This is a genomic window from Ideonella lacteola (genome assembly GCF_038066555.1).
Lineage (GTDB): Bacteria > Pseudomonadota > Gammaproteobacteria > Burkholderiales > Burkholderiaceae_C > Ideonella > Ideonella lacteola.
Window position 1 is genome coordinate 115344 of sequence record NZ_JBBUTG010000001.1, and the last position, 114370, is coordinate 229713.

Sequence of the window (114370 nt, forward strand, 5' to 3'; positions counted from 1 at the left end):
GAGGCCGCGCTCGCGCATCTCGCGGCGCAGGTTGTCCTCGGCCAGCGGGTTCGAGCGCAGCAGCCACAGCACGGTGTTCGGGGCACGCCGCAACACTTGGCACCAGCGGTCGAAGACCGCTTCGGTGATCTTGTAGCTGTAGTTGAAGCAGGCCAGCACCACCGGCGGGCCGTCTTCGTGGCCAGGCACCGACACGGGCAGGCCCGCTTCCGCCCGCGAAGGGCAGGCGCCGACGGCGCGTTGGCGATCGTTGGGCTGGTAGCAGTGCGGCAGCTGGGCGATGCGTTCGTCGTAGTCGGCTGCGTGCGCGAGCGGCGTGACGATCGGGTCGCCGATCACGTAGTCGGCGAAATCGGCCCCGAGCGTGCCGGGGTAGCCCAGGAAATTGACCTGCACCGGCGCGGGGCGCAGCGCGAGCACGCCGCTGCGGGTGTCCCGCGTGTAGCCCTTGAGGTCGACGAGGATGTCGATGCCATCGGCCCGGATGCGGTGGGCCAGGTCTTCGAGGCCGAGCGAGGCGCATTCGATGAAATGGTCGACCGAGCGCTCCAGTCGCGCACGCATCGCGCTGCCATCGTTCGGGCCGCAGCTGTAGGCGAAGACCTCGACGCGGCGGCGGTCGTGGCGCTCGAACACTTCGGCCATCAGGTAGGCGGTGGCGTGGGCATGCAGGTCAGACGAGAGGTAGCCGATGCGCAGGCGTGCGTCGTTCCGCGGCGCGGCGGGTGGCCAGGTCATCTGCGGAGCGCGGGCGAGCGGTGCGGCGTATTGGCGGGCCACCCACTGCTGCGCACAGCGGCGCTGCTGGGCCCGGCTGGCGGGCAGCGCCAGGTAGGCAAAGGGGAACACCGGGTGCGTGGGGCCGGCCAGCGGGTCTTCGCCGCCCGCATCCACCGTGGCGATCACCTGCGCGGTGGCCTCCCGCGCGCCGGCAAAGTCGCAGGCCGCCTGCAACGCGCGCAGCAGCGAGGTCTGGGCCAGGCTGTAGTGCGGGTCCAGCGCCAACGCCGCGCGGTAATGCGCGATGGCGTCGGCCGAGCGCGCGGCGTCGTTGTAGAGGTTGGCGAGGTTGTATTCGGTGGGTGCGCAGCGCTCGTGCGACAGCGATTGCTGGAACAACTGCTCCGCCTCCACCAGCGCGCCGCGGCGCTGCGCGGCGGAGGCCAACAGGTTGAGCAAGCCCGCGGGGTCGGCGACCTGGGCCCGCCCTTCGCGCCACGCAGCCTCGGCTTCGCCGGCTCGGCCCTGGGCGGCGAGGGCCTGGCCCAATGACGACCAGGCCGCCGATTGCGCCGGCACCAGCGCCAGTGAGCTGCGATAGCTGTCGATCGCGCCCGCGAAATCGCCGGCGGCCTGCTGGGTGTTGCCCCGGTTGGTGAGCACGATCGCGCGGAAGGCCGGCTCGCGGATCAGCGCCAGCGCGCGGTCGAAGGCGGCCAATGACTCGGCAAAGCGCTGCCGACGCTTGAGCGCCAGGGCCCACAGATGCCAGCCGTCGATCGATTCGGCGTCGGCGGACAGCGCCTCTCGGCACAGGGCTTCGGCGTGGACATCATGGCCCGCATTCAACGCGGCCATGGCCTGCTGCAGCAAGGCGCTGGTGGAAGGGCGAGGGGTCTCTGAGGCGGGCGGTGCGTTCGGGGCAGCCACGGTGGGCGGGGTGGGCGCGTTCGTGGTCGTGGTGGTGGTGGTGGTGGCGGTGGATGCTGGGTGAGCGGGCCCCAAGGTCGCCGCGTCCTCGGCGGGTGACCAGGCCGCAAGCCGGTCGTGCAGCGTGCGGACGACGCCGTCCCAATCCTGCGGCGCGGTTTGCCGGATCAGGCGCAGGCTGGGGTACCAGGCGGTGGTCTCCCCTTCGCGCAGCCAGCGCCAATCCGGCCCGTGAGCCACCATCACCCAGCAAGGCTTGTTCATCGCGCCGGCCAGGTGCACGACCGAGGTGTCCACCGAAATCAGCAGGTCGATGCGAGCCATCGCGGCGGCGGTGTCGGTGTAGTCGTTCAGCGAGGCATCGAGATCCAGCACCTGATCGCGCCAAGGCGACTGGCGCAGTTCTTCCGCCGGCTCGCCCTTTTGCAGGCTGACGAAGCGCAGGCCCGGCAGTGCCAACAGCGGGGCCAGCGCGGCCAGGCTGGCCGAACGGTTGCGGTTGTTGGCATGGTCCTTGTTGCCGCCCCACACCAGCGCCACCGTGGCGCGCACGCCGGCAGGGCGGGCCAGGCGCTCGCGCCACGCCGCGGCCTTGTCGGCCGGGGCATGCAGGTAGGGCACCTGGGCGGGTACCTGGCCCACGTCGGTGCCCAGGCGGTGGGGCAGGCTGAGCAAGAACGACCAGTAGTCGTAGCGGTGCTCGTACATCTGCCCCGGTGCCACCACCCGTGTGGGGCCGGCCAGCGTCTTCATCAAGCCCACCAGCGGACCATCGACGATCAGCGTCACCTCGGCGCCCGCCTCGCGCAGCATGGTGGCGTAGCGGCAGAACTGCAGCTGATCGCCCAGGCCCTGTTCGCGCACCAAGGCGATGTGCTTGCCGTTCAGGGGCTCGCCTTGCCACATCGGGCAGCCGAGGGCCGGCGGCCGCGGGGCACTCTTGTTCTGCGAGCGCGGGTGGTAGCGCACCTCGTAGCCCGCAAAGCCACGCTTCAGGTGGCCGAACAGCAGGTCGGCCAGCGCGATGTTGTAGAGCGTGTCGGCGTTGCCGGGGGCCAACGCCAGCGAGCGCTGGTAGCAGCGCATGGCTTCGGCGTGGTCGCCCCGCTCTTTGGCCAGTTGGCCCAGGCTGTTCCAGCTGCGGTAGAACTGGGGGTCGATCTCCAGCACCCGGTGGTAGAGCGCGACCGCGTCGTCGCAGCGGCCGGCTTCCTTCAGCAGCGTGCCGAGGTTGTTCAGCGCGTTGACATGGTCAGGCTGCGCCGTGAGCACCTCGCGGTAGCAGGCTTCGGCCTGCGCCGGGCGGCGCATTTCCTGGTGCAAGGTGCCGAGGTTGTTCAAGGCCTCGACGTGGCCCGGCCGCAGCGCCAGCGCCTGGCGGTAGGCGGCCTCGGCCTCGTCATGCCGGCCGCGGGCTTGCAGCACGAGGCCCAGGTTGTTCAGGGCCTCGACGTTGTCGGGCAGCAGTTCCAGCGCGCGCCGCAGCGCAGCCTCGGCCTCGGGCCAGCGGGTGAGCGTGCGCAGCACTTCGCCGCGGTTGACGTGCAGGTCGGCGGCATCGGCCTTGTGCACCGCCGCCCGATCCAGCCACTCCAGCGCGGCTTCGTGACGGCCGAGCAGATGCTGGGCCACGCCCATCAACTGCAGCGCCTCGGGTTGCTGCGGCGCGAGCTTCAGCGCCGCCAGGCAGGCCTCGGCCATGGCCGGCGGCTGGCCCGCCCGGAAGGCAGCAACCGCGCGGCGAAGGTGGTCCAGCACGTCGCCGGTAGGTGGGCTGGTGGGGATCTCGGCCGCCGGTACGGCGGGCGTGGCGGGACCCGTGGCCGATGCGGAATCAGCGGGCAGGGCAGACGAGGGCGCGAGCAGCTCCATATCCCGACAAGGGTAGGGGGCTGGCTTGGCGGGCAACGGGCGAAAAGACGCCCGCCGAGGGGGCAATTCGAGCCGCCATCGCGGTTAGCCGTTGCTCCTGCAGCGGTTGGGCTCGTCTGAGCCGTGCAGGCGCCACATCGTGTCAAATATGTCGCCCATGGGCCGATCGGTATGCCGATGTGCCTGCGTGGATGGACACAAATCTACTTGGAGGGATGCTTTGATTTCGACGATTCGATCCTTGGCTGCGGTGGCAACTGCGCTGGCCTGCGGGCTTGTTCAAGCCCAGACATCTCTTGCGGCGCCTGCTTGGCAGACCGCTGGCACGGCGTTCAAGCTGTTGCACGAATTCGAGGGGGCGCCGCTCAGCGGCCGTCCCAACGCTGCCTTGATCCTGGGGCCCGATGGCAATTTCTATGGAACCAGCAGCGACGGTGGCGATGATGCCAGTTGCCGTCCGTTCGGTTGCGGAACCATCTACCGGATGAAGCCGAACGGGGTTACCAAGATGCTCCACTCCTTCAAGTTCGCGTCGGATGGGCAGTTTCCTTTGGCCTCCCTGATGCTGGCCTCGGACGGCAAGTTCTACGGTACGGCCTACTACGGAGGGCCACTGAATGGTGGCACCTTGTTCCGCACCGATACCAAGGGCAACTTTGAGGTGCTCTACGCCTTCAAGCACGGAGGACCGAATGGCGCGCATCCGACGGCGGCGGTGGTCGAGGGCCCCGACGGCATGCTCTACGGCACCACACAGGAAGGCGGCGTCGGGCAGGCGCCGCTGTGCTTGAGCAATGGGATTTCGGGCTGTGGGACCGTCTTCAACTACTCCATCAAGTCGGGTGTGCTCAGGGTGCTGCGCTCGTTTGCCGGCCAGGATGGGGATGGCGCATTTCCGTCGGAGCCCCTGACCTTGGCCAATGACGGGAACTTCTACGGCACGACTTCGCAGGGAGGAGCGAGTCAATACGGAACCTTGTTCCGAATGACGAAGGACGGTGAGTTCACCCTGCTGCACGTTTTCGATCTTGCGACCGGCGCCACTCCGTCGGGCACTCTCGTGCAAGGGCGTGACGGTGCGCTCTACGGCACAACCGCACGCGGCGGACTTCACGGTGGTGGCACCGTCTTTCGCATCACCCTAGACGGTGCCTACAGCTTGGTTCACGAGTTCGACCCCGTGAATGAAGGTGACACCCCCGACGGCAAACTCGTGCTCGGCCCTGGCGATCTTCTTTATGGTGTCTTGCGCTACGGTGGAGACAAAGTCAGCTGCAATCCGGCGGGATGCGGCTCCGCGTACTCGCTCTCGGCGACTGGAAAGTACAGGACGCTGCACAAGTTCAACGGCACCGATGGGATTTTTCCGAGCGGCGGTTTGACGCGTCTGGGCGACACCAAATTGTTGGGCACGACCGAGTTCGGGGGGAGTGCTGATGCCGGAGTGATCTTCACGATCAAGCCGTAGGCGCCAGTGCTCTTGTCCGCGCGCCAAAGCAAACGTGGAGGTGGCCTCGCGTCGGCGCCGCTGCCGTCCTCCTTCCCTTTCGTCCAGGGCGCGCAGAGCTCTGCCGCCGATCAACAGCGTGCGCGGATTCGTCGTTGCTGATCCGCGGGGAACCCCGTCAGCGCCGAGCCACTGGCTCGGCGTGTTCTGAGAGGCGGCCCGCCTGATCCCAGGAGAGAGACATCAACTGCCGAAGATGTCTCCCGCATTGATGGTGCCCACGTTGGTGCCGAGCAGCTTGATTTCCATGTCGGTCGTGCCGTCGCCGTCCAGGTCGACCAGCAGTACCGTGTCGCTCGCGGTCAGGCCGCTGCCGTACGAGGTGCCGCTGATGGCCCGCACTTCGGTGTTGCCACCGGCCGTGAAGGCGTTGGTGCCGCGGAAGCCGAGCGTGCCCTGCACGAGGCCCAGCAGGTAGATCTGGTCGACCGTGGTGCTCGATGTGCCGGCGTTGAAGCCGGTGATCGTGTCGGCCGAGGCGCCGGTGCCCGATTCGGATTCGGCCTTGTAGAGGAACTTGTCCGTGCCGCCGCCCGCCGTCATGGCGTCGACGCCGTCCTTGCCCCACACGGTGGTGCCGCCGCCCCGGATCACGATGGTGTCGTTGCCGGTGGAGCCGACGACGCTCTCGATGGCCGAGACCGACAGGCGGCCGGCGGCCAGCATCGTGACCGTGTCGGTGCCGGCCGCTCCGGTGACCGTCTCGACCCCGGACACCGTCAGGCTGCCGGAGGCCAGCAGGGTGACGTTGTCGGTGGTGGCGGTGGTGCCCAGCACCGATTCGACCGAGCTGAGCTGCACCGCGGTGCTGCCGCTGAGCGTGACCACGTCGGTGCCGGTGCTGCCGGTCACCTTCTCGACCGCCGAGATCCACAGGCTGCCGGAGGTCAACATCGTCAACGCATCGGCGGTGCCAGTGGTGCCGATCACCGACTCGATCGAGCTGATGCGCAGGCCGCCGCCGCTGAGCATCGTCAGCGTGTCGGTCCCGGTGGAGCCCAGGGCCGATTCCATGTCGCGCACGCTGATCGATCCGGCCGACAGCATCGTCACGATGTCGGTCGTTCCGGTCGTGCCCAGCACGCTCTCGATGCTGCTCACCTTCAGTGCGCCACCCACCTGCAAGGTGATCGTGTCGCTGCCGGTGGTGCCGAGCACGGTTTCGATGTTGCCCACCCGCACGCCGCCGGTGCCCAGCAGCGTCAAGACATCGGTGGTGCCGTTGGTGCCGAGCACGGTTTCGATGCCGCTGACCGCGAGGCTGGCGCTCAGCATCACCACCGAATCGATACCCGTCGAGCCGAGGACCGTTTCGACGTTGCTGACACGCAGCGCGTCGGCCACGGCCATCGTCAGCACATCGGTGCCGGAAGAGCCGATCACCGTGTCGATCTTGTTGACGATCATCGAGCCGGCGTTGAGCATCGTGACCGTCTCGGTGGTGGCGGTGGTGCCCACCACGCTTTCGATGCTGCTCACCTTCAGCGAGCCGGCACCGCGCAGCGTGACGACATCGTTGGTGGCGGTGCTGCCCAGCACCGTCTCGACCGCGCTGACCGACAGCGAGCCGCCGCCGACCAGCGTGACGATGTCGGCCGTGGCGGTGGTGCCGTTGACCGAATCCACCGCCGAGACGCGGATGCTGACCGAGCCGCTGCCCCGCAGCGCGACGATGTCGGTCGCCGCGGTGGTGCCGACGACCGATTCGACGCTGGACACCGACAGGGTGCCGGCGACGGCCATCTGAATGATGTCGGTCGTGCCGCTGGCGCCGTTCACCGTCTCGACGCTGGACACCTTGACGGTGCCCGAAGACAGCAGCGTCAGCACGTCGGCGCCGGTGGTGCCCAGCACGGTGTCGATGGCCGAGGTGGCCACGGCGCCGGCCGCGAGCAGGCTCAGCACGTCGGTCGTGGCGGTGGTGCCCACCACCGTTTCGACCGACGACACCGCCAGCGTGCCGGTGGCCAGCATCGAGACCACGTCGGTGCCGGTGGAGCCCGTCACCGATTCGACCGCCGAGATGTCGATTGTCGAGGCCGCCAACAGGCGGATGGCATCGTTGGTCGCGGTCGAGCCGACGACCGATTCGATGCCCGAGATGCTGGTGGCGCTGGTGTCGGCCAGCAGCGTGAGCGTGTCGCTCAGGCCGGTGGTGCCGATCACCGAGCTGACGCCGCGGGTGGTCAACTCGCCTTCCTGGCGCATCGTCACCGAGTCACCGGCCAGCGTGCTGCCGATGACCGTCTCGACATCCGAGACCTTCACCGAGCTCGCGCCCAGCAGGGTCACGACATCGGTGGTGTCCAGCGTGCCGTTGACCGATTCGACGTCGGAGACGGTGATCGAGCTTGCGGTCAGCAGCGTGACGCTGTCGGTGGTGGCCGTGCTGCCGAGCACGGTGTCCACGCTCGACACGCTCAGCGCGCCGGCCGCGGCGAGGGTGATCACCTCGACGCTGCCGCCCAGGCCGTAGACCGTTTCGACGCCGTTGACCCGCAGCGAACCGCCGGCGAGCATGTTGACCTGGTCGCTGCCCGTGCTGCCGGTGACGGTGTCCACCGCGCTGACGCTGACGGTGCCGGCATCCAGCAGGCTCACCGCATCGTTCGTGCCGGTCGTGCCCACCACGGTGGCGATGTCGCTGATCTTCAGCACCCCGCCAGCCAGCATGCGCACCACATCGCCCGTACCGCCGGTGCCCAGCACCGTCTCGATGGCCGAGACGCCGACGGAGCCGGAGGCCAGCAGTGCCACGATGTCTGCGGTGCCGGTGGTGCCGATGACCGAGTCGATGCCCGACACCGTCAGGCGGCCGCCGGCCAGCATCGTGGCGACATCGGTGGTGGCCGTGGTGCCGATGAGGGTTTCGACCGCCGAGACCTTGACACTGCCGGTGGCCAACAGTGTGACCACGTCGCGCGTACCGGCCGAGCCGGTGACGGTCTCGACCGCCGAGACGGCGAGCGCATCGCCGGTGCGCATCTTCACCGTGTCGGCTCCGCTGCTGCCGGTGACGGTTTCCACGTCGGACACATTCAGCACACCCGCCACCAGCATGGTGACGATGTCGGTGCCGGCGGCCGTGCCATCGACCGTTTCGATGCCGGAGACGGCCAGGGTGCCGCCGCCGATCAGGCTGGCCACGTCGGTCACCTCGGTGGTGCCCACCAGGGTCTCGACGTTGGACAGCGCGACCGTGCCGGTGGCCAGCAGCCGCACCACATCGGTGGTGCCGGTGGTGCCGTTGACGGTGTCGACCGCGCTGATCGAGAGGCTGCCGCCGTTGAAGGTGAGCACATCGACGGCGGTGGTGCCCAGCACGCTTTCGACGGCCGACACCTCCACGTCGCCGCCGCCGCGCAGCGTGAGCACGTCGACACCGGTGGAGCCCACCACCGATTCGACCGCGCTGACCGCCATCGAGCCGGCTGCCAGCAGGGTGACCACGTCGGTCGTGTCGCCACCGCCCACCACCGATTCGATGGCCGAGACGCTGACGCTGTCGGATTCGATCAGGCGAAGGATGTCGTTGACGCTGGTGCTGCCGATCACGCTTTCGAAGGCGCTGGCGGCGTAGGTGCCGCCAGCCAGCAGCGTCAGCACTTCCGCGGTGGCGGTGGTGCCGATGGCGCTTTCGACGCCCGAGACGCTCAGGCGGCCGGCGGAACCGGAATCGGTGACGGTGATCACGTCGGTACCGGTGGAGCCCAACACCGTGTCCACCTCGCTGACGCTCACCGAACCCGCGGCCAGCAGATCGAGCACGTCGGTCGTGCCGGTGGTGCCGGTCACTGTTTCGACGGCCGAGGTGGCCAGCGTGCCCGCGGCCAGCATCGTGGCCGAGTCACCCGCCGCGGTGGTGCCGAGCACCGTTTCCACGGCGCTGACAGAGACCGCGCCCGTGTTCAGCATCGCCAGCACGTTGGCGCCGGTCGAGCCGATCACGCTGTCGACGTCCGACACCGAGATGCGGCCCGTGCTCAGCAGCGTGAGCACATCGCCGCTGCCCGCGCCGCTGCCGATCACGGATTCGAAGGCCGAGACCGACACGCTGCCACTGGTCAGCAGCGTGAGCACATCGGTGGTGTCGGTGGTGCCGATGACCTTGGCCACGTCCGAGACCGCGATCGAGCCGCCGGCCAGCAGGTTGACCTGGTCGGTGGTGGCGCCGGTGCCCACGACCGTGTCGACCGCCGACACGCGCACGGTGCCCGTGGCCAGCAGGGTGACGATGTCGCCGGCATTGGTGGTGCCGATCACCGATTCCATCGCCGAGACCGAGACGCTGCCCGTGGCCAGCATCGTCAGCGCGTCGGCGGTGCCGGTGGTGCCCAGCACGGATTCGACATTCGAGGTGGCCAGCGCGCCGCCTGCCAGCATCTGCAGGGCATCGGTGGTGGCGGTGGAGCCCAGCACCGATTCGATGCCGGAGATGGCCATGGCGGAGGTCGGCGCGGCCAGCAGCGTGATGGTGTCGGCGGTGCCCGTGGAGCCCGTCACCGTTTCGATCGCCGAGACGGCCACCGTGCCGGCGCCGATCAGGGTCAGCACTTCGGTGCCGGTGGCGCCGATGACGGTTTCGACGCCGGAGGCGCGCAGCGTGTCGCCCGCGTTGAGCATCACGATATCGCCGGCGCTCGAGGAGCCGATCACCGATTCGATGCCGCTGAATCGCAGCGTGCCCGAGGCCAGCATCGTCACCGAATCGGTGGTGCCGGTGGTGCCAACGACGCTGTCGACCGACGACACGGCGATCGCGGTCTGTGATCCGGTGAGGGTGACGGTGTCGGTGCCGGTGGTGCCCAGCACCGTATCGACGCCGCTGATCGACAGGCTGCCCGCGGCGCCCATCGTCACGACATCGGCGCCGGTCGAGCCGACCACCGATTCGATCGCCGAGATCCAGGTGCTGCCCGCGGCCAGCAGGGTGAGCGTGTCCGCGGTGCCGGTGCCACCGAGCACGCTGTCGACCGCCGAGACGGCCACGGCGGATTGAGCGCCGAGCAGGGCGACGATGTCGGTGGCGGCAGCGCCGCCGATCACGGTTTCTGCGTCGCTGATGCGCAGCGTGCCGCCCCCGTTCATCGTGACGACGTCGGTGCCGGTGGTGCCCACCAGGGTTTCGATGCGAGAGACCGAGACGGTGGCAGACGCGCCGCCGAGGGTGAGCACATCGGTACCCGTCGAGCCGACGATCGATTCGAACGCCGAGGCGGTCACGCTGCCGGCGGCCAGCAGGGTCAGCACCTCGCCGGTGGCGGTGGTGCCCGTGGCGCTTTCGATCGCCGAGACAGCGATCGAGCCGGTGGTCAGCAGGCTGACCGATTCGCCGGTGCCGGTGGTGCCGATCACGGTGTCGATGTTCCGCACCAGCAGGCTTTCACCCGCGGTGCCGAGGCGCACGGTTTCGGTGACGGCACCGCTGCCGGTGACGGTTTCGATGCCCGAGACCGTCACCGTGCCGGCGGCGAGCAGGGCCAGCGCGTCGGTGGTGGCGGTGGTGCCGAGCACCGTGTCGACCGCCGAGGTCGACAGGCTGCCGGCAGCCAGCATCTGGACGGTATCGGTCACGGCCGTTTGGCCGAGCACGGTGTTGATGTCGGACACGGCCAGCGTGCTGCCCGAGGCGAGGGTGACGACCTCGACCAGCGTCGAAGCGCCGATCACGGTCGCCACGTCGCTCACCTTCAGGCTGCCGGCGGCCAGCATGGTGACGGCGTCGCTGCCGCCCCCGCCGACCACCGATTCCACATCGGAGACCTGGATCGAGCCGCCGTCCAGCACACGCACCACATCGGTGGCCGATGCCGAGCCCACCACCTTCTCCACGCCGCTGACGTTCACCGTGCCGGTGACCAGCATGTTGAGCACATCGGTGCCGGTGGAGCCCACGACGCTGTCGACCTTGTTGATCGACACCGTGCCGGCCGCCAGCATCGTGGCGGTGTCGGTGCCGGTGGTGCCGACGAGGGTGTCGACATCCGAGATCGAGAGGCTGCCGGCGGCGAGCATCGTCACCGCCTCGGTGGTGCCGGTCGTACCGGTCACGGTCTCGAAGCGCGAGATCGAGACGGCGCCGCCCGAGAGCAGCGTGAGCACGTCGTCCGAATCGGTGGTGCCCATCGCGGTTTCGACACCGCTGACGGCCAGCGCGCCGGGGGTGGTGAGGCGCACGATGTCGGCCACGCCGGACGAGCCCAGCACGGTCTCGATGTCGCTCACCGTCACGCTGCCGGCGGTGAGCATGCGCACCACGTCGGTTCCGGTCGAGCCGTTGATGCTGGCCATGCTGGACACGGCGATCGTGCCGGCGGCCAGCAGGGTGGCGGTGTCGGTGGTGGCGGTGGTGCCGACCAGGGTTTCGACATCGCTCACCTCGATGCTGCCGCCCGCGGCCACGGTGACCACGTCGGTGCCGGTCGAGCCGATGACCGTTTCGAAGCGGTTCACCCGGATGGTGCTGGCGGTCAGCAGCGTCAGGGAGTCGCCGGCGTCGGTGGAGCCGATGGCGGTGTCCACATCGCGCACCGTCAGCGATCCGCTGACCAGCATGTTCACCACGTCAGCCGAGCCGGAGACGCCGATGACAGTGTCGACGTCCGACACGTTCACCGAGCCGGCCACGAGCAGGGTGACGACCTCGGTGCTGTCGGCGCTGCCGATGGCGGTTTCAACCGCCGAGATCGACAGGCTGCCGCCGTTGTTCAAGGTGACGACATCGGTGCTGGTGCTGCCGAGCACCGTTTCCAGATCGGAGACAGCGATCGTGCTGGCGGCCAGCAACCGAAGAATGTCGGTGGTGGCGGTGGTGCCGATCGCGCTGGCCACGTTGCGCACGTTCAAGGTGCCGGTGCTCAGCATCGTGATCTCGTCGGCGGTGTCGCCGGTGCCCACCACGGTTTCGATCGCAGACACGGCGAGCGCGCCCGCGGTCAGCAGCCACACGCCGTCGACACCGGTGGTGCCCACGACGGTTTCCACATCCGACACGCGCAGGCCGCCCGCGGCGAGCAGCGTGACCACGTCGTCGGTGGCGGCGCTGCCGGTGACGCTTTCGATGGCGCTGACCGAGAGGTTGCCGCCGTTGGCCATGGTCACCGCATCGGCGGTACCCAGCGAGCCGAGCACGGTTTCGATCGCGTCGACCTCGACCGAGCCCGACGCCAGCATGTGCAGCACATCGGCGGTGGCGGTGGTGCCGATCACCGAGGCCACGCGCGAGACATGCAGCGTGGTGTCTTCGGTGAGCTGCGTCACCACGTCGTTGGCGTTGCCGGTGCCCAGCACCGTGTCGATGTCGCTCACGCTGACCGATTCGCTGGCCAGCAGGCGCACGGCATCGGCAGCGGTGGTGCCGATCACGCTGGCCACCGACGACACGGCGACCGTGCCCGCGGCCAGCAGCGTGACCTGGTCGGTCGACTCCCCGGTGCCTTGCACCGATTCGACCTGGCTGATGGAGATGCTGCCGGTGGTCAGCAGCGTCACGGCGTCGACGCTTCCCAGGCCACCGACCAGCGTTTCGACGTCTGACAGCGCGATGCTGCCGCTCGTCAACAGATGGATTTCGTCGGCGGTGCCGGTGGAGCCGATCACCGTCTCGACGGACGACATCGACACCACGCCTTCCGCACCGAGGGTGACGATGTCACCTGCTGCCGTGGAGCCGACGACGGTCTCGACGTCTGACACCAACACTTCGCCGGCGGCCAGCAGGTTCAACACATCGGTGGTGTCGGTGCTGCCGGTGACGCTTTCGACGTCTTGAACGGCCAGGGTGCCGGTGGCGCCCATGGTGACGCTGTCCGACAGGTCGGCCGAGCCGAGCACCGTGTCGATGGCGCTCACCGTCAGGGCGGTGCCATCGCGCATGGTGACCACGTCGGTGCCGGTGGTGCCTTGCACCGATTCGACACCGGCCACCGACACGTCGCCGGCCACCAGCAGCTGCACTTCGTCGGCGGTGCCATCCGAGCCGGTGACGCTCTCGACGCCCGAAATCTGCAGCGTGCCTTCCGTCAACAGGGTGACGGCGTCGGTGGTGTCGGTGGTGCCGAGCAGTTGATCAACGTCGCTGACGGAGATGGCGCCGGCTTCGAGCATCTGCACCACGTCGGCCGTGCCGCCAGCGCCGATCACGCTTTCCACCGCACTCACCGCCAGGGTGGTGTTGGCATCAAGCTGGGTGACGGTGTCGTTGGTGGCGGACGAGCCCACGAGCGTCGCCACACCGGACACGCTCACCGACGAGCCTGCCAGCAGGGTGACGATGTCGCCGCTGCCCGAGCCGATGACCGATTCCACCTCGCTGATCGAGAGGTTGCCGGCGGCATCCAGCGTCACGGTGTCGTCGGTGGCGGTGGTGCCGGTGACGGTTTCGATGCCGCTGATGTGCAGTGAGGTGGCGTCGAGCATCGTCACCGCGTCGGTGCCGGTGCTTCCGATGACGCTTTCGATGTCGCTCACCGAGAGGTCACCCGCGGCGGCCATCGTGAGCACGTCGGTGCCGCCGCTCTGGCCGATCACGCTCTCGACGGCGCTGACGACCACTTCGGCGTTGCTGTCCAGCAGCGTGACGGTGTCGCTCGAACCGGCCGAGCCGACGATGGTCTCAAAGGCAGATGCCTCGATCGAGCCGCTGTTCAGCAGCGTCAGGGCATCGGTGGTGCCGGTGGTGCCGATCGCCGTTTCGACGTCGCTGACGGCGACGGAGGTGCCGCCGATCAGCGTGACCACATCGGTGCCCGCCGAACCCAGCACGCTGTCGATCGCCGAGACGGAGATGGTGGCGTCGGTCAGCAGGGTGAGGGTTTCGGCCCCGGTCGTGCCGGTGACGGTTTCCACATCGCTGACCGCCAGGTTGCCGGCGGCGATGGTCAGCACGTCGGTGCCGGTGGAGCCGAGCACGGTGTCGATGTTCGACAGCGCGATGCTGCTGCTGGTGGCATCGGCCAGGGTGACCACTTCCACCGCATTGGCGGCGCCAACCAGCGATTCGACGGCATTGGCCGCGCCGGCCACGGTGATGCTGCCACCACCGATCAGGGTGACCCGATCGGTGCCGGTGGAGCCAGTGACGCTTTCGACTCCCGACAGGGTGATGCTGCCGGCATTCAGCAGCGTCACCTCGTCGGTGGCGCCGACGGCGCCGATCACCGTTTCGACATCGGAGACCGCCACGGTGGCCGATGTCAGCAAGGTGAGGGTGTTGGTGCCGGCCGAGCCGAGCACGGTCTCCACATCGGTGACGGCGATGCTGCCCGCGGCCAGCAGGGTGAGTTCATCGTCGGTGGCGGTGGAGCCGATCACGCTTTCGACGCTGCTCACGCTGTGCGAGCCGCCATCTTCGAAGGTGACGGTGTCGACCGACCCGGACGCACCGAGCACGGTCTCCACGCCGCTGACCTGCACGCTGCCGCCGCCGGCCAGGGTGAGCACATCGGCCGTGTCGGTCGAGCCCACCACGCTTTCGACGGCCGAAACGGCCAGTGTGGCGCTGCCCATCGTGACCTGGTCGGCCCCGGTGGTGCCCAGCACGGTGGCGATGCTGTTCACCTCGATGGTCGCACCGTTGCCCATCAGCGTCAGCACATCGGCGGTACCGCCCGTGCCGACCACCGACTCCACGCCGGACACCGCCAGCGCGCCGGTGGCGGCCAGGGTGATCACATCGGTGGTGTCGGTCGAACCGATGACGGTGTTGATGTTCGAGACCGACAAGGCACCGCCCGCGCCGACCACGGTGACGACTTCGACAGCGCCGCTGCTGCCGACGATCGTGTCGACATCGGACACCGCGACGCTGCCGCCGGCGAGCAGCCTCAGCACATCGGTGGTGTCGGTGGTGCCGACCACGCTTTCGATGGCCGAGACGGCGACGGTGGCGGTGGCCATCGTCAGGGTGTCGGTGCCGGTGGAGCCCAGCACGGTGGCCACATCGCTCACGGTGACGGAGGCGCCGTTGCCGCCGAGGGTGACCACATCGGTGGACTGACCCGTGCCGGTGATCGATTCGATGCCGGAGATCTTGATGGCGCCCGTGGCCAGCAGGGTGACGGCGTCGGTGGTGTCGGTGGTGCCGATGACGGTGTCCACCGCGCTGACGGCGACGGTGCCGGTGGTGCCGAGGGTGACCACCTCGGTGAGCCCGGCGCTGCCGACGACGGTTTCAACATCGGAGACGGTCACCGAGCCTGCGGCCAGCAGCGTGAGCACGTCGGTGGTGTCGGTGGTGCCGACCACGCTTTCGATGGCCGAGACGGCGACGGTGGCGGTGGCCATCGTCAGGGTGTCGGTGCCGGTGGAGCCCAGCACGGTGGCCACATCGCTGACGGTGACGGCGGCACCGTTGCCCAGCAGTGTGACCACGTCGTTCGCCAGGCCGGTGCCGGTGACCGATTCGATGCCCGAGACCTTCACGGCGCCACTGGCCAGCAGGGTGACGGCGTCGGTGGTGTCGGTGGTGCCGATGACGGTGTCCACCGCGTTGACGGCGATGGTGCCGGTGGTCAGCAGCGTGACGACTTCGGTCAGGCCACTGCCGCCGATGACGGTGTCGACATCGCTCACACCGATGCTGCCCGAGGCCAGCAGCGACAGCACATCGGTGGTGTCGGTGGTGCCGATCACCGTTTCAACCGCCGAGACGGCCAGGCTGCCGGTGGTGAGCATCGTCACCGCGTCGGTGGCGCCGGTGCCGCCGATCACGGTGTTGACGTCTGACACGGCGACGGTGGTGCCGCCGATCATCCGCACGATCTCGATGTTCGACGACGAGCCGATGACGCTCGCCACATTCGAGACGCGCACCGTGCCGGCGGCGCCGAGCGTCAACACGTCGGCGGTGTCGCCGGTGCCGATGACGGTTTCGACCGCCGAGACCCACAGCGCGCCGGTGGTGGTCATCGTGACGGCGTCGGTGGCACCCGTGGTGCCGATGACCGAATCGACATCCGATACCCTGATCGAGCCCGTGGCCAGCAACTGCACCACGTCGGTGGTGTCGGTGGTGCCGATGACGGTTTCGATGCCCGAGACCTTGACGGTGCCGGTGACGAGCATCGTCAGTGCATCGGCGCCGGTGGAGCCGAGCACGGTGTCGATGTCGCTCACCGAGACGGCGCCGGCCGCCAGCAACTGCAGCACTTCGGTCTGCGCGGTCGCGCCGAGCACGGTTTCGACCGCCGACACGCGCACGGTACCGGCGTTCAGCAGCTGCACGATGTCGGTGGTGTCGGTCGAGCCGATGACGGTGTCGATCGACGAGACGGCCAGCGTGCCGGTGGCCAGCATCGTCACCGCGTCGGTGGCGGCGGTGGTGCCCAGCACGGTGTCGATGTCGCTGACCGAGACCGAGCCGGTGGCCAGCAGCGTGACGGTTTCTGTGGTGTCGGTGGTGCCGACCACCGATTCCACACGGCTGATGGCGATGTTGCCGGCCGTGCCGAGGGTGATGGTGTCGGTGCCGGTGGAGCCGATGACCGATTCCACGTCGCTGACGGTGACCGCAGAAGCGGCCAGCAGCGTCAAGGTATCGGTGCCGGTGGTGCCGGTGACGGAGTCGATGGCCGAGATGGCGAGCGAGCCGGCGGCCAGCATCGTGATGGCTTCGGTGGTGTTGGTGGTGCCGATGACCGTGTCGATGGCGGACACCGAGATCGAATCGCCGGCACTCAGCAGGCGCACGATTTCGACGGCGGTGGTGCCGAGCACGGTGTCGACCGACGACACGCTCAAGGAGCCGGCGGCCAGCATGCTGACGACGTCGGTGGTGTCGGTGGTGCCGGTGACGGATTCGACCCCCGAGACGGCCAGCGTGCCGGTGGTGAGCATCGTCAGCGCGTCGGTGGCGGCGGTGCTGCCGAGCACGGTGTCGATGTCGCTCACCGCCACGGTGCCGGTCACCAGCAGGGTCAGCACGTCGGTGGTGTCGGTGGTGCCGATCACGCTTTCGACGGCGGAGACCGCCAGGCTGCCGGTGGTGAGCATCGTCACCGCATCGGTGGCGCCGGTGCCGCCGATCACGGTGTTGATGTCGGACACCGACACGGCCGCGCCGCCGATCATGCGCAGCACTTCGGTGTTGGATGACGAGCCGAGCACCGTCGCCACGTCGGAAATGCGCACCGTGCCGGCAGCGCCGAGCGTCAGCACATCGGCGGTGTCGCCGGTGCCGATCACGGTTTCGATGCCCGAGACCCACAGCGCGCCGGTGGTGGTCATCGTCACCGCATCGGTCGCCCCGGTGGTGCCGATGACGGAGTCGACATCCGAGATGCTGACCGACCCTGCGGCCAGCAATTGGACGATGTCGGTGGTGTCGGTGGTGCCGATGACGGTCTCGATGCCCGAGACCTTGACGGTGCCGGTGACCAGCATCGTCAGCGCATCGGCGCCGGTGGAGCCCAGGACGGAGTCGATGTCGCTGATGGACACCGAGCTGGCGGCCAGCAACTGCAGCACTTCGGTCTGCGCCGTGGCACCGAGCACGGTCTCGACGGCCGAGATCTTCACCGTGCCGGCGTTGAGCAGTTGCACCACGTCGGTGGTGTCGGTCGAGCCGGTGACCGTGTCGATCGACGAGACAGCCAGCGTGCCGGTGGCCAGCATCGTCACCGCATCGGTGGTGGCGGTGGTGCCCAGCACGGTGTCGATGTCGCTGACCGAGACCGAGCCCGTGGCCAGCAACGTGACGGTTTCGGTGGTGTCGGTGGTGCCGACCACCGATTCCACGCGGCTGATGGCGATGTTGCCGGCCGTGCCGAGGGTGACGGTGTCGGTGCCGGTGGAGCCGATGACCGATTCCACGTCGCTGACCGTGACGGCCGAAGCGGCCAGCAGGTTCAGCGTGTCGGTGCCGGTGGTGCCGGTGACGGAGTCAATCGCCGAGACGGAGAGCGAGCCGGCGGCGAGCATCGTCACCGCTTCGGTCGTGTCGGTGGTGCCGATCACGCTGTCAATGTCCGACACCGAGATGGAATCGCCGGCGTTGGCGAGGGTGACCACGTCCACCGCGGTGGTGCCGACTAGCGATTCCACCGACGAGACGCTGAGCGAGCCACCGCCGAGCATGTTGACGATGTCGGTGGTGTCGGTCGAGCCGATCACCGATTCGACGGCCGAGACGGTCATCGTGCCCGTGGCGAGCATGGTGATCGCGTCGGTCGTGTCGGTCGAGCCCACCACGGTGTCGATGTCGCTGACCGAGACCGAGCCGCCGGCCAGCAGGTTCAGCACATCGGTGGTGTCGGTGGTGCCCAGCACGCTTTCGACACCGCTGACGGACAGGGTGCCGGTGGTCAGCATCGACAGCACATCGGTGCCGGTGGACCCGACCACGGTCTCGACATCCGAGACGTAGACGGTGCCGCTGTTGGCGGTATTGAGGGTGACCGCGTCGGTGCCCGTGGAGCCCAGGATGGTCTCGATGTCGCTGATCGCGATGCTGCCGCCGGTGCCCAGCAGCGTCAGCACATCGGTCGTCGATGTGGTGCCGCCGATGCTGCTGACGTTGCCCGAGATGACAACACCGTTGATATCGACCGAATCAATCATGGGTACTCCGCAAACTCAAGCGTGACGTTTTTGACGTTTCTGCGGACCCGATAAGCTGGCGACACGGCCGTGGCCGCGCGCTCCCTCCTTCAGGTCGTCGTCGTGTTTTCGGCCGGCGGGTGCCGAGCTTGAAGGGAGGCTGAGGGTTATTCGCGGGCCTTATTCCGCGATCGCCTGATTTGCGGTGGGGCTACCCTGCCTGCCGATGGCCTCGCCGTGTCGGCGTGGTGTTACGGCTCGTTTCATGCACGCCGGGCTCAGCCCGGTGGGCGCGGGCCTGACCGTTGGACCGCTTTCGATGAACTCACCTGCATTGCCCACTCGACCTGCCTCGGCGCCCAGCCGACGCGAAGGGCCAGTGGGCCGGGCCCTGGCCGGCGAGAGGCGGGCGTTGGCCGCTTGCGCGCTGTTCAGTGGCGTGTCGAGCGTCTTGCTGCTGGTGCCCTCGGTCTACTCGATGCAAATTTATGATCGCGTGCTCTCCAGCCGCCATGGCATGACGCTGCTGGCGCTGACGGCGATTGCGCTCGGTCTGTACCTGCTGATCGCGGCATTGGACTGGGCGCGTGGCGAGCTGATGGTGGTGGCCGGCATGCGGCTGGACGACAAGCTGCGCCAGCGGGTGTTCGACGCGGCGATGGCCCGGCCCGGCGCGGGCGCGGTGGCGGCCAACGCCGCCCAGGCCGATCTGCACACCGTGCGTCAATTCATCTCCGGCCCCGCGCTGCACGCCTTGTTTGATCTGCCTTGGCTGCCGGTGATGGCGCTGGCGGCCACCTTGCTGCACCCCTGGCTCGGGGCTTATGTGGTGGGCGCCACGCTGTTGCTGCTGGGCCTGACCTGGCTGAGTGAGTGGCGCAGCGCGGCGCCGCTGGCGCGGGCCGGTGTGGAGGGCATGGCGGCCCAGTTGTCGCTGGCCGAGACGGCACGCCACGCGGAAGCGGTGCGGGCTCTGGGCATGCAGGCCGCGCTGCGCGAACGCTGGCTGCGCCGACATCTGGCGATGCTGGGTTGGCAGTCACGCGCCAGCCAGGCGGCAGAGACGCTCGGTGCCAGCACGCGCTTCGCCCGCATGGCGCTGCAGTCGCTGGTGTTTGCCCTCGGCGCCTGGCTGGTGCTGGACGCCGATCTCTCTGCGGGCGGCATCTTCGCGGTCTCATTGATCGTCGGTCGTGCGCTGGCCCCGGTGGAGCAGGTTCTGAACCTGTGGCGCCAGGTGGTGCAGGTGCGTGGTGCGTGGGATCGGCTGGACACGCTGCTGATCGAGGCCGGCGAAGCCGCCGAGCGCATGGCGCTGCCCGCGCCGACCGGACAGATCAGCGTTCAGCAGGCGTCTGCGCTGGCCCCTGGCGGCGGGCGGCCGGTGCTGGTCGGCATCACCTGCGCCGCGATGCCGGGCGACATCGTGGGGGTGATCGGCCCCAGCGGCTCGGGCAAATCGACCCTGGGCCGGTTGCTGATCGGGCTGGATGCGCCCGCGGCGGGGCAGGTCAGGCTCGATGGTGCCGAGGTGTCTCAATGGCCGCGCGAAGCCTTGGGGCCTCACCTGGGCTATCTGCCGCAATCGGTGGATCTGCTCGAAGGCACCGTGGCGGAGAACATCGCGCGCTTCGGCCCGGTGGATGCCGACAAGGTGGTGGCGGCCGCCCGATCCGCCGGCGTGCACGACCTGATCCTGAAGTTGCCGCACGGTTATGACACCCCGCTGGGCGCCGATGGCTCGGGCCTGTCTGGCGGGCAGAAGCAGCGCGTGGCTCTGGCACGTGCGCTGTACGGTGAGCCCCGCCTGCTGGTGCTGGATGAACCGAATGCCAACCTGGATGCCGACGGCGAGGCCGCGCTGCACACGGCGCTGATCGGTATGAAGGCACGCGGCGCCACGGTCTTCGTCATCACCCAGCGCAACGGCGTGCTGGGCCTGGCCGACAAGCTGCTGGTGCTGCAAGAGGGTGCTGCGCTGGCCTTCGGGCCGAAGCAGGAGGTGCTGGCGCGCTTCAGCGCCACGCCCGTGCCGGTGAATTCGGTGGGGGCTGGGGCGGCGGGTGGCCCGGCGGGCGCGGCGGCGCGTCCGCCTGCTCAAGCCGCAGCCGGTGCCTGACTTCGGAGTGGTGATGAAGCTGAGCAAGACGATGGATGCGATCGAGCTGCCGCCGCCGGTGCCGATGGATGTGGCGCGCCCGATGCGATTCGGCTTCGGCGCGCTGGCGCTGGGCCTGGCCGTCACGGTCTGGTGGGCCGCCGCGGTGCCGCTGGCCGAAGGCATACCAGCCGACGGTGTGGTGAAGACGGAGGGCAGCCGTCGCAGCGTGCAGCACCCCCGAGGCGGCACGGTGAAGGACATCCTCGTTCGAGACGGCGATGTCGTCCGCCAGGGGCAGCCCTTGATTCGCCTGGACGACACGGAGGCGAAGGCCAAGGTCGGCATGATCGAGGCCCGCTGGTGGCCTTCGCTGGCGCTGGAGGCCCGGCTGCTGGCGGAGCGCGATGGCCTGGATCACATCCCCTTTGCGCCGGAGCTGCGCGACAGCACGGCCGAGGGCGCCATCGAAGCCATCCACGCACAGCAACGCCTGTTCGAGGCGCGGCGCACGGCGGTCTCGCAGGACGACGCCGCCCAGCAGGCGGCGGTCGACTCGCTGCGCGCCTACGGCCATGGCTTGAAAGACCAGACGGCCAGCCGCGAAGAGCAGATCCGCTCGCTGAACGAAGAGCTCAAGACCTGGCGTGAGCTGCAATCGCAAGGCTACGTGGCCCGGGCGCGGCTCTTCGAGATCGAACGCAACCTGATGGCCTTGCAAGGGCAGTACAGCCAGGACGTGGGCACGCTGTCGCGCGTCGAGGGCAGCGTGGCCGAGACCGAAGCCAAGCGCGTGCAGCGCCAATCCGAGCTGCGCCGGGACATCGAGGCGCAGTTGACCGAGGTGCAGGCCCGCATCGCCGAGCTGCGCGAACAGCGCGCAGCGCTGCAAGATGAACTGGCCCGTTGCACGCTCAGCGCGCCTGTCGATGGCACCGTGGTGGACCTGGCGGTGCACACCGTCGGCGGTGTGGCGGCCGGCGGCCAGAAGCTGCTGGACATCGTGCCCAATCGCGAATCGATGGTCGTCGAAGCCCAGGTGCCGGTGCGCTTGTCCGACGGGCTGGTCAACGGGCTGGCGGCGCAGGTGAGGTTCACCTCGCGCGACCAACGGTTGACCAAACCGGCGGATGGCCAGGTGGTCTACGTGGCGGCGGACCGCAGTGCGGACATGCAGAACCCCGACGGTTGGTATCTGGTGCGCGTGGTCGTTCCGCCGCCAGCGCTGAAGGAGGCCGGGGTGGCCAGCCTTCAGCCGGGCATGCCCGCTCAGGTGATGATCACCACCGGCCACCGCTCGATGCTGGCCTACCTGGTGGACCCGCTGACCAAGCGCCTCAACGGTGTGCTCGCCGAGCGCTGAGATGCGGCAGCGAGATGACAAGTTCACGCCCGCGGCGGCCCGGCGTTCACCGCGGCTGGTGGACACTCACGGGGTGAGTTCGAAGCTGTACCCCGATCTTGTTCCACCGCGCCGCGGGCCTGCGCGCCGACTGTGGGCCGTGGTCTTGGTGGCGGTGTCCACCGTCATCGCAGGCTGTGCCACCGGCCCCCAGCCGGCCGTGGTGGGCGCCGTGAGCGGCGGTGGTGAACCCGGCGACTGGCATCCGATGCCGTTCCCCGGCAAGCCGCCCACCCACTACGAGTGGAGTGAAAAAGAGGGCCGACGCGCCGTGCTGGCGGTGGCCGACCGGTCCGCGGGCATGTGGCGCAAGCGGATCGACCCGGCCGCCAGCCGCCCGCGCGAAGCGGCCTTCTCCTGGTGGGTGCAAGACGCCATCCCCGGCGCCGACCTGACGGATGCCGACCGCGGCGATGCGCCGGCGCGGGTGATGTTTGGATTCGATGGCGATGTGGCGGCGCTTCCGCTCAGCACCCGGATGTTCTTCGACCTGGTGCAGACGCTCACCGGCGAGCAGCCGCCCTATGCGACGCTGGTCTACGTGTGGGATGCGCGCCAGCCGGTGGGGACCGTGCTGGTCCATCCCCGCAGCGATCGGGTGCGCACCATCGTCGTCGATTCGGGCGCGGGTGAACTGCGCCGTTGGCGAGACCATCGCCGAGACCTGGCGGCCGACTTTCGGCTCGCCTTCGGCGAAGACCCAGGGCCGCTGGTGTCGGTGGCGTTCATGACCGACAGCGACAACACCCGGTCACAGGCCAAGACCTGGTACGGCTCGGTGGAACTGCGCTGACCTCGCGGTCGGTCAGACGATCGAGCGGATCATGCCGATCGCACGGGTGACGCGGTCGAGCATGCTGGCGTCGGCCTCGTCGACGTTGCCGTGGAAGATGAGGTTGCGGTAGCGGCCCAGCTCCAGCAGCTCGGCGTGCAGGGCCTCGTCGATGCTGCCGTTGTCCAGCAGGGTGGCGGCCATCTGCCGTACGCTGCCGGCCAGCTTCTCGTCCGGGCCTTGGCCGATCAGATCGAGCCGCCGCAGCTGTTCGCGCATCGCGCGTTCCAGTTGCCGGAAGGCGCGCAGAAAATCCGCCGCCGGCAAGCTGTCGCGGGCCTCTCGGTAGGGCTGCGCTTGTTGCAGCAGGTGCTGCTGCTGCTCCAACTGGTCCAGCTGACGCTCGGCCGCCTTCTGGTATTTGGCCGGGTCGATGATGGTGACCACGAAGCCAAGCCCGGCCACGATGGCGACGATGTCGAAGAAGGCCGCCGCGCTCATCAACCAGCCTGGCGTGACATGGTCCGTCCGGTTGACCCACACCACCAGCAGGCTCAGCACCACCGCCAGCGCGGTCATCCAGGCCAGCACCGTGAGCCGGGCGTGGTAGCTGGCCCGCAGCACCGCGTGCAGCTCTTGCAGCGAATCGTCGCGCTCCCGCGCGGCTTCGATCTGCGACAACACCAGCGCATAGCCGGTGAGCAGCAGCGCCACGAAAGTGGACACGCACTGCGCCGCAGCGGTGAATGTCCAGTAGATGTAGTCGGTGTTCATCGAGCCCCTTGTCGGGTGGGGCGAGCGGCGTTCACCGACGGGCTGAACGCCGCCGCGGGCTCACGCCATCACTGGCCGGCTTCGAGGTGGTAGCCGGTGACGCGCTGCACTTCGTTCTTCGAGCCCAGCACCACGCTGACACGTTCGTGCAGCTTGCTCGGCACCAGGTCCATCACGCGCTGGCGGCCATTGGTGGCCATGCCGCCGGCCTGTTCGACCAAGAACGCCATCGGGTTGGCTTCGTACATCAGGCGCAGCTTGCCGGGCTTGTCCGGCTCGCGCTTGTCCCACGGGTACATGAAGATGCCGCCGCGGGTGAGGATGCGATGCACGTCGGCCACCATCGAGGCGACCCAGCGCATGTTGAAGTCCTTGCCGCGAGGGCCTTCCTTGCCCGCCAGGCATTCGTCGATGTAGCGCTTGACTGGGTCATCCCAGTGGCGCATGTTCGACATGTTGATCGCGAATTCCTTGGTGTCTTCCGGGATCTGCACGTCCTCGGCCGTCAGCACCCACGAGCCTTGCTCGCGGTCGAGCGTGAACATGGCCACACCCCGACCCACGGTGAGCACCAGCGTGGTTTGCGGGCCATACACGCAGTAGCCAGCGGCGGCCTGCTGTTTGCCGGGTTGCAGGAAGTCTTCTTCGCTGATGCCGCGCTGGTTGTTGACCTTGCGCAGCACCGAGAAGATGGTGCCGATCGACACGTTGACGTCGATGTTCGACGAGCCGTCGAGCGGGTCGAACAGCAGCAGGTATTCGCCCTGTGGGTACCGGTTGGGCACCACGTGGATCGAATCCATCTCCTCCGACGCCATCGCCGCGAGGTGACCGCCCCATTCGTTGGCTTCGATCAGCACCTCGTTCGAGATGATGTCCAGCTTCTTCTGGACTTCGCCCTGCACATTCTCGGAACCGGCGCTGCCCAGCACCTCGCCGAGGGCGCCCTTGTTGACCGAGATCGCGATGCGCTTGCAGGCACGCGCAACCACCTCGATCAGCAGCCGCAGCTGCGCCGGAATGTGGCCGTGTTCGCGCTGCTGCTCGACCAGGTACTGGGTCAGCGAAATGCGGCTCATTGCAGCCCCTCGGCTTGGATGGTTGTTGGCGTGAGATCGGCCGGGCGCGCGGCCCGCTGATGCTTCAGCATGGAGGTCCTCATTCTTGAAGAGCGCGATGGATGATCTCGGCGGTGTCGCTGGAGAGGTCGGTGCGTGCGGCCACACGGGCCACCGCTTCGCGAGCGGCCGAGCGGTAGGGCTCGGCCAGGTGGCGCCAACGGTCCAGCGCCCGCGCGAAGCGCGACGCGAGCTGTGGGTTGATGGCATCGAGCTCGACGACGCGCTCGGCCCAGAACACATAGCCACCGGCATCGGCGCGGTGGAAGGCGGCCGGGTTGAAGAAGGCCAAGGCCATCAACAGCGAGCGTGCGCGGTTCGGGTTGCCGAGGGTGAAATCGGGGTGCTTGAGCAACTGTTTCGCCTGGGCGAACACCCGGCCATCGCGCTCGGGGGCGCGGGCCTGCAGCATGAACCACTTGTCGAGCACCAGCGGCTCGTGGCGGAACAGCGCGTGGAAGCGTTCCAGCGCCGGAGCCGCCAACTCGGCGTGGGCGTTGACCAGCGCTTGCAGCGCGCCGAGGCGGTCGGTCATGTTCGACGCATCCTTGAAGCGCTGGTACGCGCGGCCCGGCCAGACCGTGTCGCCGGTGGCCACGGCGTGGCGCACCAGCATGGCCAGCGCCAGATTGGCCAGCGCGCGCTTGCCCGACTGCTCGGCCACCGGACGGTAGCCTTCGCGGACTTGATGCTCAGCGAAGGCCCAGGCCCAGTCTTCGTTCAGGCGGGCCGCCAGTTGTTGCACCATCGATTCGCGCACGGCGTGCACGCGCTGCGGGTCGACTTCGGTCGTCTGCTCGGCGACATAGCCTTCAGACGGCGGCACCAGTGCCAGTTCCTTGAAGGCCGGGTCGAGCGAGGGATCGCGCAACAGGCCACGCATCGCGTGCACGAAGGGCTCGTCGAGCTCCAGCGTGCCGGTGGGCAGGGCGGTGAGCAGGCGTCCCAAGGCCAATTTCTGGCCCGATTCCCAACGGGTGAAGGGGTCGCTGTCGTGGGCCAGCAGCACCAGGCGGTCGGCATCGGTCAGGCCGTCGTCCAGCAGCACCGGGGCCGAGAAACCCCGCAGCAGCGAGGGCACGCAGTCTTCGGTGACGTGGGTGAAAACGAAGCGCTGGGTGGCCTCGGTCATCACCAGCACGCGGTGGCTGCCAGAGGGGGCGGCTTCCCCTTCGAGCTGCAGCGCCAGGGCCTGACCACTGTGGCGACCCACCAGGCCCATGGCCACCGGAATCAGCTGCGGCAGCTTGTTCGGCTGGGCTGCGGTGACCGGGTTGGCTTGCGACAACTCGAGCGTGAAGGTTGAGGCGGCGGTGTCGTACTGGCCGCGGGCTGACAGGTGTGGCGTGCCCGATTGCGAGTACCAGCGCTTGAACAGCGCCAGGTTCACCGCCAAAGCGCTGTCGGGGTTGGCATCGGCAATGGCCTGCGCGAAGTCGTCGCAGGTCACGGCCTGCCCGTCATGGCGCTGGAAGTACAGTGACATGCCCTTGGCAAAGCCTTCGCGGCCCACCAGGGTGTGCATCATGCGCACGACTTCGGCGCCCTTTTCATACACCGTCGAGGTGTAGAAGTTGTCGATGGCCTGGTAGGCATCCGGGCGCACGGGGTGGGCCATCGGGCCCGCGTCTTCCGGGAACTGCGATTCACGCAGACGCAGCACATCGGCAATCCGGCAGACGGCGCGCGCCGAGGCGCTGCCGGCCATGTCCATCGAGAACTCCTGGTCCCGGAAGACGGTCAGGCCTTCTTTCAGCGACAGCTGGAACCAGTCGCGGCAGGTGATGCGGTTGCCCGTCCAGTTGTGGAAGTACTCGTGGCCGACCACGCTCTCGATGCCGTCGAAGTCGGCATCGGTGGCGGTGGCTGCGCTGGCCAGCACGTACTTGGTGTTGAACAGGTTCAAGCCCTTGTTCTCCATCGCGCCCATGTTGAAGTCGTCGACGGCGACGATCATGAAGCGCTCCAGGTCGAGCGGCAGGTTGAAGCGGGCTTCATCCCACACCACCGACGCGATCAGCGAGTTCATCGCATGCTCGGTCTTGTCCAGGTCGCCGCGCTTGACGAAGATCTGCAGCAAGTGGTCCTTGCCGCCGCGGGTGCGTACCCACTGCTCGCGGGCCACCAGATCGGCCGCCACCAGCGCAAAGAGGTAGCTGGGCTTGGGGAACGGGTCGTGCCATTTGGCGAAGTGGCGGCCGCCATCGAGCTCGCCCTGCTCGACCAGATTGCCGTTGGACAGCAGCACCGGGTACTTCTTCTTGTCGCCACGCAGGGTGACGGTGTAGACCGCCATCACATCCGGCCGATCGAGGAAGTAGGTGATGCGACGGAAGCCCTCGGCCTCGCATTGGGTGTACAGGCCACCGCCCGAGGCGTACAGCCCCGACAAATGGGTGTTCTTCTCGGGCGCGATCGTGTTGCGGATCTCCAGCACGAACTGGTCCGCCGCCGGGGCATCGATCACCAGCATGTCGTCTTCGTGGCGGAAAGACACGCTCTGCCCATCCACCAGCACACGCAGCAGGTTGAGGTCTTCGCCATGCAGGCGCAGCGGCTGCGCCGGCTGCTGGCCATTGCGCTCGATCGTGAGCTTGCTGGCGACGATCGTCTTCGCGGCGTCGAGGTCCAGCGTCAGGTCGACCTGGCGGATCCAGTAGGCCGGCGAGAGATAGTCCTCGCGGCGAATGAGAGGGGCAGTGCCTTCGCGCATGGTGAGTCTTGACGTTGTGGGTCGGGATGGGGCCTCGGCGGCGCAACCGCAGCGCGGCGCGCGCGGTACGGCGTTGGCGCAAGGCGCATCGCAGCCGTGGTGGAAGACCGGTGGGTCCAACCCGGCAGTTTACCGGCAGGCCGGATGGCCAAACGGTGCACGGGGCATGTGGCCGGCCCGCGCAAGTGTTGACAAAGCCTCGATCACCGCTCGCGATCAGCTGCTGAGGCTTCGGGCTTACCCTAGTGCAGTGTTCAACCAGGTATCCGCCGGTGCCTGCGGATGGCGCTGCCGCCTCGTGATCTGCCGGGGCGAGAGCAGGTTCAATGGGCAATCTCGCCCGTCCATTGACGGCGCAACTCGTCGATCGGAATGACCGGGGACCAATGGCCGCGCACCAGCTCCTTCAGGCGCACCTTCGTCAGGCGATACCACAGGCCAAAAGCCTCGTGCATCTTTGGCTCGCCGTGGAATTTGACGATGGTCGCGTTGGCGATGCGTTGGCGGCCCTCGGCCGGGTTCTGGCGACCGAGGCGGACAGTCTTCTTGAAGCTGACGATCACGTGCACCGGGAACAGGGCCACGCGATCCCGAAGACCGTGCGCAGTGACGACCCCATGCACGAAATCCTGGTCGCCCAGGACCTTCTGCTTGTAGGTTTCTCCGGCCACAAATGAATCGTAGATCTGCTTCAGGCCGCCTCGTCGGATGCGCATCACCGAGGAATTGAAGCCGTCGTAGTGCCAGTTCGGGACGATCACGAGATCGGCCGGATGCCCGAAGCAGAACGACAGCAACTCTTCCATGTCGCGCCGGATCACCAGGCTCAGGTCGAGGTAGAGAAACTCCTCGAAGGGCACGTAGGCCGGATTGAACAGGCCGATCTTTCGGGTCGTGCGCCGCATGCCTGGGCGGTCCAGTTCGGTCCATCCTGAGCAGTCCTGACGGATGACACCGGCCGGCAACGGTCGGTCCACGTCGGTGTAGCAGTGCAGTTCAAAGGGCCGCTTGCAATGGCGCTTGAGCATGCCGTGCAGGCGCTCGATGTAGATGTCGGTCATCGGGTGTGGCTCGCCGAAAGCCATGCACACGATGGGAAGCGGTGCTCCGCTCATGGGGGGTCCTCATGCAATACTCTTCGGGTGATGGCGACGCCAAACCCGGCTTCTGCGGCGATTGTGATGGATGGCAAGGACACGGGTACCGGCGGGACCCTCTTCCTCGCCTCGACGCCGCTGCATACTTTCTTGGCTCTCGGCCTGATGGCCGGGCCGTTGAGCGATCGTCCGCGGCGGCTGTGGTTGATCGACCAGCCTGCGGGTGCGCGAGATTGCCTGGGGGATGCCGTCGAGGCTTCGCCATCGCTCGCGGTCCAGGTGCAGCGCTTCGCGGCATTGCGGGGCACTGGCCCGGCCCGGGCTGAACTGCGGCGCATCAGCGCCTTGGTGGCGAAGGCTTCCCCTGAGACCTTGGCCGTGGGCATGGACCACCGACTCGAGTTCCATGCCGCGGTACGCGGGTGCCCGCAGGCGAAGCGGGTCTACATCGACGACGGTTTGTACAGTTACCTGCCGCATCAGCATGCTGTGCCTGCCTGGCAAGAGCGCCTTTCCAACTGGCGGCGGGGCTGGAAGTACGGTTTGCCGGTGGAGCGCCCGTCGCTCGTGGGGGGATCGAGGGCGGTCCAATCGGCCTATGTGCTGCTGCCAGATCGCGTCCATGCGGGGTTGGCGGGCAAGCCGGTGCAGGCTTACCGGCCCGAATGGTTTGCCGGTGACGAGGTGCGGCGGGTCTGCGTGGCTGCTGCCGGTCTCGCCGGGTTGGACGCGGCCCACTGCGCCGATTGGCGGCTCTTGCTGCTGTTGCCCCACCCTCGCTTTCTGGCGGCCGACCGGGCATTGCGGCAGCAATTGGCGGCACTGGTGCGGCGAGCGGGCGCGGACGGCCCGGTCGCGCTGAAGTCGCATCCGAACGCCACGGCGTCGGCGCATGACCAACTGGGTTTGCCCGCGCACGCTGCGGCAGAGGTGCCGCCCCGCCTGCCGGCCGAGGTGCTGGTGCCACTGTTGCGCCAGACCCGCGTGGTGGGTTCACTGACCACCGCCTTGCTCAGCTTGTCTTTGTTGGGGCGAGGCTTGCAGGTGTATCGCCTGCCGAGCCCGGCGAGCACGTCTGGTTTCGAGGCCGGGGCGCAGCGCGTTTACGATGCGGCCGGCGTGCGGGTCTTTGACCCAGCGCAAGACGGTTGAGCCGCCTGAGCGCTCGGGCGCCTGAGAAAATCCCACGATGACCGAACCCATTCGCGTGTTTGTTGGCGCGGTGCACACGCACCGGCTGATGTTTGAAGTGCTGCGCTGGTCGATCAAGCGCCACGCCTCGCGCCCTGTCGAGGTGCGTTCGATCGGCGAGTTGACTGCCCCGGGCCTGCCGGTGCCGAAGAAGCCTGAAAACCGGCCCGTGACACCGTTCTCTTTCCAGCGTTTCGCCGTGCCCATGTTGGCCGGCTGGCGTGGGCGCGCCATCTATTGCGACTCAGACCAGGTGGTGTTGCGTGACATCGCCCTACTGAACGACTTGCCGATGCACTTTGGCGCCCGCATCCTGCGCCGCACCGAGAAGGGGCCGGACGGCCGCACCGGTGGCCACGCCTCCAGCGTGATGCTGTTGAACTGCGAGAAGTTGCAGGCGTGGGAGCCGCAGCGCATCGCCGACGAACTGGACGCCGGCCGCTACGACTACCGCGCCTTGATGAAGCTGAAGACCGTGTGGCTCAAGGGCTCGATGCCTCGCCACTGGAACGCGCTGGACCACCACGAGCCAGCCACCTGCTTGCTGCACTACACCCGCCGCTCGACCCAGCCATGGATCGCCCGCGGCCACCAGCACGAAGGAATCTGGTTCGAGGCCTTGTTCAGTGGCCTGGACGCTGGAGAGGTGAGCCCCGACGCGGTCGAATACGCCATCGCCAACCGTTTCGTTCGCCCGTCTTTCGGGTGGCAGGCGGAGCGGCGCGAGCCTGATTCGAGCAAGGTGCCGGCCGAGTTGCACGCCGCAGATACCGCCTTCCTCGAGCACTGCAGCAAACACCAGTTCAACAATCTCGACGGCGACTACCGCAGTACGTGAGGCCCTCTGCTTCTTCGAACTGCTTCTTCGAGTGGCTGCCTCCTTCGGGGCTCTTGCTGCGGCCCCTTGCCAGTTTCGGCGTTGGCGACGCCATTGATGTAAAGAGATCTCGATGCGTCGTATCGTGACCTTCGGAACCTTTGATGTGCTGCATGTGGGGCACGTGCTCATCCTGGAGCGTGCACGTGCCTTGGGCGACCGCCTGATCGTGGGCGTCTCATCCGACGATCTGAACTTTCGCAAGAAGGGGCGGCGCCCCATCTATTCGCAGACAGACCGGCTCCACATCATCAGTGCGCTGCGTTGCGTGGATGAGGTGTTCGTCGAAGAGTCGCTGGAACTCAAGGGCGACTACTTGCGCCAGCACCAGGCCTCGGCGCTCGTTATGGGCGACGATTGGGTGGGGCGCTTCGACGAGTTCAAGTCGATCTGCGAGGTGATCTACCTGCCGCGGACGCCGTCGATCTCAACCACCGAGATCATCGAGGTGATCAGGCAGGCGCCGTGAATAGGGCCCCCACGGTCCTTCTGGTCGCTGCTCCCCGAGGGGGCTCACGCAGCGGACCGGCGAAACCGAATCCGCGCGCGCCGCTTGAAACGCGGTAGCGCTAGGCGCGCCCCACTTGAAAAGGGCAGCGCTACGCGCGCCCCGGTGGGACCTTCCGCGTCTCGAGTGCCTTGACGATCCGCGCCGAGGCCTGCCCATCCCGAGGCCCGATCAGGTGTTCGATCAAGGTTTCGCGTTCGACGGGCGGCGGCTTGCCGCTTCGCCGATCCGCCAATGCCTGCTGCAGCGCACCGGCCAACCCCGCCGGCTTGTCAACCCCGTAGGCCACCGTTTCGTAGCGAGGGGTGTTCGGATCCATGCGTTGTTTGTAGCGCCACGCGAAGAGGCCGCGGTAGCTCCAGCGCAGCTTGAGAAAACGGCACCACACCACCGGTTTGCCGAGCGCGGCGAACTCGAACAGCGCGCTGGAGGCGTCGCTGATCAGCACGTCGGCCCGCGCCATCAAAGGCACCAGGTCGTAGCGCTCTGGCCCCAGCACTTCGATGCCGGCCCGCTCCCAGCGCTTCATCCGCTCACGTTGTGGCTCGTACTGCGGCACCACCCACGAGAAGAAGTGGGGCTTCACGATCCAGTGTGCACCGGGCGCGAGTGACTTGAGATCCTCGGGCATCAACTCGAGCGACGACGGATAGAAGGTCGGCGCATAGAGCACGACCGGTGGGCGGTCGGTGCCCATGCTCACCGGGGGCGCTGGCAGCAGCGGATCGAGTTTGGCGAAGCCGACGAGCTCCAGCCGGCTGGTGATGCCGGGCTCACGGGCAACCAACTCGTCCAGCACGCGTTGCGACTCGACGCAGCGCAGATCGAAGCGGTTGAGCCGCGGGTCGAACAACACGTTCTTGACGCCGATGCCGTGGTAGACGAGCGCAGTGCGGGTCGACGGCGCCAGCATCTCGTTGTCGGCCAGGAAGCTGCCGAACACCGCCCAGTCGGGCGCCAGTCGACGCAGCTCCGCATAGGCCTGTGCAGGGTGGTCGACGCGCGTCAAGGTGTGGGCCTCGACCTCCGGCAGGTCGATCGGGATCGCCACGTCGCGCAGCTTCTCGTCGATGCGCAGCAGCGTTGTCACGCGGTGGCCGCGTTCGATGAGCATGCGCACCACCGGAGCAAACTGCGGCAGGTAGTAGAGCTGCTCTGCGAAGAAGGCAACGTGCATGTCGACGGCTGGGAAGGTGGCTGGAGACGCGAAGGTGCGAAGCCGGGAGGTGGCAGTGAAGGGGCGGCCGCATGGATGCAGATCCGGTCTGCCCGACCGCTGTACCGCCTTGACCGCCCGCCCTGGCACCAGGGCTGGGCGGTCATGGCGCTGGGATCACAGCCCCTGCTTCAAGCTCGCGGCGATGAAGGCGTCGAGATCACCGTCCAGCACCTTCTGGGTGTTGGAGATTTCGACGTTCGTGCGCAGGTCCTTGATGCGGCTCTGGTCGAGCACATAAGAGCGGATCTGATGGCCCCAGCCCACATCGGTCTTGGTGTCCTCGAGCTTCTGCTGCTCTTCCAGCCGCTTGCGCATCTCGAAGTCGTACAGACGCGAGCGCAGCCGCCGCCAGGCGACGTCGCGGTTGCTGTGCTGGCTGCGGCCATCCTGGCATTGCACGACGATGCCGGTCGGGATGTGCGTCAGGCGCACGGCCGAGTCGGTCTTGTTGATGTGCTGCCCGCCCGCGCCGCTGGCGCGGAAGGTGTCGGTGCGCACGTCGGCCGGATTGATCTCGATTTCGATCGAGTCGTCGACTTCGGGGTACACGAACAGCGAGGCGAACGAGGTGTGCCGGCCACCGGCCGAGTCGAACGGGCTCTTTCGCACCAGGCGGTGCACACCGGTCTCGGTGCGCAGATGGCCGAATGCGTACTCGCCTTCCACCTTAATGGTGGCGCTCTTGATGCCCGCGATTTCGCCTGGCGTCTCGTCTTCCATCGTGGCCTTGAAGCCCTTGCGCTCGCAGTACTTCAGGTACTGGCGCAGCAGCATGCCGGCCCAGTCGCAGGCCTCGGTGCCGCCGGCACCCGCCTGGATGTCGATGAAGCAGTTGCTCGGGTCCGCCGGGTTGCTGAACATGCGGCGGAATTCGAGCCTCTCGACGATTTCGCGCAGGCCGCTGGCGTCGGTCTCGATCGCCTCCAGCCCTCCCAGATCGTTGTCGGCCTTGCTCATCTCGAACAACTCGGTGTTGTCCGACAGGTTGCTCGTCAGGTGGTCGATGGTGCCCACCACCTCGTCGAGCTGCTTCTTTTCCTTGCCCAACTCCTGGGCCCGCTTCGGGTCGTTCCAGATGTCGGGGTTCTCGAGGGTCGCGTTGACTTCCCTCAGCCGCAGGACCTTTCGGTCGTAGTCAAAGATACCCCCGTAGGTCGAGGGTGCGCTGGGTCAGATCGGCCAGCGAGGTGCCGATGGCGTTGATGCGTTCGATGTCCATGGCGCTCTTCCCGTGTTGTTTGGCGAAACCGCGTATTTTCCCTCAAGAGCGGGTGATCCGCTTCCGGCCATGTGGAACGCCGCTCGGCCTTGCAGCCGTCCACCCCGGGTGGCTGCGAATGGTGGGGAACCCGACAGCCCGTCACAATGGCGGCCTCTTGCCGGGCTGGATGGCCTGGCACCGCCCTCGCGGCGAGCCCGCTCCGCCCATGCCCGAAGTAGCCAGCGACAGTCCCGATGCGGCGTTTGCGCGCCGCCGCCAGGCCCATTGGCGGGCTGTTCGCCGCTGGACGCTGGGCCTGCTGGCGGTCTGGACAGTCGTCACCTTCGGCGTGGCCTATGAGGCGCGAGCGCTGGACTTCAGCTTCTTCGGCTGGCCGTTCAGCTTCTGGGTCGGTGCGCAGGGTGCCACGCTGGTCTACCTGCTGCTGGTGGGCTTCTACGCCTGGGTGACCCGCCGCCTGGACGAAACCTACGACCTCGACGAGCTCGACTGATGCCGGCCCACCGCGCTCCCACGGCCAGCCGCGTGGCCAGCACCCGGTTTCGCAGCCGGCTGCATGGCATCTACCTGGGCTATGCCTTGTGCTTCGTGTTGTTCGTGCTGTCGCTGGTGGTGGCCGAGCGCTGGGGCATGCCCAAGACGTGGATCGGGTTCCTGTTCCTCGCCGCGCCGGTCGTCATTTATGCGGTGATCGGCATCGTCAGCCGCACCACCAATTCGGTCGAGTACTACGTGGCCGGCCGGCGCGTGCCGGCGATGTACAACGGCATGGCCACCGCGGCCGACTGGATGAGCGCGGCGTCCTTCCTGGGCATGGCCGGCACGCTCTACCTGAGCGGCTATGACGGCCTGGCCTTCGTGATGGGATGGACCGGTGGCTATGTGCTGGTGGCGCTGCTGCTGGCCCCTTACCTGCGCAAGTTCGGCCAGTACACGATCCCCGACTTTCTGGGCGCCCGCTACGAGGGCAACCTGGCCCGGCAGATCGGGGTGCTGGCGACGGTGATGGTGTCGTTCCTCTACGTGGTCGCACAGATCTACGGCGTGGGTCTCATCACCACGCGGCTCACCGGCATCGCTTCGTTCGAAGTGGGCATGTTCCTGGGGCTGGGCGGTATTCTGGTCTGCTCGTTCCTGGGCGGCATGCGCGCGGTCACCTGGACGCAGGTCGCGCAATACATCGTGCTGATTCTGGCGTATCTGGTGCCGGTCATCTGGTTGAGCATCAAGCAGACCGGCGTGCCGCTGCCCCACGCGGTGTATGGCCAGCAACTGCAGCAGGTCACACAGGCCGAAGAGCGGCTCAAGGCGGATCCGAAAGAGCAGCAGGTGATTGCCGCCTTCCGCCAACGGGCCGACGAGCTCGGGGCCAAGCTCGAAGACGTGCCCATCGCGCTCGCCGCCGAGCGTGCCGAGATGGAACGATTGATCGAGTCGCTCAAGTCGGTCAACGCGCCGCAGCGCCAGATCCAGGCGGCCGAGCGGGCCCTGTCCCACCTGTTGCGAGACCCGGCCGCCACCGCCGAGGCTTGGGCCCGCGAGCGTGCCGAGCTTCAAGAACGGGCCCGACCGCTGGGCGGCATGCCCGACCATGCCAAGCCCTTCGCGGGCGACCCCCACGGCGACCCCGCCGAGCGACAGGCCTACACCGATTCGCGCAACAACTTCCTGGCCCTCGTGCTGTGCCTGATGATGGGCACTGCCGCGCTGCCGCATGTGTTGACGCGCTACTACACGACGCCTTCGGTGCGCGAGGCGCGCGAGTCGGTCGTGTGGTCGCTGTTCTTCATCGGCCTGCTCTACCTGACGGCGCCGGCGCTCGCGGTGCTGGTGAAGTTCGAGGTCTTCACCTCGCTGGTGGGCACGCCCTTCGATCAGCTTCCGGCCTGGATCGCCAACTGGGCCAAGGTCGATCCCTCCCTGGTCTCGGTGGTGGATGTGAACCACGACGGCGTGTTGCAGCTGGCCGAAATGAAGATCGGAGGCGACATCATCGTGCTGGCCACCCCGGAGATTGCCGGGCTGCCCTACGTGGTCTCGGGCCTTGTTGCTGCCGGTGGGCTGGCCGCCGCACTGTCGACGGCGGACGGTCTGCTGCTGACGATGGCCAATGCGCTGTCGCACGATTTTTACGGCCGCATGATCGATCCGGATGCACCCACCGCACGTCGGGTGATGATCTCGAAGGTGCTGCTGTTGATCGTGGCGCTTGCCGCGGCCTTTGTGGCGGCCCGGAGGGCGGCCGACATCCTGTTCCTGGTCACCGCGGCTTTCTCGCTGGCCGCGTCAGCCTTCTTTCCGGCGCTCGTGCTGGGCATCTTCTGGAAACGCGCCAACCGCTGGGGCGCCGGGGCGGGCATGATGGCCGGCCTGGCCGTCAGCGTCTGGTATCTGGCCACCACCCAGCCGCTGCTGCGAGATTGGCTGCATCTGCGCGGGCCTGCTCAGCTGTGGTGGGGCATCCAGCCGGTGTCGGCCGGCGTCTTTGGTGTGCCGGTGGGATTGGCGGTGACGGTGATCGTGAGCCTGCTCACCCCGCGGCCGTCGCCGCAGGTTGAGGCGTTCGTCGACCAATTGCGCTACCCCCGGCGGGGCCCGGGCTGAGCGGTTGAGCGTCTTTCACCCATGCCGAGCTCTGAGAGCTGCGTGGCCGGTGCCGCGAGCCTTCGTCAGGCGGCCTGCAAGAAGCTGAGAAGGCGCTCGGCCAACGCCGTCGGCTGGTCGTGGTGCAGCATGTGGCCGCAATCGGTGAGCAGGGTCTTCTCCACCTTCGGCACCACCGACAGCCGGGCTTCGAAGTCTTCGCGGGGATAGCGGTTGCCCCACCACTTGGTCACATCTGTCTCGTTGCCTTCCACCCACAGCACCGGCGCGGTGATCAGCTTCCAGGTTTCGAGGATCTCTTCCTTGCGGTAGAGCACCGGGTTGGCACGTTTGTGGGCGGGATCGCCCAGGATGTGCCATCGGCCGTCAGCGCGCGGTTCGGCCCAATGGGTGGCCAGCCATGCGGCCCGCGTGGGATCGAGCCGGGGGTTGTTCTTGATCAAGCGCTCGGCGACGGCCTCCACGGTGGCATAGTCCCGCAACGACGCGTCGGTGCGCAGCTCGTCCAGCCATTGACGCAGCCTCTTCGGTGCGTGATGCGGCCTGGTTTCGGGCAGGCCGAACCCTTCGAGGTTCACCAACCGGCGAATGCGCTCGGGCCGAACGCCGGCGTAGCTCATCACCACGTTGCCGCCCATGCTGTGGCCCAACAGGTCGACCGGTGATTCGCCGTGCAGGCCCAGGTCGACATGGTGCAGCAGCGCGTCTAGATCGCCCAGGTAGTCGGCGAACCAGTAGCTGTCGGTGGGTGGGACACGGGTGAGGCCGAAGCCGCGCCAATCCGCTGCCAGGATGTAGCGCGTTTCGCCTTCCAGCTCGGCCAGCGCATCGACGACGAACTGGAACGAGGCGCCGACGTCCATCCAGCCGTGCACCATGAACAGCGCAGGCCGATCCGGCGTCACCAGCGACGGGTCGCCCCAGGTGATCACGTGGTAGTCGAGCCCGCGCACAGGCACGAAGCGGTCGGTGCCGGGGCGGCGCGGCGAATAGGGGGTGACGGCGGTCGAATCCATGACGCGCAATGTAGAGGCCCGCGCGAATTTCTGCTGCCGCGGGGGTGACAGAATCGTCCGCATGACTTTCCCCGCCTTCACCTTGCGTGCGGCCGAGCCGCGCGATGTACCGGCCATCGTCGACCTGATCGGCGAATTGGCCGAATTCGAGCACCTCAGCCATCTGATGCAGGCCACGCCGGAGACCCTGGCACCACACCTGTTCGGCCCCCGGCCGGCCGCGGAGGCGTGGGTGGCCGAGATGGCCGACGGCTCGGTGGGCGCGTTCGCGCTGTGTTTCACCAACTTCTCGACCTTCCTGGCCAAGCCCGGGCTCTACCTGGAAGACCTCTATGTGAGGCCCCAGCACCGGGGGGGCGGCATCGGGCAGGCGATGTTGCGCCACCTCGGCCGCGTCGCCAACGAACGCGGCTGCGGGCGCTTCGAATGGTGCGTGCTCGACTGGAACGAAAACGCCATTCGCCTGTACGAGAAGATGGGCGCGACGGTGATGCCCGATTGGCGGCTCTGCCGGCTCAGTGGCGATGCCTTGAAGGCGTTCGCGTAGTGGTCTGTAGCGTTTGAACGGGCGTGGAGGACGGTGCGAACGGCGGTCAGCGCAGGGCGCCATCCCATCGGAACGCGCCTTCGACCAGGCGGGGCACGCAACTGCTTGCATTGAGCTGCGAGGCCAGGCGGACGTCTTCGGCATAGCCGCGCTCGATCAGCTCGCGCCCAGAGGCGCAGGCGGTCAGCTTGTCGTGCAGGTGATCGCGTGCCGCAAGGAACACGGCTTCGGCGGCGAGGGCCTCGGGCGACTTGCTGCCGAGCAGCGAGTGCACGATCGCGCCGGCGCCGATCAGGTCTTCCAGTGCAACGCGCAAGGTGCCGTCGGGCCACTGCTCGCCGGCCGCGATGATGGCGACCGGGCCGTCGCCGCTGCGTGACAGCGCACTGGCGACAGCGCTCGCGTTGCGCAGGCAACCGGCGATCACGGCGGGGGCGTGGCACGCGCGGGCCAGCGCGCTGCCGTTGGGCGAGGGCAGCACCAGCTTCAGGCCCGCGGGTGCGGCGCGCAACGAGCTGGGCGACAGAGAAAACCCCCCTTGCTCACGCGGGCCGGCCAGCAGTGCGCTGCGCTGCTCGGCATAGGCTGCGGCCGATTCATCCTTGTGCGGATAGGGCCACACGGCGGCACCGCGTTCGCAGGCGATGTCGACGCAGGTCGAGAACGACAGCACGTCGACGAGCACGACCGCCGGGCACAAGGCCGCCACGTTGCGCAGCCCCGGCATGCCCCAATCCACCCTGACATCGAAGCCTTGTTGCGCGGCGAACATGGCCTGGGTGCTTGTGTTCATCTTTTCTCTCCCTTGACTGGTGGCCTGGCGGCTGGGCGATTCACGCCGGGGCGTGGGCGCCTACAGCTTGGCCAGGCGTTCCTTGGCGTCTTCCAGGTTCTTCGGATGGCCGCGGCCAACGTCCACAAAACGCTGCAACAAGGACTTGGCCTTGCCGTTGTCACCCAATTGCAGCCACACGAGCGCCTCGCGGTAGTCGATCGGCAGCGTCGCTTGTCCACGCAGGCTGCGGGCCTGGGTGAAGAAGCGCAACGCATCCTGCAGGGCGCCTGTCTCGGCTTTGACGCGGGCCAAGCCGTAGAAGGCGAAAGCGCGGCCCGGTTCGACCTGGACAAGCCGCTCGAACAAGGCCTGGGCCGGCGCTGGCTGCTTGTTGTTCAGGCGTTGGGCGCCGATCTGCCCGAGGCTGCCATAGACGGCCGAGCGCAAGGCGTTGTCCTTGCCAGGCTGCACCGCCCACAGCAGCTTCTCCGCTTCGTCGTACTTTTCTTCGCTCACCGCCACCAGCGCGCGAAGGCAGCGGGCTTGCTCAGGGTACTTGGCTTCGGTGCTGCGTGCGAGGTCGCGGGCCTTGTCGGTGCCGCCGCCGGCAATGCTCGGCGCCGCGAGGTAGAACTGCATCAAACCCAAGCGGTGGTTGAAGGCATCGGGCTGCAGCGCGACCGCCTTTTCGTACGACTCGCGTATGCGGCCGGCCATGCCCATGGCCTTGAACATGCCGGCCCGCAGTGCTTGCACCCCCAGCAGGTTGGCCAGCACGTAGTGGCAGACCCCGGACTCGGGGTGCGCTTTGACGCAGGCTTCTGCCACTGGCACGCCGGCGTCCTGTTGCGCCGGTGTGCCCTGGCTGAGCACGGCGAAACCCAGCGCCAGCGTGGCTTGCGGGTCGCCGGGCTCCGCCTTCAACTTCTGCCGGGCTTGTGCTTCCAGCTCCGCATACCGGTCGGATTCGAGCAGCTCTTCCCACGCCGGATCTGCGAGGCTTTGAGCGCGGGCTGCGCCAAGGGGGAGGAGGGGCAGGGCACAGCAGGTGGCGAGGACGAGGGTGCGCAGTGGTGACAGGCGATGTGACATGGAAGAGTATGAACAGTGGCGGGCGAAGGTGGGTGCTGCGCTGGGCAGGGTCAGCCCGCTGGGACGAGGCGGGGTATCGCCTTACGCTTGGCAGGATGAACGACAAGGAAATGGCGGGGGTTGACCGTGTCAACCCTGATGACGTGAACGCCGAAGACCGCTATGGGCATTGGCATGGCGGCTTTCGGTGGAAGGTGCCGGCGCGGTTCAACATCGCCGACGCGTGCTGCGGACGCTGGGCGCGCAGCCACCCTCGCGCAGTGGCCATCCGCGCCGAACGCGACGATGGCGCCGTGACATTGCACCGTTATGCCGAGCTGCAGGCGGCGGCGAACCGCTTGTCCCATGCACTGCGCCGGCTGGGTGTGAAGCCAGGTGATCGCGTGGCGATCGTGATGCCGCAACGCTTCGAGACGGCGGTGACCCACATGGCCGTGTACCAGCTGGGCGCGGTGGCCATGCCGCTGTCGATGTTGTTCGGCCCGGACGCGCTGGAGTACCGCCTGAACGACAGCGAGGCCCGCGTGGCCGTGGCCGATGAAAGCTCGATGGCCCATCTCCGATCCATCCGCGCGTCGTGTGCTTCGCTGCGCACCGTGGTGGCGGTGGGCCAGGCGGCCGGGCAGGGAGACATCGATTGGGATGCGGTGCTGGCGCGCGAGGCCGCCACCTTTACCGCGCGTCGCACCCACGCGGACGACCCGGCCGTGCTCATCTACACCAGCGGCACCACCGGCCCACCGAAGGGGGCCTTGATTCCCCACCGCGCCTTGATCGGCAACCTGAGCGGCTTTGTCTGCAGCCAGAACTGGCTTCGTGGCGGCGGCGGGGCACCGAAACGGCGTCTGGGGCCTGGTGGCGCACCGGCAGATGCGGTCTTCTGGAGCCCGGCGGATTGGGCCTGGACGGGCGGGCTGATGGATGCCCTGTTGCCCGCTCTGTACTTCGGCGTGCCGATCGTGGCGTTCCGGGGGCGATTCGGTGCCGAGCGGGCCTTCGAGCTGATGCAACGGCATCGGGTGACCAACACCTTCCTGTTCCCCACGGCACTCAAGGCGATGATGAAGGCGGTGCCTCATCCGCGCGAGCGCTACCCTAGCCTGGCGCTGCGCGCGGTGATGAGCGCCGGCGAGGCGGTGGGTGATGCGGTGTTCGAGTGGTGCCGCTCGGAGCTGGGGCTCACGGTGAATGAAATGTTCGGGCAGACCGAGATCAACTACATCGTCGGCAATTGCAGCCAGACGATGGGCACCGACGGTCACCCTTGCATCGGTTGGCCCGCGCGGCCGGGCAGCATGGGGCGCGCCTATCCCGGGCACCGTGTGGCCGTCATCGACGACGAGGGTCGCGAGTGCCCGCGCGGCACGCCCGGCGACGTGGCCGTTCATCGGCTCGATGTGCAGGGTGACCCGGACCCGGTCTTCTTCCTGGGGTACTGGAAGCGCGATGACGCGACCCGCGCGAAATTCACTGGCCCGATGGCGTCGAGCTGGTGCCGCACCGGCGATACGGCGGTGATGGATGAAGACGGCTACCTCTGGTACCAGGGGCGCAGCGACGATGTCTTCAAGGCCGCGGGGTACCGAATCGGCCCCAGCGAGGTGGAGAACTGCCTGGTCAAGCACCCGGCCGTGGCCAACGCGGCGGTGGTGCCCAAGCCGGATGCCGAGCGAGGGGCGGTGGTGAAAGCCTATGTCGTGTTGGCCCCTGGCTGCGCCGGCAGCGACGAGTTGATCGCGGACCTGCAGCGCCATGTGCGCGGCCAGCTCGCGCCCTACGAGTACCCGAAGGAGATCGAGTTCATCGATGCCTTGCCCATGACGACGACCGGCAAGGTGCAGCGGCGGGTGCTGCGCTTGCAGGAGGAAGAGCGAGCCCGCCTGGCCGCGGCCGCGCCACGGTAGCGGCGCAGGCCCGTGAATCCGCGGCGTCGGCCCGCCGCGGCACGCCTCGTCGCAGCGGCGCACAGGCCTCAGCATCGCCAGTCGCGCGGGCGGCAGCCCGGCTCGGGCGGTGGCGTGACTGCCTGCCGTGGGCTGCTGGCTGGCGCTGGCCGAGTGGTGGGGGTGCTGGGCGCGGCCGCAGGCGCCCGCCAGGCAGGCGGCCACAACAACGCGATGGCCAGCAGCGCGGCGAGGCAACGCAGCGGTGGCATCGTCAGCGCGCGCAGCGCCCGGTGACCGCGCGCGCGGCGAGGAAGGGCAGGCCAAGCAGGCCGCCGAGCGCCACGGGCCCGATCTGCCCGGAGGCGGCTTTCGGGTCCTTGAGGCAGTCGGGTTCGGCCGCCTCCTGGACGGCTCGGGCCAGCGCCGTGTCGGTCCGCTCGATGGGCTGTCCCGTCGCCTCGGCGGCGCGTTCCTGCAGCAAGGGGCGGCGAGCTGCCTGCCGGATCGCATCGCGGGTGGCAGCGCTGTCCAGCAGCCGCTCTGCCGGTGGGGCGGATGCCGCGGGAGCCTGGGCCGACACCTCGGGCGTGGGCAGGCTGGAAGGCGCTGCCTGTGCCGTTGGCGCGGGCGTGATCCAGGTCGATTGATGCGGCCGGACGGCGGGGCGTGGGGAGGGCGAGGGTGTGGCGGGCGAAGGTGTGTCGGATCGGTGGGCGGCCTCGGCCTGGCGGGTCGGCACGTTGGGCTGAGGCCTTGGGTGATCGGGTGTCGGTGGCGGGGTGGGTTCGCGCAGCGGCCACAGCATCAACGCCAGCGGTTCGTGCGGTACCTCCACGACGCGCCGATGCATCGCGTGCCAAAGGGCGACGATCAACCCCAAGTGCAGTGCCAGCACCGCGAGGCCGAGACCGGCGCCGTGGCGCCGGGTGGCCCACGGCGAATCAGGCCGTGTCGTCATCGGGCCGGTACTCCAGCAGATCGCCAGGTTGGCACTGCAAGACCTTGCAGATCAGCTCCAGCGTGTCGAAACGAACGCCCCGCACCTTGCCGGACTTCAGCAGCGAAATGTTCTGCTCGGTGATGCCCACATGCTCGGCCAGTTCGCGTGAGCGCATCTTGCGTCGAGCAAGCATCACATCGAGGTGTACGAGGATGGCCATCAGACAAACCCCTCGTTCTCCTCGGCCACTCGAGCGGCTTCGCCCATCACACGGGCGATGGCGAGAAAGACCAACGCACCCAGCACCAGCGCATAGTCGTTCGAGCTGATCGAGACGATCAGCTGCCGCTGTCCGGGTGGGTTGTCCCACGACACGGCGACCGACAGCAGCACGTGCGACAGCGGGATGGTGATCGACAAGGCCAGCAACAAGGCGGAAAAGCGATGTAGGCAGGTGAGGGCGCGCTGGCCGAACACGTTGCCCTTCAGGTACTCGCCGAACAGCGACCACAGCTGCCACATGAGGCCCAACCCGATGCCGACGGGCCACAGCGTCACCAGCGCCAGCCGGGTGCGCACCGCCAGCGTCAAGCCGTCTTGCGACAACCCCACCATGTCCAGCCCACCGATCTGCTGAAAGCCGGCGTCCATCAGCGTCTCGGGGATCAGCAACACCATCAGCGGCGTCGCCAGCAGCAGCAACCCGGCCACCAGCGACAAGCCGCGAATCCAGCGCGACAGGCGGCGCAGGCGGACGGTCAACGGCAGGGCGGAGGCGCGTGGCGCGGTGGATGGCGAGATCATGGACTTAATGTTAAACGATAAAAAATAGACGTCAAACAAGAACATCGCATCTCGGTCGACTGCATGCTTGGTGCCATCAATTGAGGAAGTGGTTCTTAATTGGTTATGTCTTGATGGCTTGCTCATCTGGACTGGGAGACTCGCTTGGCGGTGGCGGACTGTTCAACCATCGACCTATGAAGTTGGCGATCTATCAAGGGTCGCATCCGTGCGGTGTCGGTCGCGAATGTCACCCTGCTGACCATGAAGAGTGTTTACTGGTTCTATAGTGGTTTTGCCTGAAGCAATTTGTTTCACGTCGGCGCAGACTGGCGTCGCCGCCGGCCGTTGGGGCATGGCGGAAAAGCCCATCCTTCCAAGGAGCCCGTCATGTCCACATCAAAAGGCGCCAGCCTGCGGCGCCAACGTCTCGACTGGTTGTCCGTTTTGTCTTCCTCGGTCGCTGCAGCCGGCTTGCTCGGCGCCGGGGCCGCACACGCCGCTTCCACCGTCGCACCGGTGGCGAATGCCGCCGCGCCTGTGTGCCAAGCCTGGTCGGCCAGCCAGGTCTATGTCGGCGGCGACACGGCCACCCGCAACGGCGTGAGCTACAAGGCCAATTGGTGGACACAGGGTGACGACCCGGCCACCCACAACGGCGGCCCGGGCAGCGGCCAGCCCTGGACGCAAATCAGCAGTTGCAACGGCACCCCTCCGCCCCCGCCCCCACCGCCGGCACCCGCGCCCTGTGACCCATGGAAGGGCACCTACACCTACCCGAAGGGCGCCCTGGTCAAGGAAAACGCGGTCGGCTACGAGGCCCAGTCGCAAACGCTGAACCAGCAGCCATCCACCCACAACGGCTCACCCGGCAGCGGCCAACCCTGGAGCAAGACGACCAAGTGCGATGCGCCGCCGCCGCCCCCGCCGCCGCCCGGCGGGCTCGTCTTCGGCTCGTACAAGGACATCACGATCAATCTGAACTGGAACACCACCGAGCTTTCCACCAAGGTGACGGGTTCGCTGCAGCCCGTGCTCAGCGTGATGCCGGCGCGGCAGCGCACGGCCACCTGGGCCTTTGCGACCGGTGAATGCGGCTCGGAGAACTGGGCCGGTGTCACCCCGGCAGCGCTGGTGGCGGCCAACGTGTCCAAGTGGGTGGCTGCCGGCAAGAAATACATCATCTCCACCGGTGGCGCGGCGGGCTCGTTCAGCTGCGGCTCTGACGCCGGCTTCGAGAAATTCATCGCGACCTACAACTCGTCCAGCCTCATCGGCGTCGACTTCGACATCGAAGCCGGGCAGAGCCAGGCCGTGATCGACAGCCTCGTCGCACGGGTGAAGGCGGCGCAGCCCAAGCACCCGGGCCTTCGCTTCAGCTTCACGCTGGCCACGCTGGGTGGCAACTCGCCGCAAAGCCTGGGCGATGCGGGCGTTCGGACGATGAACTCGATCAAGTCGCAGGGGCTCAGCAACTACATCATCAACCTGATGACGATGGACTACGGCAGCACCTCGCCCACCAACTGCGTGGTGGTCAACGGCAAGTGCGACATGGGCAAGTCGGCCATCCAGGCAGCCAACAACCTGCACAACCACTGGGGCGTGCCGTACAGCCAGATCGAGATCACGCCGATGGTGGGTGGCAACGACACCCAGGACGAGACCTTCACCTTGGCCGACGTGGACACCGTGTCGAACTTCGTGCTGGCCAACAAGCTCTCGGGTGTGCACTTCTGGTCGCTGGACCGTGACAACGACTGCGCGCCCGGCTGGGCTTCGCCCACCTGCAACAGCTATGGTCAGGCGGGCACCTGGGGCTTCACCAACCGGTTCATCACCAAACTCGGTCAGTGACGCCGCGTGGTTGAAGGGCGGCCCGCCGACGCGCGGGCCGCCGCCCGTCGCAAAAAGGGGCGCGATGCCATTGGCTGGCCATCGCGCCCCTTCTTTCTGGCTGCCTGCCGCCCAGCCTGGGGCATCAACTGGTCTGCTTCTTCGCGCTCAGATGTGGCAACTGGAATGCGATTGGTCTACAGGCGCTGATCGGCCGTGAACGATCGGCGCCGCACTGTCGAGGGCTATCAATTTACTCAGGCATTTGTACGTTCTTGACATGCTTGGGTGGCCACGGTGGCGAGGCCGTTTACGCCCCATTACAAGGCGGTGATTCATTTACTGGTCTTATAGTGGTTTTACCTGAAGCAGACCACTGATCACGGGGGGAGACTGCAGCCCGCCGCACGCCAACCGCGCGGCCTCGACACCCCCCGAAAACAGGAGAAGACTGTCATGACCCCATCTGCAGCCGCTGGAGCGCGGCGTCATCGACTCGATTGGCTGGCCGTGCTGTCGGCGGCCGTGGCCGCCACGACCTGCCTCGCGCCCGCCGCCGCATCGGCCGCGGGCAGCCAGGTGCAGCTCGCACCGGCGTGCCAGCCGTGGGACGCTGCCGTCGCCTATGTCAAGGGCGACACCGTCACGCGCAATGGCGCCAGCTACGTCGCCAACTGGTGGACTCAAGGGGATGACCCAGCCACGCACAACGGGCCGGACGGCAGCGGGCAGCCGTGGACGCCCATCAACAGCTGCGGCGGCACACCGCCCCCGCCGCCCGCGCCTGCACCGTGCGACGCCTGGCGGGCCGACTACACGTACCCCAAGGGTTCGCTGGTCACCGAAAACGGCAAGGGCTACAAGGCCCTGTCGAAGTCGCTGAACCAGGACCCGGCACAGAACAGCGGCCCCAAGGGCAGCGGTGAGCCCTGGACGAAGTCCAAGAAATGCGACGTGACACCACCGCCCCCGGGCGAACTGGTGTTCGGCTCGTACAAGGACATCACGATCAACATGAACTGGAACACCAGTGAGTTGTCGACCAAGGTCACCGGTTCGCTGCAACCGGTGTTGAGCGTGATGCCGGCCAAGCAGAAGTCCACCACCTGGGCCTTCGCCACGGGCGAATGCGGTTCGGAGAACTGGGCGGGCGTCACGCCGGCGGCCCTGGTGGCGGCCAACGTCTCGAAGTGGGTGGCAGCCGGACGGCAGTACATCATTTCCACCGGCGGTGCGGCAGGCTCGTTCAGCTGCGGCTCGGACGCCGGCTTCGAGAAGTTCATCAGCACCTACGATTCGCCGATGCTGCAGGGCGTGGACTTCGACATCGAAGCCAACCAGAGCCAGGCGGTGATCGATGGGTTGGTGGCGCGGGTCAAGGCGGCGCAATCGAAGCACCCGAAGCTGCGCTTCAGCTTCACGCTGGCCACGCTGGGCGGCAGCTCGCCGCAGAGCCTGGGTGATGCGGGTGTGCGGACGATGAACTCGATCAAGTCGCAGGGGCTGAGCAACTACATCATCAACCTGATGACGATGGACTACGGCAGCACCTCGCCCACCAACTGCGTGGTGGTCAACGGCAAGTGCGACATGGGCAAGTCGGCCATCCAGGCGGCCAACAACCTGCACAACCACTGGGGCGTGCCGTACAACCAGATCGAGATCACCCCGATGGTGGGCGGCAACGACACGGTCGACGAGACCTTCACGCTGGAAGACGTGGACGAGGTGTCGGCCTTCGCGTTGAGCAACAAGCTCTCGGGCATTCACTTCTGGTCGCTCGACCGCGACAACGATTGCCCGCCGGGCTTTGCCTCGCCCACCTGCAACAGCTATGGCGAAGCCGGTACCTGGGGCTTCACCAACCGCTTCATCACCAAGCTGGGGCAGTGAGCCAGGCCGCGAAGGCCCGCTGACGGGCGCATGCCGCCGCTGCCGGCGGCAGCGCCCGGCCCGCCACTGCGGCACACTGGAGGCTTCCTCATCGGAAGCCTCTTTTTCATGCAGCAGATACCTTTGGGGCGCAGCGACCTGCTGGTCAGCCCGATTTGCCTGGGCACCATGACCTTTGGCGAGCAGGTTGATGAACCGGGCTCGCACGCCATCCTCGACCACGCCGTGGCGCGGGGGTTGAACTTCATCGACACCGCCGAGATGTACCCCGTGCCGCCGCGGGCCGAGACCTGCGGCGCCACCGAGACCATCATCGGCCGCTGGCTGGCGCAGCGCCCTGGGCTGCGTGAGCGGCTGGTAATCGCGAGCAAGGTGGCCGGCCCATCGCGCGGCATGCCGTGGATCCGCGGCGGGGCGGCCGATCTGACGCCCGCTGACATCCGGGCGGCATGCGACGCCAGCCTGCAGCGGCTTCAGACCGACCGGATCGATCTCTACCAGATCCATTGGCCCAACCGCAACGCACCCAGTTTCGGCTCGATCTACTTCGACCCCGGCCGCGACGGTGAGTACACCTCGGTGCACGATCAACTGGAGGCACTGGCGGGCCTGGTGAAAGCGGGCAAGGTGCGCTACATCGGCCTGTCGAACGAAACGCCGTATGGCGTGGCCGAATTCGTGCGCGTGGCCGAGGCCCACGGCCTGCCGCGCGTGCTCACCGTGCAGAACCCGTACTGCCTAATCAGCCGCTCGCTGGACAACGGGCTGGACGAGACGCTGCACCGCCTGGGCGTGGCCCTGATCCCGTACTCGCCCTTGGGCTTTGGCCTGCTGACCGGCAAGTACGACGAGCGGGGCATCCACGACCCGACCAGCACGGGCCGCATGGCGCTGTTCGAGCGGATGAAGCAGCAGCGTTGGGGCCGCCCCGAGGCGCTGGCCGCAGCGCGGCGCTACAACGCGCTGGCGCGCGACAACGGCCTCACGCCCACCCGCATGGCGCTGGCCTGGTGCTACACCAACTGGCGCGTGGCCTCGACCATCATCGGGGTCACCACGCGCGAACAGCTCGACGAAGACATCGACGCCTGGGGCACCAACTTGTCAGGCGAGGTGTTGGCGGCCATCGATCAGATCCGCTGGGAGATCCGCGACCCGGCGCAGTGACCATGGCGAAGAAGGACAAACACGTCAGCGAAACCCCGGCCACCCAGTGGCTCAAGGCCCACGGGGTGGCCTTCACGGAACATGTCTACGACTATGTGGACCACGGCGGCACGGCCGAGTCGTCACGCCAGCTGGGCCGGCCCGAGCACGAGGTGATCAAGACACTCGTGATGCAGGACGAGAAGGCCGAGCCGCTGATCGTGTTGATGCACGGTGATCGGCAGGTCAGCACCAAGAACCTGGCGCGGGCCATCGGCGTGAAGAGCGTCGAGCCGTGCAAGCCCGACATGGCCCAACGCCACAGCGGCTACCTGGTGGGCGGCACCTCGCCCTTCGGTACGCGCAAGGCAATGCGGGTGTATGTCGAGGCCACCGTGCTCGACCTGGCCGGCATCCTGATCAACGGCGGGCGGCGCGGCTACCTGATCGGCATCCCGCCGGCGGTGTTGACCGAGGTCCTCGGGGCTCAGCCGGTGAGCTGCGCATTGGCCTGACGGCCGCTGACGGCTGCTGACGGCGCCGCCTCGGGTGGAGAGCGCGGGCGCGCGCGGCTCAGCGGCCGTCCAGCCCGCCCGCCATCGTGGTGGTGGAGGACGCCATCACCGCGTCGATCTGGCGCAGCACCTCATCGAATGCCAGGGGCTTGGTCACATAGGCCCGCGCACCCGCTGCCAGAGCCGCGTTGACCGTTTCGTCCATCGCGTCGGCCGACACCATCACCACCGGCAACCTGCGCAGCCTGGGATCGGCCGCGAGCGTGGCCAGCAGATCGAGGCCGCGCCCGTCGGGCAGTTGCATGTCCAGCAGCAGCAGATCGGGCGCCTTGCTGCGTATCGATGCCAGGCCCTCGGCCAAGGTGCCGCAGACATCCAGCTTCAGATCGGGGCGACGCCCGACGAGCGCGGCCATCACCAAGGCGTTGACGGAATCGTCTTCGATGTAGAGCAGGCGGCGCTGCCGACCCTCAGCGGGCTCGGCGTCGTAGTACTCGGCCGCGTGCTCCAGCACTTCGCTGGGCGGCTGGGACATCGGCAAGATGACGATGAATTCGCTGCCGACGCCGGGGCGGCTGCGCACGTTCATGTGGCCCTGCATCAGTGACACCAGGGTGCGAGTGACCACCAGGCCGATGCCCGCGCCCGGCTTGCCGGAGGATTCGCGGCCCAGCCGGTTGAACGATTGGTACAGCCCATCGAGCTGGGTGCTCGTCATGCCCAGGCCGGTGTCGCGCACGATGATCTGCACCGTGTCGGGCGTGGTGCCGGGCTGGGCCCGCAGGCTCACCTTGCCGCCGGGCCGGTTGTACTTCACCGCATTGCTCAGCAGGTTGACCAGCACCTGCTCCACCCGCACCGGATCGGCATGCACCCAGCGGGCCGTGTCAGCGATCTCCATCGAGCAGCGCACCTGCTCATGCTCGGCGTCGGCCGCCACGAAGGCCATCGCGTCGCGCGCCAGCGGTGCCAGGTCCACCGGCCCCAGCGCGAGGCGCAGCCGGCCGGATTCGATGCGTGACAGGTCGAGCACATCACTGATCATGCCCGTCAGGTGCCAACCGGCGCGCTCGATCAACGCGACCCCTTCGCGCCGCTTGGGGTCGTTCTGCACGGCCGGGTCTTGCGCCAGCGATTGCGCAAAGCCCACGATGGCGTTCAGCGGGGTGCGCAACTCGTGGCTCATGCGCGAGAGGAACTCGGTCTTCGCCAGGCTCGCGGCCTCGGCGGCGGCGCGGGCCTGTTCGGCCGCGCGGGTGCGCAAGGCGTCGGAGATGTCCGAGACGACGACGATCCACACCACTTCGCGGGCGCCGCTGACAGGCGTGATCTGCGCCTGCGCCTCGAACGGCGGCGCGCTGGCGGGCTTGAGCGTCAGCCGGTCGGTGCGGGCCTCGCGCCTGCGCATGCGCTGCGACAGCCATTCGGCCAACTCGATGTCGCCGTTCAGCGTCTCGACCAGGGCGATGCCGGCCAGCGTTCCGCGACGCGAGAGGCCGTCCGGGGCCTGGCCCAGCAGCCGCGCGGCGGCGTCGTTGGCGTATCGAACGCTCATGGCGCCGTCGAGAGCCAACAGGCCATCGCGCAGCGAACCGAGAATGGCCGAGCGCTCGGTCAGGCCCTCGCGCAGTTGCTGCTCGGCGGATTCGCGGCGGCCCGTTTCGACGGCGCGCGCATCCAGGAAGCGGTTCAGGGCCTGGCTCAGCACCACGATCTCGTCGCCGGAGCCGTCGGGCGAGCCTTGTACCGGCAGACGGGCGGTGGGGTCATCGGTCTTCAAGTCACGCAGGTCGTGAACCAGCGCCAGCAGGCGGCGAATGACCAGCCGGTGCATCACCCACAACAGGCCGAGCGCGATGGCCACCACCTTGAGCAATTCCCACGGCAGCCGCTGCATTGCCCGGTGCTCGATCTGCGCGTCGATCTCGGCGAAGGATTCGCTGATGCGCAATGTGCCGATCGGCATCGGCCGGGCGGCCACCTTCAGCGGCATGTCTTCAGGCTCACTGCCCGGGGCGGGCTGAAACCCGGGGCGCGACACATCGACCAGCGCCTTGCCATCGTCCGCCAGCACCTGCACCCGCACGATGGCCCCGTCTCGCACCAGATTGCGTGCCAGCAGGTCGAGTGTGGCCAGGTCGTAGTTCCACAGTGCGAGGGCGATCGGCGGCGAGCTCAGCGCCAGGGCCGAATCGGCCCGCACATGGGCCGAACGGGTCAGTTCGCCCCGCTCACGCCACAGCTCGATGCCCCCCGCCAGCACGAACACCAGCACGGCAAACGCTGCAACCGACACCAGCATCCGCGTGACCAGTGACGAGTTAATGCGCAGCAAGCCTTCAGTCCCTCGGGTGTTTCTCAGGGTAGTGGGCGGTCCTGCCGGGCATCCGGCCGTCTGTCCAGCATACCCAAGCCCCGGGTTGCCGCCAATCCGTGCTGGCGTCGAGGTGGCGCCACGACGACGGGCAGGGGTGATGGACGCTTACACTTCGGCCCCGGCCCAGAGGCCGTTACGGTGAAATCGGGATGCTCTACCTGTACTCGTTGGCCGCCATCGTGGCCGCCTATCTGATCGGATCGCTGTCGTTCGCGGTCATCATCAGCCGGGTCATGGGTCTGTCGGACCCGCGGACTTACGGCTCGGGCAATCCCGGGGCCACGAATGTGCTGCGATCCGGCAACAAGGCCGCAGCGGTGCTGACGCTGGCGTTCGATGCCTTGAAAGGGTATCTGCCGGTGCTCGGCGCCTTCTGGGTGCAGCCCCGGCTGGGTTGGGGCGAGCTGACGATCGGGCTGATCGGCCTGGCGGCGTTTCTGGGGCACTTGTGGCCGATCTTCTTCCGTTTCCAGGGCGGCAAAGGCGTGGCCACCGCTGCTGGCGTGCTGTTGGCGCTGAACCCGCTGCTGGGCGCGGCCACGCTGGCCACCTGGGTGATCGTGGCGTTCTTCACCCGCTATTCGTCGCTGGCTGCCCTCGTGGCGGCCGCCTTCGCGCCGTTCTTCCAGTTGCTGAACTGGGGCGCCTCGGCCATGGTGCTGCCCATTGGCGTGATGAGCCTGCTGCTCGTCTGGCGGCACGAGGGCAACATCCGCAAGCTGCTGGCCGGCACGGAGTCGAAGCTGGGCCAGAAAGCCTCGCCTGCGGCCCCCGCCCCCGCGCCTGCCACTGGTCACCACGGCAAACACCATCACCACCGAAAGCATTGAGATGACGATCCAACGATTCGACGCCGGCCCGCGCATGGCGGAAATGACCGTTCACAACGGCGTGGCCTACCTGGCCGGCCAGATTGCCGAAGACGCTTCGCAAGACATCACCGGCCAGACGCGCCAGGTGCTGGGCGCCATCGATGCCCTGCTGGAGCGGGCGGGCAGCCACAAGACCAAGGTGTTGCGGGCTCAGATCTTCCTGGCCGACCTGGCGGACTTCGCGGCCATGAATGCGGTGTGGGAAGGCTGGGTCGTCCCTGGCCAGACGCCGGCACGGGCCACGGTGCAGGCCGCGCTCGCCAAGCCCGAGTGGAAGATCGAAATCGTCATCACCGCGGCCGTTTGACGGCGGAATCTTCTCTCGCGCCAGGCCCCGTCCGGGGCCCCAATCATCGCCGCGCGGCGGTGTAGGGCCGCCTCCGCCGATCGGCCTGACGCGGCCCTTTCAGCCTTCGCCAGCCTCTTCACCCGGGAGGGGCCTGTCGGAGGACCACGGGGCCGTGCCGACCTGCCTCAGCTCGCTGTGAGTGTTCACTGCGCGCCGGGCAGGCCCGGGAGGGCGGCCCCGGCGGCCGGCACCCGCGGTCAGTCGTCCAGTGGCGTCAGGCCGAGCAGGGTCACGTCGCCGCGCCCCTGTCGGACGATCACAGGTTCGTCGCCGCTCAGATCGATCACCGTGGTCGGCTGCATCGGGCAGGCGCCTGAATCCACCACCAGCTGCAACTGCTTCTGGAACCGCTCGCGGATGTCCTGGGGCTCGTTCATCGCCTCGTGCTCGCCCGGAGGAATCAAGGTGGTGGCCAGCAGCGGCTGGCCGAACTCGGCGAGCAGCAGCTGCAGCACCTTGTGCTCCGGCACCCGCAGGCCGATCGTGCGCCGCGACGGGTGCGACAAGCGTCGCGGCACCTCTTTCGTGGCCTCGAGGATGAAGGTGAACGGGCCGGGCGTGGCGTGCTTCAGCAGCCGGTACTGCCGGTTGTCCACGCGGGCGTAGGTGGCCAGCTCGGACAAGTCGCGGCACAGCAAGGTCAGGTGGTGCTTGTCGTCCACCTGGCGGATGCGACGCAGCTTCTCGGCGGCGCCCTTGTCGTCCAGATGGCACACCAGTGCGTAGCTGGAATCCGTGGGAACGGCGGCGACCCCACCGGCATGCAGGATCTGCGCAGCCTGCTTGAGCAGACGCGGCTGAGGGTTGTCCGGATGGACCTCGAAGAGCTGAGACATGGCGGAATTGTCTCCGCGCTGGCGCAGCCACGACGGTTGAATCGTGCGGGCGCGTTGCCAAGGCAACAAGCCGCTCGGTGGCAGGGGGAGGGGAGTGAGCATGGGCGGCGTGGCCGACGCTGGCGTGGCAGGCAGGCAGGCAGGTGGGCGAGTGCGGTCAGGCAAGCCGCATGCCGGCTTGGAATGGCGCACACTGGCGAGATCGACCCACGCGGATCGAATCGGCCGTCAACAGCGCGCCGGGTTCGTCCGTTGAGCGGTTTTCCCGACCATCCATCGAGGAGCTTTCATGACTCACACCACGCCTTCGATCGTCCGCCGCACCGCGGCATGCCTGTCCGCCAGCCTGCTGTTCACGCTGGGCGCCTGCTCCACCGCGCCGACCGACGCGGCCGACCAGCCCGCCAGCAACCCGCCGCTGGTGGCTGGCTGGCAAGAGCACACCAGCCCGCTGTACAACCTGGGCCCTGGCCCGACGGCGGGGACGACCGTCTGGATGGTGTCGGCGCTGTTGCCGCGAGGCAACTACCAGGTGATCAACCGGCAAGGAGATCGCGCCCGGCTGCTGGAAGGCCATCGGTTCGAAGTGGATGGCAGCATCAACAAGGAAATCCGGCTGATCCTGCCCTTCGCGTCGGGCAGCCTGGAGGCGATCGAAGAGAAGTACGTGGTCGCTCAAGCGTCCGTCAAGGGCAGCAAGGGCACTCCGTGAGTTGAGCCTGATCGCTGAGCCCGCGCGTGATCCTGTGCGCTCGCGGGCCGGTTTGCCTTGGCGCATGCCGGGCGCCGCCGCTGGCGCTATGCTGGCTGGATGGCACTTGAAACCCTCGAAGGCACCACCGGGCCGCACCCGGTGGTCAGCATCATCGTCCTGCATGGGCTGGGCGCTGACGGCAACGATTTCGTGCCGGTGGCGCAGCAGCTGGATCTGCGACCAGTCGGCCATGTGCGGTACATCTTCCCCCACGCGCCCGTCCGCGCCGTCACGCTCAACGGCGGCGCGCGGATGCGCGCCTGGTACGACATTGCGTCGCTGGAGCTGTCGCAGCGCGAAGACGAAACGGGCCTGCGACAGTCGCGGCTGGACGTTCAGGCGCTGATCGACCGCGAGGTCGAGCGCGGTGTGGCCGCCGAGCGCATCGTCCTGATGGGCTTTTCCCAGGGCTGCGCGATGACCCTGTTGACCGGGCTGCGTGCGCCGCAGCGCCTGGCGGGCCTGGTGGGCTTGTCTGGCTACCTTCCACTGGCGGCGATGACGGCCTCGGAACGCACGGCCGCCAACAGCCACACGCCGATCTTCATGGCCCACGGTCGCCACGATCCCATCGTGCAGCCGGCGCTGGGCACCATCTCCCGAGACGCCCTGCGCGCCCTGGGCCACGAGGTGGAATGGCATGACTACCCGATGGAGCACGCCGTCTGCGCCGAAGAGATCTCCGATCTGAACCGCTGGCTGCTGAAGGTGCTGGTGCCTGCTTGATCGGCTCAAGGGTCTGTCGGGGGCCCGGCAGCCGGCAGCCCGCTACATGGCCTTGAACAGGTGCACGTAGGCGCGGCTGACGGGCAGCTCATGGGCGTGGCCGCGCAGGCGCAGCCACAGGCGGCTGGCTTCGTCGCGGCGGGTGCTCTCGAGGTGGTCGAGGTTGATGAGCGTCGACCGATGCACCTGCCAGAACTGCTGTGCGTCGAGCTGGCTGGCCAGCTCGGTGATCGGGGTGCGGATCAGATGCTCGCGGGTGGCGGTGTGCACGCAGGTGTATTTGTCGTCCGCCTGAAAAAAGATCACGTCGGCCACGGGCACCTGGTAGGTCATCTCACCGGCGCTGGCGCGAATCCAACGCAGCGGAGTGGCGGTGGAGGTGGTGCCCGGCAGCAGTTGCTTCAGCGTGGCCGCCAGCCGGGCATCGGGTTCGGGCGGTGTGCTGTCGAGCGCGCCGCGCAGGCGTTGTATCGACCGGGACAGCCGCTCGGTGGTGACTGGCTTGAGCAGGTAGTCGAGGGCAGCCTGTTCAAACGCCTGCACAGCGAATTCGTCGTAAGCGGTGACGAACACGACGCGGGTGCGGCCCTCGATACCCTGCGCCACTTCCAGCCCGGTCAAGCCTGGCATGCGGATGTCCAGGAATGCCACGTCCGGTTGGTGCTGCTCGATCGCTGCGGCGGCTTCCAGGCCGTTGCGGGCCACGGCCACGACCTGCAGCTCGGGCCACAGTGAGGCCAGTTGCTCGCCGAGATAGCGGGCGAGGTGGGGTTCGTCGTCGGCGATCAGCGCGGTGGTCATCGTCAGTGGGATGGAGAGGTGGGGCAGGGGATCGTCAGGCTGGCATGCACGCCGCCTTCGGCGCGGTTGCTGAGCGACAACTGCGCTGCGTCGCCAAAGGCGGTGTGCAGACGCTCTCGGATGTTGGCCACGGCGGCGCCAGCACCGCCGCGGCGGCCTGGCGCAGGGTGGGAGGGAAGGCCCAGGCCATCGTCGATCACATCGATGTGCAGGCGGCCGTCGGCGAGGTGCGCGCGCACCAACACCTCGCCACCTTCTACCTTGGGCTCCAGCCCGTGGTGGATGGCGTTTTCCACCAGCGGTTGCACGACGACCGGCGGGATGGGCAGCGCCAGCAAGTCCGCCGGCACGTCCAGCCTCACCCGCAGACGGTCTTCCATCCGCATCGACAGCACGCGCAGGTAGGCATCGACCAGTGCCATCTCATGACCCAAGGTGTGGTCTGGGTTGCGCAAGCCCCCCAGCGATGCACGCAGGTAGTCGATGAACGACTCCAGCATCCGGCGCGCCCGGGTCGGGTCGGCGTCGATCAGTCCCACCACATTGGCGAGCGTGTTGAATAGGAAGTGCGGCTCGATCTGGCCTTGCAGCAGCCGCAGCTGGGCTTCGGCGGCGCGCCGGTTCGCCTGCTCCACCCGCGCCTTTCCACCGAAGTACAGGTACATCACCAGGCTGAACATCAGCGAAAAGACGATGAAGCCCAGGTTGATGGAGGGCGATGCACCGCCCATGTCGATCTGCGAAAAGCTCCGCCGCAGGATCCACACCGACAAGGGCCAAGCCAAGGCCACGCCCACGAGCGGGACGGCGATGAAGACGAGCGCCTTGCGGCCCTCGCTCAACCGATCGATACGCCGGCGATCGACGAGGTGGAACAGCAGCTCATACAAGCCTTGGATGGTGTAGCCGATGCACAGGCTGATGAACAGGCTGACGGACAGGTTCACCCGCAGCCATTCCCCCCAGAGCGCCGGATCTCGCCAGACCGCCCCGCGTGCGTACAGCGCGAAACCCACGCCGGTGAAGGCGAGCGCGCAGGGAATGGCGAAGAGTGCCGTCCAGACCAGCTGCAGCCAGTAGGGGCCCTGGCGCGGGCCGCCGGTGGACGCCCAACTGCGCCAGGACCGCTTGAGCAGCTCGGTGGACAGGCTCGAATTCATGGGCTGCAGTGTAGGCAGCGCCCTTGCCCGGGCGGCGCCGTGGCGCGACGGATCGACGGCTCGTGCGACGAATGGCCAGCCTGGCCCGCCGCTTGCATGTAACAGGCAGGAAACCCCGCCTGCCTACAATCCCGCCGCCAAGGAGAAAACACGCATGAAAGTAGCAGCTTCCGCATTCAAGGCTTACGACATTCGCGGCATCGTGGGCCAAGCCCTCGACGAGCAGTTCGCCGAGCATCTCGGCCGGGCCTTCGGCACCGAGGCCCTGAAGGCCGGTGAAAAGGCCGTGGCCGTGGGCCGTGACGGCCGCCTCTCGGGCCCGGGCCTGGCCGAGGCGCTGATGCGCGGCCTGGCGTCCACCGGGCTGGACGTGGTCGATCTCGGTGCCGTGACCACGCCGATCGTCTATTACGTGGCGGCGACCCGCTCGAAGTACGGCTGCTCCAGCGGCATCCAGGTGACCGGCAGCCACAACCCGAAGGACTACAACGGCTTCAAGATGGTCCTGGCCGGCCGGGCGATCTATGGCGAGGACATCCAGGCGCTGCGTCGCCGCATGGAAGCCGAGGACTACACCACCGGCAAGGGCCGCATCGCCTCGATGGACGTGATCCCCGAGTACGCCCACCGCATCACCAGCGACTGCAAGCTGGCGCGGCCGATGAAGATTGTTGTCGATTCGGGCAATGGCATTCCCGGCGCCACCGCACCGGCCATCCTGAAAGCGCTGGGGTGCGAGGTGATCGACCTGTACTCGAAGGTCGACGGTGATTTCCCGAACCACCATCCCGATCCCTCCAAGCCTGAGAACCTGGCCGACCTGATCAAGGTCGTGCACGCCACCGGCGCCGAGCTGGGCCTGGCGTTCGACGGCGATGGCGACCGCCTGGGCGTGGTCACCAAGGACGGCCAGATCATCTTCCCGGATCGTCAGATCATCCTGTTTGCCCGCGACATCCTCACCCGCGTCAAGGGCGGCACCATCATTTTCGACGTGAAGTGCAGCCAGCGCCTGGCGCCGGATGTGCGCGAGCACGGCGGCGTGCCGATGATGTACAAGACCGGTCACTCGCTGGTGAAGGCCAAGCTGAAGGAAACCGGTGCGCCGATCGCTGGCGAGATGAGCGGCCACATCTTCTTCAGCGAGCGCTGGTACGGCTTCGATGACGCGATGTACACGGCCGGTCGGCTGCTGGAGATCCTGTCGCGTTCGGACGACCCCAGCGCGGTGCTCAACGACCTGCCCACCAGCTTCAGCACGCCTGAGCTGAACGTGCCCTGCTCGGAAGGCGAGCCGCACGCCGTGATCGAAAAGCTGCGTGAGACCGCCAAGTTCCCGGGCGCCGAAATCGGCACCATCGATGGCCTGCGCGCCGACTACCCCGATGGCTTCGGCCTGGTGCGCGCCTCCAACACCACCCCGGTGCTGGTGATGCGCTTTGAAGGCCACACCGAAGAGGCCCTGCACCGCATCGAGAAGGACTTCATGACCGCCCTGCGTGAAGTCAAGCCCGACGCGCAATTCGCCGCGGCCGCCCACTGACCACGTCGCATGGGCCGCGGGATGCGGCCCTGATCGGCTGCCGATGAAAAGGGCGCTGGCCCGCGCCGCCTATTCGAGCCTGCTGCGCCTGGCCACACCGCTGTATCTGGCGCGGTTGTGGTGGCGCGGCCGGCGCGAGCCTGGGTATCGCCTGGCGCTGGGCGAGAGACTGGGCCGCGCGTCCGCGGCGGTGCGCCCGCCGGGGCCTCCACCACTGTGGGTGCATGCCGTGTCGCTGGGCGAGACCAGAGCGGCGGCCGCGCTGGTGGAGGCGCTGCGCGCTGCGCAGCCGGATCTTCGGCTCTTGCTCACCCACGGCACCGCCACCGGCCGTGCGGCGGGCGCGTCGCTGCTGCGTGCCGGCGACCAGCAAGCCTGGTTGCCCTATGACACCCCGGGTGCGGTGCGCCGCTTCCTTCGACACCATCGCCCTGCGTTGGGCGTGTTGATGGAAACAGAGATCTGGCCCAACCTGCTGCACGAAACCTCGCTTGCTGGCGTGCCGATGGTGCTGGCCAATGCGAGGCTGTCCGAGCGCAGCGCCGCCAAGGGGCAACGTTTGTCGGCCCTGTTGCAGCCGGCTGGCGAACGGCTGGCCGTGGCGCTGGCGCAGACCGAAGCCGATGCCGAGCGCCTGCGTGCAGCCGGGGTGCCGCGGGCCGATGTCTGCGGCAACTTGAAATACGACCTGCGACCGGACGAGGCGCAGCGCTCCGTGGGCCGCGCCTGGCGGGCGACGCTCGCCCGGCCGGTGATCGTGGCCGCCAGCACCCGCGAGGGTGAGGAGGCCGATCTGCTGGCCGCCTGGGTGGCGCTGCCCGCGCCGCGGCCGCTGTTGTTGCTGGTGCCGCGCCACCCGCAGCGCTTCGATGAGGTGGCTTCGCTCATCGACGCCCGGGGGTTGCGCCTCAGCCGCCGCAGCCTCTGGCCTGAACAGGGGCCCACGGCTGACGATCACCGGGCCGATGTGTGGTTGGGTGACACGGTGGGCGAAATGGCGCTGTATTACGGCGTGGCGGACGTCAGCCTGCAAGGCGGCAGCTTCAAGCCGCTGGGCGCGCACAACTTCATCGAGGCTGCGGCCTGCGGCTGCCCCGTCGTTCTCGGCCCCTCGGTGTTCAACTTTGCCGACGCAGCCGAGCAGGCCCTGGCCGCCGGTGCCGCGTGGCAAGAGCCCGACTGGCCCTCGGCCCTGGCTCGCGCGCAGGCGGTCTTGGCCGACGAGCCTGTTCGCCAACGGGCGGCCTGTGCTGCCGAAGCGTTTGCGGCGGTGCACCGCGGGGCGGCGGCCAAGATGGCGGCGCGCATTCTGGCCTTGTGGCCCACCCCGCGCCTGCAGCCGGGCCGCGGGGCGCCGGCCATCGGCTGAGAGCGCTGGCGTCTTTTGCTCGGGCGCTCCCGAAAGACACTCGCACCTCGCGCCAGGGAACCTGGTCGCTCAACCCGACGACCCGCTGCTGCCGGACAACGGGTCGATCAAGGCAGCGAATCCGGGCCTGTTGAATCGATCACACATGGGCAGCGTCACCGAGACTCTCCGCCAGTCCGCACTGGTGACGAATGGCACCCGTGCCCACGCCATCCCAGACCTCGGAGTTCCGCATGCCTCAGCTCAACATCGGCCAGAGACTGACCTTGGGCTTCGGCCTGGTGCTCGCGCTGCTGGCCGCCATCACGGTGACGGCGCTCGTGCGACTGAACATCTCGGCAGCGCAGGCCCGCGCCATGATGGACGTGCCGCTCACCAAGGAGCGCCTCGTCAGCGACTGGTATGCCACGGTGAATGCCGGCGTGCGTCGCACCGGCGCGATTGCGCGCAGCTCCGACCCGTCGCTCGTCGAGTTCTTCGCCGACGATGTCAAGGCGGCGAGCCAGACCTCCACTTCGCTGCAGAAGCAGATCGAAGGGTTGATCTCGACCCCGAAAGAACGCGAGGTGTTTGACCGCCTGGCGGCCACCCGCAAGACTTTCATCCAGGTGCGAGACGACATCACCGCGCTGAAGAAGGGCGGTCAGGCCGATGAGGCCCAGACCAAGCTGGAGAAAGAGTTTCGCCCGGCAGCCGACGCCTACCTGGCGGGCATGCTGAGCCTGCAAGCCCTGCAGCGCGAAGAGATCGACCGCCTCTCGGCCGAGTTGCGCGCCGACAGCGATGCCAGCGCCCGCTGGCTGACGGCACTGGGCGTCCTGGCGGGTGTGATCGGTGCCGCCGCCGCCTGGGTGATCGCACGAAGCATCACCGTGCCGCTGTCGCGGGCGGTGACCGTGGCCCGCCGCGTGGCCGAGGGCGACCTGACCCAGCGCGTGCAGGCCACCGGGCGTGACGAGCTGGCGCAATTGCTGGCCGCGCTGGGCCACATGCGTGACCGCCTGGCCGACGTGGTGGGCCATGTCCGCAGCAGCGCGGAGAGCGTGGCCTACGCCTCGCGGGAGATCGCCCAGGGCAATCAGGACCTGAGCCAGCGCACCGAACAGCAGGCCTCACACCTGCAGCAGACGGCTTCCACGATGGAGCAGCTCGGCGCCACCGCCCGGCAGACAGCCGATCAGGCGGCGCAGGTCAGCGACCTCGCGACCGGTGCCTGCGATGTGGCGGTGCGCGGTGGGGAGGTGGTGGACCGCGTGGTCCAGACGATGCAGACCATCCACGCCAGCTCGCAGAAGATCGGCGAGATCACCGGCGTGATCGATGGCTTGTCTTTCCAGACCAACATCCTGGCGCTGAACGCGGCCGTCGAGGCGGCCCGCGCCGGCGAGCATGGCCGCGGGTTCGCGGTGGTGGCCGGCGAGGTGCGCAGCCTGGCCCAGCGCAGCGCCCAGGCCGCGCGCGAGATTCGGCAGCTGATCACCAGCAGCGTCAGCCAGGTGGCCGAAGGCGCCACGCTGGTCGATCAGGCCGGCACGACGATGCGCCAGGTTGTCTCCTCGATCCAGTCGGTCAGCCAACTGGTGGGTGGCATCAGCGTGGCCAGTCGCGAGCAGAGCAGTGGTGTCAACCAGATCGGTCACACCGTGGCCGAGATGGACACGGTCACCCAGCAGAACGCCGCGTTGGTGGAGCAGGCCGCCGCGGCGGCGTCCAGCCTGGAGCAGCAATCACGCGACCTCGTGGCCGCGGTGAACGTCTTCCGCCTGGAAGGCTCGGCGCCCGGGGTGCGCTGAACACGGGACGCCGCCACGCGACGTGGCGCAGGTGCTCAGAGCGCCGATATGCGCACCCAGTCGATGTACAGGTGCATGGTGTCGAAGGCGTAGTCCATGCCCGGCCAAGGCGCAGGCCAGTTGCCCACCCACAGCGGCGCCTTGTGTGAGCTCACGTGCTTCACGGTGGAGGTCTGCAACACGCCGTCGACATACCAGTCGATCCGGCGCTGGCCCTTCTGCGTTTGCCAGTCCCACCGGAAGACGTGAAACTTCCCATCGAACGGGTCGACGGTCTTCGATGTCCAGTTGATGTAGGTGGCGTCTGAATCCTTGTCGGTGTGGCTCCAGGTGTTGAAGCCCAGCGTCTTGCGCCAGGTGGACCAGTCCGGCGGCGGGTTCATGTGCGCCGGCATCTCGATGTCGATCTCGGTGTACACGCGCCGGTCCGGCGGGTTCGGCTCGTTCGAGCTGTCGTAGTAGTTCCACATGCACGAGCAGCCGTGCGGTCCGGGCAGCGGCTTCATCCGCACTTCGTAGCGCCCGGCGCCGAACGACGCGGCGGTGATCAGAAGGCCACCTTGCCGCCGGGGCCCGGCGTGTTGGTCGCCATAGATCTTGGTATCGACCACCGAGACGAGGGTGCCGTTGTCGTTGTAGGTGCCCAGGCCGACGTTCTCGGGGCGCACCGGGAACTGGTGGGCGATGTCGGTGTTCCCGATGATCCACTTTTGGGTGTCGATCTTCGGGCCCTTGAAATCGTCGCAAAGCAGGTAGCTGCCGGCACACGGGTCGGCGGCCGGGGCCAGGGCGTCTGAGCTTTCGTCGGCGGAAGCCAGGCCGTGATGAGCGGCCAGCAGCAGGCCGGCCGTGACGGCCCAGCGGGATACGGGGTGGTTTCTCAAGGGTGTCTCCTCTCACGTCGAAGCGATCCGCTCAGACTCGCCCGCCTCAGTGCGACGACCGCGGTTCGCCGGCCGATTCTGAGGCGCGCTTCGGTGTGCCGCTTGAAGATATCTGCTGCGCGGCCGTGAGGAAGTGTGTCCCCAGGTAGCGGAGCGCCTATTCGACGATCAGGCCTTGCAGCAAGAGCCGAGCGCCTGAGAGGTTGGTGGCGCAGGGCACGTCATGCACGTCGCAGGCGCGCACCAGGGCGTTGATGTCGGGCTCGTGCGGCTGGGGGGTCATCGGATCGCGCAGGAAGATCACCGCATCGACCTCGCCCACCGCGAGCCGTGCGCCGATCTGCAGATCACCGCCCAGCGGGCCGCTCAACAGGCATTCGACGGCCAGGCCGACCTCGCGTTGCAGCCGGCCGCCGGTGGTGCCGGTGGCCATCAGAGTGCAGCGTGACAGCACCGCGTGAAACTGGCCGGCGAGCCGGACCATGTCGTCTTTCTTGCGGTCGTGGGCGATGAGGGCGATGCGCATGCGCGCAGTATCGCGCGTCGCGCTCGCCGTAGCGCCGCGTGATACCGGCCGGTGCGTGATGCGCTACCACCGTATGCCGGCGGCCCGCGTGAGCACCTTGGGGCCGAGCATGGTGCCCAGCCACCGCCGCGGTGGCTGAACCACACACCAGAAAGGCACGGTCAACCCGACATGTTTTCCCTCCTGCGGCGCGGTGAGGGCCGCGTGCAGTCAGCCCCGGTGGGGCGGATGGCATCGCCATCACCCGCATCACCGCTGACACTGGCCAGCCCCTCGGCTGCGCTCCTTCCGCTGAAGCTGCTCGCCACCGGCAAGGCGCTGCCTGCGCAGCTCATCCTGTCGAGCGATCTGGATCGCCAACTCCACCGCCCACCCGGCTGGGTACAGGACAAGTCCGGCGTGCGTTCACGCCACCATGCATGCGCCACCGACACGCAGTCGGGGCTGGCCGCCTTGGCCTTGCGCGACGCGATGGATCGAGGCGGCATCGATCCGGGCTCGATCGATTTGCTGCTGTCGGCCTCGGGTGTGCCCGAGCAGGCGCTGCCCACCACGGCTTGCCGCGTGCTGGAGCCGGCGGGCCTGTCTTCGGGCACGCCCGCGTTCGATGTGAATGCAAGCTGCCTGGGCTTTCTCGCTGCGCTTCAACTGGCGGCGGCGCTGTTGAACGCTGGCACGTACCGACGCATCGCGATCGTGGCGTCTGATCTGGCCTCCCGGGGCGTGGACTGGCGCGAGCCCGAAGCCTCGCTGATCTTCGGTGATGGTGCGGCGGCGGTGGTCGTCGAGCGGGGCGATGGGGACGTGGGCATCGAAGCCTATCTGATGCGAACGCACCCGCAGGGCAAGGCCTTGTGCGAGGTGCGGGCTGGCGGCACGCGCTGCACCCCGTCGAACGGCGCGCAGCCGGAGGATTTCCTGTTCCGCATGGATGGCAAGGGCGTGTTCCGGCTCACCTCGCAGGTCATCGGCGACTTTCTCGACGACCTGTTCGACCGGTGCCCGTTCGATCGCGACGACATCGACCTGATCGTGCCGCACCAGGCCAGCCACCTGGCGATGCAGCACATCCGCAAGCGCCTGCAGTTGCCGGCGTCGCGCGTGGTGGACATCTACGCCACGCACGGCAACCAGGTGGCGGCTTCGCTGCCGACGGCCCTGCATGAAGCGGCGGTCGGTGGGCGCTGGCGGCCCGGCATGCGGGTGCTGCTGATCGGCTCGGCCGCCGGCCTCACGCTGGGCGCCATGGTGCTGCACACATGATCCTCGTCACAGGGGCCACCAGTGGCCTGGGTCGCAATGCAGCGCACCTGCTGGCCCAGTCCGGCGCGCGGGTGCGCGCCACCGGGCGCGATGTGGTGCAAGGTGCGGCGCTGAAGCGCGCCGGCATCCCGTTCGAACCTGTCGATCTCGCCTGTGCGGACGATGCGTCGCTGAGTCGGCTGCTCGACGGCGTGCACACGGTGTGGCACTGCGCCGCGCTGTCGTCGCCTTGGGGGCGTGCGCGGGCGTTCGACGCAGCCAATGTGCGGGCGACGCAGCGGCTGGCGCAGGCTGCCGCGCTGCAAGGGGTGCGGCGCTTCGTTCACATCTCGACGCCGTCGATCTATTTCGACTACAGCCACCGCCACCAGGTGCCCGAGACCCACCGGGCCCAGCACCTCGTCAATCACTACGCCGCGAGCAAATGGCGGGCTGAAGAGGTGATTCGCGGGTTGGCACGGCGCCACGCGGCCACCACCTTCGTGATGCTGAGGCCGCGCGGCTTGTTCGGCCCGCACGACCGGGTCGTGCTGCCGCGCATCCTGCAGGTGATGGGGGCCCGCGGCGGCCGTCTTCCACTGCCGCGGGGCGGGCAGGCTCGCATCGACTTGACCTATGTCGAGAACGTGGTCCACGCGATGCGCTGCGCCACGACCGCTGCGGTGCCCTCCGGCAGCGTCTACAACATCACCAACCAGGAGCCCAGTTCGCTGGCCGAGGTGCTGGGCCACCTGCTGCGAGATGAACTCGGTCTGCCGCTTCGCATTCAGGCGCTGCCCTACGGCCTGATGGACGCCGCGGCGCGCGTTCAGGAAGCGTGTGCACGGGTGACGCGACGTGAGCCGATGCTGACGCGCTACGGGGTGGGTGCGCTGCAATTCGACATGACGCTGTGCCAGCAGCGCGCCTTGGACGAACTGGGGTACCGCCCGGTTCATGACATGGCCGACGGCATTCGACGAACAGCCCGTTGGTGGCGAGAGCATGGCGCGCATCACGGTCTTTGAAGCGGGGCACTGCACGCACCCGGGCTGTGTGGCTGTTCGGGGCGGGCGCTGGGGAGCCTGTGTCTTTCCCGCCAGGGCTTACCTCATTGAGGCGGGCGATACGCGCTGGCTGTGGGACACGGGCTATGCCAACCACTTCCACGATCACACGCGCTCGGGCGTCTTCGCCTGGTACCGCCGCGTGACACCGGTGGTGTTCGAGCCGCGACAGGCGGTGGTGGCCCAGCTGCGCGCAGCCGGGCTGGCCCCTCGCGATCTCACCGGCGTGGTGTTGTCGCACTTCCACGGGGACCACATTGCCGGGCTGCGCGACTGCCAGGGCACGCGCTTCATCTGCCACGGCGGCGGTTGGCAGGCGGTGCGGCGCCTGAGGGGCTGGCGCGCCCTGCGCCACGCGTTCGTGCCGGGGCTGATACCGGACGACTTCGAGGCTCGCGCGGCCGCGGTGGAGAGCTTCGAATCCATCGCGCTGCCAGCCAGCCTGTCGCCTTTCTGCGAGGGCTGGGCCCTGCCCGGTACCGGCGGCGAAGTGGTGGTCGTGGAGCTGCCAGGTCACGCCGCGGGCCACTTGGGGGCCTTCGTCGACACCCCGCAGGGCTGGGTGCTGCTGGCGTCGGATGCCGCGTGGTCGCCCCGGAGCTACCGCGAGGGCGTCGGCCCATCGCGCCTGGCCCACCTGATCATGGACGACAGCCGCGCCTACGAAAACACCCTGCATCGCCTGCAACGCCTGCATCAGGGCGGGCATGCACGCATCTGGCTGACCCACGAGGGAGATTGTTGATGGACCTGTGGCACCTGCACAGCCTGTTGCGCAGCCACGCCCGCGCCCGGCGCATGCGCTGGGGTGACCGTGCTGCGCTCGAGCAGCACCAGGCACGCGGCCTGGCGCGCTTTGCCGCTCACGTGCTGCCCCGCAGCCCGTACTTTCGCGCGGTGTGTGATCGCCCCATCGCGCAGTGGCCGACGATGGACAAGGCCACGATGATGCGGCACTTCGACAGCATGAACACCGCCGGACTTCGTCTGGACGAGGTGCTCGCCTGCGCCTTGCGCGCCGAAACCAGTCGCGACTTTCGTCCCTCGATCGGGCGGCACAGCGTGGGCTTGTCCTCTGGCACCTCGGGTGGGCGCGGGGTGTTCGTCGTGAGCCGCGAAGAGCAGGCGCAGTGGGCCGGTGTGATGCTCGCCAAGCTGCTGCCGCGCGGGCTGTGGCGGCGCGAGCGCATCGCGTTGTTCCTGCGCGCCAACAGCAACCTCTACACCTCGGTGCGCACGCCGTGGTTGTCGTTCCAGTTCTTCGATTTATTGCAGCCCTTCGACACGCTTCTGGGCCAACTCGAGGCCTACCGGCCCAGCATTGTGGTGGCACCCGCGCAGGTGCTGCGCAGCCTGGCCTTGGCCCGGCAGACCGGCCGTGTCAGCGTGACCCCTCGGCGTGTCATCTCTGCGGCCGAGGTGCTCGACCCGATGGACCGCGCGCTGGTGGGGGCCGTCTTCGGCGAGCCGGGTGAGATCTATCAGGCCACCGAGGGCTTTCTCGGGTCGACTTGCCCGCACGGCGTGATGCATCTGAACGAGGAGTTTCTGCACATCGAACCGCAATGGATGGACGCGGACCGTTTCCAGCCGCTGATCACCGACTTCACCCGCTGGACCCAGCCGATCGTGCGGTACCGGCTCGACGACGTGCTGGTGCGGCGCGCCGAGCCCTGCCGCTGCGGCAACCCGGCGATGGCCATCGAACGCATCGAGGGCCGCTGCGATGACATGCTGCTGCTGCCCGGGCGTGCAGGCGGGCGCGTGACCGTTTTCGCCGATGCTTGCGCGCGCGCGATCGCGCAGGCCCTGCCGCTGGAGGCCGACTACCGCCTGTGGCAGACCGGCGCCGAGGCGCTGCGGCTGCACGTGGCCGGCGGAGGCGCGGCCCTGGCCCGCTGCCAGGCTCGGTTGGCCGAGGCGCTGGACCAGCTCGGCGTGGCGGTGGCCGGACTGCGCTGGACGCTGTGCCCCACGCTGCCGCCGAACGACTTCACCACCAAGCGCCGGCGCATCCTGCGCCTGAAGGAGGCGGTGTGACGGCCGGCGGGTGGATGCGCGTGAGGCACATGGCCTGGGGCTGGGGCAGCGTGGGCCTCGCTTATGCGTGGGCCGCCTGCTGGCCATTGCAGGGTCTGAGGTTGGGCGAAACCGCGATCGATCGGGTCATCGCTTTTGACCCCCAGGGCGTGTGGATCTATCTCTCGTTCTTTCTGCTGGTGCCAGCTGCGTTTCTGTGTGGCGATGCGCGTCGGCTGCCCGGGCTGTGCCGGTCGATGCAGATGTGTGCGGCGGTCGCGGCGATCGCGTTCGTCGCCTACCCGACGACCCTGTCGTATCCGGCCGTGACGGGCTCGGGCTGGAGTGACACCATGCTTCGATTCGTGATGGCGCACGACAGCCCCCGCAACTGCCTGCCCTCGCTGCATGCAGCGCTCACCGTGCTGTCGGTGCTGTGTCTGTGTGAGGCGCGGCGCCCGGCGCGCAGCATGGCGATCGCGGCCTGGGGCCTGCTGATCCTGCACGCCATCGTGCAGACGCGGCGCCACCTCGCCTGGGACGTCTCGGCTGGCTTGCTGCTCGGCATGGCCAGCGCGCGGTGGGCGCAGGGGTCGCGGCCGCTGCGCGCGCTCACAGGAGGTGCCGCGTGGCGATGAACGACTATGCATGGCCGCTGGCACTGATGGTCTTGCTGGTGGTCGGCGATGCGTGGTGGCTGAGACGGCAGGGGCGCGCCGCACCGCCGTGGCACGACGTGGTCTTCAACCTGAACTCCGGTCACGTCCTGCTCTGGTGGTTTCGCGGCTTGGAGGTGGCGGGCTATGCCTGGCTGTCGCAGCATGTGAACCTGGGGTGGCTGGAGGCCTGGCCGCGGTGGGCGGTGTGGTCGTTCACCTTCATCGCCTGGGACTTCTGCTTCTACTGGGAACATCGGCTCCACCATCGCTGGGCGCCGCTGTGGGCGGTGCATGTGGTGCACCATGAGGGCGAACACTTCAATTTGTCTCTGGGGGTGCGCAACTCCTGGTTCTCGTCCGCCACCTCCTTGCCGTTCTTTGCCGGCCTGGCGATGGTGGGCGTGCCCCTGACGGTGTTTCTGGTGGTCTCGGGGGCGCACTACTCGATCCAGTTCTGGAACCACTGCGGCAGCGTGCCGCGCTTGGCCTGGTTGGACCGCTGGCTCGTCACCCCGTGGAACCACCGCATCCACCATGCCGCCAACCCGGAGTACCGCGACAAGAACTTTGGCGGCACGCTGCGACTGTGGGATCACCTGTTCGGCACCGCACAAGACGAACTGCTGCAGGTGCCCGTGCGGTATGGGGTGGACGGTGCGACGCCTGGTGTCGATCCGGTGCGCGCCAATCTGGCGCCGTTCTGGCGCTGGATCACCGGGCGCGAGGGTCCGGTACCGCGCCAACGTGAGACCGCCCGTCTCCCAGCGGCGCGCGAAGGGTGGGTGCTGACGGGTGGCCTCGTGTTGTTTGCGCTGGTGATTTACCACGTCTACCGCGAAGGCCGCTGGCCGCCCGGGCAGCAGGCGTGCCTGTTCGCGGCCTTGTGGCTGGGCACGGTGGCGCTCGGCGGTCTGTCAGAAGCCCGAGCCTGGGGCCGGACCGCCTGGATGGCGGTGGCGCTGGGAACGCCGCTGCTCTTCGTGGCCGGATTCGGCCTGCGCGATCCACTCGGCGTGGCCGTGCTGGCCGCTTTGGCCCTGCACGGCGTGGGCACCGGCACCGTGGGTGCCGGGCCGGGTTCGGCGCTTACTTCCCGCCACGGATCTTCGTGAGCTCGGCCTGGGTCTCGTTCCAGAGGTCCATGCCCACATTGGCGGCGATGCTGGCGTTGACGCGGGTCAGGCGGTCACGCATGCGGGCCGATTCGGCCGGCGTGAGCTCGTTGATCTGCATGCCCTTGGCCTTCAGGTCGGCCAGCGCGCGGCCGGCTTCGTCGCGCGTGTCCTTGCGCTCGAAGTCGCGGCTGGCGCTGGCGGCGTCCTGAAGGATCTTCTGCTCGGTCTTGGACAGGCCGTCCCACCACTTCTTGCTGACCAGCACGATCCACGGGCTGTAGACGTGGTTGGTCACCGACAAGTACTTCTGCACCTCGTAGAACTTGCTGGAGAGGATGGTGTTGAAGGGGTTCTCCTGCCCATCGACCGTGCCCGTTTCCAACGCGCTGAAAAGCTCGGAGAAGGGCAGGGGAACGGCATTGGCGCCCAGCGTCTTGAAGCTTTCAAGGAACACGTTGTTCTGCATCACCCGCAGCTTGATGCCATTGAGGTCTTCGAGCTTGGAGACCGGGTGCTTCGAGTTCGTCAGGTTGCGGAAGCCGTTTTCCCAGTAGACGAGGCCGACCAACCCCTTCTCGGGCAGCTTGGCCATCACCTTCTGGCCGATGGGCCCGTCGAGCACGGCGTCTGCCTCTTTCACGCTGTTGACGAGGAAGGGCGTGTCCCACAGCGCCATTTCCTTGGTGATGCCAACGAGCGTGGCGGTGGAGCCCACCATCATTTCCTGCGCGCCGCCGATGAGGGCTTGCTGCATCTGGGTGTCCGGCCCGAGGGCGGCGGCGCCGATCGCGCGCACCTTCATCTTGCCGCCGGAGGCCTTCTCCACGGCGTCGGCGAAGACCTTCACCGCCCGCCCTTGGTTGCTCTGTTCGTTCAGGCCGTAGCCGAAGCGGATCAATCGCGGCTTGATGTCTTGTGCCAGGGTGGCGAGCGGCGCGCAGGCCAGCATCGTGGCGGCGGCGGCAGCGAGAAGGCGGCGGGTGGTGTTCATGGTTGTCTCCTGGGGTAATGCAAGGGGAGCTTCAAGGACAGGGGCACGGGGCAGGGTGCTGGGAAGTGGGGCGGCGCTCAGCGCATCCATGCCACCGGTGCGGTGACCAGAGACGGGAACACGACGAACACCACGAGGATGAGCAGGTAGACGAGCAGGAACGGGTTGACGCCCTTGATCACCTGGTGAAGCGAGAGCCGGCCCACACCGGCGACGACGTTCAGCACCGTGCCCACCGGCGGCGTGATCAGACCGATCGCGCCGTTGAGCACGAACATCAGGCCGAAGTACACCGGATCGATGCCGGCCTTCACCGCGATCGGCAGCATCACCGGCGCAAAGATCAGGATGGTCGGCGTGAGGTCGAGCGCGGTGCCGATGACCACCAGCGCGATCATCATCACCGCCATCAGCAGGCGCGGGCTGTTGACCAGCGGGCCGAGCCAGCCGGTGAGCACGCCGGGCAGATCGGCCAGCGTGATCATGTAGCTGGCGACCTGGGCGCCAGCGCAGAGGAACATCACGATCGAGGTGGTCTTGGCGGCGCGCACCAGCACGGGCTGGATGTCGCCCAGCGACATCTCGCGGTGCACGAACAGCGCGATGACCAGGGCGTAGAACGCGGCCACCACCGCGGCCTCGGTCGGCGTGAACACGCCAGACTTCATGCCGCCGATGATGATCACCGGCATCAGCAACGCCCAGAACGCCTGAGCCGTGGCGCGCAGCCGCTGCTTCATGGGCAGGGGCTGGCCCTGCGGCAGCTCAATGCGCCGAAGCACCCAGCGCCAGGCGGCGATCAGCCCCGCCCCCATCAGCAGCCCCGGCACGATGCCCGACACGAACAGGGCTGAGATCGAGGTGTTGGTGGTGACGCCGTAGATCACGAACGGCATCGACGGCGGGATGATCGGCGCGATGATGCCGCCCGAGGCCAACAGCCCGGCGGAGGTGTTCATCGGGTAGCCCTGCTGGCGCATCATCGGCAGCAAGATGGTGGCGAGCGCGGCCGTGTCGGCCAGCGCCGAGCCGCTCATGCTGGCCATCAGCACCGCGGCGCCGATGGCCACGTAGCCGAGTCCACCACGGATGTGGCCGACCCAGGCCTGCGCCATGTCGATGATGCGGCGGCTGATGCCCCCCGTGTTCATCAGTTCACCGGCCAGGATGAAGAAGGGCACGGCCAGCAGCGGGAAGCTGTCGATGCCGGCGACCAGGTTCTGCGCCAGCAGCTGGGTGTCCCAGAAATCGAGGGCCCATGCCATGCCGGCGCCGGTGAGCACCAGGGCGAGGGCCATGTTCATGCCGATGCCCATGAGCACCAGCATGCCGGCGGAAAAGACGATGAAGGCGAGTGCTTCGGCAGACATGAGGCAGGCTCCGACCTATTCGACGTCGGCGCCGTGGCCCAGGTCGAACGGGGCGCGCCGCACCAGCTCGACCAGCGCCATCACGCCGATGGCCACGGCGCTCAGCAGTGCCGGCAGAGGCAGCAGTGCCGTGGGGTAGTTCAAGACGACCGAGTGGCTGTCCAGCCCGACGACGACCTGCTGCCAGGCGCCCCAGGCGATCAGGCCGCACGCCAGCACGACCAGGGTGCGGATCAGCATCGCAGCAGCCTGCATGGCGGCGGGGCGTGTTCGCAACAGACCTACCAGGCTGGTGAAGGCCATGTGTTCGCCGGCCGGGTAGGCCGCGGTGGCGCCGATGAAGACCATCCACACGAACAGCAGGCGCGACAACTCTTCGCTGGCCGCGATGCCGCTGCCAAAGCCATAGCGCAGCACCACGTTGACGAAAACAGCGAGCGCCATCACGCCCAGGCAGGCGGCCATCGCGGTGTGGGCCGCACGCACGGCACGCGATGGCGTGGCTGCGGGGGAGGAGGAGGAAGGGTGGTTCATGGTGTCTCCGCGGAAGGGGCCTGCTCGGCGTCGAGCCACTGGCAGACCGCGTCCTGCAGCTGGGGCAAGGGCAGTTCCGCGTCGAGCCGCAGCACACCGGGCTCACCGTCGGGCCGCTCCAGCGTGGCGAACTGGTTGTCGACCAAGCTCGCCGAGAAGAAGTGCGCCGCTCCCCGCGCCGACACACGCTGCAGCGCGGCCTCTCGAGGGATGTCGAGGAAGACGAAGTGCAGGCCGGGCGAAGCGCGGCGCAGGCGGTCGCGGTAGGCCCGCTTGAGCGACGAGCAGGTCAGCACCACCGGCAGCGGTTGGCGGCCCAGCTCGTCGGCCAAGGCGTGCAACCAGCCGTCGCGGTCGGCGTCGGTCAGCGCGATGCCCTGGCTCATCTTGGCCCGGTTGGTGCTGCTGTGGTGGGCGTCGCCTTCCACGAAGCGGGCCTTCAGCAACCCGGCCAGGCCTGCGCCGAGGCTGGACTTGCCGCAGCCCGAGACGCCCATCACCACCAGGGAGTGATTCATGTTTGGATAGCGCTATCCGAGTGAGTTCAAAAAATCGGCAAGGGGCGAGAGGCTGCATGCTCCTGGGCGTTCAGCGATATCGCCCAGGGAAGAGCCGGCTTGCGCATCCATGCCGGATAGCGCTATCCTATTCATCGTCCGAAACCCGCCTATTCGTGCTAACCCGTAGATGACCGCCGCCCCACCCCGTCGCCGCGCCAGTGGCCGCGTCACGCTGGACGATGTCGCCCGCGCCGCCGATGTGAGCCCGATCACCGTCTCGCGAGCACTTCGGGGTGAGCGTGCGGTCGATCCCGCGCTGGTCGCGAGGGTGCGCGAGGCCGCCGATCGATTGGGGTATGTGCCGGATCCGGCGGCCCGCGCTCTGGCCTCGCGCCGCAGCACCCACGTGGCGGTGCTGATCCCGATGCTGTCCAACGCGCTCTTCGTCGACCTGATCGAGGCCGTGCAGCGCACCCTGCGCCCGGCGGGCTACCAGGCCCTGATCGGCGTGACGCACTACGACGACACCGAAGAGGCGGTGCTCTTGCGCGAACAGCTGCTGCACCGGCCGGCGGGCCTGCTGGTGACCGGCATCGACCGGCCCGCGGCCACCCGCTCGCTGATCGCCCAGGCCGGCGTGCCTTGCGTCCACATGATGGACCTGGCACCGGCGGATGCGGGCCTGTATAGCGTGGGCATGTCGCAGGCCGAGGCGGGCGCGGCCATGACCCGCCATCTGCTGGCGCGTGGCCACCGTCGGGTGGCGTTTGCCGCGGCACAACTCGACCCACGTACGTTGCAGCGGCTGCAGGGATGGCGCCGCGAGCTGACCGCCGCCGGTCTCTACGAGCCTACGCTCGAATGGCTGAACCCGGCGCCCTCATCCATCGCGCTGGGCGGGCGCATGTTCGAGCAGGTCATCGGCCAGCGGCCCAGCATCGATGCGGTGTTCTTCTGCAACGACGATCTGGCGCAGGGAGCGCTGCTCGCCGCCGTGCGGCACGGCATCCGCGTCCCCGACGACATCGCCATCGCCGGCTTCAACGACCTCACCGGCAGCGACCAGATGGTCCCGCCGCTCACCACCGTCCGCACCCCGCGCGCCGAGGTGGGCGCCGCCGCCTCGGTGATGCTGCTGGCGCTGATGCGCGGCGAGCACGTCGAGCGGCCGGTGGTCGACCTGGGGTTCGAGCTGGTGCCACGGGGGAGCGTGTAGCGCCGATCTGCGCTGCCATCCATCGGCCGCATCGCTTGCTTTGGGGGCGCCGGCGACACCCGCGACGCCTGTCAGATCACGGTCGAGACACCGCTCGGCACGTCACCGGTGGTGCGCATCAACTGGTGGCACAGATCATCCAAGCTGGGATCAGCGCTCAATTGCTGCGCGGCGCTCTGGCACGCCCGAGCGAATGTCGGTGAGTCCAGCAATTGGCCCAATGCGCGCTGCAGACGTTGAGGGCGCAGCCGCCGTGACGGCGGGGAGCCATCGCCCACACCGTGGTATCGGCGGCTTGCCGCCTGTCTCCAGACTCAGCTCTTCAGGTAACGACGGCTTCACGCTTCACTGGACTACCCCCTGACCAACTGCGGCAGCTTCATGCCCTCAGTCCCGGGGAAGACATCTTTCTCCAAAGGGCGGCTGGCGATGCGCAGGTGGTCGGCCATGACGCTTTTGAACACGGCGCGCAGGTCGGTGGTGATCTTCAGGTCGCGGCCTTCGTAGCGGTCTTTCTTCGCCAGACCGGGCCAGTCGGCCAGCACCTTGCCCCCTTGCACGGCCCCGCCCAGCACGAAGGCGGCACCCCCGTTGCCGTGGTCGGTGCCCCGGGTGCCGTTGATCGCCACCTCGCGGCCGAACTCGGTGGCCACGACCACCACCGTGCGGCGCCAAAGGCCCTTGCCATCGGGGGCGCTGAGCATCTCGTGCAGCAAGCCCAGGCTTTCGTCGAGCTGCTGCAGGTTGGTCTGGAAGATGCTCTTTTCGTTGCTCAGGTTGGCGTGGCTGTCCCAGCCCCCTTGCTCCAGCATCACGATCTGCGGGCCCTTGGGCTGCAGCAGGAATTCGGCGGCCTTGCGCGTCATCGCCGGCAGGTTGCCCACCGGCCGGGCGCCCGCCATGCCGATGGACTCGCTGCTGGCGGGCATGTCACTGCGCAGGCTCTGGGCTCGCATCAGGGCGTTGGCCAGCGCAGGGTCGTTGGCGTACACGCGTGACAGGCGGGCGATCAGGTCGGCCGACGGGTCGGGCAGTGTCGACGGGGCCCAGGTGTCCACATCCTTCGGGCCGCGCATCAGCAAGGGCACGGCGGTCGACAGGGCCATGCCGGGCTGCCCGGCCGCTGCCAGGCCGCGGCCGAGCCAGCCTGAGGCCATTTGGTACGGCCGCTCGCCGCCACCTTCGAGCACGTTCTGCGCATCGAAATGCGACCGATCGCGGTAGGGCAGGCCCGCCGCGTGCACGACCACCAGCTCTTCGCGGCCCCAGGCCGCATGCAGCTTGGTGAAGCCCGGGTGCAGAGCGAAGGGGCCGCTGAGCGGCAAGGGCGCACTGGTGTACTGCGCCAGCGCGCCCCGGGCGTCGGCGAAGTCGGGGTCGCCGATGGCCGGTACGGTCCACAGGCCGTCCATGCCGCCGCGCAGGATCACGACGACGAGCCGCGGATCATTCGCCGAGGCACTGCCGCCCATGGCCAGCGAGGCCCAGGAGCCGGTGGTGGCCGCCGCGCCGGCGGCCAGGGCGCCGCGCAGCCAGGAACGGCGATTCAAGGTGGGATGCATGGCGTGTCCTCGTTCAGCGGCGCTGGAATTCAGGCGCCATCAGCATCAGCACGATGGCCTGGGTGCCATCGGCAGCCCGCTCGATCTGCTGGTAGGTGGTGTCGGTCAACGCGGGGCCGAAGCTGGCCTTGGCCAGGGCGCGGGCGTCGACACGGTCGCCCAGTCGCTCGGCCTGGCGCTGAGCCCACTCGACGCGCTTCCAGATCGCGTCAGGCCCCAGCCATTCCTCGGCACGGTCGGGCCAGCCGGCGGGCGAGGGGGCCGTGTGGGGGCGTTGACCCAGGCTGGCCAACAGCGATTCACGCCCCTTGGCGATGTGACGCTCTGTCAGGCCCAGCACCCGCAAGGAGCTGATCGCGAACTCCTCGGGCGATTTCAGCTTGCGCGGCGCCGGCTCCCACGATTCCGGCGCGTCGATCAAGGTGCGGTAGACGGCTGCCAGATCGCCGCCGGTGTCGGCGAAGGTCTTGGCCAGCTTGTCTACCAATGAGAGAGGGGGATCGTCTGCAGTGAAGTGGCGCGCCAGCTTGGTGGCGATGAAGCGGCCGGTGCTGGGGTGCCGGGCCAGGTCGCGGATCACCATGTCCAACGCTTCGGGGCCTTCGGGGTAGCGCTTGCCCATGATGGTCTTGGGGCCCGGCTCGTGCCATGCCGCGTCGAAGGTGACGGCCTCGTCACCGCGCGGCGGGTCGTAGGCTCGCCAGCCGGTCAACACCGCGGCGAAGGCGGTCACGTCGGCTTGGGTGTAGCCGCCCCACGGGCCGTAGGCACCGCCGCCGCCCGCCACGCCCAGGCTGTGCAACTCCATGATCTCGCGGGCGAGGTTCTCGTTCAGGCCGGTGAGACGCTGTTTGCGCTGCATCTCGCCACCGGCCTTGCGAGATTGGCGTTCGACGGCGCGTGAATTCGGGCCGCTGGAGAAGTTGTTGTCCAGGTAGCGCACCATCGCCGGGTGCAGCGAAGCCTGCCGCAGCAGCGTCTCGAACCGTCCCGCGATGTGCGGTCGGATGGCGTCGCGTTCGAGCGAGCCGGCCAAGCCGCGCACCTGCCCTTTGTAGATGGAGACGGAGAAGTGATTGGCCCAGAAATGCACCAGTCGCTCAGCGAAGGGGCGGCGTGTGGTCAGCGCCGTGGCCAGCCGCGACTCCAGGTCCTCGTTGAGGATGCCCCTCAGAGTGAACCCGCCGGTGCTCAGCGGTGCCGATGCCGCGGCGCTGGTGGCCAGCAGGGCGGCCACGGGCACCTTCTGCTCGGAGTAGGTAGCCAGCGCCTGGAGGGCGGTTGGAAACGGCCCACCGGCCGCAGCGTCGCCCGGGCCGATCTGCTGGCGCAGCCAGGCGGCGGGGTCGTCACCGACGATGTCGAGCTTCGGCTCGCCCAGTCCGAAACGGTGGGCGGCCACGGCGGCACGCAGGGGCGTTGGGTTCATTCAGGCAGGCTCCAGTCACGCGCCTGAGAGCGCGTCTGGATTTATAACGCCCGCCTCATGTCCCGGTGCACCGTGGTGCCGCCGGAGAACGGTAAAGAAGTTTGTCTTGCCGGGTGGGCAGGATGCCTGCCCACTGCGGCGTTAGCTCGGCGCTATCAGGGCGCGAGCAGTGCGTCGGTGGCTTGCAGGTCTTCCGGCTGCAACTGGCCGGACACCTGGCGCAGCTTCAGGCCATTGACGATCACGTCGTACCGCGCCTTTGCCAGGTCGCGTTGCGTGGTGTAGAGCTGGGTCTGCGCGTTCAGCACGTCGAGGTTGACCCGCACACCGACCTTGTAGCCAAGTTGGGTGGCTTCCAGGGCCAGCTTGCTCGACGACTCGGCCGCCTCCAGCGCCTTCACCTGGGCCTGCAGCGATTGCACGCCAAAGAAGGCCTGGCGCGTGCCCTGGCTGACCGCGCGGCGAGCGCCGTCGAGGTCGTTGCGGGCCTTCTCTTCGAGCGACAGGGTTTCCTTGATGCGGTTCTGGACGGCGAAGCCAGCGAAGAGGGGAACGTTGAGCGTCAGGTTCACCGAGGCGGTGGTGGTGTTGCCGTTTCGGCTCTGCGTCAATGTGACCGGCGTGCCTGCGGCCGTCGTGTCACTGGTGCCGTTCGGATTGCTCTTCACATAGTTGGCGCCCAAAGTCAGTGTCGGCAAATGGCCGGCGCGTGCCTTTTCGGTTTCGAGCCGGGCAACTTCCAGCCCCAGTTGAGCCTGCTGAATCGCAGGGCTGCGCGCTTCGGCACCGGTGACCCAATCTTCAACGTTCGCAGGCGCGACCGGCGGCAGCGCGACGGGCAGGGCCAGCGGCTTGGGCGCCGCGTTCTGACGGCCGACGAGTTGGTCGAGGGCCAGCCTTTTGACGCGCAGGTCGTTGTCCGCAGCCAGTTCGTTGGCCACGGACAGGTCGTATCGGGCCTGCGCTTCGCGGGTGTCGGTGATGGTGGCCGTGCCAACCTCGAAGTTCCGCTTGGCGGATGCCAACTGCTCGGAGATCGCCTTCTTGCTGGCCTGGACGGTGTTGAGGGTATCAGTCGCCGCCAGCACGTCGAAGTAGGCCTGTGCCAGACGAACGATCAGGTCCTGCTCGGCCGCTCGCAATTGGGCCTGAGCCACCGCGACTGCGCGTTCAGCCTGTTCAATGGTGATGCCATTGGCCCGGTTGAACAGGTTCTGCTGCGCCGACAGGGCGATCTGATTGGTGGTGCCCTTCGCTTCCGTGGAAGTGCTGCTCCCGCCCACGACTGCGCCGCTCGACTTGACCATCGTCTTGCTCTCCGCAGAGGTCTCTGTGTCGGCGTATGTCGAAGAGGCTTGCAGCCCGACTGTGGGCAGACGCAACGCCCCCGCCTGATCCGCCCGGTACTGCGCCGACTCAGCCTGCGCGCGCGCCCCGAGGTAGGTCGCGTCGTACGAGCGCGCGGCTTCATACAGCTCTCTCAGGCTTTGCGCCTGTGCCGCGCTGGCGGCGAAGCCGAGGGCCAATGCCAGGGCCAGGGGCTTGAACCCGGCAGCGCGGGGCAGGGTCGGGCGGCGCGTCAGCGTCATGGTGCAGTTCCTCTCGGGTCGATGCGTTTATGGTGTCGGTCGGCGGGGCCGTTCAGTGGCCGGCGAACGGTGGCGCCGGCGCGTCGTGTGCGCCGGCGAGTTTGTACGCGAGGCCGCAGCCCGTCTGCAGCAGGAATGCGACGACTTGCGCGCTACGCAGGCCGTGATGACAAAAACCGGCGACGGGCTGCGAACGGCGGGCGTGGCGGCTCGTCGGTGTCATGCAGCGCTCAGAAGTGGAAGCGGGTCGGCTCGGCGAAGCCGTCCAGCCGGGGTGCGATGGTGTCGAACAAGACCACCTTGCTGAACGAGCCGCTGGGCTGCCGGGTGTAGAGCGTGGCCTGCATGATGGGCTCAGAGCCTTCGATGGCGATCAGCCGGCCGCCCGGCTTCAGTTGTGCCAGCAGCGCTTCGGGCACGGTGGCCACCGAGCCAGACAGCATGATGGCGTCGAACGGGCCCGAGCCAGGCAGGCCCTCGCGGCCGTCGGCTTCGCGTACCTGGACGTGGGCCAAGCCGGCGCGTCGCAGGTTATCGGCGGCCATCTTGGCCAGCGCGGGGCGATTCTCCAGCGTGATCACGTCGCGTGCACGGTGGCCGAGCAGGGCGGCCATGAAGCCTGAGCCCGCACCGATTTCCAGCACGGACTCGTGACGCTGGACCTTCAACTCCTGCAGCATGCGGGCCTCCAGCTTGGGCGACAACATCGCCTGGCCCTCAGGCAGCGGCACTTCGGTGTCGATGAAGGCGAGCGCACGGTGGGCTGGTGGCACGAAATCTTCGCGTTTGACCACCGCCAACAACTGCAGCACAGCAGAATCCAGCACCTCCCAGGGGCGGATCTGCTGTTCGATCATGTTGAAACGGGCTTGTTCGATGTTCATGACGGCCTCGGAGAATGGTTCCGCAACGTGCGGTGCGGTTCGGGACAACCCTTCATTCTAGAGAACGGGTTTGCCGTCTGAGCGCGGCGCGCGCAGGCCGTTGAGGATCAAGTCCAGATGCTGGCGGATGAATTCAGACGGATTGCCCATGTGGGAATCGGAAAAGCCGCAGGCCCCCATCGAGTGCTTGTGCAGGCAGAGCATTACCATGGGCAGCACGATCGAGTGCACCACGCCGTCGATGTCCACCGCTCGGAACTCACCGCGGTCGATGCCACGCTGAACCAAGCCGCCAATCAACCGGTGGCCAGGCTCGATCACTTCGCGAAGGTAGAACTCACCGATGTCAGGGAAGTTGCGCACCTCGGTCATCACCAGCTTGAAGATGGCGGAGCTCGGGCTGTTGTAGACATTCACCCACCAGTCGGTCATCAATTCGACCAGCAACTGGCCCGTGGGGCCGTCTTCCTGCGCCAGGCGCTCGGCGCCGCGGGCGATATCGGCGAGCAGGGTGTCGCGGATCACTGCCTTGAGCAGCTCTTCCTTGCTGGGAAAGTACAGGTACAGCGTGCCTTTGGAGACCCCCGCCCGTGCCGCCACTTCTTCGGATTTGGTCGCCGCGAAGCCTTTCTCGACGAACAGCGCCATGGCCGCTTCGAGCAGCTCGCTCGGTCGGGCGTCTTTTCGGCGTTGGCGGGGTGAGGCGGGGTCGGACATGAAGGTTAATGACTGACTGGTCAGTAATATTAACAGCCCGTCGCGGGCCGTCAAGCCTGACGCGGGTACGCTTGCGCCATGGATGCCAACCTTTCCCGCAGGCGTGCCGCGGCTGCCGTGTTCCGATGGTCGACGATCGGAGGCTGGGCGGCGCTCGCCGGTTGCAGCGGCTTGATCGGCCCACCTCGCATCGCGTACACCGAATCAGAGCTGAATCAGATGCTGCAGCGTCGGTTCCCGCTGCGAAAGCGCGTCGGCGAGCTGCTGGAGCTGAGCCTGGCCAACCCTCGGCTGTCATTGCGGCCGGGCGCGGGTCGTTTGGCCACCGAGTTCGATTTGCTGGCCGAAGAGCGCCTGCTGGGGCATCGGTGGAGGGGGCAGATCGCGCTCGAATACGGCCTGCGTCTGGAGCGAAGCGACCACAGCCTGAGGTTGGACAGCCCGTGGGTGACGCGCCTGGTGCTGGACAACAAGTCCGGCAACCCGCAGATCGAGCGCATGGGCGCCTTGGCGATGGAGCAGGTGCTGAACGACTTGGTGGTGGTGAAGATGAAGCCGGAGCAGGTCGAGCGGCTGGCGCAGGCCGGCTATGAGCTGGGCGACGTGAAGATCGGGCCGAACGGCGTGGAGATCAGCACCCGCGCTCGTTCTTGACGGGGCCGGTCGCTGGGGTTCGGCGCCTGCCCCCGGCTATCATCCGGCGCTTTGCTTGCTGCTGAAGAGAGCCTGACCCGTGGACCCCATTGTGTTGATCAAGGCTGCCGTGATGGGCCTGGTCGAAGGCCTGACCGAGTTCCTGCCCATCTCTTCGACCGGGCACCTGATCCTCGCGGGCGCCTTGCTGGACTTTGCCGACGCGAAGGCCAAGGTGTTCGAGATCGCCATCCAGAGCGGGGCGATCCTCGCCGTGGTGCTGGTCTACTGGGCTCGCCTGGCCGGCGCCGTGATCCACCTGCCCACCAGCGATGGCGCGCGCCGCTTCGTGCTCAATGTGCTGATCGGCTTCCTGCCGGCTGCGGTGATCGGCTTGCTGGCCTACAAGCACATCAAGACTTACCTGTTCAACGCACCGGTGGTTGCTTCGTCGTTCATCATCGGCGGCTTCATCATCCTGTGGGCCGAGCGGCGGCAGCGGGATCATGAACCGCGCATCGCCCATGCGGACACCATGACCGCGATGGACGCGCTGAAGGTGGGCTTCGTGCAATGCCTGGGGATGATCCCGGGCACCAGTCGCTCAGGCGCCACCATCATCGGCGGGATGCTGCTGGGCCTCTCGCGCCGCGCGGCCACCGATTTCAGCTTTTTTCTCGCCATCCCCACGCTCGTTGGCGCCAGCGTCTACAGCCTGTGGAAAGAGCGCGCCTTGCTGTCAGTGGCCGACTGGCCGATGTTCGCCACCGGCTTCATCGTCTCGTTCCTGTCGGCCTGGGTGTGCGTGCAATGGCTGCTGCGCTACATCGCCACGCACCGCTTCACGGTGTTTGCGTGGTATCGCATCGCCTTTGGTGGCGTCGTTCTGCTCACCCACTTCATGGGGTGGGTGAAGTGGGTCGATTGAGGCGCCCCGGCGGGGCGATGTGGCGCCGCCTCAGCGGCGTGTGAAAACAAGATCCCACACACCGTGGCCGAGCTTCAGGCCACGGTTCTCGAACTTCGTCAGCGGGCGGTAGGCGGGTTTCGGCGCATAGCCCTCGGCCGTATTGACCAGCGCAGGTTCGGCGCTCAGCACTTCGAGCATTTGCTCGGCATAAGGTTGCCAATCGGTGGCGCAATGCAAGTAGCCGCCTGGTGACAACCGGGTGACCAGCTTGTTGACGAAGCTGGGCTGGATCAGGCGCCGCTTGTTGTGCTTCTTCTTGTGCCACGGATCCGGGAAGAAGATGTGCACGCCGGCCAGCATGCCGGGCGGCACCATGTGCTCCAGCACCTCCACCGCGTCGTGCTGAATGATGCGCAGGTTGGCCAGCCCGTTCTCGCCGATGAGTTTGAGCAGCGAGCCCACGCCCGGCGTGTGCACCTCGACACCGATGAAGTCGGTGTCGGGCCGGCCTGCAGCGATCTCGGCGGTGGCGGCGCCCATGCCGAATCCGATCTCCAGCACCAGCGGCGCCTGCCGCCCGAAGACGGCGCCCGGGTCCAGCGGCGCCGCCTGATACGGCAGCACGAACTTGGGCCCCAGGGTCTCCAGGGCGCGCTGCTGGCCCGTGCCCATTCGCCCGGCGCGCAGCACGAAACTGCGAATCGTTCGCCGGCGGCCATCGTCAGTTGCATCCTCGACGTGGCGGGCGACAGGCTCGGCAGACGAAGCGCTGGATGGCGAGGCCGACGGATCGGCGGGCGAGTCAGCCGCATCGGGCCGACCAGACGTGGGATGGGTCATCGTGAAAGCAGGGCGGCTCCGAAAAGAGCCCGCCGCATGAACTGAGCCTCAGGCACCGTGTTTTTCCGGGCGCTGGCGACCAGCGCGCCGGTAGATGCTTGGCGGATGTGGTGGGATGACCGGAATTGTGCCCGAGCGTCCACGTGGCCCGGGCGGCGACGTGGATTGCGCCTGGGCGCCGGGCTGGTGCTGGGCGCCGGACTGCCCTGGGCGTTCGCCAGCACTCGCCCCGCGCCCGGTGCGCCGGCATTAGCCCGGCCAAGCGTCGGCGAGTCGCTCCTGCGGGGCTGCGGCCTGCCCGGTGCCAACGTGGGCGCCTATGCCCGTGCGCTCGACAGCGACACGCCGCTCGTGTCGCTGAACCCCGAGAAGCCGTTCCAGTTGGCCTCGACCACCAAGCTCGTCACCGCCATGGCGGCCCTCGATCTGCTGGGGCCGCACTTCCGCTGGCGGACGATGGCGTTCACGCGTGGCACCCTGCTGCGAGGCCGCCTGCTGGGTGACCTCTGGATCGTGGGCGGGGGCAACGCCTATTTGCGTACGCAGGATCTGCAGGTGTGGATGGCCGAGTGGCGCAAGCTCGGCCTGCGCGAAATCATCGGCGACATCGTGCTCGATCGGTTCGCCTTCCAACTGACCGAGCACGACCACGAGAACACTCCCGTGCCTGCCGCCGACCGGCCGCACCACATGTGGCCGGATGCCCTCACGCTGGACGAGGGCCGGTTGAAGGTGCGGTTGAACCCCAGCCGCGATGGCCGGCCGGAAGTGCAGTTGGAGCCGCCACTGGCCGGCGTGCGCATCGAGCCATCGCGCCTGGGGGGCAGTGGCTGCACCGCGTGGGCGCAGTGGAGCGACACCCCGCGAGACGCCGAACCACTCATCCGTGTGCAAGGCAGCCTGGGGCCGCGTTGCGGCAGCCGCGAGTGGGTGCTGGCGCCGCTGCCGCACGCCGAGTTCACCACCCGAGCCATCGCCGGCTTGTGGCGCCAAAGCGGCGGCCAGTTGCACGGCCGGGTCATCGACAAGTCGCACCCGGATCGCCGATCGCTGATTCCCGAAGGCGCCGATGGCGAGCCTCAACTGCCGTTTGCCACGCACATCTCGCCGCCCTTGCCGCAATTGCTGCGCGAGATCAACAAGACGAGCGACAACCTCGCTGCGCGAAACCTCATGCTGGCTTTGTCGCGCGGGTTTCCGCATCGGCCGGCCACCCTGCCCGCCGCGCAAGCGCGCATGCGCGAGTGGTTGACGAAACAGGGCCTGGGCCCGGGCGACATCGAGATCGAAAACGGCTCGGGCTTGTCGCGCGCCGAGAAGGCCAAGCCACGCGCTTTCGTCGATCTGCTCGCGAAAGCCTGGCATGCCCGCCAGGCCGCGGCCCTGATCGATTCATTGCCGGTGGCCGGCGTGGATGGCACGCTCGAACACCGCATGACCCGCGGCGCCGCCACAGGCCAGGCCCACTTGAAGACAGGCACCTTGCTGGACACGCGGGCACTGGCGGGCTACGTGAAGGCGCGCAGCGGCAAGGTGTATGCCGTGACAGCACTTGTGAACCACCCTGAGGCGGCCCGGGCCACGCCATCGCTCGATGCGTTCATCGAGTGGCTGGCGCGCGCCAACTGAACTTGCGGTCAGGCCGTCGGTGGCGATGCCGGATCGATAGTGGGGCGGCGCCGATCCGGCGAGCGAAACCGTTCCTTGAGGCCCAGCAACGGCCGCTCGAAGAACCTGAAACTCAAGCCTGCGGCCAGCACGCTCAGCAACAATCCCAGCAGGAACAGAGCGCCAGGCGCGTCTATACCCGCTTTGGCCAGCAGCCTGTGGGCGCCTTCCAGCGCCGGCTTGTGCAGCAGGTAGACGCCATAGCTGACCGTGCCCACATAGGCCAGCGGCCGCCACTGCAGCGCCCGCACCACCAGATGCCCGGGCTGCAGCACGACGCCCGCGATCAGCAGCGTCACCAGCACATGAAACCCCAACCGGGGTGCTCCGCGAAGATCACCAGGCCAGTTGATCCACATCAGCGTGACAGCCACCAAGGCCCAGAGCATCGGCGCTGTCAAGCAGCGTTTCAGCCAGGCGCCGGCACGCTTGTCGCGCAAGCCGAACGCCATCAACACCCCGAGCACGATGGGCGTGAACGTGGCCTGCAGGATGTCGCGCGACTCATACGGCATGCCGGCCGTGCGCAGCCACCCATCGAGCACGCCAAAGTTGACGACCTGGTTCAACACCAGAAACGCCAGCAGCCACGGCACCGCCCGCCCGCCCAGCCAGACGAGCAGGGGCGGCCACACCAGATAGAACTGCTCTTCGGTCGACAGCGACCAGGTGATGGCCATCAGCGAATCGGGCTGCACCCAGTTGCTCACGTAGGTGGCGTGGTAGGGCAGGGCTTGAAAGAAGTCAGCCGCCAAGGTGGACTGTGGTGCCCGCAGGAAGTACAGCGACAAAAGCGCCAGCAGGGCGTAGTACAGCGGGAAGATGCGCAAGGCGCGGCGAACGTAGAAGTTCCACAACGAGATCTGGCCGTAGCGCTCACGCTCTTGCAGCAGCAGCGTGGTGATCAGCCAGCCGCTGAGCGCGAAGAACAGGTCCACGCCCAGGAAGCCGTTCGCGGACGCAGGCAACCAAGCGATGCCGGGATGAGCGTGGTGCCACACCACAGCGATCACGGCGATGGCGCGAAGGCCATCCAGGCCGGGGATGTGGTGGACGGCCGAGGTGGGAGGGCGCATCGAACAAAAAGTCAGGCCTTCTCGGCGGGACCTCGATTTTCGCCCGCGCCGGCCCGATTCCACCGGTTAGAATGCGCGCCGCTGCGGGTGTAGTTCAATGGTAGAACGGCAGCTTCCCAAGCTTCATACGAGGGTTCGATTCCCTTCACCCGCTCCAAGTTGACTGAGACATTGCCGGCCTCGCGCCGGCTTTGTCTTTGGTGGCGCTGCCTTCAGCGAGCCACCGCCAGCTCATAGTTGAAGCGCATTTCGGCACCGGCTTCAATGGGCACCGTGGTGAACGCAGCCGGAATGCCGATGTGCCAGCCGTGTTCGAGCCGGGCTGGGTAAAGCACGCGTTTGACGTTGAAGCCTTCGGCCGGGTGGCCGCTCGGTTGCCCGTGGGCGTCGTACTCGAAGGTGGTGTTCATCATCGACAACGGGCCCTCGCCATTCACCGCGATGCGGTGGGCGCCAGCGGTGTGGCCCGCCACGCTCGCCGATGACAAATCCGCCGCACCGCTGCGCAGCGCCATGAGGTAGCGATCGTCGGTGAGGATGAACTGGTCGACTTCGTCCATCAGCTGCCCCCCATAGACGCCGATGCAGGTGTCCGCCGCGAGGGGGGTTCGGGCGAAAAGGCCGCGCTGGCCCTCGAGTGCGCGCTCGTTCGGGTGCTGCAGGTCGGCGGCGGTCAGGATCCGGACCTGAAGCTGGTCGAGATAGAGCGCGGTGCGCTGCGTGGCACTGGCAGCCACGTCCAGCCAGGGTGACATCGCCTCACGGGGATAGCGGCGGCCGGTGGCATCGGGCAGGCTCCAGTCGGCCACCTCGATCACTTGCAGCGGACCATGGTCGGCGTCGCGAAAGGGCGGCTCGCCGCACAGGGCATCGGCATACTCTCGCCGCTGTACGCGCCATTGGTGTCGGTGGCGGAACTCGTTCAGGCGCGCCAGCCAATGCGCGGTGCCGAGGCTGACGAGCCTGACGCGATGGTGCGCGAGGGCCAATGGCTCCAACTCGGCCACATGGCCGTTCCTGGGCGCTGAAGCGGCGCATCGCTGCGGGCTGTTGGCCGTGGCCGTGAGGTCCGCCAGCATCAGCGACAGCACATGGTCTTGCCCGGCAAGGAACGCGTTCATGCGACGGCGGCGCCACCTCGCGGCATCTTCGCCCGCCTGCTCGTCGGCCAGCAGCACATGGTCCAGTGCCGAAGGCAGGGCGGCGCATTGGGCCTCGGCGTCGGGATGAACGCGGATCAGGTCGACAAAGGCTTCGCAGATCATGGACTATGGGGTCGCAGGGCGGGTGTGCCCACCTTAAGCCGGTGCATCCGCGCCGAGGCGCCGATGCGAAGCCGCCACCGATCGGGCGAAGCCTGGCGCGTCAGAGAGGCCGCACAGGCCCGAGGCTGCTGGCCGCGGTCTCCAGAGCCAGCGTCAGGATGGAGAGGGTGCGTTGATGGTGCTCGGCCACCTCTCCGTGGTGGTCGATGATGGCGCGGGCTTTGCGGGCTGACTCGTTCGCCTCGGCCCACCGGTTCAGCTGCAACAGCGCAAAGCCCCGACCCACCCACAGCGGGATGTTGTCCAGGCTGTCGCGGTCCACGCCGCCGGTATCGAGCGTCACGGCGCGGTCGAAGTGCACCAAGGCCTCTTCAGGACGCTCGCGCTTCACATCCACCAGGCCCATCAAGACCTCCGCCCGGCGCTGCGCGGATTGGAAGAGCGCCGGGTGAGGGTTGGTGTTGATGTTCGACAGCAGCAAGTCGCCCGCGACACGGGCCGCGTCCAGGCGGCCCTGGGCATAGGACAGTTCCATCTCGAGCAGGCTGCGCTCCAGCGCTTCCTGCCCGAGCGGGGGGGCTGTCACGCCGGCGGGTTCGTCGAACTGGTTGTTCGCCTCGTCGAACGCCGCGCGGGCCTGGCTCAGCTGGCCCTGATCGATGAGGCTGTGCACGGCCAGATAGCGCAGCTTGCGGGCGATGAGCACGCGATCGCTGCCCACCCGAGCCGCGAGTGCGAGACCTTCGTCGATCTTCGCCTTGGCGGCCTCGTGGCGGCCCTGCTCGACCAGCAGCGCGGCGTGCGCCGCCAGGGAGTGCACCCGGATGGTGTCACCCACCTCGGCGCCGCGCTCCTGCTCGAGCGTCTGCATGCGAGACAGCCAGAGCTGCGCGTCGGCCAGCCGGCCGCGAGAGATCTCGGCAGCGACCAGGTGCGTGAACAGCAGCACCAGCGGCTTCACCGTGTCTGGCCGCCGGCTGATGGTGAGCACGTCCACTTCGTTGGACATCAGCTTGACCGCCTCCGCCGGCTGGGATGCGCGCAGATACAGCCCGCCGAGGGTCGAGGTGAGGTAGGCCGGCCACTCGGTGTCGGCCCCGTAGGTGGCGACCACCGCATCGCGGACCATGGTGCCATCGTCGAGCGCGCCGCGCAGGTCGCCTTGTTGAGCGCGCGCGATGCAGCGGATCTGCATCGCATTCAATCGTGTGATGTTGTCGACGGGGCCGAGCGCGAGCGTCTGCTCCACCAGCCGCAAGGCGGCGTCCGGCTGATGGGCCCGATTGAAATCTTCGGCCTGCACCAGCAGGGCTTGGCCAAGCTCGGATTTGTCTGGGGTATCGGCCAAAAGCTCGGTGGCGTGCTGCAGGCGGCGTCGGGCCTGCGCACGATCAGAGACGATCAGCAGGCGTGCATGCGCCGTTTCCAGGCGCCCGCGACGCCAGCGGTCTTCCGGCGTCGAGGTGCCGAGCTTGTCGAGGATCGTCTCGGCTTCCCGAAAGGCCGCCATCGATTCGGCATCGGTCGGGACCGACCACGATCGCCCGAAGGCGATCAACGCTTCGACCAGGTCATGCGGGTCTTCATGCGCCCGCTCTCGGGCCAGCACCACCCACTTGCGCGAAACCTCGCGCACCTCGGTGTTCAGCACCAGCTGCTCGTACATGCGCGCCAGCGAGCCATAGATGCGGGCTTTCACCCGCGGCGCGTCCTTGAGTGAAGCGTCGATGCGGCGGGAGCCCAGGTCGAGCAATTCGCGCACGGTGCGTTCGCCGGGGCGGTGGGCCGATTCGAGGTCGATTTCCTCGGCATTGAAGAGGTCCTGCATGAAGCTGAGTGCCGCTTCGGCGGTGCGTTCATGCTCACGGGCCTTCACGGCCGCGTTCCAGGCCAGCACAAGCCCGGCGCCCAGGCCGATCACCACGGCTGCCGCCGAGCCGGCGAACACCCGGTAGCGGTAGAGGAATCGCCGCACGCGGCGGATGCGGCTGTCGGCGCGCGAAACCACCGGCTCGCCCGCCAGAAAGCGCCTCAGATCGTCCGCAAAGGCCTTGGCCGTGGCGAAGCGCTGCGCCAGTGGGCGCTGCAGCGCGGTCAGCGCCACGACATCGAGATCCCCGCGCAGCCGCCGCCGCAGTTGCCGCAAGGCCTGACGTGGCCGCTCGATCCCCGGCGCCACGCTGACCACGGCGCTGGGCGGCAACACGTCGGCGTTCAGGATGGCGTCTTCGATGGCCGCGCGGGTGGATCGGTTGACCGAATAGGGCCGCTGCCCGCAGATGAGTTCATAGAAGAGCACGCCCAGCGCATAGACGTCGCTCTGCGCGGTGACGGGCGAACCGCCGATCTGCTCGGGTGAGGCGTAGGCCGGCGTCCATCCGGCCACGCCCAGCTGGGTGAGTGCCACCGCGTCGGGGTCGTCCAGCAGCTTGGCGATGCCGAAGTCCAGCAGGTGCGCCATGCCGTCGCTGGACACCAGGATGTTCGCGGGCTTCAGATCGCGGTGCACCACCTGGTGCTCGTGGGCGTAGTGCACCGCATCCAGCACCTGCAAGAACAGCTCGATGCGCTGTTCCAGGCTCAGTGCATGCGCGGTGCAGTAGGTGGTGATGGGCAGGCCATCCACCAGCTCCAGGGCAAAGTAGGGCTGCCCTTGGGCTGACACGCCGGCATCGTAGAGGTGGGCGATGTGTGGGTGGTTGAACGAGGCCAGGATGTCGCGCTCGCGGGCGAACCGGTGCAGCGCATTCGTGCTCGCGAGCCATGGGTGAGGCAGCTTGAGCGCGACTCGGCGCGTCACCGCGCCATCGATGCGGGTGGCGCTCCACACCACGCCCATCCCGCCGCGGCCCAACTCGACATCGAGCCGATACGGGCCGACCACGTCGCCCGCCTGCAGCGTCGTCAGGGGCTGCACGTCGGGCATCAAGTCGAGCACCGGCACGCCCAGGAAACTGTCGTCGGCGCAGGCCTCAGGCGCTTCGCACAGACGTTGCAGGGATTCGCGCACGGGGGGATCGAGGTGCCGCTGCTGTTCCAACCAGCAGCGCCGCGCCGCGCCGTCGAGCGCGCACGCCTCATCCCACAGGCGCGACACCTGGGCCATCTGCGGAGCGGTCAGCGACACCATGGGGCGACCCATCCGGAGGGGTGAAGGGTGGTGGGGCCGCCGGCGGCGGCGCGTCGGCCAGCGGCCCGGCGCCGGCGTGTGCCGGCGTCTGGCTCAGGCGTTGGCGTCCGATGCTGGACGCCGGCAAGGGGCGCGGCGCAAGATTGGGCAAGCGCCGGCAACGGTTTGTGAAAGCGGTTTCTTGGCAACGTGTGACAGCGCTGTCAAAGAGGGCGCGCCGATCCTACGTAAAGCCGTATCTCCGAGCCGCCGCTTCATCCCGAAGCGGCCGGCAGTTGTTTGCAATTTGTCACGTTTGTGGCCGTGAAATCGATCACAGGCCTCGCTCATTCCCCCGGTCTGATCAGGGGCACGTTCGGCTCCAGACGCTCACCGCTGGTGAACACCCCCACGCTGACGATGGTGTAGGCCAGTCGCGGCACCTGGGTGTGGGTCAACAACACGGCGGCCCGGCCCCAATGCGTCTGGGCAGGGGCCGACCATTGCTGCACCTTCAGCGCGCCAGCGGTGGAGGTGGCGCCACGTTTCAGATCCGCCCCCGCATCGCGCAGACAGCGCAGCATGGGTGAGACGGCGTTGGAATCGACCATCCCCTTGATCTTCAGGGCCTCGACATGGCTCGATTCATCGCTGCGCACCACGAAGCTGCCGCTGAGCAAGGCCTGGGTGCGAAGCGCCGAAGGTGGCGCCGCCAGCATCTCTTTCACGCCGGCACAGCCGTCGGGCAGAGCATCGAGCAGCGTGGCTTCGCTGGGCAGACGAGGGGCGCACGGCCTCGCTTCGCTGCTCACCCGGTCGACCAGCCGACATGCCGCCGCCCCGTATGACGAGCCGTCCCATTGGTAGCGGGTGAGCCGAAGCTCTCGGGTCGATGCCACCTCCGACACCGACACGTCGGCATAGCCCAGGTGGCCCACGGGCGAGAACTGCGGCTCGGCGTGGCTCATCACCAGCAGCAAGGGACGATGGTCGGTGCCGGGCCCTGCGAACACGCCGAACGGGCAGCCGACATCCGGGCAGCCGCGGTCGCCCAGCCCCACAAGCCAGGCCCGTGGGCCGTTGGGAGCCAGTTCCACCTCCTTCAGCAGCAGCGCGGACGCGATGGCGGCGGGCGATTGCCCCGCCAGGCGGGCTATCTCGTCGACCACCCGTGTCGGCAACGATGGGCGGCCGCTGCCAGACGCCGAGGTGGCGCCCTGTGTGGAGGGCGGTGCGGTGGCGCAGCCGGCCGCCAACCAAGCAGCACAGGCTGCCAGCGCGAGGCAGGCCCGGCGAGAGGTACGTTGAGAGGGGCGGTGGTAGATAGGGTGAGAGAGCGACATCGTCATGGCAGCGCCTCAAGGGTGTGCGGCCGAGTATGGCGAGCGGTGCCGCTGCAGCGCTGGCCGAGCGAAGGCGCGTCGTGCAAGGCGAAGCTCGGCCCCGAGTCTTTCGCGGCAACACATGGGCCTTCGCTTCGATGGCCGGGTGCGGGCCACGACCACCGCATCGTGTCGGCTCCTCAACCCCTGTGGAGCACTCCACCATGTCTGACTTTGACGTCTCCGCGGTCGGCCTGAAGGCGCCGACCTACACCTATCAGCCCATTGAAACCTCGGCGCCCGCTCCCTCGTCGGATTCGGGGCAGAACGTCTACAAGCAACTGTTCCAGCTGGTGCAGCAGCTGATGCAGATGCTGGCGCCCCTGTTCGAGAACGATCAGGGTTCGTCGGGGTCGCCGTCACCGTCTCCCTCGCCTTCACCCTCTGCCGCGCCAAGCCCGTCGCCCTGCGCGGCGGCACCGTCGCCGGCCTCCACCGGCCAAGGCGGCGGCGCCCCGGCCGTCAGCGGCGCGTCGCCCGCGCCGGCACCGAGACCTGCAGCCGGCACCGAGGGAACGCCGGCCGGATCCGGTGCGCGCAGCGTGCAGGAAGCGGCCGCGCACACGAACCCGACCTTCAAGCCGGTGCTGCGGGGTGACGAAGCCGAGAAGGACGCTGCCATCAAGACGCAGGAAGACTTCGGTCGCGCCGTGGACCAGACGGCCAAGGAGTACGGGCTGGACCCGAACGCCTTCCGCGCCGAGTTGCAGGCCGAATCGAGTGCGTTCACCGAAGGCTTCCAGAAGGCGATGCAACACGAGGGCGATCTCGATCGACGCGGCGAGAACAACACGTCCATCGGGCTTGGCCAGATCTCGCGCAAGTTCCTCGATGGACGCGAGTGGTCGGGCGACGGCCCGGGCAATGAGCGTCTCGGAGGTCAGGTGGTTTCCACCGAGGACTACATGAAGAGCCCGACGATCCAGATGCGCATGGCGGCGGCCAACATCGCCCAGCGCATCGCCGACAAGGGCGGCGTCGAGCAAGGCCTGGCCTATTACGTCTCGGGCGATGCCGACCCGAACAACCCCAAGGCGCGCGCCTACATCGACAAGATCAACAAGGCGATGAACGACCCGGCCGTGGTCGATGTCGGCCGCGGTTGATCGCGCCGCTGCCGAGCGCCCGTGGTTCGCAATTCGCCCAGATGCTTCGCGCAGCCCCGATGCGCCGGACCACGGATACCTACGCTGGCAATGCTGGATCTGCCCGAGGTTGAAGACATGCAACGCATGCCAGTCCACCGAGGGCGATCCGGCACAGGTGGTGTGTGCAGCGGCCCTTTCGGCGCATGGGTCGTCCACCCGGGCGGCGGCCTCGAGGGCCAGCGGTGCACACCGATCAAGAACCTTCACCACGGAAGGAGACCGAGATGATCGAATCAGTGAACGGCAATAGCGGCGTGTCCAAAACCCAGTTCCCGAATGTCGAATTCAAGGGCACCGAAGGTGCCGACAAGGCCGAGGGGAAAGACAGCACGCAGCAGATGATGCAGATGCTGCAGGAGCTGCTCAAGCTCATCATGGAGCTGCTGCAGCAGAAGGAAGACGCCAAGAAGGGCGAGGGCGGCGGCGACGGTGGCGGCGGGCAGGGCAAGAAGCCCACCGGCGAGACCAACAACGCCCTCAAGGAGCTGGGCAAGATGTTGATGGACATGGGCGCGCAACTGATGCAGTCCGGCGGCGACGGCGCATCCGGCCCGGGCAAGAGCTGACGCCCCCACCGAACCGCAGCGCAAGAGATGTCCGGCCGCCCGAGCCCGCGATGCGACGGCGTCTGAGCCTTCTCTTGCGCTGCGCCCCCATCGCGCCCCAGTGGGGCGCGCTGGTTTTTCTGCTTCTGACTTCGTTGGCCTCGGCCCAAGACGCGGCCCCTTCGGCAGCTGCCGCGATCACGCGGCACAGCACCAGCTACCGGTGCCAATTCGCCGACGGCGTCGAGCGCACCTTGACGGTCAACGCAGGCCAATCCTTCCCGCTGTCGGTTCGGCGCTGCGAGCCGATCGACCGTCCCGCCGTCGACAGCCCCTCGCCGCCTGTGCTGGCGCCCCCCGTGCCGGCTGCTGACGACCGCTTGCCCAGCGTGACCTGGATCGAGGCACCGACGGCTGGCCGTGTCGGCCACGCGCCTCACGAGCCGGTCGCGAGTGAGGCCGCCATCGAATGGGCACCGCAGGTGCGCCGAGCCAGCCAACGGCATGGCGTGGACGCTCAGCTCGTGGATGCCGTGATCCACGTCGAATCGCGGCATCGCGCCGCGGCACGCTCGCCCAAAGGCGCACTGGGCCTGATGCAGGTGATGCCCGCCACGGGTGCGCGCTACGGCGTGGCTCGCGCGCAAGACCTGCTCGACCCGTCCACCAATCTGGATGTCGGCGTTCGCTATCTGCGCGACCTGCTCGTCATGTTCGAAGGGCGCACCGAGCTCGCGCTGGCCGCCTACAACGCCGGCGAAGGCAATGTGCTGCGGCACGGCCTGCGCGTGCCGCCCTTTCCCGAGACGCAGGGCTACGTCGAGCAAGTGCTGACACGGTATGCGCAACTGCGCAGCACGCCGTGAACACGCGCAGGCCCCGCAACTTCGTATCCGCGAACGGCACTTTGGATCGTTGGCGTGGCATCGACCGTGGCTGCCTAAGCTGAAGGTCCAGGTGGTCGACGCGCACGGTCATGCGGGTGGACCACCGTTTCTTCCTTGACACCAATCGTTGGAGAAGCTGACCATGTGGAATGTGGAGATCTCGCGGTGGTTCCGGCCTGCACGCACGGCGGCACATCAGGCCCGCGAACGAGCCCGCCAACGCGCGTTGGATCGCGCCAGCCAGTGGAATGAAGAGGACTGGTGGAACTCTCAAGTGCCGCCGCTCGACTCACGAGGGATGGCGCTGATGGAACAACGCAGCCACGACGCGCATCCCTCCCAGATCCGCGGCTGGATCGCCGAGATCCATGAGCAACTCCCGACCATGGACGCCAACGACATGTCGTATGCGATGGCGTTGCTGCTCAAGCTCGAACGCCTGATGCAGGAGCACCGCGTGTTTCCCCATCGGCGCATCTGACGCGTCGGTACGCATCGTCATCACACCACCCCGTTCGCCGGCCCCTGCAGAGGGGCCGGCTGCACCAGGCGCACCGAGCGGGGTGGCCTGGCGATGGCCCGTGCAGGCCCGCCGTCAGCGACACGGACCGGCCCGTGGCTGCCGCCGGCTTCGAGAAGACGATGCGGTGTGGCGCCGCGCCACTCGCGAGGCTCTGCGAGCGGGGTGTGGCTCACCCACCTTGGCGCCTACCCCCCAACGACGTTGAATCGATGGCGGCTAGGCGGCGGTGCCGTGCGATGCGGCCGCTGCTCGGCGGCCTCCGGTGTGCCACCGGCGCTGGAGCCGGGTTGGCCGAGCACCACCGCAGCCAGGCCGGCACACAGCGGCAGCATGACCAGGGCGAAGAGCGACCACCGCAACCCGCGCCCTCGATGACGCCGTGCGCTGGCCGGGCCGGGTGACGCGCCGAGGACGGGCACCACCGGCGGCACCGGATCACGCAGCAGATCGGTGGCGGCCTCCGGGGCCTGCGGCAGGTGGGTTTTCATCGGGGCCACCACCAGGTCGCCCGATCGACCGCGTGAACGCGAGCGGCGGCGGCGCTCCTGCGCCGTTGGCACGGGCCGGGCCGGCGGCGGTAGCTCCATCAGGCCGGGCGTGTCCAGATCGTCGGCCCCTGCCTCCAACGGCGCAGGCGCCCCGACGTCGTCTTCGTCATCGTTGTCTTCCAGCCCTTCCGCCGCCTCGGCGCGGCTGCTGCGGGCTCGCGAGGTGGCGCTGTGGGCCGTGGCGCTGGTGCTGGCCGTGGCGCGGGTGCCCGAAGACCGCACCGTCACGGAGATGGGCCGATCCTCATCGTCGCTGTCTTCCGTCGCCGCTTCCAGCTGCGCTTCGGACACGCCGTCCACCTGCTCGTTGTCTTGATCCCATCGGCTGCGTAGCAAAGGCGAAGCGGCGACGATGGCTTCTTGCGTCACGCGTTGGCGGGTGATGGGGGCGATCGGCTCGGCCGCCGGCTCGGGCGTGTCCACCCACAGGTCGGCGGCCAGTGCTTCGGAGATGGGGCGTGCTCGATCAGTCATGGACGCCAGTGGGGGCCCCGGTGTGTGCCGGGTGGGTGGAGGGCGCGGCAGGCGCCCGAACTCGAGTGATGGGGCGAGTGATGCGGCGAGTGATGGCGCGAGTGATGGGGTCGAAAGCTCGGCCAGGTTGGGCATGTACCGCGCCGGGGCACCCTCAGTGTGCGGTGAGCGGCCCGGCGTCCGGCGTGTGGCTGTGGAGCATGGCCAGCACCATGCGGCCTACCGCGCTGCCCATTTCCAGCTCGCGCGCCACCTCTTTGGCCTGATCCGTCCAACCGACGGGGGCGAGCTGCAGCAGGCCCTCGGCAGAGTGGCCCAGCACCCACCCCAACTGGCTCAGCAAGGCCGCCTGCATCGACAGCAGGCGGCCGACTTCCAGGCGGCGGATTTCCTCGCCGCTGAGCGGGAGCAGCAGCTGTGGCCGGGCGCGAAGGTCGTGGCCTTCGCGGCGCGTTTCGATGCGGCAGATCAGGCCGGCGGGGCCGCTGAACGGGCGGGCGTCCTGCAGCGGAGCCTCCAGGCCCTCGTCCACATCCAGATGCGCGGCCAGCTCAGCAAAGAACGCATCGAGCGTTCGTGCGGGCTTCTTGTCGGCCGGGCGGGGCGGGTGCGCGCGGTCGAGCGCCACCATGATGCTGTCCAGCTCGCGTTTCGGTGCTCGGTCTGCCATGGGGTCACCTCGCGGTGTGCGTGGGGTCGATGCAGCGCCACTCACTCTTCATCGCCGGCCTCCTCGTCGCTGGAGGGGTTCATCGCCGGGGCCATCAAGCTGGCGAAGATCTGCGACGCGGCGGCCGAGTTGGCGGCGGCCGCGTGACCGCCCGGCGGGGGCAGCCCGAACTCTCCAGGTTCGTGGACGAGCATGGGCGGGGGTACCAGGTGCAACGGGTCCATGGGGGCTCCAATCCTGCAGGCGGTGGGGTGGATGACAAGCGGGCCGTCCGGGGGGCCCGCCCTGGCATGCAGTGTGGCGAGGGCCACGCGGCCGGTTGCCATCGCGGCGAAGCGCCGTGGGGCCCGGCGAAGTGGCCAAGCGCCTCATGCGCGAATCCACTGGAACTGCCCGGCGCACAGGCCCTGGAACATTTCATCGCTCGCGCTGACGATGGTGTCCTTCCAGTAGCGGCCGTGCTCGACATAGTGTTCGAGCGTCTCCGACAGCCAGCCGCCGTCGACGCCGTCCACCATCGGGATGCGGACGATGAGCTGCGCGCAGCCGGTGTCCGCATCGAGGCCCAGCTGCGCCTGGTCTTGCGCGTAGACCGACAGGTTGGCTTCCAGCATCAGCCGAAAGACCTGCAAGCTTCGGCCGGCGCTCAGCACCCCGAAATTGAAGCTGAGGTAGATCGCCTGCTCGTCGCCTTGGAAGTTGTTCAGCAGCACTTCGAAGTCCTGCACGGCGAGGCATCCACCAGCGAGGATGCCTTCCACGTCAGGCTCGTCGCGCACGGCGCACAGTTCGGCGACCAGTTGCACGAAGCGGTCGTGGCTCATGCGGGCCTCTTGTGCGTCGCCGGTGGCGTGGCTACCGTCACCTTCTCGTCGCCCAGGTGCCCCATGCGCTGCAGGATGTCCAGCCGGCCGGCGGCGCTGTCGGCCAGCGAGGCCAGCCGAGGCCGAAGTGCATGCAGCAGCATCACCGGCAGCAAGGCATTGCGGCTGGCTTCACCCGCCGAGGGCACGGGTGCCGATGGGCCTGCCATGACCGTTGGCGCCTGCTGCACCAGCAGTTGCTTGACCGTGGCCAATGTGGCCTTCGACGAGGGGCTGGCGTGTCGCCGAAGGTGATCGCACACCAGGCCGAGCATCGTCTGGCTGGCGCCCCCGGCCTGAAGTGCCTGAGCGCTGGCCCCCCGCACCGACTGCACCAGGGCCTGGGTCAGCCGTGCGGCATCCGCGAGGCTGGCGGGCGCCCGGGCGGGGCCGCCGTGCGCCGTGGCGGTGAAGGCGCCACGACGACCCGCTGACCCGCGCGCGGCAGCGCCCGCGGCCTCATCCATGGCCCGGTGCACCTCGGAGAAGGCAAAGCCCTTGTGGCGACGCCGACCTCCACGGTCCTGCCCCGCCTGGCCGTGGTCCTGCTCGCTCGAGTCGGCCGATGAATCGGAGCGCAGGTCGCTGGCGGCACCGAGCAGCCCGGTGGACGCGCGGGCGGCGTCCGGCGTGTCCGCGGTGGGGGGCGGGGTGTCATTCGAGTCGTCGGCGGCCGGGCCGTTGCCGCTCGCCGGTTTCGGCGGAGGCTTGCGCGGACGCAGTGTGGCGGCGCCGCGCGTCGGTGCGGCCGAAGCCCGCGGCGAAGAGCCACTCGATCGTGTGCTCTTGGTCGGTCGCTCGCTGCCTTGGGGCGCCGCCTCGTTCGGACTGGCGGGGCCCGAGGCGGGCGCGGGCGTGGTGTCGACGTAGGTGCCGGCAGAGACTCTCATACGAAGATGACCCCCAGGACTTTCTCGGCAAAGCGCATCATCGTGGCGCCGGCCCACGGCGCGGCGATCAGCACCACCACCGTCACGCACAGCAGCTTCACGCCTTGCGAGATGCTCGAATCCTGCAGCGACGTCACCGCCGAGATGAAGGCCACCAGCAAGCCCACGACCGACGAGGTGAGCACGGCGGGCAGCGAGAGCACCAGGCACAGCGTGAGCGCCTCGGAGGCCAACTGCAGAACCTGATCGAATTCCATCGTGGTCTTTCGCTATCGGTAGGTCAGCACCAGGCCGTGGATGAGGCGTGACCAGCCGTCCAGCGTCACGAACAGCAGCAGCTTGAACGGGATGGCCACGTTCGTCGGCGTCACCTGCGACAACCCCATCGCCAGCAGCACGTTGGCGATCACCAGATCGATGACGGTGAACGACAGGAAGATCAGGAAGCCGATCTTGAACGCGGCCGTCAGCTCGGTGAGGAGGAAGGCGGGGGCCAGCACCAGCATGTCGTCCTTCAACAGCCGCTGCGACCGCTCGGGTGGCCAGATGGACGCAGCGGACTTCAAGAAGAAGGTCTTCTCGCGTTCGCTGGCATGCTTTTCGAGGAACCGGCGGAAGGGCTCGAAAGCGGCATCGGCGCCTTTGATGAGCTGCTCGGCGCTGCTGGCTTGCGCGCTCGGCTCGGTGAACTTGATGCGGTCACCGGCCTCCATGAAGATCGGCGCCATCACATAGCAGCTGATGATGATCGCCACCCCGTTGAGCACCGTGCTCGGCGGCACCTGCTGGACGCCCAGCGCGTTGCGCAGCAACCCCAGCACGACGACGATCTTGGTGTACGAGGTGACCACCATCGCAGCGAAGGGCAGGAAGCCCAGCCCCACCATCACCAGCAGCAGCGAGACCGGATCAATGGCCGGCATGGAGCCCCCGCTCATCGCTGATGCGCTCGATCTGGACCCCCAGCCGATCGCCGATCGCGATCAGCCGGCCGCGGCCGACGCGCTGGCCGTGGCAGACCAGCCTCACCGGCGCTTCGGCCAGCGGCACGTCCAGGGCGATGACGTGGCCAGGTGCCATCGCCGAGATGTCGTCCAGCCGCAGCCGGGCCGTGTCGATCTCGAAGCAGATCGGCAGCTCGATCTCACCGGCCAAGTCCGCGGTGTCGGCCGTCTCGCTGGAAAGAAGGGTGGTGTCGTCCATGGGAGGGGTGTGGTCAAGTGGATGCAGGGCAGAGGTCAGCACGAGTCGGGCGGCGGGACCCTCGATCGAGGCCGCGCCACCCCAGCCGCAGCCATGGCCGGCGTGCCAGGTGCCGCCCACCGGAGGCGCCGACAGCAGCCACACGTCGCCAGGCTCGATCGATCGCCACACGCGGGCACGAACCGGCCGCGGGCCGATGACCAGCCGCGTGGCCAGGCGCAGGCGGTGCAGAGCGGGCGGGCGGATGGCCGGGGACTTCGGCAGCTCTTCGGCGACGAACAACCCGAAGGCGTCGTCCACCGAATGCACCCGCAGCTCGTGGCCGTCCAGGTGCAGGGCCGGTTGGTCCGGGCTGGCTTCGCCATCCGGCTGCAGCCTGTCCACGGCGAGGCCGAGGGTGTCGATGCCTCTCTGCTGCGCGGCACGGCGGATCAGCTCGGTGGCCATGGCACAGGCCAGCGGGCGGTCGGCCTCCCGCTGCGCGAGATCGCCGATCAACGCCCAGCGGGGATCGGCGTGCGGATCGACATCGATCGTCAGGTCGCCAGCCAGCGTGCACAGGCCCAGGCGCAACCAGCGCCGATCGGGCGAGGTGCTGGTCGCACGCCCCACCTGCACCGCCACGCCCGGCAGCCAGCGCTGCAGGCAGGCCGGCATGCGGGTGTCGTGGCACAGGCGAGCGGCTGCGGCCTGGCCGAGTGCCCGCCGCGGCAGCGCGTCGGCCAGCGATCTCACCGCGGCTGGTGAGGGGGCGGCCTGTGCAGCGTTGACGGCGCGGGAGGGCTCGGTCCAGAGGTTCATTCGATGTCCACGTCGATGTGGCGGTGCGGGCCCAAGGTCTCGGTGAGGCGGCGGCCCAGCGCGTCCATGTGCTTCGAGATTAGGTGCAGGCTGGCGCCGCTCTGGGTGGTGAAGCGAAGCCGAAGCCAGTCGCGCGAAGCGTGGATGCGAAGCTCGGATTCGGGCAGCACCTCCGGGTCCAGCGGCAGCACCACCGACCAGCTGTCCGGGCTGTGACCCGTGCGCCGGCACAAGGGCGTCAGACGTTCAGCCAGGCGTTCGAAGGCTTCAGTGGCTTCGTCGGCTTCGTCGGGGTGGTCGTCGCTGGCACCGGTGGGGGCTGGGCCGCGCGACGTGACCTGAGTCGTGCGGCCCGCATCGGGCGCCTGATCGTCGGCGCCGGCGTGCTGGCGCGACGCGGCCCCGCGACGCTCGATGGGGGCGTCGAAGCGGCGTGGCGCCGGTCGGGGGGCAGAGTCCATGGTGTCTTCAGATGCCGATGGGGCCTCATCTGGGCCCTCCGCGCGAGCCGCGTTCGGTTCGAGTGGCGCGGGTGGCGAGCACGCAGGCCCCGCCGGCGGCGGCGTGCGGATGGCCCGCCGCGCCGATTCGGCCCGTGGGGGCAGCCGCAAGATGGCATCGAAGCGCGCGGCGGCTTCGCGGGTGCGCTCGTCCTCGCGGCGTTGCTCGTCGGCCGTGGGCGCAGGCGTCAGCCCCGCCGACAGGATGCTGTGGCTCATGGCCGATAGGGCCGGTTCAGCATGGCGCGCTTCACAGCGCCACCCGGCCGATCGGCCGCAGTTCGACGGTCGCGCCCAGCTCCTGGAACGAATACACCTTCAGCCAGTGGATGCGCGGCTCGATCATCTTGCGCACATAGCGGCGGATGTCCATCGAGGTGACCAGCGCCACACCGGGGCGCAGCGTGTCGCCGGCGATGTCCAGGATCTGGTCGGTGAGCGCCGCCGACGACTCGGGCGCGATGGCCAGGTAATTGCCCGCGGGGGTGGACTTGATCGCCTGGCGAATCATCTGCTCCGCATCCGGGTCCATCAGGATGGCCTCGACCACCGCGCTGCCGCCCGAGGCTTCGTGGGCCAGGTAGCGGCCGAGCTCGCCGCGGATGTACTCGGTGAGCATCAGCATGTCCTTCTCCTTGGGCCCCCAGGCGATCAGGCCTTCGAGGATGGAGCGCACATTGCGCACCGGCACCTGCTCTTCCAGCAGGCGTCGCAGCACTTCGGCAATCCGCTGGGCCGGCAGCACCTTCTGCACCTCGGCCACCAGACCGGGGTACTCGCCGGAGACCCGCTCCATCACCCACTGCACTTCCTGCACGCCGATGAACATGTGGGCGTTGGCGCGCAGGGCCCCGGTCACATGGCGGGCGATCACCTTCTCGATGCTGCTCACGCCTTGGCGGTGTGCCTCGGTCACGAGCGAAGGGTCCACCCACAGCGACTCTTCGCGGTCGAAGAGGGCGCCGTGTCGCTGGGCCCGTGCGACCAAGGGGCTGGCCTGGTCTTCGATCAGCATCAGGCGGCCGGGCAGCGTCACCTGCTTGGTCGGCACGTCGTTGAGCAACACGTCGAACTGCAGCCCGTTCAGGCTCTGCGACACCCACATCGCCACCCCGGGAAACGGCAGGCCCAGCAGCTCCTGCAGGCGCTGTCGTTCGCTGGTGATGGCGTCGTCCAGTGCGTCGGCCTCCAGCAGCAGACCCAACTCGCGCGACATGCGCACCGCCAGCGGCTTGGAAAACAGCGGCGGCTCCTGGCGGATGGAAGGCGGCTCGCCCTTGGCACCGTCGCGCTGCAGGGCGCTGATCGGCTTGGAGATCGCCACCTGCTCCTGCTTGCGGCGGCGCTTGTCCAGCACATACCCGGCCGCCCCCAGCCCGCCAGCCAGCAGGATGAACTGCAGCGCCGGGAACCCGGGCACGATGGCGAACGACACCACCAGCATCCCGGCCAGGTACATCGAGCGCGCATTGCCCGTGAGCTGGGCGCCCACTTCCTGGCCCAGCGACCGTGGCTTCTTCTCGCCATCGTCGGCCACCCGGGTGATCAGCACGCCGGCTGCCACGCAGATGAACAGAGATGCGATCTGCGACACCATCGCATCGCCGATCGACAGCACAGCGAAACGGTTCGCGGCCTGGCTCGCGGTCATGCCGTGGTACGTGACGCCCACGACGATCCCGGCGACCAGGTTCACGAGGGTGATGATCAGCCCGGCGATGGTGTCGCCCTTGACGAACTTCATCGCACCGTCCATGCCGCCGTGCATCTGGCTTTCCATCGCCAGGTGGGCGCGCTTCTTTCGCGCTTCTTCGCCGGTGAGCAGGCCCGCGCGCAGGTCGGCGTCGATGCTCATCTGCTTGCCGGGCATCGCATCGAGCGTGAACCGGGCGCCCACCTCGGCCACCCGCTCCGAGCCCTTGGAGATCACGATGAACTGGACGATGGTGATGATCAGGAAGATCACGATGCCCACCACCAGGTTGCCGCCCACCACCAGCTCGCCGAACGATTCGATCAGGTGCCCGGCGTCGGCATGCAGCAAGATGGACTTGGTCGACGCGATGTTCAGCGACAGCCGGAACAGGGTCGTGAACAGCAACAACGATGGAAAGGTCGACAGCGCGATCGCGTTGGGAATGAACAGCGTCGTCATCAGCAGCAGCACGCTGATGGTGATGTTCACGGCCAGCAGCGAATCGATCGCGAAGGTGGGCAGCGGCAGGATCATCAGGCTGACGATGGCCACCACCAAGCCGGCGGTGGCCAGGTCGTTGCCGATGCCGGCGGTTGGTCGAAACGCCATGGTCAGGTCCTTTCAGGAGCGCGCGGCGCGCACTTGTTCGACCCAGCGCAGCACCGCTGCCACCGCTTCGAACAGGGTTTCCGGGATGGGTTCGGAGACGGGCAGCCGATAGAGCGTGCGGGCCAGCGGCGGGTCGCTGACGATCGGCACGTGATGCTCTTCGGCGATCTGGCGGATCACCTGCGCCTCGGCATCGACACCCTTGGCCACGACGATCGGCAACCCCGTCTCGCCGGCCACATAACGCAGCGCGACGGCGTAGTGGGTGGGGTTGGTCACCACGACCGAGGCGCCAGGCACTGCCTGCTTGGGTGCCGAGTTCGCCATCTCGTGAGCCAGCTGCTTGCGCTTGCCTTTGAGCTGCGGGTCGCCCTCCGATTCCTTGTACTCACGCTTGACCTCGTCCTTGGACATGCGCTGGTCTCTGATGAACAGGAACTTCTGGAGCCCGAAGTCCACCGGGCCGAGCACCAGGAAGACCAGCACGGCCGCCCCCATGAGTCGCAGAATCGCGTCCCACCCGAGCGTGGCAATGGCCGGTGGTTCCAGGTAGGCGGAGGCCATCAACAGTGGCAGCAGGCCGGTGATCAATTGCCACACGACGGCGACCAGCGCGACCGCCTTCAGGATGGTCTTGCCGAACTCGATGAACGACTTCATCGAAAACAGCTTCTTCAGCCCGCTGCCGGGATTGACCTTCTCGAAATCGGGCGTGATCGGTTCGAACGAGATGCGCAAGCCCACCTGGGCCGCCTGCGCCGCCACGCCGATGAAGACCGACAAGGCGACGAACGGCAGGATGGCCATCAGCAGGTCGATCACATGGGCGCTGATGAACACCGAGAGCTCGGTGTCGGCATCGATCTGCTCGACGCTTTGCAGCAGCCGTGTCACCACCGCGGTGATGCGGCCTGTGGTGGCTTCGCCGGCGGCGCTCAGGCACAGGGTCATGGCCAGCAGGCTGAGGCCGGCGCCCAGGTCCTGGCTCTTCGCGTGCTGGCCCTTCTTGTGCGCGTCCTCCAGCTTTTTCTCGGTGGGTTCTTCGGTCTTTTCGTCAGACATGGCGCGCTCCGCAACACAGCAGGCAGGTCGGCGCGCTGGGCCGATGGCCGATCACGCATCCGTCAAGACTGCACCTTAGGAGGCGGGCGAGGGCGCGACGTTCAGCGGTGCGAAGCGCTGCACCGCCGCACGAAGGCTTTGAAGTGAAAGCCGGGTGTCAGCCGGTCGACACCACGGCGGCAGGCTCCGCGCGTCAAACCTCGCTTCGCGAAAGCGCACACCGCTGCGGGCGGTTCGCTGGATTCTTGAGCATCGCTCGGCGAAGAGTTCTTAGCCTTGCGGCATACCGAATCGATGCCATGGATGGAAGAGGAGCCCCCATGCACTTGTCTCTCGCAGTCAGTCTGACGCGTTGCCGCGCGGGTGACGAAGCCGTCGCGTCGCTGGCCTTGCGTGGTCAGTTGGAAGAGGCGGCCGATCTGGGCCTGCAACGCCTGTCACGAGATGCCGGCAAGGGCGATGCGATGCAGCGCTCACTGTTGTGCCAGATGGTCTCTCGCCTGTTGCTGGCGCTGGGGCGCGAGCAGCAGGCACAAGAGTTGATGCAGGATTCTCTGAAGGCCTATGAAGAGTTGTCGCGCAACTGGCTGCGCTGGCTGGCCTCGCTCGACCAGGGGTGGACCTTCCTGTGCATGAACCGCCCGGGCCGTGCCATCGAATGCTTCAAGGCGCTGGTGGACGACGCCCAGGCCCCGCCCGAGGTGGCCATCGAAGCGCTGAGCTGCACCGCCTGTGCGCTGCATGCGCTCGGCGAATGCCAGCGCGCTGCGCACCTGATCGAGCAGGCGATCGAGCGCGGTGGGCCGGCCGATCTGGCCGAGTTGATCGAATGCCAGCAGTGGGAGCTGGTGGTGCTGCGTCTGGCGCGCCGCTCGGAGGGGCTGGCCGACCATGCCCTGGCGATCGGCTTTCGTGATCGCATGGAGGCAGCGCCCGAGCCGGGCGAGGCGCGCCGGGCCCTGGCGGCGCTGGAAGCGCGCCAGCCGGTGGGCTCGCTGGTGGCCCACCGCCTGCAGCACCTGCAGTTGATGATGACGCAGCTGGCAGGCGCGCAGGGCACCGCGCCGTTTGCCGAATGCCTGGCCTGGTTGCGCGAGCGACGCCTGGCCGGGCTGGAGGTCGGTGCGCGCATCGAGAGCGCTCTGGTGCTGCTGGCGGGTGGCTCGGCGAAAGCTGCAGGCGATGTGCTGCAGGCGCTGGCTCCCGACGATGCGCAGGGCCGGCGCCACCGCTACACGGTCGACCTGCAGTACTGCCAATCGAAGCTCTTCCTGCTGCAGGGCCAGCTCAACGATGCGATGCAGGCCTACAAGCGGCACGTCGAAGAAGCGGTGTTCATGATCAAGCGCGACTTCGCGCAGGCCACACGCATCGCCGATCGCGCCGCCAACGCCGACAGTGCCGATGCGCCCCGGCTGCGGCTGCCGCTGAAGTACCGCGGCGCCTACCAGTACATCGTCGACCACCTGTCCGACCACCAGCTGTCGATCAAGCATGTGGCCGCCCACGTGGGCGTGACCGAACGTTCGCTTCAGATGGCCTTTCGCGCCAGCCTGGGTGTGACCCCGGCGGAGTTCATTCGGCGGCGTCGCATGGAACGCATCCGCGACGAGTTGCAGACGACGGGCTCGCAAGGCCACAAGGTCAGCGTGCACGACGTGGCCGCGCGTTGGGGGGTGAGCAACCGTTCGACGTTGGTGCAGAACTACCGCCAGGTGTTTGCCGAGACGCCGTTCGAGACCTTGCACGGGCGCATTCGAGGCGACGGAGCCAAGTGATGCCTGCCATGCCTCGTCGTTGTCCTCCGGCCGTGCTCGCGCTGCTGGCGGGGTTGACCGTCGCGATGTCGCCGTCACCGGTGTCGGGCGCCAGGTCCGCTGGCGCCGATTCGGCCGATGCCGCGGGCCAGGAGCTGCCGATGGCTTCGCAACGCTTCGTCTACAAGGCCGATGGCAAGCGGCTGTCGGACGTGCTGAATGACTTCGCTGCTTCCCAGGGCGTGCCGGTGGTGGTGGACCCGCGGGTCGAGGGCGTGGTCAGCGGGAACTTCGACACCACACCACGCCAGTTTCTCGAAGGCCTGTCGAAGGCCTACGCCTTGCTCTGGTACTTCGACGGCACGGCGTTCTACTTCTATCCCGCCGGGGCGATCCAGAGCCGCATCTTCCGCCTCAAGGGCTACCGCCGCGAGCAGGTGGTTCAGATGCTCGACTCGCTGAAACTGTCGAGCCGTCGCTACCCCATCCGCTTCGACTCGGCCAACAGCACCTTGCTGGTCTACGGGCCGCCCCGGCATGTCGAGCTCGTGGGCCTGGCGATCGAATCGCTCGACATCGGCGCCATCGAGGGCAACCGCCGTGTGGCCAAGGTGTTCCCGCTGCGCTTTGCGTCGGCCGGCGATCGGCAGCTGGGCGATGCGGTGGTCCCGGGCATCGCGTCGACGCTGCAGGCCGTCTATGGCGGCGCAGGGCGGTCGCAGTCCCCGTCGTCCGCGTTGAGCAATGCGCAGCGGGAAAGCAGCCGGACACTGGCACCGCTGAACAAGGCGATGCAGGCCATCTCGGGCAGTGCCGATCTCAAGGGGCGCTACCTGCCGGACCTGTCTCGATCGCCCGCTGCCGGCGGCACGGCGCTGGCGGACGACAAGACGGGCGCGGTGCCTACCCCTCGCTCGGTGCGCAGCCCCTTGCTCGATGACCTCGACGACGACGTGCCGGTCTTCGAGCCGGATGAGGGGTCGAACTCGGTGATCGTCTACAGCAAGGCGCGGCGCATGAGCGAGTTCGCCGCGCTGATCAAGACGCTGGATGTACAGCCCATTCTGGTGGAGCTGGAGGCCACGGTGATCGACGTGAGCGCCGACAACCTGTCCGAGCTGGGGGTCGACTGGTCGCTGCAAGGCAGCCGGGGCGCACTCACGATGACGGGCCCGGCCCAGGCGCCCTCGCAAGACCCCTCCACCGTCAACGCGACGCCGTTCACGATCAACACGCTGGTGCGCGATGCGGGACGGGCCTTGCTGGCCAACGTGCGGGTGCTCGAAGGCAATGGTCACGCCCGCATCGTGTCGAAGCCCCGCGTGCTGGGCCTGGCCAACCGCCCGGCGACGATGAGCGAGAAGCGCATCGCGAACGTGCGGGTGGCTGGGAACCTGGAGGCCAACCTGTTCCAGGTGGAGGCCGGCACGATGCTGCAGGTCACGCCGCAGGTGGGGACCGCCGTGCCTGGCCAGCCCACGCCGATCAAGCTGTCGATCTACATCCAGGACGGCAGCTTTCAGGATGTGGTGGTCGACCACGTCCCGGTGCTGAAGAAGACCGAAATCCGCACCGAGGCGCGGGTGGTCGAAGGCGAAAGCCTGTTGATCGGCGGCATCACGGTCGACTCGGTGCAGTCGGGTGTCAGCGGCGTTCCGCTGCTGAAAGACATTCCGGTGATCGGCGGGCTGTTCCGCCAGAGCCGCGACCGCACCGCCCGTGCGGAGCGGATGTTCCTGCTCACGCCCCGGGTGATCACGCCTCAGCCGACCTTGGCCGATGCCGCCACATCCTCCCCTCGGCCGCGCGTCGACCTGGGCGGGCAGCCGCCGCAAGGGGCGCTGCCGGCGGTGTCACCTCGCGTGGCGCCTGCGCCCGCGTTGCCGGCGGCGTCGGCCGCCCCCGCCGCGGTGCCCCCATCGGCCAAGCCGATGTCCGCCGAAGACGAGCATTTGTCGCCGCTGCTGAGCCGCATCGCTCAGAAGCCCGCCGTGGGCTCGGCGCCTTCGACCGTGGGTGCGGCCAACCCGGCCCGCTCATCGTCACGCACAGGAGTTCGCAGGCCATGAAGCAGCTTCGCTTTCTGACCGGCCGCCATGCCGGCATGAACCTAGTCTTGAGTGCATCGACGTACCGCATCTCTGAAGACACCGAGGCCGACATCCAGATCACCGACTGGAGCGATCAGCCGCTGGACTTGACCATTCCTCACGACGACGAGACAGGCATGAGCGCCGCGATCCTGCGATGGGAAGACAACCGAGACGGCGAGCCGCTCGCCGATCTCGTGCCGCGCCGCTTTCGCGACATCGTCTTGTGCGTCGGCCCGACGCATGGGGTGGAGTGGCCATCGGATGTCGACCTGCTGGGCCGGGTGCTGGCGCCCGCGCCGCAACCGGTGCCGATCGGCGAACCGCGCGCCGTGTCGGCACGGCACCGGCTGTGGACGATGTGCAGCCTGTCGGTGGCCACCTTGGCGATCGGCGCGGCCTTCGTGACGGTGATCGGCAGTTCGTCGCAGGCGGCCGTTCAGCGCGAACAGCCCAGCGCATTGGTGCGTGCCCAGCGTGCCGTGGACGGCCTGGGCCTGCCGGGATTGACCGTTCGCGTCGATGGCGAGGGTGTGCTGGTCGAAGGGCTGGTCGCCTCACCGAACGAATGCGCGATGGTGCGTGCGGCCTTGGCCGACCTGCCGGCCTCGCTGGTGCGCCACCGCTACGCCGCCGCCTCGGATGTGGCGCAGAGCATTGCCGAGGCGCTGGGTGCGCCGGGCATCCGCGTCAGCCATGCCGGGGCGGGCCAGTTCGTCGTCGAAGGGGCGGCCGTCGGTGCCGAGGGCATGCAGACCGCCGCCGATCGCCTGGTCAACGACCTCGCTCCGCTGGTGCGGCGCATCCGCGTCGACGTGGCCGACCTGCCGCCGCCGCAGCGCACGCCGACCGGCGCGATGTTGCAAGTCGCTGGCGTCGAGTACGTCCAGACGCGCGACGGTGTCAAACACATCTCGCTATCTGCCGCCCCGTTGTTGGAGTTGAAGGACTCCTTCGATGGCAGCCATTCACCCCGTGCCTCTGGCACTCATCCCTAAGGAGCCCGTCATGAGCCAAATCGCGCTCGAGCAATCCATCTTCGGCGACATGAGCAACCTGGAACTCAGCCTGTCGGAAGACAGCACCGGCGACCGCGCCCGCGCCATGGTGCGCTATTTCCAGACCATCGCGGAGGCCACCGAGCGTCTGCTGGCCAATGCCCGCGAAGAGGGCCAGCGCCATCTCGTCTCGCGCCTGCTGCAGGGTTTCAAGGCCGCCGAGCGAATCATCCGGCACGTCTGGGAAGCCATTCACGGCACCACGCTCGTGCTCTGAGCACCGGGCCGTCACCCCATTCGGTACAGCCACCGTCGAGGAGGAACAACATGGACATGGACACCACCACCATCTATCGCAACCTGATGGCCGTCGGCTTGCTCGGCACCGTCTATCGCACGGCCGACGATGCCGAGCTGATCAACGACGTGATCGAGTCGACGCTTGCGGAGCCGCTGCAGTTCCGCGTCTGCCGCGCGGTTGTCTCCGGCATGGCCGGCATCGGCGATGTCGCGCGCGGCAGCCTGAGCGCGCATGTCGAGGCCCACCCGGAAGACGAGGCCGCCCGCCTAGCGCTGGCGATCTCGCTGATCCTCGCCGGCGATGCCGAGGGCAAGCGCGCGGTCGAGGGCCTGCTGGTCACGACCACCGACACCGCCGTCCGGGAGACGGCGCACAACATGCTCGAGCTGATCCAGCGCGAGCCGGCCTTGCTGAATTGAAGTTTCCCGCGGCGGCCGATCGCGGCGGGCGCCGATCTTCGTGCAGGCACCTGAACCATGCCGCACTTTCTTTTGAACGATGAAGGAGAGAACTATGTCTGGAAGTATCGGCCCGTCGATGGGCGCAATGAACAGCGGCGCCGCCTCGAGCGCCGGCGTCGACAGCGCGGGTATGCAAGCGGTGTCGGCGCAGAACGCGCAGAGCATCGACTCGATCATGACCCAAGGCCAGTTGTCCGCCTTGCGCTCGTACGCTGAAGCCACGGCCAAGACGCTGAAGGCCGGCGCCGACGCGGTCAAGGGCCTGGTCTGACCGAGCGTCGCCATCACCGAACAAGGAGAGACACATGACCTATGCCGTGACACAGAACCCCACCAACTACAACATGGTGGACATGCAGCTGAACCAAGGCAGCACCGTGACCCAGGGCTCACCGATGACGGCGCAGTTTGCGCCGGGCAACGGCCAGGCGATCTTGCAGAACTTCATCGCGCAGACGCTGCTCAGCGCACTTCAAATGGCACAGCCCCAAGCGATGCAGGGTGCCGGCCAGATGCTGTCGATGGTCGGGCGCCTTCTGAACGAGCTGGGCAAGGCGATGCAGGGGCAATCGGGCTACCAGCAGCCGGTGTGCGGCCAGAATCCGCAGGCGAGCCAAGCGATGCAGATGCTGCAACAGCTGTTCGGCGGCAACTCGACGCCCGCGCCGCAATGGCCGCCTTACGGCAACGGGGGAGGTGTGCAGCAACCGCAGACCTATCTGCCCGTCAACGGCGGCTCGTACCAAGGCAACCCGAGTGGGCCGATGGACGAGAGCCGGGCCACCAAGGTGCTCAGCAACCACTTCTCGCAGCTGTCGGGCGGCGACAAGACCTTCAACAAGAAGGATCTCGAGAAGGCCGCGGCCGATCCGTCCAAGCCGGAACTGCAGCGTGCAGCCCAATTCGCGCTGGACAACCCGATGTTCATGCGCGGGCTGGATACCGCAGGCAAGGGCGACCGCCCCGACGGGAAGATCTCGGCGCGCGACCTGCGCAGCTCGATGCAGACCGGCAAGCTCGCCCAGGGCGACCAGGCGGTGCTCGACACCATCAGCCGCTACGCCGAGCCGCTGTACAACCAGAGCGGCCGCAAGACGCTCAACCGCGGTGACTTCGAGCGCATGGCCAACGGCGGCAACATGCCCAATGGGCAGCCGACGCCGCCCGACATGCAGGAGGCGGCTCGCGCGATGCTGAGCAAGCCGGCGCTGTTCGAGCGCCTGGATTCGGCCAAGAGCAATGGCCGCAGCGCTGACGGCGGCATCTCGAAGCGCGACGTCGAGATCACCCAGTCTCGTGCCAGCAGCGCGGGCAGCGCCGGCAGCAGCTCGGGTACGCAGTGGCCGCAGAACCGTCCGCAGATCATCGCGGGCGAGCCGGGCTACGGCACTCAGTTCGTCGCCTACGCAGGCATTGAGGCGCGCCTGCAGGCCACGGGCCAGATCGACTTGGCCATGCAGTTCCAGGCGCTGCGGCCTCAGGTGAGCGTCAGCGCGCGCTTCTAAGGCGAAGCGCCCCATCGGCGCATGGGGCGGGCAGGGGCGCGGCGCGGCTGTCGCGCCCTCTGCCGGGCCCTTCCATTCCAACCCGGGGGTTTGAAGATGAACCTGCTATTGAAGGTCAAGCAACGCGAGTTCGTGCAGTGTCTGGTCGAGCTCGTCTCGACCGCCGTGCACCACAACCTGGTCGATGAGGCGGAGGCGACGATGGCCTGCCTGCGTCAGGTACGGCCCAAGCTGGACCAACTCGACTTCTTCGATGGCTGGATCGCCATCCTCAAGTCGGACTGGACCGGTGCCATGCGCATCGCCCACGCCTGCGCCGAGCGCACCGGGGACTGGCCCTTCGGCACCGCCTTGTTGGCCTATTGCCAGTACGCCACCGGTGACAAGGGCTGGGCCGCGTCGGCCGAGCGGGTGTTGGCACAGGAAGATTGCCCGGATGCGAGGCGGATGATGATGCTGTTGCTGGGCCGCGTCGATCCGAGCGAGCTGGGCTGTGACCAAGGCCTGCTGGACGCCCTGAGCGGCGGCCAGGACACCGTGATCGGTTCGAACTTCGTGCTGGCCTGACGCACCAGGAGGACACGGCGATGGACCCCGTGCAAGGACTGGCCGGGCTGGATGTGCACCGCGCCTTCGAACGAGCGGGCGCCCCGGCACCGCAGGTGGATCGGCTGGCGAACCGCTTCGCCGATCTGCTGGCCCAGGAACCGCCGACCCACACCGTCCCGGAGGTGGGGGCGCCGACGGTCGTGTCGCGACTCGTGGGTGAACACGAGCGCATGTACCACGGCCTGGTGAAGGACATGGCGCGCGCCGCGGTGGACACCCCGCACATGACGCCGCAACAGGCCACGCTCAAGCAGGTCGAGTTGATGTTCCGGGTGGTCAACGTCTCGATGCAGAACAACGCCTGCGTCTACGTGGCCCAGAGCAGCAAGAACGGCCTGCAAACCTTGATGAAGAACCAGTGAACTGCCATGCGCCTCTGTGCCTCACCCAAGCACCGCACCGTCCGATGGCTGGCCACGATGTGCCTGGCCATGCTGTTTGCCGCATGCCGAACGGATCTCTACACCAAGCAGAGCGAATCCGACGCCAACGACATGGTGGCAGCGCTGCGTGAACAGGGGGTGGACGCGGAGAAGCGCACCCCCGACAGCGGCAAGAGCTGGAGCGTGACCGTCGAGGAAGACGAGATCGTTCGCGCGATGGCGGTGCTGCGCGCCGCGGGCTTGCCCGCCGAGCGGCATGCCAACCTCGGCGAGCTGTTCAAGAAGGAGGGGTTGATCTCGACCCCGACCGAAGAACGGGTGCGCTTTGTCCACGGGGTCACCGAGGAACTGTCGGACACGCTGACGCACATCGATGGCGTGATCGCCGCGAAGGTGCACATCGTCTTGCCGCAGAACGATCCGTTGTCGGCCCACCCCAAGCCATCGAGTGCCAGCGTCTTCGTGAAGTACCGGCCGGACGCCAACCTGAGTTCGCTGGTGCCGCCGATCAAGAACCTGGTCTCGCGCAGTGTCGAGGGGCTGGTGTACGACAACGTCTCGGTCACCCTCGTACAGGGCGAGGTGGTCAAGGCCTTGCCTCCGGCGCCGCCCAGCCGCGCCTGGATCTGGGTGGTGCTGGCGGCGGTGGTGAGCCTCGCGCTGGTGTTGGTGGGCTGGGTGTGGTGGCGCCGGCCTGCGTGGCTGCCGAGGGCGGTGCTGCAGCGCCCGCCGCGGCGCCCGTCTGCTTCGGTGGCCGTGGCCGCCGAGGGCGCGGGGTGATCATGGCCAGCCCCACAACGCCTTCCCACTGGCCGTCCTTGGCCGAGGCCTTCGACGCGGCGTTGGTCGAATGGCCCCACCACATCGACTCGAGTTGGGCGAGTTCCTGGCCGGTGTGGGCGTCGGGCGGCGGCGATGCGGCGGCACGCCGCGCCCGGTGGATGGCCTTCGCCCGCTGGTGCGGCGCGCCGCCGGGGTTTCGCGAGCTGGACACGCCCCTGGGCCGATGGTGCCTGTTGCCCCGCGACCAACGGCTGGCCCGCCTCTGTGCCCTGGCTCTGGCGCTTCGTCCTGGCGTGTGGCGCAGCTGCGTTCGGCGCGAAGCCCGGCGCGCCCTGGCGGGCTTCCTGGGGCCCGCCAGCAGCGTGCTGGCGAGCGGTGCCCATGGCGGCGCGTGCGTGAACGCGGCATTGGCCGAGCGGCCACCAGTCGAATGGGCGTGGGTGGGGCATGCCGACATCACGCGCGCCGGTGCCTGGCCGACGCGGGGCCTGCGGCGTTGGGCCCGGCTGGGCCTGCCGCGGGCGCATCCGGTCGTTCTGCGGCAGGCACTCGCAGGAGCCGCCGATCGCCTGGAACTGGAGGACAGGTTGGCCGAGGTCGATCGGTGCTTCGAGGCGGCTGCGCGTACGCAGGCGGCGGCGCACGCGAGGTCGTCTGACGAACACGAAGGTCAGGAAGGGGCGGCGTGATGTGGGTCTGGCTGCACAGTGGTGGATTGCAGGTGGGTGTCGAGGATGGTTTGATTCGTCGGCGCGATCTCGCGGGCTTCGACGAACTGCAGGGCCTGCTCGGTTCGCTGCGGGCCGAAGCCGAGCGGCTGGCCGATCAAGCCCGGATCGAAGCCGAGGCGATGCGGCATGAGGCCGAGCGAGCGGCCGAGGCCATCCGGCGGCAGGCTCATGACGAAGCAGACGAACTTCGGCGGAACGCCCAGGAACAAGGCCTCGCGCAGGGGCTGGCCGAGGCGGCCGAGCGTTGGCATGCCCGGCGGCTCGAGGCCCAGTGGCAGCGCACGCAAGAGCTGGCCGCCCAGCAGCAGGTGATGGCGAGCGTGGTGGTGACAGCGGTCGAACGCATCGTGCGGGCCGAGCCGGCGCGGGCGCTGTTCGAGCAGGCGTTGACGCAGGTACACGACCTGCTGCGCGAGGCGAGTGAGGCGCGTCTTTGCGTGCACCCTGGCGATGTGGCCAGTGCAGGCGAGGCGGTGCAGACGCTGCCGCGGCGGGCCGGCGCCGAGGTGGCCCTGCGGGTGGTGGCGGATGCATCGCTGGCGCCGGGGGCTTGCCGATTCGAGTCGGACCTCGGCGTGCTCGACGCCAGTCTCGATCTGCAGCTGGCGAGCCTGCGCCGCGCCATCGAGAGTGCGCAGGCGAAGGCCCAGGTCGAGACCCAGGCTGAGACCCGGGATGAAGTGTCGCCCGAACTGGACGAGGTGACGCTGTGATCCAGACGCTGAGCGACTTCGGTCAGACCTTGGCCTCGGCGATCGAGACCGAGCCGCTGCTGCAGCGCGTGGGCAAGGTCGTCGAGGTGATCGGCACCTTGATGAAGGTCACCGGGCTTGATGCACGTCTGGGCGAGCTGTGCGAGATCGTCGAGGCCGATGGCGAGGTGGTTCAGACGGCCGAGGTGGTGGGCTTCTCCGGCGGGCGCAGCATCCTGTCGCCCTTCGGCTCCATCCTCGGCGTGCGGGTGGGCAGCCGGGTGGTGGGCCTCGGGCAAGTGCTGTCGGTGCCGGTGGGTGATGCGGTGTTGGGCCGCGTGGTCGACAGCCTGGGGCGGCCGATCGACGGCAAGGGCCCCATCGCCGCGGTGGAGCGGCGCCCCGTCTTCGCGCTGCCACCCAGCCCGATGGCGCGCGCGATGATCGAGCACCCGCTGCCGACCGGCGTGAAGGTGATCGACGCGCTGCTGACCTTGGGCGAAGGGCAGCGCATGGGCATCTTCGCGCCCGCCGGGGTGGGCAAGAGCACCTTGATGGGCATGCTGGCGCGCGGAACGGCCTGCGACATCAGCGTGATTGCGCTCATCGGCGAGCGGGGCCGCGAGGTGCGCGAGTTCATCGAGATCATCATGGGCGAGTCGGGCATGGCGCGCTCGGTGGTGGTGTGTGCCACGTCCGACCGGTCATCGATCGAACGCGCCAAGGCGGCCCATGCTGCCACCGCGATCGCCGAATACTTTCGCGACCGCGGCCTGAAGGTGCTGTTGATGATGGACTCGCTGACGCGCTTTGCGCGCGCGCAGCGCGAGATCGGCCTGGCGGCCGGCGAGCCGCCGGCACGCCGGGGCTTCCCGCCGTCGGTGTTCGCAGAGATCCCGCGCCTGCTGGAGCGGGCCGGCATGGGTGCCCAGGGCTCGATCACCGCGCTGTACACCGTGCTGGCCGAGGATGAATCGGGCGGCGACCCGATTGCCGAGGAGGTGCGCGGCATCCTCGATGGCCACATGATCCTGTCGCGCAAGATTGCGGCACGCAACCAGTACCCCGCCATCGATGTGCTGGGCAGCCTCAGCCGCGTGATGTCGCAGATCGTGCCGAAGCCGCATCAGGCGGCTGCGGGCAAGTTCCGTCGGCTGATGGCGAAGTTCGATGAGATGGAGATGCTGCTGCAGATGGGCGAGTACCGCCCCGGCGCCGATGCGCTGGCCGATGAGGCGGTGCAGAAGAACGACGCGGTTCGTGACTTTCTCAACCAGGCCACCGA

The 114370-nt window shown here is 68.1% G+C and carries 95 protein-coding genes and 1 tRNA gene (2 of these 96 only partly in view); 51 read left to right on the forward strand and 45 right to left on the reverse strand.

What is annotated here, in order from left to right; all coding sequences use genetic code 11:
• Positions 1–3522 carry the 5' portion of an O-linked N-acetylglucosamine transferase family protein gene (locus AACH06_RS00390; RefSeq protein ID WP_341423604.1) on the reverse strand. The gene continues 4080 nt to the left of window position 1, outside the view, so only the first 3522 of its 7602 coding nucleotides appear in the window; its start codon is at positions 3520–3522; its stop codon lies beyond the left edge, outside the window.
• A 220-nt stretch (positions 3523–3742) separates the two neighbouring features.
• Between AACH06_RS00390 and AACH06_RS00395 the strand changes: the two genes are divergently transcribed.
• Positions 3743–4990, forward strand: a complete 1248-nt coding sequence (locus AACH06_RS00395; RefSeq protein WP_341423605.1) for a choice-of-anchor tandem repeat GloVer-containing protein — start codon at positions 3743–3745, stop codon at positions 4988–4990.
• Positions 4991–5212: 222 nt separating this feature from the next.
• On the opposite strand, the gene AACH06_RS00400 is transcribed toward AACH06_RS00395, so the two are convergent.
• Complete coding sequence (locus tag AACH06_RS00400) at positions 5213–18586, reverse strand: hypothetical protein (protein WP_341423606.1); 13374 nt, start codon at positions 18584–18586, stop codon at positions 5213–5215.
• A 298-nt stretch (positions 18587–18884) separates the two neighbouring features.
• Between AACH06_RS00400 and AACH06_RS00405 the strand changes: the two genes are divergently transcribed.
• The 3 genes from AACH06_RS00405 (at position 18885) to AACH06_RS00415 (ending at position 22858) form a co-directional block, all read left to right on the forward strand.
• Complete coding sequence (locus tag AACH06_RS00405; protein ID WP_341423607.1) at positions 18885–20684, forward strand: type I secretion system permease/ATPase; 1800 nt, start codon at positions 18885–18887, stop codon at positions 20682–20684.
• 13 nt (positions 20685–20697) lie between these two features.
• The gene (locus AACH06_RS00410; protein WP_341423608.1) at positions 20698–22026 is read left to right on the forward strand and encodes an HlyD family type I secretion periplasmic adaptor subunit; all 1329 of its coding nucleotides are present in this window, start codon (positions 20698–20700) and stop codon (positions 22024–22026) included.
• Between the two features lie 73 nt (positions 22027–22099).
• Complete coding sequence (locus AACH06_RS00415) at positions 22100–22858, forward strand: DUF3047 domain-containing protein (protein ID WP_341423609.1); 759 nt, start codon at positions 22100–22102, stop codon at positions 22856–22858.
• A 12-nt stretch (positions 22859–22870) separates the two neighbouring features.
• Here AACH06_RS00415 and AACH06_RS00420 read toward each other — a convergent pair whose 3' ends face one another.
• The 4 genes from AACH06_RS00420 to AACH06_RS00435 form a co-directional block, all read right to left on the reverse strand.
• Positions 22871–23611 (reverse strand): hypothetical protein, encoded by a 741-nt coding sequence (locus tag AACH06_RS00420; protein ID WP_341423610.1) that lies wholly within the window; start codon positions 23609–23611, stop codon positions 22871–22873.
• Positions 23612–23679: 68 nt separating this feature from the next.
• Positions 23680–24690, reverse strand: coding sequence for a class 1 fructose-bisphosphatase (locus tag AACH06_RS00425; protein ID WP_341423611.1), 1011 nt, complete (start codon positions 24688–24690; stop codon positions 23680–23682).
• A 79-nt stretch (positions 24691–24769) separates the two neighbouring features.
• Positions 24770–27442: an aminopeptidase N gene (gene pepN / locus AACH06_RS00430; RefSeq protein ID WP_341423612.1), complete on the reverse strand. Its 2673-nt coding sequence runs from the start codon at positions 27440–27442 to the stop codon at positions 24770–24772.
• A gap of 323 nt (positions 27443–27765) precedes the next feature.
• A complete protein-coding gene (locus AACH06_RS00435; RefSeq protein ID WP_341423613.1) occupies positions 27766–28557 on the reverse strand; it encodes a hypothetical protein in 792 nt (263 codons plus the stop codon).
• 30 nt (positions 28558–28587) lie between these two features.
• On the opposite strand from AACH06_RS00435, the gene AACH06_RS00440 reads away from it, so the two are divergent.
• The 3 genes from AACH06_RS00440 to AACH06_RS00450 all read left to right on the forward strand — a co-directional run bounded on the left by AACH06_RS00440 (position 28588) and on the right by AACH06_RS00450 (position 31076).
• A complete protein-coding gene (locus AACH06_RS00440; protein ID WP_341423614.1) occupies positions 28588–29691 on the forward strand; it encodes a hypothetical protein in 1104 nt (367 codons plus the stop codon).
• A 37-nt stretch (positions 29692–29728) separates the two neighbouring features.
• On the forward strand, positions 29729–30568 hold the full coding sequence (locus tag AACH06_RS00445; protein ID WP_341423615.1) for a glycosyltransferase family protein: 840 nt from the start codon (positions 29729–29731) through the stop codon (positions 30566–30568).
• Between the two features lie 112 nt (positions 30569–30680).
• Positions 30681–31076 (forward strand): FAD synthase family protein, encoded by a 396-nt coding sequence (locus AACH06_RS00450; protein WP_341423616.1) that lies wholly within the window; start codon positions 30681–30683, stop codon positions 31074–31076.
• Positions 31077–31206: 130 nt separating this feature from the next.
• Here AACH06_RS00450 and AACH06_RS00455 read toward each other — a convergent pair whose 3' ends face one another.
• Together AACH06_RS00455 and prfB are read right to left on the reverse strand one after the other, a co-directional pair.
• Positions 31207–32292 (reverse strand): CDP-glycerol glycerophosphotransferase family protein, encoded by a 1086-nt coding sequence (locus AACH06_RS00455; protein WP_341423617.1) that lies wholly within the window; start codon positions 32290–32292, stop codon positions 31207–31209.
• A gap of 156 nt (positions 32293–32448) precedes the next feature.
• Positions 32449–33553 (reverse strand): peptide chain release factor 2 gene (gene prfB / locus AACH06_RS00460; RefSeq protein WP_341423618.1). Its coding sequence is split into 2 segments (ribosomal slippage): positions 32449–33471 and positions 33473–33553, totalling 1104 coding nucleotides; the frame shifts between segments, so codons are not numbered across the junction.
• A gap of 208 nt (positions 33554–33761) precedes the next feature.
• Between prfB and AACH06_RS00465 the strand changes: the two genes are divergently transcribed.
• Both AACH06_RS00465 and AACH06_RS00470 read left to right on the forward strand, forming a co-directional pair.
• Positions 33762–34049, forward strand: a complete 288-nt coding sequence (locus tag AACH06_RS00465; RefSeq protein ID WP_341423619.1) for a DUF4212 domain-containing protein — start codon at positions 33762–33764, stop codon at positions 34047–34049.
• Entirely contained in the window at positions 34049–36160 is a 2112-nt protein-coding gene (locus AACH06_RS00470; RefSeq protein WP_341423620.1) for a sodium:solute symporter family protein, read from the forward strand. The genes AACH06_RS00465 and AACH06_RS00470 overlap by 1 nt, the downstream gene beginning before the upstream one ends.
• A gap of 65 nt (positions 36161–36225) precedes the next feature.
• On the opposite strand, the gene AACH06_RS00475 is transcribed toward AACH06_RS00470, so the two are convergent.
• A complete protein-coding gene (locus AACH06_RS00475; RefSeq protein ID WP_341423621.1) occupies positions 36226–37176 on the reverse strand; it encodes an alpha/beta fold hydrolase in 951 nt (316 codons plus the stop codon).
• A gap of 61 nt (positions 37177–37237) precedes the next feature.
• On the opposite strand from AACH06_RS00475, the gene AACH06_RS00480 reads away from it, so the two are divergent.
• Positions 37238–37723, forward strand: a complete 486-nt coding sequence (locus tag AACH06_RS00480) for a GNAT family N-acetyltransferase (protein WP_341423622.1) — start codon at positions 37238–37240, stop codon at positions 37721–37723.
• 46 nt (positions 37724–37769) lie between these two features.
• On the opposite strand, the gene AACH06_RS00485 is transcribed toward AACH06_RS00480, so the two are convergent.
• Positions 37770–38516, reverse strand: a complete 747-nt coding sequence (locus tag AACH06_RS00485; RefSeq protein WP_341423623.1) for a 2-phosphosulfolactate phosphatase — start codon at positions 38514–38516, stop codon at positions 37770–37772.
• 60 nt (positions 38517–38576) lie between these two features.
• Positions 38577–39590, reverse strand: a complete 1014-nt coding sequence (locus tag AACH06_RS00490; RefSeq protein WP_341423624.1) for a tetratricopeptide repeat protein — start codon at positions 39588–39590, stop codon at positions 38577–38579.
• A 95-nt stretch (positions 39591–39685) separates the two neighbouring features.
• Between AACH06_RS00490 and AACH06_RS00495 the strand changes: the two genes are divergently transcribed.
• Both AACH06_RS00495 and AACH06_RS00500 read left to right on the forward strand, forming a co-directional pair.
• Positions 39686–41494, forward strand: a complete 1809-nt coding sequence (locus AACH06_RS00495) for an acetate--CoA ligase (protein WP_341423625.1) — start codon at positions 39686–39688, stop codon at positions 41492–41494.
• Positions 41495–41608: 114 nt separating this feature from the next.
• Positions 41609–41770 carry a hypothetical protein gene (locus AACH06_RS00500; RefSeq protein ID WP_341423626.1) on the forward strand — a complete coding sequence of 54 codons (162 nt, stop codon included), beginning with the start codon at positions 41609–41611 and terminating at the stop codon, positions 41768–41770.
• Here the strand turns inward: AACH06_RS00500 and AACH06_RS00505 are convergent.
• Genes AACH06_RS00505 through AACH06_RS00515 form a run of 3 tightly spaced genes read right to left on the reverse strand, consistent with a single transcriptional unit; the run spans position 41748 to position 43220 of the window.
• Complete coding sequence (locus AACH06_RS00505; RefSeq protein WP_341423627.1) at positions 41748–42434, reverse strand: hypothetical protein; 687 nt, start codon at positions 42432–42434, stop codon at positions 41748–41750. The genes AACH06_RS00500 and AACH06_RS00505 overlap by 23 nt on opposite strands.
• Positions 42418–42636 (reverse strand): helix-turn-helix domain-containing protein, encoded by a 219-nt coding sequence (locus AACH06_RS00510; RefSeq protein ID WP_341423628.1) that lies wholly within the window; start codon positions 42634–42636, stop codon positions 42418–42420. Before AACH06_RS00510 ends, AACH06_RS00505 begins: the two co-directional genes overlap by 17 nt.
• Positions 42636–43220, reverse strand: coding sequence for a DUF2975 domain-containing protein (locus tag AACH06_RS00515; RefSeq protein WP_341423629.1), 585 nt, complete (start codon positions 43218–43220; stop codon positions 42636–42638). Before AACH06_RS00515 ends, AACH06_RS00510 begins: the two co-directional genes overlap by 1 nt.
• A 369-nt stretch (positions 43221–43589) precedes the next feature.
• Here AACH06_RS00515 and AACH06_RS00520 point away from each other — a divergent pair, with 369 nt between their 5' ends.
• The 4 genes from AACH06_RS00520 (at position 43590) to AACH06_RS00535 (ending at position 48589) form a co-directional block, all read left to right on the forward strand.
• The gene (locus AACH06_RS00520) at positions 43590–45056 is read left to right on the forward strand and encodes a carbohydrate-binding protein (RefSeq protein ID WP_341423630.1); all 1467 of its coding nucleotides are present in this window, start codon (positions 43590–43592) and stop codon (positions 45054–45056) included.
• 435 nt (positions 45057–45491) lie between these two features.
• Positions 45492–46928, forward strand: a complete 1437-nt coding sequence (locus tag AACH06_RS00525) for a carbohydrate-binding protein (RefSeq protein WP_341423631.1) — start codon at positions 45492–45494, stop codon at positions 46926–46928.
• A gap of 108 nt (positions 46929–47036) precedes the next feature.
• The gene (locus AACH06_RS00530; RefSeq protein ID WP_341423632.1) at positions 47037–48095 is read left to right on the forward strand and encodes an aldo/keto reductase; all 1059 of its coding nucleotides are present in this window, start codon (positions 47037–47039) and stop codon (positions 48093–48095) included.
• Between the two features lie 2 nt (positions 48096–48097).
• Positions 48098–48589 (forward strand): aminoacyl-tRNA deacylase, encoded by a 492-nt coding sequence (locus tag AACH06_RS00535; protein ID WP_341423633.1) that lies wholly within the window; start codon positions 48098–48100, stop codon positions 48587–48589.
• Between the two features lie 58 nt (positions 48590–48647).
• On the opposite strand, the gene AACH06_RS00540 is transcribed toward AACH06_RS00535, so the two are convergent.
• Positions 48648–50924, reverse strand: coding sequence for a hybrid sensor histidine kinase/response regulator (locus AACH06_RS00540; RefSeq protein ID WP_341423634.1), 2277 nt, complete (start codon positions 50922–50924; stop codon positions 48648–48650).
• A gap of 191 nt (positions 50925–51115) precedes the next feature.
• Here AACH06_RS00540 and plsY point away from each other — a divergent pair, with 191 nt between their 5' ends.
• On the forward strand, positions 51116–51796 hold the full coding sequence (plsY, locus tag AACH06_RS00545) for a glycerol-3-phosphate 1-O-acyltransferase PlsY (protein ID WP_341423635.1): 681 nt from the start codon (positions 51116–51118) through the stop codon (positions 51794–51796).
• Between the two features lies 1 nt (position 51797).
• Positions 51798–52145, forward strand: coding sequence for a RidA family protein (locus AACH06_RS00550; RefSeq protein ID WP_341423636.1), 348 nt, complete (start codon positions 51798–51800; stop codon positions 52143–52145).
• Positions 52146–52384: 239 nt separating this feature from the next.
• On the opposite strand, the gene AACH06_RS00555 is transcribed toward AACH06_RS00550, so the two are convergent.
• Positions 52385–53023: an L-threonylcarbamoyladenylate synthase gene (locus tag AACH06_RS00555; RefSeq protein WP_341423637.1), complete on the reverse strand. Its 639-nt coding sequence runs from the start codon at positions 53021–53023 to the stop codon at positions 52385–52387.
• Between the two features lie 289 nt (positions 53024–53312).
• Here AACH06_RS00555 and AACH06_RS00560 point away from each other — a divergent pair, with 289 nt between their 5' ends.
• Both AACH06_RS00560 and AACH06_RS00565 read left to right on the forward strand, forming a co-directional pair.
• Positions 53313–53735 carry a hypothetical protein gene (locus AACH06_RS00560; protein WP_341423638.1) on the forward strand — a complete coding sequence of 141 codons (423 nt, stop codon included), beginning with the start codon at positions 53313–53315 and terminating at the stop codon, positions 53733–53735.
• A gap of 99 nt (positions 53736–53834) precedes the next feature.
• The gene (locus AACH06_RS00565) at positions 53835–54503 is read left to right on the forward strand and encodes an alpha/beta hydrolase (protein WP_341423640.1); all 669 of its coding nucleotides are present in this window, start codon (positions 53835–53837) and stop codon (positions 54501–54503) included.
• A 42-nt stretch (positions 54504–54545) separates the two neighbouring features.
• On the opposite strand, the gene AACH06_RS00570 is transcribed toward AACH06_RS00565, so the two are convergent.
• On the reverse strand, positions 54546–55304 hold the full coding sequence (locus tag AACH06_RS00570; RefSeq protein WP_341423641.1) for a LytR/AlgR family response regulator transcription factor: 759 nt from the start codon (positions 55302–55304) through the stop codon (positions 54546–54548).
• Between the two features lie 2 nt (positions 55305–55306).
• On the reverse strand, positions 55307–56464 hold the full coding sequence (locus AACH06_RS00575; protein ID WP_341423642.1) for a sensor histidine kinase: 1158 nt from the start codon (positions 56462–56464) through the stop codon (positions 55307–55309).
• A gap of 154 nt (positions 56465–56618) precedes the next feature.
• Between AACH06_RS00575 and AACH06_RS00580 the strand changes: the two genes are divergently transcribed.
• The 3 genes from AACH06_RS00580 to AACH06_RS00590 all read left to right on the forward strand — a co-directional run bounded on the left by AACH06_RS00580 (position 56619) and on the right by AACH06_RS00590 (position 61169).
• Entirely contained in the window at positions 56619–58007 is a 1389-nt protein-coding gene (locus AACH06_RS00580; protein ID WP_341423643.1) for a phosphomannomutase/phosphoglucomutase, read from the forward strand.
• A gap of 43 nt (positions 58008–58050) precedes the next feature.
• Positions 58051–59376 (forward strand): 3-deoxy-D-manno-octulosonic acid transferase, encoded by a 1326-nt coding sequence (locus tag AACH06_RS00585; protein WP_341423644.1) that lies wholly within the window; start codon positions 58051–58053, stop codon positions 59374–59376.
• A gap of 200 nt (positions 59377–59576) precedes the next feature.
• Positions 59577–61169, forward strand: a complete 1593-nt coding sequence (locus AACH06_RS00590; RefSeq protein ID WP_341423645.1) for a methyl-accepting chemotaxis protein — start codon at positions 59577–59579, stop codon at positions 61167–61169.
• A 35-nt stretch (positions 61170–61204) separates the two neighbouring features.
• Here the strand turns inward: AACH06_RS00590 and AACH06_RS00595 are convergent, their stop codons facing one another.
• Both AACH06_RS00595 and AACH06_RS00600 read right to left on the reverse strand, forming a co-directional pair.
• Entirely contained in the window at positions 61205–62053 is an 849-nt protein-coding gene (locus AACH06_RS00595; RefSeq protein ID WP_341423646.1) for a glycoside hydrolase family 16 protein, read from the reverse strand.
• A gap of 157 nt (positions 62054–62210) precedes the next feature.
• The gene (locus AACH06_RS00600) at positions 62211–62579 is read right to left on the reverse strand and encodes a methylglyoxal synthase (RefSeq protein ID WP_341423647.1); all 369 of its coding nucleotides are present in this window, start codon (positions 62577–62579) and stop codon (positions 62211–62213) included.
• Between the two features lie 171 nt (positions 62580–62750).
• Between AACH06_RS00600 and AACH06_RS00605 the strand changes: the two genes are divergently transcribed.
• Genes AACH06_RS00605 through AACH06_RS00630 form a run of 6 tightly spaced genes read left to right on the forward strand, consistent with a single transcriptional unit; the run spans position 62751 to position 68678 of the window.
• Positions 62751–63842: a 3-oxoacyl-[acyl-carrier-protein] synthase III C-terminal domain-containing protein gene (locus AACH06_RS00605; RefSeq protein WP_341423648.1), complete on the forward strand. Its 1092-nt coding sequence runs from the start codon at positions 62751–62753 to the stop codon at positions 63840–63842.
• Positions 63839–64849, forward strand: a complete 1011-nt coding sequence (locus tag AACH06_RS00610) for an NAD-dependent epimerase/dehydratase family protein (protein ID WP_341423649.1) — start codon at positions 63839–63841, stop codon at positions 64847–64849. Before AACH06_RS00605 ends, AACH06_RS00610 begins: the two co-directional genes overlap by 4 nt.
• On the forward strand, positions 64827–65633 hold the full coding sequence (locus AACH06_RS00615) for an MBL fold metallo-hydrolase (protein ID WP_341423650.1): 807 nt from the start codon (positions 64827–64829) through the stop codon (positions 65631–65633). Before AACH06_RS00610 ends, AACH06_RS00615 begins: the two co-directional genes overlap by 23 nt.
• Positions 65633–66928 carry a F390 synthetase-related protein gene (locus AACH06_RS00620; protein WP_341423651.1) on the forward strand — a complete coding sequence of 432 codons (1296 nt, stop codon included), beginning with the start codon at positions 65633–65635 and terminating at the stop codon, positions 66926–66928. The genes AACH06_RS00615 and AACH06_RS00620 overlap by 1 nt, the downstream gene beginning before the upstream one ends.
• Positions 66925–67545, forward strand: coding sequence for a phosphatase PAP2 family protein (locus AACH06_RS00625; RefSeq protein ID WP_341423652.1), 621 nt, complete (start codon positions 66925–66927; stop codon positions 67543–67545). Before AACH06_RS00620 ends, AACH06_RS00625 begins: the two co-directional genes overlap by 4 nt.
• On the forward strand, positions 67542–68678 hold the full coding sequence (locus AACH06_RS00630) for a sterol desaturase family protein (protein WP_341424210.1): 1137 nt from the start codon (positions 67542–67544) through the stop codon (positions 68676–68678). Before AACH06_RS00625 ends, AACH06_RS00630 begins: the two co-directional genes overlap by 4 nt.
• Here AACH06_RS00630 and AACH06_RS00635 read toward each other — a convergent pair.
• The 4 genes from AACH06_RS00635 to AACH06_RS00650 all read right to left on the reverse strand — a co-directional run bounded on the left by AACH06_RS00635 (position 68653) and on the right by AACH06_RS00650 (position 72094).
• The gene (locus AACH06_RS00635; protein WP_341423653.1) at positions 68653–69672 is read right to left on the reverse strand and encodes a TRAP transporter substrate-binding protein; all 1020 of its coding nucleotides are present in this window, start codon (positions 69670–69672) and stop codon (positions 68653–68655) included. The genes AACH06_RS00630 and AACH06_RS00635 overlap by 26 nt on opposite strands.
• Before the next feature lie 77 nt (positions 69673–69749).
• Complete coding sequence (locus tag AACH06_RS00640; protein WP_341423654.1) at positions 69750–71042, reverse strand: TRAP transporter large permease; 1293 nt, start codon at positions 71040–71042, stop codon at positions 69750–69752.
• Positions 71043–71057: 15 nt separating this feature from the next.
• The gene (locus tag AACH06_RS00645) at positions 71058–71576 is read right to left on the reverse strand and encodes a TRAP transporter small permease subunit (protein WP_423221971.1); all 519 of its coding nucleotides are present in this window, start codon (positions 71574–71576) and stop codon (positions 71058–71060) included.
• Positions 71573–72094 (reverse strand): gluconokinase, encoded by a 522-nt coding sequence (locus AACH06_RS00650; protein WP_341423655.1) that lies wholly within the window; start codon positions 72092–72094, stop codon positions 71573–71575. Before AACH06_RS00650 ends, AACH06_RS00645 begins: the two co-directional genes overlap by 4 nt.
• 169 nt (positions 72095–72263) lie before the next feature.
• On the opposite strand from AACH06_RS00650, the gene gntR reads away from it, so the two are divergent.
• On the forward strand, positions 72264–73292 hold the full coding sequence (gene gntR / locus AACH06_RS00655) for an HTH-type transcriptional regulator GntR (protein WP_341423656.1): 1029 nt from the start codon (positions 72264–72266) through the stop codon (positions 73290–73292).
• Between the two features lie 353 nt (positions 73293–73645).
• Here the strand turns inward: gntR and AACH06_RS00660 are convergent, their stop codons facing one another.
• The 5 genes from AACH06_RS00660 to AACH06_RS00680 all read right to left on the reverse strand — a co-directional run bounded on the left by AACH06_RS00660 (position 73646) and on the right by AACH06_RS00680 (position 79473).
• A complete protein-coding gene (locus tag AACH06_RS00660) occupies positions 73646–74854 on the reverse strand; it encodes a DUF1501 domain-containing protein (protein WP_341423657.1) in 1209 nt (402 codons plus the stop codon).
• 13 nt (positions 74855–74867) lie between these two features.
• Positions 74868–76283, reverse strand: a complete 1416-nt coding sequence (locus tag AACH06_RS00665) for a DUF1800 domain-containing protein (RefSeq protein WP_341423658.1) — start codon at positions 76281–76283, stop codon at positions 74868–74870.
• Between the two features lie 155 nt (positions 76284–76438).
• Positions 76439–77872, reverse strand: coding sequence for a TolC family outer membrane protein (locus AACH06_RS00670; protein WP_341423659.1), 1434 nt, complete (start codon positions 77870–77872; stop codon positions 76439–76441).
• Between the two features lie 230 nt (positions 77873–78102).
• On the reverse strand, positions 78103–78756 hold the full coding sequence (locus AACH06_RS00675) for a protein-L-isoaspartate O-methyltransferase family protein (protein WP_341423660.1): 654 nt from the start codon (positions 78754–78756) through the stop codon (positions 78103–78105).
• Positions 78757–78813: 57 nt separating this feature from the next.
• A complete protein-coding gene (locus tag AACH06_RS00680; RefSeq protein ID WP_341423661.1) occupies positions 78814–79473 on the reverse strand; it encodes a TetR/AcrR family transcriptional regulator in 660 nt (219 codons plus the stop codon).
• A gap of 78 nt (positions 79474–79551) precedes the next feature.
• On the opposite strand from AACH06_RS00680, the gene AACH06_RS00685 reads away from it, so the two are divergent.
• Both AACH06_RS00685 and AACH06_RS00690 read left to right on the forward strand, forming a co-directional pair.
• The gene (locus tag AACH06_RS00685) at positions 79552–80127 is read left to right on the forward strand and encodes a YceB family lipoprotein (RefSeq protein ID WP_341423662.1); all 576 of its coding nucleotides are present in this window, start codon (positions 79552–79554) and stop codon (positions 80125–80127) included.
• A 79-nt stretch (positions 80128–80206) separates the two neighbouring features.
• Positions 80207–81034, forward strand: coding sequence for an undecaprenyl-diphosphate phosphatase (locus tag AACH06_RS00690; protein WP_341423663.1), 828 nt, complete (start codon positions 80207–80209; stop codon positions 81032–81034).
• 30 nt (positions 81035–81064) lie between these two features.
• Here AACH06_RS00690 and trmB read toward each other — a convergent pair whose 3' ends face one another.
• Positions 81065–81856, reverse strand: coding sequence for a tRNA (guanosine(46)-N7)-methyltransferase TrmB (gene trmB / locus AACH06_RS00695; protein ID WP_341423664.1), 792 nt, complete (start codon positions 81854–81856; stop codon positions 81065–81067).
• Positions 81857–81961: 105 nt separating this feature from the next.
• On the opposite strand from trmB, the gene dacB reads away from it, so the two are divergent.
• Complete coding sequence (dacB, locus tag AACH06_RS00700; protein WP_341424212.1) at positions 81962–83485, forward strand: D-alanyl-D-alanine carboxypeptidase/D-alanyl-D-alanine endopeptidase; 1524 nt, start codon at positions 81962–81964, stop codon at positions 83483–83485.
• 8 nt (positions 83486–83493) lie between these two features.
• Here the strand turns inward: dacB and AACH06_RS00705 are convergent, their stop codons facing one another.
• Positions 83494–84600 (reverse strand): acyltransferase family protein, encoded by a 1107-nt coding sequence (locus AACH06_RS00705; protein ID WP_341423665.1) that lies wholly within the window; start codon positions 84598–84600, stop codon positions 83494–83496.
• A gap of 83 nt (positions 84601–84683) precedes the next feature.
• Here AACH06_RS00705 and AACH06_RS00710 point away from each other — a divergent pair.
• A tRNA-Gly gene (locus AACH06_RS00710) sits at positions 84684–84757 on the forward strand.
• Positions 84758–84812: 55 nt separating this feature from the next.
• On the opposite strand, the gene AACH06_RS00715 is transcribed toward AACH06_RS00710, so the two are convergent.
• From AACH06_RS00715 to AACH06_RS00725, 3 genes are all read right to left on the reverse strand, one after another.
• On the reverse strand, positions 84813–85865 hold the full coding sequence (locus tag AACH06_RS00715; RefSeq protein ID WP_341423666.1) for an SET domain-containing protein: 1053 nt from the start codon (positions 85863–85865) through the stop codon (positions 84813–84815).
• A 100-nt stretch (positions 85866–85965) separates the two neighbouring features.
• Entirely contained in the window at positions 85966–88995 is a 3030-nt protein-coding gene (locus tag AACH06_RS00720) for a protein kinase domain-containing protein (protein WP_341423667.1), read from the reverse strand.
• Between the two features lie 326 nt (positions 88996–89321).
• Positions 89322–90323: a hypothetical protein gene (locus AACH06_RS00725; protein ID WP_341423668.1), complete on the reverse strand. Its 1002-nt coding sequence runs from the start codon at positions 90321–90323 to the stop codon at positions 89322–89324.
• Between the two features lie 197 nt (positions 90324–90520).
• Between AACH06_RS00725 and AACH06_RS00730 the strand changes: the two genes are divergently transcribed.
• From AACH06_RS00730 to AACH06_RS00745, 4 genes are all read left to right on the forward strand, one after another.
• Complete coding sequence (locus AACH06_RS00730) at positions 90521–91462, forward strand: FmdB family transcriptional regulator (protein WP_341423669.1); 942 nt, start codon at positions 90521–90523, stop codon at positions 91460–91462.
• Between the two features lie 266 nt (positions 91463–91728).
• Positions 91729–92070, forward strand: coding sequence for a hypothetical protein (locus AACH06_RS00735; RefSeq protein WP_341423670.1), 342 nt, complete (start codon positions 91729–91731; stop codon positions 92068–92070).
• Between the two features lie 134 nt (positions 92071–92204).
• Entirely contained in the window at positions 92205–92915 is a 711-nt protein-coding gene (locus AACH06_RS00740; RefSeq protein WP_341423671.1) for a lytic transglycosylase domain-containing protein, read from the forward strand.
• A 148-nt stretch (positions 92916–93063) separates the two neighbouring features.
• On the forward strand, positions 93064–93417 hold the full coding sequence (locus AACH06_RS00745) for a hypothetical protein (RefSeq protein WP_341423672.1): 354 nt from the start codon (positions 93064–93066) through the stop codon (positions 93415–93417).
• Between the two features lie 227 nt (positions 93418–93644).
• Here AACH06_RS00745 and AACH06_RS00750 read toward each other — a convergent pair whose 3' ends face one another.
• From AACH06_RS00750 to sctU, 11 genes are all read right to left on the reverse strand, one after another.
• Complete coding sequence (locus AACH06_RS00750; RefSeq protein WP_341423673.1) at positions 93645–94481, reverse strand: hypothetical protein; 837 nt, start codon at positions 94479–94481, stop codon at positions 93645–93647.
• Between the two features lie 154 nt (positions 94482–94635).
• Positions 94636–95151, reverse strand: coding sequence for a hypothetical protein (locus AACH06_RS00755; RefSeq protein ID WP_341423674.1), 516 nt, complete (start codon positions 95149–95151; stop codon positions 94636–94638).
• Positions 95152–95192: 41 nt separating this feature from the next.
• Positions 95193–95375, reverse strand: a complete 183-nt coding sequence (locus tag AACH06_RS00760; RefSeq protein WP_341423675.1) for a hypothetical protein — start codon at positions 95373–95375, stop codon at positions 95193–95195.
• A gap of 144 nt (positions 95376–95519) precedes the next feature.
• Positions 95520–95975 (reverse strand): CesT family type III secretion system chaperone, encoded by a 456-nt coding sequence (locus AACH06_RS00765; protein WP_341423676.1) that lies wholly within the window; start codon positions 95973–95975, stop codon positions 95520–95522.
• A complete protein-coding gene (locus AACH06_RS00770; RefSeq protein ID WP_341423677.1) occupies positions 95972–96904 on the reverse strand; it encodes a hypothetical protein in 933 nt (310 codons plus the stop codon). The genes AACH06_RS00765 and AACH06_RS00770 overlap by 4 nt, the downstream gene beginning before the upstream one ends.
• The gene (sctS, locus tag AACH06_RS00775; protein WP_341423678.1) at positions 96901–97161 is read right to left on the reverse strand and encodes a type III secretion system export apparatus subunit SctS; all 261 of its coding nucleotides are present in this window, start codon (positions 97159–97161) and stop codon (positions 96901–96903) included. Before sctS ends, AACH06_RS00770 begins: the two co-directional genes overlap by 4 nt.
• A 12-nt stretch (positions 97162–97173) precedes the next feature.
• A complete protein-coding gene (sctR, locus tag AACH06_RS00780) occupies positions 97174–97827 on the reverse strand; it encodes a type III secretion system export apparatus subunit SctR (protein WP_341423679.1) in 654 nt (217 codons plus the stop codon).
• Positions 97814–98908 carry a type III secretion system cytoplasmic ring protein SctQ gene (sctQ, locus tag AACH06_RS00785; RefSeq protein ID WP_341423680.1) on the reverse strand — a complete coding sequence of 365 codons (1095 nt, stop codon included), beginning with the start codon at positions 98906–98908 and terminating at the stop codon, positions 97814–97816. Before sctQ ends, sctR begins: the two co-directional genes overlap by 14 nt.
• The gene (locus tag AACH06_RS00790) at positions 98905–99627 is read right to left on the reverse strand and encodes a type III secretion HpaP family protein (RefSeq protein WP_341423681.1); all 723 of its coding nucleotides are present in this window, start codon (positions 99625–99627) and stop codon (positions 98905–98907) included. The genes sctQ and AACH06_RS00790 overlap by 4 nt, the downstream gene beginning before the upstream one ends.
• A 31-nt stretch (positions 99628–99658) precedes the next feature.
• On the reverse strand, positions 99659–101713 hold the full coding sequence (sctV, locus tag AACH06_RS00795) for a type III secretion system export apparatus subunit SctV (protein ID WP_341423682.1): 2055 nt from the start codon (positions 101711–101713) through the stop codon (positions 99659–99661).
• A 12-nt stretch (positions 101714–101725) separates the two neighbouring features.
• Complete coding sequence (sctU, locus tag AACH06_RS00800) at positions 101726–102775, reverse strand: type III secretion system export apparatus subunit SctU (protein WP_341423683.1); 1050 nt, start codon at positions 102773–102775, stop codon at positions 101726–101728.
• A gap of 320 nt (positions 102776–103095) precedes the next feature.
• Here sctU and AACH06_RS00805 point away from each other — a divergent pair, with 320 nt between their 5' ends.
• The 13 genes from AACH06_RS00805 to sctN all read left to right on the forward strand — a co-directional run.
• Positions 103096–104553, forward strand: a complete 1458-nt coding sequence (locus tag AACH06_RS00805) for a helix-turn-helix domain-containing protein (RefSeq protein ID WP_341423684.1) — start codon at positions 103096–103098, stop codon at positions 104551–104553.
• A complete protein-coding gene (gene sctC / locus AACH06_RS00810; protein WP_341423685.1) occupies positions 104553–106601 on the forward strand; it encodes a type III secretion system outer membrane ring subunit SctC in 2049 nt (682 codons plus the stop codon). The genes AACH06_RS00805 and sctC overlap by 1 nt, the downstream gene beginning before the upstream one ends.
• Positions 106598–107620 carry a hypothetical protein gene (locus AACH06_RS00815; protein ID WP_341423686.1) on the forward strand — a complete coding sequence of 341 codons (1023 nt, stop codon included), beginning with the start codon at positions 106598–106600 and terminating at the stop codon, positions 107618–107620. The genes sctC and AACH06_RS00815 overlap by 4 nt, the downstream gene beginning before the upstream one ends.
• A 10-nt stretch (positions 107621–107630) precedes the next feature.
• Positions 107631–107897, forward strand: a complete 267-nt coding sequence (locus AACH06_RS00820) for a hypothetical protein (RefSeq protein WP_341423687.1) — start codon at positions 107631–107633, stop codon at positions 107895–107897.
• A gap of 56 nt (positions 107898–107953) precedes the next feature.
• A complete protein-coding gene (locus AACH06_RS00825; protein ID WP_341423688.1) occupies positions 107954–108340 on the forward strand; it encodes a hypothetical protein in 387 nt (128 codons plus the stop codon).
• Positions 108341–108434: 94 nt separating this feature from the next.
• Positions 108435–108653, forward strand: a complete 219-nt coding sequence (locus AACH06_RS00830) for a hypothetical protein (RefSeq protein WP_341423689.1) — start codon at positions 108435–108437, stop codon at positions 108651–108653.
• A gap of 34 nt (positions 108654–108687) precedes the next feature.
• Positions 108688–109887, forward strand: coding sequence for a hypothetical protein (locus tag AACH06_RS00835; protein ID WP_341423690.1), 1200 nt, complete (start codon positions 108688–108690; stop codon positions 109885–109887).
• Positions 109888–109983: 96 nt separating this feature from the next.
• Complete coding sequence (locus tag AACH06_RS00840) at positions 109984–110454, forward strand: HrpB1 family type III secretion system apparatus protein (RefSeq protein ID WP_341423691.1); 471 nt, start codon at positions 109984–109986, stop codon at positions 110452–110454.
• 20 nt (positions 110455–110474) lie between these two features.
• The gene (locus AACH06_RS00845; protein ID WP_341423692.1) at positions 110475–110858 is read left to right on the forward strand and encodes a hypothetical protein; all 384 of its coding nucleotides are present in this window, start codon (positions 110475–110477) and stop codon (positions 110856–110858) included.
• A gap of 6 nt (positions 110859–110864) precedes the next feature.
• Positions 110865–111659, forward strand: a complete 795-nt coding sequence (sctJ, locus tag AACH06_RS00850) for a type III secretion system inner membrane ring lipoprotein SctJ (protein WP_341423693.1) — start codon at positions 110865–110867, stop codon at positions 111657–111659.
• Positions 111660–111661: 2 nt separating this feature from the next.
• Positions 111662–112351 (forward strand): type III secretion protein HrpB4, encoded by a 690-nt coding sequence (locus AACH06_RS00855; protein ID WP_341423694.1) that lies wholly within the window; start codon positions 111662–111664, stop codon positions 112349–112351.
• Positions 112351–113106, forward strand: a complete 756-nt coding sequence (gene sctL, locus AACH06_RS00860; protein ID WP_341423695.1) for a type III secretion system stator protein SctL — start codon at positions 112351–112353, stop codon at positions 113104–113106. The genes AACH06_RS00855 and sctL overlap by 1 nt, the downstream gene beginning before the upstream one ends.
• Positions 113106–114370 carry the 5' portion of a type III secretion system ATPase SctN gene (sctN, locus tag AACH06_RS00865; protein ID WP_341424213.1) on the forward strand. It continues 58 nt past the right edge of the window, so 1265 of the gene's 1323 nt are visible here — the first part of the coding sequence; the start codon lies at positions 113106–113108; the stop codon falls past the right edge of the window. The genes sctL and sctN overlap by 1 nt, the downstream gene beginning before the upstream one ends.

What these genes read in the sequence shown, in the direction of transcription:
- AACH06_RS00400 (WP_341423606.1), bottom strand. Translation starts at nt 18,586, where the DNA reads ATGATTGATTCGGTCGATATCAACGGTGTTGTCATCTCGGGCAACGTC.
- AACH06_RS00405 (WP_341423607.1), top strand. Translation starts at nt 18,885, where the DNA reads ATGAACTCACCTGCATTGCCCACTCGACCTGCCTCGGCGCCCAGCCGA.
- AACH06_RS00410 (WP_341423608.1), top strand. Translation starts at nt 20,698, where the DNA reads ATGAAGCTGAGCAAGACGATGGATGCGATCGAGCTGCCGCCGCCGGTG.
- AACH06_RS00420 (WP_341423610.1), bottom strand. Translation starts at nt 23,611, where the DNA reads ATGAACACCGACTACATCTACTGGACATTCACCGCTGCGGCGCAGTGC.
- AACH06_RS00425 (WP_341423611.1), bottom strand. Translation starts at nt 24,690, where the DNA reads ATGAGCCGCATTTCGCTGACCCAGTACCTGGTCGAGCAGCAGCGCGAA.
- pepN (WP_341423612.1), bottom strand. Translation starts at nt 27,442, where the DNA reads ATGCGCGAAGGCACTGCCCCTCTCATTCGCCGCGAGGACTATCTCTCG.
- AACH06_RS00435 (WP_341423613.1), bottom strand. Translation starts at nt 28,557, where the DNA reads ATGAGCGGAGCACCGCTTCCCATCGTGTGCATGGCTTTCGGCGAGCCA.
- AACH06_RS00440 (WP_341423614.1), top strand. Translation starts at nt 28,588, where the DNA reads ATGGCGACGCCAAACCCGGCTTCTGCGGCGATTGTGATGGATGGCAAG.
- AACH06_RS00445 (WP_341423615.1), top strand. Translation starts at nt 29,729, where the DNA reads ATGACCGAACCCATTCGCGTGTTTGTTGGCGCGGTGCACACGCACCGG.
- AACH06_RS00450 (WP_341423616.1), top strand. Translation starts at nt 30,681, where the DNA reads ATGCGTCGTATCGTGACCTTCGGAACCTTTGATGTGCTGCATGTGGGG.
- AACH06_RS00455 (WP_341423617.1), bottom strand. Translation starts at nt 32,292, where the DNA reads ATGCACGTTGCCTTCTTCGCAGAGCAGCTCTACTACCTGCCGCAGTTT.
- AACH06_RS00465 (WP_341423619.1), top strand. Translation starts at nt 33,762, where the DNA reads ATGCCCGAAGTAGCCAGCGACAGTCCCGATGCGGCGTTTGCGCGCCGC.
- AACH06_RS00470 (WP_341423620.1), top strand. Translation starts at nt 34,049, where the DNA reads ATGCCGGCCCACCGCGCTCCCACGGCCAGCCGCGTGGCCAGCACCCGG.
- AACH06_RS00475 (WP_341423621.1), bottom strand. Translation starts at nt 37,176, where the DNA reads ATGGATTCGACCGCCGTCACCCCCTATTCGCCGCGCCGCCCCGGCACC.
- AACH06_RS00480 (WP_341423622.1), top strand. Translation starts at nt 37,238, where the DNA reads ATGACTTTCCCCGCCTTCACCTTGCGTGCGGCCGAGCCGCGCGATGTA.
- AACH06_RS00485 (WP_341423623.1), bottom strand. Translation starts at nt 38,516, where the DNA reads ATGAACACAAGCACCCAGGCCATGTTCGCCGCGCAACAAGGCTTCGAT.
- AACH06_RS00490 (WP_341423624.1), bottom strand. Translation starts at nt 39,590, where the DNA reads ATGTCACATCGCCTGTCACCACTGCGCACCCTCGTCCTCGCCACCTGC.
- AACH06_RS00495 (WP_341423625.1), top strand. Translation starts at nt 39,686, where the DNA reads ATGAACGACAAGGAAATGGCGGGGGTTGACCGTGTCAACCCTGATGAC.
- AACH06_RS00505 (WP_341423627.1), bottom strand. Translation starts at nt 42,434, where the DNA reads ATGACGACACGGCCTGATTCGCCGTGGGCCACCCGGCGCCACGGCGCC.
- AACH06_RS00510 (WP_341423628.1), bottom strand. Translation starts at nt 42,636, where the DNA reads ATGGCCATCCTCGTACACCTCGATGTGATGCTTGCTCGACGCAAGATG.
- AACH06_RS00515 (WP_341423629.1), bottom strand. Translation starts at nt 43,220, where the DNA reads ATGATCTCGCCATCCACCGCGCCACGCGCCTCCGCCCTGCCGTTGACC.
- AACH06_RS00520 (WP_341423630.1), top strand. Translation starts at nt 43,590, where the DNA reads ATGTCCACATCAAAAGGCGCCAGCCTGCGGCGCCAACGTCTCGACTGG.
- AACH06_RS00525 (WP_341423631.1), top strand. Translation starts at nt 45,492, where the DNA reads ATGACCCCATCTGCAGCCGCTGGAGCGCGGCGTCATCGACTCGATTGG.
- AACH06_RS00530 (WP_341423632.1), top strand. Translation starts at nt 47,037, where the DNA reads ATGCAGCAGATACCTTTGGGGCGCAGCGACCTGCTGGTCAGCCCGATT.
- AACH06_RS00535 (WP_341423633.1), top strand. Translation starts at nt 48,098, where the DNA reads ATGGCGAAGAAGGACAAACACGTCAGCGAAACCCCGGCCACCCAGTGG.
- plsY (WP_341423635.1), top strand. Translation starts at nt 51,116, where the DNA reads ATGCTCTACCTGTACTCGTTGGCCGCCATCGTGGCCGCCTATCTGATC.
- AACH06_RS00550 (WP_341423636.1), top strand. Translation starts at nt 51,798, where the DNA reads ATGACGATCCAACGATTCGACGCCGGCCCGCGCATGGCGGAAATGACC.
- AACH06_RS00555 (WP_341423637.1), bottom strand. Translation starts at nt 53,023, where the DNA reads ATGTCTCAGCTCTTCGAGGTCCATCCGGACAACCCTCAGCCGCGTCTG.
- AACH06_RS00560 (WP_341423638.1), top strand. Translation starts at nt 53,313, where the DNA reads ATGACTCACACCACGCCTTCGATCGTCCGCCGCACCGCGGCATGCCTG.
- AACH06_RS00565 (WP_341423640.1), top strand. Translation starts at nt 53,835, where the DNA reads ATGGCACTTGAAACCCTCGAAGGCACCACCGGGCCGCACCCGGTGGTC.
- AACH06_RS00570 (WP_341423641.1), bottom strand. Translation starts at nt 55,304, where the DNA reads ATGACCACCGCGCTGATCGCCGACGACGAACCCCACCTCGCCCGCTAT.
- AACH06_RS00575 (WP_341423642.1), bottom strand. Translation starts at nt 56,464, where the DNA reads ATGAATTCGAGCCTGTCCACCGAGCTGCTCAAGCGGTCCTGGCGCAGT.
- AACH06_RS00580 (WP_341423643.1), top strand. Translation starts at nt 56,619, where the DNA reads ATGAAAGTAGCAGCTTCCGCATTCAAGGCTTACGACATTCGCGGCATC.
- AACH06_RS00585 (WP_341423644.1), top strand. Translation starts at nt 58,051, where the DNA reads ATGAAAAGGGCGCTGGCCCGCGCCGCCTATTCGAGCCTGCTGCGCCTG.
- AACH06_RS00600 (WP_341423647.1), bottom strand. Translation starts at nt 62,579, where the DNA reads ATGCGCATCGCCCTCATCGCCCACGACCGCAAGAAAGACGACATGGTC.
- AACH06_RS00605 (WP_341423648.1), top strand. Translation starts at nt 62,751, where the DNA reads ATGTTTTCCCTCCTGCGGCGCGGTGAGGGCCGCGTGCAGTCAGCCCCG.
- AACH06_RS00610 (WP_341423649.1), top strand. Translation starts at nt 63,839, where the DNA reads ATGATCCTCGTCACAGGGGCCACCAGTGGCCTGGGTCGCAATGCAGCG.
- AACH06_RS00615 (WP_341423650.1), top strand. Translation starts at nt 64,827, where the DNA reads ATGGCGCGCATCACGGTCTTTGAAGCGGGGCACTGCACGCACCCGGGC.
- AACH06_RS00620 (WP_341423651.1), top strand. Translation starts at nt 65,633, where the DNA reads ATGGACCTGTGGCACCTGCACAGCCTGTTGCGCAGCCACGCCCGCGCC.
- AACH06_RS00630 (WP_341424210.1), top strand. Translation starts at nt 67,542, where the DNA reads ATGAACGACTATGCATGGCCGCTGGCACTGATGGTCTTGCTGGTGGTC.
- AACH06_RS00635 (WP_341423653.1), bottom strand. Translation starts at nt 69,672, where the DNA reads ATGAACACCACCCGCCGCCTTCTCGCTGCCGCCGCCGCCACGATGCTG.
- AACH06_RS00640 (WP_341423654.1), bottom strand. Translation starts at nt 71,042, where the DNA reads ATGTCTGCCGAAGCACTCGCCTTCATCGTCTTTTCCGCCGGCATGCTG.
- AACH06_RS00645 (WP_423221971.1), bottom strand. Translation starts at nt 71,576, where the DNA reads ATGAACCACCCTTCCTCCTCCTCCCCCGCAGCCACGCCATCGCGTGCC.
- AACH06_RS00650 (WP_341423655.1), bottom strand. Translation starts at nt 72,094, where the DNA reads ATGAATCACTCCCTGGTGGTGATGGGCGTCTCGGGCTGCGGCAAGTCC.
- gntR (WP_341423656.1), top strand. Translation starts at nt 72,264, where the DNA reads ATGACCGCCGCCCCACCCCGTCGCCGCGCCAGTGGCCGCGTCACGCTG.
- AACH06_RS00660 (WP_341423657.1), bottom strand. Translation starts at nt 74,854, where the DNA reads ATGCATCCCACCTTGAATCGCCGTTCCTGGCTGCGCGGCGCCCTGGCC.
- AACH06_RS00665 (WP_341423658.1), bottom strand. Translation starts at nt 76,283, where the DNA reads ATGAACCCAACGCCCCTGCGTGCCGCCGTGGCCGCCCACCGTTTCGGA.
- AACH06_RS00670 (WP_341423659.1), bottom strand. Translation starts at nt 77,872, where the DNA reads ATGACGCTGACGCGCCGCCCGACCCTGCCCCGCGCTGCCGGGTTCAAG.
- AACH06_RS00675 (WP_341423660.1), bottom strand. Translation starts at nt 78,756, where the DNA reads ATGAACATCGAACAAGCCCGTTTCAACATGATCGAACAGCAGATCCGC.
- AACH06_RS00680 (WP_341423661.1), bottom strand. Translation starts at nt 79,473, where the DNA reads ATGTCCGACCCCGCCTCACCCCGCCAACGCCGAAAAGACGCCCGACCG.
- AACH06_RS00685 (WP_341423662.1), top strand. Translation starts at nt 79,552, where the DNA reads ATGGATGCCAACCTTTCCCGCAGGCGTGCCGCGGCTGCCGTGTTCCGA.
- trmB (WP_341423664.1), bottom strand. Translation starts at nt 81,856, where the DNA reads ATGACCCATCCCACGTCTGGTCGGCCCGATGCGGCTGACTCGCCCGCC.
- dacB (WP_341424212.1), top strand. Translation starts at nt 81,962, where the DNA reads ATGTGGTGGGATGACCGGAATTGTGCCCGAGCGTCCACGTGGCCCGGG.
- AACH06_RS00705 (WP_341423665.1), bottom strand. Translation starts at nt 84,600, where the DNA reads ATGCGCCCTCCCACCTCGGCCGTCCACCACATCCCCGGCCTGGATGGC.
- AACH06_RS00715 (WP_341423666.1), bottom strand. Translation starts at nt 85,865, where the DNA reads ATGATCTGCGAAGCCTTTGTCGACCTGATCCGCGTTCATCCCGACGCC.
- AACH06_RS00720 (WP_341423667.1), bottom strand. Translation starts at nt 88,995, where the DNA reads ATGGTGTCGCTGACCGCTCCGCAGATGGCCCAGGTGTCGCGCCTGTGG.
- AACH06_RS00725 (WP_341423668.1), bottom strand. Translation starts at nt 90,323, where the DNA reads ATGACGATGTCGCTCTCTCACCCTATCTACCACCGCCCCTCTCAACGT.
- AACH06_RS00730 (WP_341423669.1), top strand. Translation starts at nt 90,521, where the DNA reads ATGTCTGACTTTGACGTCTCCGCGGTCGGCCTGAAGGCGCCGACCTAC.
- AACH06_RS00735 (WP_341423670.1), top strand. Translation starts at nt 91,729, where the DNA reads ATGATCGAATCAGTGAACGGCAATAGCGGCGTGTCCAAAACCCAGTTC.
- AACH06_RS00750 (WP_341423673.1), bottom strand. Translation starts at nt 94,481, where the DNA reads ATGACTGATCGAGCACGCCCCATCTCCGAAGCACTGGCCGCCGACCTG.
- AACH06_RS00755 (WP_341423674.1), bottom strand. Translation starts at nt 95,151, where the DNA reads ATGGCAGACCGAGCACCGAAACGCGAGCTGGACAGCATCATGGTGGCG.
- AACH06_RS00760 (WP_341423675.1), bottom strand. Translation starts at nt 95,375, where the DNA reads ATGGACCCGTTGCACCTGGTACCCCCGCCCATGCTCGTCCACGAACCT.
- AACH06_RS00765 (WP_341423676.1), bottom strand. Translation starts at nt 95,975, where the DNA reads ATGAGCCACGACCGCTTCGTGCAACTGGTCGCCGAACTGTGCGCCGTG.
- AACH06_RS00770 (WP_341423677.1), bottom strand. Translation starts at nt 96,904, where the DNA reads ATGAGAGTCTCTGCCGGCACCTACGTCGACACCACGCCCGCGCCCGCC.
- sctS (WP_341423678.1), bottom strand. Translation starts at nt 97,161, where the DNA reads ATGGAATTCGATCAGGTTCTGCAGTTGGCCTCCGAGGCGCTCACGCTG.
- sctR (WP_341423679.1), bottom strand. Translation starts at nt 97,827, where the DNA reads ATGCCGGCCATTGATCCGGTCTCGCTGCTGCTGGTGATGGTGGGGCTG.
- sctQ (WP_341423680.1), bottom strand. Translation starts at nt 98,908, where the DNA reads ATGAACCTCTGGACCGAGCCCTCCCGCGCCGTCAACGCTGCACAGGCC.
- AACH06_RS00790 (WP_341423681.1), bottom strand. Translation starts at nt 99,627, where the DNA reads ATGAGCCACAGCATCCTGTCGGCGGGGCTGACGCCTGCGCCCACGGCC.
- sctV (WP_341423682.1), bottom strand. Translation starts at nt 101,713, where the DNA reads ATGGCGTTTCGACCAACCGCCGGCATCGGCAACGACCTGGCCACCGCC.
- sctU (WP_341423683.1), bottom strand. Translation starts at nt 102,775, where the DNA reads ATGTCTGACGAAAAGACCGAAGAACCCACCGAGAAAAAGCTGGAGGAC.
- AACH06_RS00805 (WP_341423684.1), top strand. Translation starts at nt 103,096, where the DNA reads ATGCACTTGTCTCTCGCAGTCAGTCTGACGCGTTGCCGCGCGGGTGAC.
- sctC (WP_341423685.1), top strand. Translation starts at nt 104,553, where the DNA reads ATGCCTGCCATGCCTCGTCGTTGTCCTCCGGCCGTGCTCGCGCTGCTG.
- AACH06_RS00815 (WP_341423686.1), top strand. Translation starts at nt 106,598, where the DNA reads ATGAAGCAGCTTCGCTTTCTGACCGGCCGCCATGCCGGCATGAACCTA.
- AACH06_RS00820 (WP_341423687.1), top strand. Translation starts at nt 107,631, where the DNA reads ATGAGCCAAATCGCGCTCGAGCAATCCATCTTCGGCGACATGAGCAAC.
- AACH06_RS00825 (WP_341423688.1), top strand. Translation starts at nt 107,954, where the DNA reads ATGGACACCACCACCATCTATCGCAACCTGATGGCCGTCGGCTTGCTC.
- AACH06_RS00830 (WP_341423689.1), top strand. Translation starts at nt 108,435, where the DNA reads ATGTCTGGAAGTATCGGCCCGTCGATGGGCGCAATGAACAGCGGCGCC.
- AACH06_RS00835 (WP_341423690.1), top strand. Translation starts at nt 108,688, where the DNA reads ATGACCTATGCCGTGACACAGAACCCCACCAACTACAACATGGTGGAC.
- AACH06_RS00840 (WP_341423691.1), top strand. Translation starts at nt 109,984, where the DNA reads ATGAACCTGCTATTGAAGGTCAAGCAACGCGAGTTCGTGCAGTGTCTG.
- AACH06_RS00845 (WP_341423692.1), top strand. Translation starts at nt 110,475, where the DNA reads ATGGACCCCGTGCAAGGACTGGCCGGGCTGGATGTGCACCGCGCCTTC.
- sctJ (WP_341423693.1), top strand. Translation starts at nt 110,865, where the DNA reads ATGCGCCTCTGTGCCTCACCCAAGCACCGCACCGTCCGATGGCTGGCC.
- AACH06_RS00855 (WP_341423694.1), top strand. Translation starts at nt 111,662, where the DNA reads ATGGCCAGCCCCACAACGCCTTCCCACTGGCCGTCCTTGGCCGAGGCC.
- sctL (WP_341423695.1), top strand. Translation starts at nt 112,351, where the DNA reads ATGTGGGTCTGGCTGCACAGTGGTGGATTGCAGGTGGGTGTCGAGGAT.